Source organism: Acinetobacter sp. N1-1 (genome assembly GCF_056711485.1).
In genome coordinates this window covers 115343-230685 of the sequence record NZ_JBWXUO010000012.1, presented here as the reverse complement: position 1 = coordinate 230685, position 115343 = coordinate 115343, and the positions used below count along the sequence as shown (strand labels likewise).

Here is a 115343-nt window from a genome sequence, read left to right as displayed (position 1 = left end):
GCATGACCGTTGGTTCTTAGACCGTATTGCAACGCATATTCTTGCTTTTGAAGATGAAGGCCCTGAGTTCTTCGACGGTAACTACACAGAATATGAAGCATATCGTAAGAAAAAATTAGGTGATGAAGCTCGACCAAAGCGTCAAAAATATAGAAAAATTGGTGGCTAATTTTAATTAGTGATTCAGAGAAAGCCAACTCATCGGTGAGTTGGCTTTTTTTTATATTTACCGAATCTTTAAATTCATAGGTGTAGGGCATTGAATAGAAATTAAGATATACCGTTGGAGGTTGGAGTGATACAAGAAAAAATTTTCTACTACATTTAACCTAAAGGGTATTGTGTACCTAAAAGGTAATAGCATATCTATATTTTTAGAGTAGTTAATTTTATTCAATTGTAGAGGTATCTTAAAATGACTTGTCATAAAAATTCTACATTTTGATTAGGGTGAAAAGTTATTGGGCGGCATGTCAAAGGGCAGATGCTACTTATTATTGAAATTGTTTAGAAATTTTCGAACTAAGATATGAGTTAAAAGTAGGTTTACTTAATTTCAAAGGCTCTACGTTAGAGTTGATTGAGAAAGAATATATGCAACTGGAATAAAGTCGTTTTGTTATATCGTGAGGCTCTAGAAAAGCTATTTTACTCATGAGTATACATGTGGGCACACTCATGAATAAGATTGTGGTCTAAATTTGCCATTGATGATTGCAGTCACGGCATTTCCATGCTTTTTGTGATTGCATAAATGCCTGCATAGAAATTTTAAAGTTTGGTAAGTCACGCCAGAATAAAACACCTGAAATAGCAGTGATAGCAAATACAACAGCAGTTGCAATTTGTAAGTTTGTACCAGCACCCTTACTAAAAATCCACATTGCAATATCAGCAATAACTAAAAGTAAAAGTAAAAAAATAGAGAAGACTAAAACTATAAGACTTTTAGGTACATCAGGGCGCGTTGTACTGCCTACTTGAGCAACTGGCATAACTTTTTGGCTTTGGCATTGTGGGCAACGGTATTGCATGAAAACTCCAAAATAATTTTAAGTATATTCTAGCTAAATAATAATGAAATAAAAAACTTTCAACTCTATTGTCTATCTTTTTTAGACTTTTATAAGAAATATCGATCAACATAAATACGAATAATTATTGTTTTTGTTACTAATAAATATTATTTTATGACATATTTTAAAATATATTATAATTTAAGAGATTTTAAATGCAGCAGAAATCCTTTGTATCGATATACCCGTTTAGGCAATCTAAAGTAGCTATTGCAACTTTTATTTCCCTATTCAGTTTCACATCATTTTCATATGCTGAAGAACAAAACTCTTCAAAAACAGCAGTTTTAAATACGATTCAATTACATGCGCAAGGAAACTGGCTTGAAGATGTAACAGCAAAGAAAGTATTTGAACATGCAGGTGCTAGAACAATTATAGATCGTAAGCAGCTTGATGAAACGGCTTCAACAACATTAAAAGATGCTTTAAGGCAGGTTCCTGGTGTTCAGGTTCAAGATAATGCAGGTACAGCAGGCAGTGATTTATCTTTAAGTTTTGGTGTTCGTGGTTTAACCTCACGATTCTCTCCACGTTCAACAGTTCTTATGGATGGTGTGCCACTAGCATTTGCACCATATGGTCAGCCACAGCTTTCATTGGCGCCAACCAGTTTAGGCAATATTTCATCGATTGATGTGATTCGTGGAGCAGGTTCTGTTCGCTTTGGGCCTCAAAATGTGGGTGGTATCATTAACTTTAATACGCGTGAGATTCCACAAGATTTTAAAGGTAGTGTGGGGCTAACAACTGAGTTCGCTAAAAATGGCAATGTTAAGTTAAGTCCAAATGCATTTCTTGGCACAACTTTTGAAAATGGTTTAGGTGTTGCTATAATGTACTCAGGTACGCAAGGAAATGGGTATAGAGATAATAATGATCATAACAATATTAATGATGTTATTTTAAAAACAGCGTATAGCTTTACCGATGCAGATAAGCTTGAATTTAGTCTACATCGTTATGATGCTAAGGCAGGTATGCCAGGCGGTTTGACACCACAGCAGTATGCGGTTAATCCGAATCAATCTGTGATGAAGAATGACTTTTTTGAAGGGCATCGTACAGATGGTGCTTTAAAATATACCCATAAAGATGATGTAAATACTTTTGAGGTTTTGGCTTATCATACAGATACCTACCGTAATGCGGTAATGGAAAATCAAGCACAAAATTCCAAAACCAAGAAGTTGGAAATGCAGTTAAGAAACGCGCCTAGGACTTATCAAGTTTCTGCAATTGAACCTCGTTTCTCTCATGCTTATGCTTTTGGTAATACTAATAATGAGATTTCTGTTGGATATCGTTATTTACATGAGACCAGTAAAGAATATATTGGACGTAGTGCATTCTATGCACCCAATAGTCCTGTAATTACACAGTTAGATGGTTATTCTTCTGCCAATGGTAAAACAACAGCGCATGCAGTATATCTAGATAACAGAACAGATATTGGTCGTTGGTCTGTGACACCTGGTGTACGTTTTGAGTCGATTAAGACGACAGAAAACTTTAACCGTTTAAATGCCAATAATAGTGTAAAAAGCTCTATTACGCCTGTTGTAAAGTCGAATGAAGTTTTACCAAACTTTTCAGTGAAATATGCGGTTAATGATCAGTGGAATGTATTTGCAAACTATGGAATTTCATTTGGACCACAACAATATAGCCAAATGGCAAAAATTGATGGAGATATAGCAGTATCTCAAACACAAGGTTTACGCCCTGAAAAAGCAAAAAATTATGAGATTGGGACACACTATTTAGGAAATGGTTTACAAGCTGAGCTAACAGCATTTTACATTGACTTTAATCAAGAGCTGAAGCGTTCAAAAATTAATGGTGTAGAAGAATGGAGTAGCCTGGGTGCGACTAAGCATGAAGGCTTTGAGCTTGGTATAAATTATGACTTTGGTCAGATGTATGATGTACTGCAAGGGCTATCTGCTTATAGTAATTTAACCTACACGCATGCAACAGCTGCAGCAGGCATACGTAAGGGTAAAGATATTCCACTTTATTCGCGTTGGGTGGCTAACCTTGGTTTAGGTTATAAGGTGAATCAGTGGACTGTGAATACAGACTTATTTGCTCAATCTAGTCAAATTGCAACAAATAAAGATGACCTTGTTATTGAAGATGATAAAGGGCGCTTTGGACGTATACCAGGTTATACAACAGCTTCAGTACGAGTTGCGTATGACTTTAGCCAGCAGTTAAAAGGGTTAAAAGTGGCAGCGGGTATTAAAAATGTGTTCGATACCAATTATTTTACACGCTCATCTGACAGTATATATGGGAAATATGAAGGACAGCCAAGAACAGTCTTTTTGCAAACGTCATTTGATTTCTAGTTAAGTTTTAAAAGAGGCCTTAGCAAGTTGCTAGGGCTTTTTATTAAAAACACACATAAAAAAAAGCCACTGAGTCTTCAGTGGCTTTTTTAGAATTTGGCGTCCCTACGGGGATTCGAACCCCGGTTACCGCCGTGAAAGGGGCGTTAGCCACTTTCACTATTATTTTGTAAAGTTTTGTAATCTTGTGTTAAAGAGGGCAAAGAGGACAAGCAATCATGTAGATTTTCAGGAGCTAAATGCGCATAGCGTTGTGTAATTCTTGTATCTGAATGACCTAAAAGCGTAGAAACATGATAAAGAGGAATACCTTGTTTTATTAAAAAGCTAGCAAATGTGTGTCTTAAATCGTGTATGCGAACATGACCAATTTCAGCCCTTTTAACAGCACATTTAAAACCTTTATAAAAAGTCTTAATATTAGAATCAGTATTCTCATTATAAAAAACATATTTTTTATGCGTTTTTAAACGTAAGAGCGCATAGATCGAAACATGATTAAGCGGTTTATAAACAGTCTTTTTATTCTTAGATAGTGAGTTTCTAATAATAAAATATTTATCATTTATATGAACATTATCCCATGTCAGTGAGAGAAGCTCTCCAGAACGACAGCCCGTATTTAGTAAAAGAAGTATGTAATCGTGAAGAATGTAATTGCCGTATTGTTTTGAAGCGTTTAAGAGCTTGGTACATTCGTAAGCATTTAGAAAGCGTGGTATAAAATCAGTTTCAAAGAGCCTAAATCCATTAAATACGTTTTTAAAATTATCGTTTTTATGTTTTAAGTAGTAGTTAAAAGCAGATTTAATAACGTGCAATTCTCTATTGATTGTTGAATTTTTTACACCTTGAAGTTGTCTATATGTGCAGTAGTCATGCACATTTTCTATTGTTATATCATCAAATTTATAAAACCACTCCAGGTGAGAGAACTTATCCATATATGTATGATTTGATTGAAATAAGCCATTTCTAGCATAAAAATTTAATATCTTTTCTATATCCATTCTTAATTCCTAAAATCAAAAAAAACAGCAAATCATTTTGCTGTCTAATCAGTACATAAATGTGTCTTGGTCGCCCCACACTCCGTGGGGCTTTGTTACTACCGATTAAAATTTAATGGGAGCAAGGTAATCAGGGAGGAAAAAATAGCTACGCTAATTTTCCATTTATCGAAGAGCATTATTTTGTTCAATAATAGTTTTTTGTTTTTCTCTATCCCACTTGCAATAATCTAAAGCACGAGATAAATCATGTTTACTTATTACAGCATTTGTATTCACATAATCAGGTAAATCAGAGCATTCAATATAAGCAGATTTTATCGAAGCTGGAGAAGCTGGAGACCAATATTGATAAATTATATAAATAGCTGCAAAAATAATTCCAACATAAACCATATTACGATTAGTCATTTATTTAATATCTAAAGAAAGGAATAAAGATATATTAATGAAAAAATAAGTCATTTCAAAATAGCCTTCTGTTTTGAAATAACTTGATCATCATGACATTTCTGCAAATAAAATTCTAAAGACGAAGAAGTAACAATGGAATCAGGTAAATAATTAGATATAGTTGGACATTCAGATTTAGCAGCTAAAAGCTCTTTATCTGTTGCGGGTGAATTTAAAGAAGTACAAAAATAAGCAAGAGAACCAACGAGAAAAACAAGAGCAAGAACAAGGAAAAATGGTGCCCAATCATCAAAAAAAGATTCAAACCAATCAAAAATTTTCATAACTAAATACCTTCCTTATTTTCATACATTGTTTGTGCTTTTTGTTCATCACCTGGGAGTGTTGAAGCAGGAACAGCATTTACTTGTAAGTCTTTAGAAGCATGATCACCAAAGTAATCAAACGGACGATCTCCGTTAATTACTCTTTCACAATCAGAAGAAGAAACATTGTGAAGAATAGTGCCTTGTTGGGTATAGGCGATATATTTATGACCTGATTTTAAACAGCCTGAAAATATTGGCTTGTTCTTAATTTCATACGTTGATTGAACTTGTTTTTGTAATTCATCTGAAAATGGGTTAGATGGATCATAGTTAAATGTAGAAACAGATTTATGATTTTTGGTTAAGTCATCATACCAAGCAATACATTCTTTACGGTTTAAGTTTTCAGCTTTACGGCACTGGGTAGAGAGATCAGAAGCATTAATAGGTGCAGTATTTGTATTGGGTTGAGTTGTATTTGCGACATGGGTTGTCGTAGTTGTTGTGGTTGTCGTTGGTTTTTTATGAAAGATATTATCCCAATTAAAATAAACACAAGCAGCAATCACTAGAAAAAGCATCCAAATACCTTGTATGACTTTTGCAGGTATTTTAATTTTAGAGTGTGAATCTCCAGAACCATCTGATGATTTATACATGGTGAAAAGCTGTTTAGGATAGGTGAAAGTACCTGTATCCTCAGCTTCTGCCTTAGCAGACTTTGTATTCGGACTAATTTGTGAGTGTTTCCAAAGCCACCATGTTGCAAGCTTCATGCCCATAGGACGATGTAAGTGTATATGTGTACCAACCATATCAAGTACATCAACATTTAAACGTCTAGGAGCTTGTGTGATGAATATAATATCTAAAAAGTCAGCATGTCTATGAACTGATAAGAACTCAACTTCAGGATGGTTTTCATTTTTTATAGGGTGTTTATATTTTTTAGAAAAATGCGTTATGAAATGTGCTTCATCAATAACAACTAGAGAGTTGGGCGGATAATCAACAAATTTATCTTTAAGCGGTTGAGCAGAATCTAATTTTAGACCATCAATGTTTGAAAATATATTCCAATCTTTTGTTGTATCATTTGCACGTTTAAATATTTCTTGTACAGCCCAAAGCGTTTTGCCTGATCCTGGAGTAGCAGTTAGTAATGTAATCATTTTTTAGTTACCGAAACATTAGTCGAGCGTAATTGAGCAACAACAAAAAGGGCTGAAATAATAATAGATAGGGATTGATCAAAACCCGAAATACCAATAATCCAAGAAATATCACCAACATAAGCTAAGTTTGATAAGAAGCGATCAATAAGAAAGGAGAGGATAATATTTAGAAGTACAGAAGATGCAATGGTAAGACCTGCGCTCTCCAGTAACCTTTTTAAAAGACCATCTCCAAATTGATCAAATAACCATTTGAGTAACTTAACCATTTAACCCCCCTAATTTTTTATTTAAAACGCTAAAGCGTTTCTCTCGTCCTCCTCGTTGTCCTCCCCGTCCGCCTCGTCGTCCTCGCTTACCCATCACGTGTGTACCCCAGTAAGATGTAAGCAGCAGAAAGCCAACCAATCGCTATAACAATCGGGTGTATTAATTCTAAAAAGTGACAAAAAGGTGAATAATCAAACTGATAAGAAACAGAAGCTGTCATAAGGTTTAGATTAACTTGTGTAGGTGCTGGGCAAGTATGAGAAGCAGAAACCCTATCCGTACGGAAAACAGAGAAATCAAAATTAGTGGGTGAATCTACATCAACATGACCATCTTCTTTATCTGAATCTGTTGGTTGTTCTTGTGTCCAATCTAACCATTTGCATAAAGAGGAAAAATAGTCACAAAAGGCAGGTAAATCTGTTTTTGTCTTTATGTTGTCAGCGGTGGTATTCATTTGCTCTGTTGACTGCGTACCATCAGGTTTTGTCGTTGTGACTGTTGTAGTAGTGGTTTGTTGTCCTGTTTTTGGATCGGTAACAGTATCTGTACTGGTCGTTACTTTTGTACCGTCTGGCTTAGTTGTTGTCGACTGTGAATGGCCATCAGGTATGGTTTGCTGTCCTGTTTGTGTAGGGTCTTTAACAGCAGTATTTAAAGCATTTAAATTATTTTGTGTAATATCTGCTTGGAGTATTGCATTACGATTATCAATTAAATTTTGCGACATTTCAGGTGTAAAACCATTCACACCCCAATCAATATATGTTGCAGGCTTAGGCGTAACACCGTCAGCCTCCTTAGGCGTATAAGCATATTGAATAACAGGATCATATTTACCTGTCGTATCAGCATTCATTAGCTGTGCCAAAGTGGGAATATCAGAACCATCGGAAGGAACAGGAACAGTATCAGCAAGATCGGGAGCAACAGAAGGATCATAATTAGGATTTACAATCTGAGGAATCCCGAAAGACCCTGTCAAAACCTCAGAATTCGGATCTCTTTGAAAAGAACAAACAGTAGTAGCAGAATACTCATCAGGAGTAGCTTTCATAAAAAGAACATGAGACCAACCAAACAAACCCTTTAAATAATCACACTGAGCAGAACCAGCTGCATTAAGATCAGAATATTGCTTACCCGTATTCAAATTATAAATATAATGACCTTTATAATTTTTAGGATCAGTAAGTGTACCGTCAGACTTTTTTACAACAGCCCCCGGACCCATAACATAACCAACTCCATCAAGAAGTTTATCAATGCCATACTGAGCAGCTAAACCAACACCTAAACCACCGCCAATCTTTGCAAGTTTTTTAGCAGCATCTAAAGCAACTTTTGCAACTTCAGCAGTATTCGCAGGAACTGCAACATGTTCAGCAACTTGATACATTGAACCATTCGCAGCAAGGCGTTGAGTTAAATCACCTGATACTTGACCTGCACGAGCAGAAACATTTTCCATTTTCCAATCATTGGAAGCAGGATTTTTTCTTAAAATATCACGAGCAACATCTTCAGGAGTAGGCTTTGGTACAGCAGATGCAAAAGAGGTTGTAACTATTATTAAAGGTAATAAAAAGGCAATTATTTTTCTCATTTTTATTCCTTAAATAACAGAGTAAGAAGAATAAGCATTAAAATTAAGTAGAAAAATCCGAAAGACATAAAGCCTCCAAGCAAGGGGGAATAATCCCCCTCCATAAAATCAAGTACGGTTGAAAGCTTGTTTAATAAAGCCCCAAACTTGAAGTGTTGCAGTAGGAGCGAGTTTAGCTGCACCAACACCAGCGATAGCAGCAATAGCAGTACCAATAATTGTCACACCTGAAGAAGTATCAACACCTGAACCACCATCAGCCATTGCAACGCCAACAGTAGCCGCAGTAACAGCTACACCAACAACAGCACGATTGTAAAAATTACGAATTTTACTCATTTCACTAACCTCGTTTCATGGCATCTTCAATAAGACGCCAAACATAGACAGTGGCAAATGCCACAAGGATTTGCGTAAGTAATGCGTTAGCATCATTTACATTGATGTTGAAAAGATCAAAATCTTCTTTTGCAACGTATGAAACACACGTTTGAACAGAGTTAATAACTTGTATTTCTTTGCAAACGTATGTCGTCATTTTTTAATCTCTTTTATCAGCAGATCCAGCATTTAAACCGCAAAGATACTGACTTCTATAAATTTTCATTAACTCTGGTGAGTTCTCTAAAATCTTTAGTAATTCATCAGGTAAAGGGTAGTCCTTACCAAATTTTGCAAAAGAATAGCCCTTGTTAAATGAAGCGTCTGAAATAACTTGACCCATTTCTTGATCTAATGGCTCTTTCGTCCCTAGAAGCTCATATAATTTAGATATTGCTAAATCTAATTTCTTAGAAATCATGGTAAGCGTTGACCTATCTACAAGCTGAGTAGAAGAATTAGAAAAAAGATATGAAATATCTACTTTTTTAATGTCTTGTAATTGACCAATAACGGAAAGAATATCTTCTTGTTTATCAGACATGATTTAGCCTAAGCTGACTTTGAAGGAGCAGGAGCATTAATTGGGTTTAGCTCAACAAGTTTTGTTGTTGAACGATTGCCCGATGTAACAACCTCAAAAACAGCCTTAGCCTTAAATCGAGCGTCCACATTAGGAAGCAAATGTTTAATTTTTTCCATATTGGTATGATCACCCCATGTATAGACAGTATTCGTAGAACCATAGCCACGACCTTCATCAATAGGGGTTTGAATAAAAACTTTTGTATTATCGTGATGCTTACCATCGACAGAATCATTAAATGTAGTAGCACCTACAACAACAACTTCACCTTCAAATTTCATTGGATTAAATCCTCATACATTGGTTTATTTAAAAGAGGGACACCCTCAAAAAGCGGATATTCAGCATCGTTATTTCTAACAATTTCTTGTGTTAAATTATGAAAATGGGTAGCACAAGCGTGAGTAAATTTAAGACGTTTAGGAACAACGTCCTTATCAGACATGACCATGTCTAAAAGCAGAGAATCATCAAAAACTTTTCTAAATTGGCGAATATATTTACCGAACTGAATCTTAATAATTTCAATAGCTTTAGCTATATTTAACTCTGATTGTCTTTTTACAACGTCTATCTTTTCAGGTGTAACCCGATCACCTAATTGTTCACATAACTGGGCAAGTGCAGGATATGCACCCGCATAATATTGGGTAGGGTGTATTAAAATATCTAAAGGAATATTTATATTTTTAGCTTGTAACTCTAATTCACCACGAACCCACGGATTTATAGAATCACCATTTTTTTTACCACGTTCATAAGCACGGAAAACTTTACCACTATTTCGAGAACCCACTTGAAAGGTACGACCTGCACCTGTTGGTCGTCTCCAGTTACCTAAGTGACGAACATCAGGAATCATGCCATGACATGCAAATAAACATTGCTTATCCCATTCATCAACAAGCTCAACAGGAATAAAATCACCATCAAAGTCATCATAACAAAGATCAATACGACCTAGTTTTGGTGAAATAACGTCTTTTTTTAAGTAGTTATATAATCTTTCTTGCCAACCCTTTCGAGCAAGAGCACAGCCAGTACCATTAATCTGAACGGTAATTCTTTTATTAGTATGACCATAAAGAACCAAACCGAAATCATCTTGTAGATCGTAACCGTAACTATTAAAGTGCATACCCTTTTCACGTTTACGCTCAAGCCCAAAGCCAAAAAGCTCATATAAGATAGGGTCTAAAAAGGTTTCAACAGCATGAGTTAAAGCCTCATCCGCTTCAATACCAACATGATAAAGAGAAGTCTGAAAAGTAGATTGGCAAAAGCTAAAAGTCACATAGTCATGAGCCACAAGCTCACCAGCAACAGGAACAGAAAAAACAATAGGAACAGCCCCTTGAGGGGTCATAATCATCTTGTAGTTATCTTGCGAACGCGGAAAAGCATATGAATCAGATTGTGATTGAGTATCAGGTACCCCCGTATTACAAACGGGTAGCATAATCGAATGAAAGTACTCCGTGTTTTGCGCGGTTTTGAGTATTTTTTGAACAAAAATATCTTTAATTGGAGAATTTATCTTAACTGCTTTTTTCTCAGTATTTAAAAAGACATCAAGACCAGTAAACTTGTTACAAGAAACAGAATTTAAAAGATTTAAAAGCTCGATTAATTCAGAAGAAGTAATTTCAAAAAAAGCACAGGCAGTTTCTATTTCTATTTTTATAGATTTATAAGCATTAAAGATTTCTTTAGATGAAAGATCAGATTTATCAAAATTATTAATAAGGTCTAATAAGCGTTTCATTCAAACTCTCCAGACTCTCTAATTAATTCAGCTTCAAGCTCATCAATAAAATGAACGTCATAATCCATTTGAAAAAGCAGAGAAGATAGAAAGTTCAAAACATCAATGTGATCTTTTACCGAAGAAGAACATTCCATTGTTAAAACAGCATCGTGATGAACAATCTTAGAAACTAAGTTAAAAGCGCACTGGAGATATTCAGCATTAGAAGAAAACTCAATTTTTTGATTATTCATTAAAGCCCCATGTGTATTTTTGTAGAACTTCGCATTTTGCGAAGGACTGCATAAAAAAAACTTCTATAATTGCGAAGAAATATACTTCGCATTTTTGAGAAGCACAAGAGGACGAAAAATGTTAACAGAGCTTATTGAGGCATGTAAGGAACGATTCGGAAGCTATGAAAAACTAGCATGGGCACTAGATACTTCACCATCGAATATATCTGATTGGAAGGCTAAACGAAGAAAACCCAACACAATTCAAGTCATGCAAATGGCTGAATTTGTTGGGTTTGATCCGTACCAAACACTTTGCATGGTCATGGAAGAAGTCGACACGAAGCATGCAGAGCTTTGGAGAAAGTGGCGTCCCTACGGGGATTCGAACCCCGGTTACCGCCGTGAAAGGGCGATGTCCTAGGCCTCTAGACGATAGGGACTTCTAGAGTATTCTGAATTTAAGTGGCGTCCCTACGGGGATTCGAACCCCGGTTACCGCCGTGAAAGGGCGATGTCCTAGGCCTCTAGACGATAGGGACACATCAGAAGGTGGGCGTATATTAGGTTTAATCTGAGGTTCTGTCAAATACTTTTTTAAGAAAAATGAAATATTTCTAAATTTTTGGTTAAAAAAAGGTCTAAATACTTAATTAACTATAAAATACTATTTATTTAAAAGTTTACCGTATTTTTTAGATTTTGTTTTAAATAGTCTGTTTGTTCGAAAATAGAACGAATAACGCTAGGGTGTTGTAAATAACCAATAATCTCATGGGGTTTATCGGCAAAGGTTGTAATGAGATGGTTTTCTACTTTTGGTGAAAGATTAAAGCGAGGCGATGCTATTGGAAAAGTTGTAAGGTAGTCATCACGAGAATAGAAGTTATACCAATCTCCATATAAAGCATTGGGGCGTTGAATGGGTGAAACGATGTGTCGTTGTACTACATTAAATGGAAGTGGAGATGCGAGTGTAATGAATCTTTCTATAGGATAGTCTTTAGAAAGTTCATGTAAAACATTATATGCAATGACTGTACCTAATGAGTGTGCAACGACAATGTGTTTTTCACCTTTTTCAAAGCACGAAATAATACGCTCGTGAATTTCTTTCTTAAATGTGGTGTCGTACCAATAGAGGTACGCTTCAGAAATGAATTTTTGAACAAGAGATTCATGTAAATTGGGGAAGTGATTGAGAAGAATAACCATTTCTTTGAGCACATGGTCTTTTGCTAGCTGTGATAGTAAAAAAAACTTACGTTTTAGAGAATATTCTTGTGATTCGTCATAATGTGGCAAGAGTGGTATTTCGAGTGCTTTTTGAATTTTTTCTTTATTGCGCTCTTTCAATTTTGGAAGTTTTTCAAAAAATGCCCAGTTGGGATTCATGGTGTTTAAATGAACGGCATTTTTCATTTTTCGTGTTGTAAGAATATCACCATAAAAAGGGAACTCTAGATTAATATCTTTTAATGCTACATTTAAATCATTTTTTTCTAAACCAATATTAAATACATCTGACCAATGATGCTCAAAGGATTGGGCATCAAAGTTCTGTTGATTAATACCGTGAATAAAAATAATTTTCATATTTATGAGAAGTACATTGTTATATCTATGAATTATTAGTATAAATGGATAAAAAAAAAGTGTAGCAAATGGCTACACTTTTATAATAAAAGACGATTGTTCTTTATTGAATATTTTTCTTGCGGTATAGGAAGAAGTGACTTACATAGCAGAGTGCGATGAAGCCAAGGCAACTATAGAAACCTGCGAGCATTTGTGGGTCTACAGCCATACTAATACAGGTAGTAACACAGAAAATAAAACCAAGAATAGGTGTAATTGGGAATAGTGGTGCAGCAAATTTTAACTCGTCTTTAGTATATCCAGATTTATACCATTGACGGCGGAAATTAAATTGGCATACACAAATAGCTGTCCATACAATTACCATTGTAAATGCAGCAACACCAAGTAAGTTCTTGAAAATTGTTTCAGGTGCAAACTGTTCTGACAGTAAGCCGGGTACAGCACCGAACATCGTTACAATAATTGCAATGATTGGCGTACCTGATTTTGTGAGCTTTGCAAATATTGTAGGTAGTTGTTTCTTCTCAGAAAGAGACCACATCATGCGTGAAGCTGCATAAAGTCCTGAGTTTGCTGCAGAAAGTAATGCTGTAATAATTACAAAACGGATAATATCTTCTGCATATGGAATGCCGATATACTTAAATACGGTCACAAAAGGACTACTGCTAACTGAACTGCTGCTTAGTCCAGCTTGTTCATAAGGAAGTAATGCACTAATTACAATAATAGTGCCTACAAAGAAAATAAGTAGACGCCAAATTGATGCATTAATTGCTTTTGGAACATTTTTCGCTGGATTTTCTGTTTCACCAGCAGCAACACCAATAAGCTCCGTTCCTGAAAAAGCAAAGTTCACAATAAGCATGGTTGCAAAAATTGGAAATATACCTTTAGGGAACCAGCCATGTGATACCAAATTGTTAAATAAAGGTGCAGATGGCTGGCTGTTGTAATGAATAATTCCAAATATTGCGAGTAACCCAAGTAGAATAAAGCTAATAACAGTAACAACTTTAACTAAAGCAAGCCAAAACTCAGACTCTGCAAACATGCGTGTAGAGCTAATATTAAGTGTAAATACAATGGCTGCAAAAACGAGTGTCCAAATCCACATAGATACGTGCGGAAACCATTCTTGCATTAAAAGTGCAGCAGCAGTAAATTCTGTACCAAGTGTTGCAGTCCAAGTGAGCCAATATACCCAAGTAATCATATAACCTGTAGCAGGTCCAATGTATTTTGTAGAGTACTCCCCAAAAGAGCCAGAAACTGGCATGTGTACGGCAAGTTCACCCAAACATAGCATGACTAGATAAGCAATTAAGCCACCTAGAAAATAAGAGATTATGGCACCTACAGGCCCCGTTTGTGCAATGACTTCACCCGAGCCTAAAAATAGTCCTGTGCCGATAGCACCACCAAGTGAAAGCATCACCAAGTGTCGGGTACTCATAGCGCGTTTGAGAGGCGCAGAATTGCCCTGATCCAATGGATCATTCGGAGATTGAGATGACGGCATGTATACACAGATTAATCAAAAAATGAAGCGGGTTATTGTAGAGAAAAGCTACAAATGTGCAATAGTATTCTAAATAGACAAAATATGCTTGCTGTATTAGCGCTACTTAAAAGAGGATGGCATATACTTTTAAATGGTTATGCTATATTTACACAATAGACTAAATCAATAAATACATATGCTCGCTGTTCTTATTTCATCACTTTTACCTTTATTTGTTTTTCTTATTTTAGGATGGGGGAGTGCTCGTATTTGGACTAAGTCTATTAAGCATAAACTTATAAAAAGTATTGGTTATGTGGTGTGGGTTTTATTAATTACGGTCGGTTACGAGTTTGGTGTTGTTTTAGCTGATCCTTCTATTGGTGTAAAAGTATGTATAGATGCTTTTTTATATGCTTCTATACTTTCAGTTGTGACATTCATACTTTTATATTTTCAGTTTTTTCAGAACAAATCATCTGTATTAGAAAAGCAAAAATCAGTAAAGCAGTTTAAAGATATTCTGTTACCGATTAAAGAATGTATTTGTGCCGTTTCAATGGTGGTAATAGGGGTATTACTGTATCAATCTATGCCGAATACTTTTTCGCATATTCCACTTACAACCTACTTGCTTTATGTTGTAATTTTTTTGATTGGTATAGATTTAGCTTCGGTAAAATTAGAAAAAATAACGTTCCAACATATTTATGTGCCATGTATGTCTTTGGTTGCTTTGTTTGTCGCTTCAGGCATCGCATGCACTTTGTTAAGGTATAATTTTATGACCTTAATGATGGTAGGTAGTGGATTAGGTTGGTTTAGCCTGTCAGGTTCTTTGGTTGCAAAATTAAGTACAAATGAGCTTGGTAGTTTTACATTACTCATAGACTTAATAAGAGAGTTGTATGCCATTATTTTTTTATATTTATTTGGTCAGTATCGTTCGCAAGCGGTTATAGGTGTCTGTGGCGCAACCGCAATGGATTCCACATTACCTTTTGTGAAAAAGAACTGTAATGATATAGATGTGCAAATTGCAATATTTAGTGGCTTCATTTTGACAATTGCAGCCCCTTTTCTTATTACTTTTTTTGCATCTATCCGTTAAACCTTAGTGTAATTTGTAATGACAATATTAAATATAAAATTAGGTAAAATATGAAACTGGCAGAAGGATTACTTAGTTGAAGTAGTAAAGAAACATTTCTGCACTTGAATGGTAGACAGCCATAAGGTGATGGTTTAGGAAAATGGTATATCGTATTCATTTAACCGATGCGCTAAAAAAATTGAAAAATTAGAAATATATTTTTAGCATAGTCAATACCGTGAGATGCTTTAGTACAAAGATATAAAAATTTAATTGTTGTTATTGAGCATATCCATCTTTGACCTTCTCATAAATAAAATACAGGTATTTAGGTTTTTAGCTTTCAGAAGTAAGAATATGATATTAAAACAAAAAATTGTGATTTAAATAGAAAAATTGAGGTGCAAACTGGTAAGTTGATTTTAGGGAGAGATTAACTAAAGTTACTCGATAAAACTCTATACTGCATCAATAGGAAATTTGAAAGCAAATGCAGCATATCTTAATAGTAAGGGGGGAGCGATACGATTATCCCCAAAAATTATTACCTTTTTAAACCTGTATGTAAATAAGTTACCTCAGACTTGGAGCCATTATATACAATAACCCCATAAAAAAAGCCTAGCATGATTGATGCTAGGCTTTTTTAGAATCTGGCGTCCCTACGGGGATTCGAACCCCGGTTACCGCCGTGAAAGGGCGATGTCCTAGGCCTCTAGACGATAGGGACATATAAACAACGAGAGACTGGTGGAGTCAAGCAGGATCGAACTGCTGACCTCTACAATGCCATTGTAGCGCTCTACCAACTGAGCTATAACCCCAGCTGTGTTGTGAGCGCTATACTATGAATAACGCTCACTAAGGTCAAGTAAAATATGTATATTATGAATCAGTTGGGTTGTTTTTAGCCAACTCTAGCGATTCATTTAACTTTTCCCACAATTTTAACTCTTTTTTACTTGGTTTGCCGACAATTTCAAGTGCATGACGTAATCGAGCATAAGTCAAATCTGGTCCAATTGTTACCATGGCGTGCATGATCGGGGTTGCACTTGTTGAGCCTGCAATTGCAATAAAGAATGTTGGCATAAAGTCACGGAGTTTAATGTCCATTTGATTTGCTAAATCCATTAAGATTTGGCTAACGGTATCATTGTTCCATGTAAAAGTTTTTTCTAAACGCCAAATTGCAAACTGTAGGCTTTGGCGCACTTGTTCAGGTGTTAACTTTTTATGCTCAAACATTTCTGCTGTCAGTGTTGGCATATGGTTAAAATAGAATGCTGACCAATTCACTGCTTCTGAAAGTAGGCTAATACGTGGTTGAATTGCTGCTGCAATATCTTCAAGTTTTTTACTATCATTTTGCCAATGAAGAATGCGACCTAATAATTCAGTTGGTGTAAGTGATTTGATCCATTGACCATTTAACCAATTCAGCTTTTCTACGTCAAAGATTGGGCCGCCGAGAGAAACACGTTTGACATCAAAATTTGCTTTCATCTCATCAAGTGTAAATACTTCACGTTCATCAGGCATTGACCAGCCCATACGTGCCAAATAGTTGAGGAGTGCTTCAGGCAGAACGCCAATATCTTTGTAGTAATTAATTGAAGTTGGGTTTTTACGTTTTGAAAGTTTTGATTTGTCTGGGTTGCGTAATAGAGGCATGTGACAAAGAATAGGCATTTCCCAACCAAAATACTGATAAAGCAATTGGTGCTTAGGAGCGGAAGGAAGCCATTCTTCACCACGTAAAACATGGGTAATTTCCATGAGATGGTCATCGACAACGTTTGCAAGGTGGTATGTTGGTAAACCATCAGTTTTGAGTAGAATTTGCATATCTACTTGTGCCCAAGGAATTTCAACTTCACCACGTAACAAGTCATTGAACTGACAAACACCTTCTTCAGGAACTTTCATGCGAATGACATGAGGTTCACCTGCTGCAAGTCTGCGAGAAACCTCTTCATTTGAAAGTTTAAGTCCACGACCATCATATTTCGGTGTTTCACCACGAGCTTGTTGCTCTGCACGCATTTGATCAAGTTCTTCTGCTGTTGCAAAGCAATAAAAAGCATGACCTTTTTCTACAAGTTCTAATGCATAGTTTTTATAGATATCCATACGTTCAGATTGGCGATATGGTGCATGTGGGCCACCAATATCAGGGCCTTCGCTCCATTCGATACCAAGCCAGCGTAGTGAATCTAAGATCATTTTTTCAGATTCGGGTGTTGAACGCTGTTGGTCTGTATCTTCTATACGGAGAATAAATTCACCGCCATGTTGTTTAGCAAAGCATAAGTTGAATAGGGCAATATATGCGGTTCCAACATGTGGAAATCCAGTCGGTGACGGAGCAATACGAGTACGAACAGTCATAGTTACTTTAATTCAAATAAAAATCATTATAACGCCAAGTGTAACGTGAAAAATATAGGTGGCAATCGATGAATTTAACTTTGAATAAGGTTTTTATTATGAGTCATGTGAAAATAGACTTTGTATAAAACGGGAGAAGCGGTCATGTTGGGCTGCAAAAAAGTTTTGTGTAGGTTGTATGTGAATCGTAGTTAAAATTTTTATATCATCAGTATTAGAGCTGAGATGGTCTACAGCTTGCTTTTGTTTATTGAGTGTTTGTTCAATTAAAGATGTTGCTGATTTTCCTGAAAGACTTTGTTTAATGGTGGGAGTTTGAGTAACTTTTGCTACATGTACATTTTCTATTGCATTGGCATACAGTGGTGTTGTAGTTGCTCCAATGCATAGGCTTAGTAAAACCAAGCGGAAAATGTTCATTTATATACTCCCAAAATATATTTTAAAAAGTGGATTTTTGGACCCGTTGTTGTAACTGAATCGTGATCGTATGTTGTACTATAACTGAATTGTATTAAATGAGACTCATTTTTATTTTACAATATGTATACAGGTATTAGAATTACATTCACATTTGGTATCTATAAAGTTATAAAAAATGTATGTATGTAGTATTGAGTATTCATATTTTATAATGTTGATGAATTTACATGCTTTGCTCATACTTTTTAACCGCCTTTTGTATAAAAAATAGATGAAAGCATTGAAAAGTCATGAATTAGGTTAATATTTTTCTACAAAAAGTTATTTGGTACTTGTAGTAAAGCCATAGATAATGTGCAATTACATTTTTAAATCATTTGATGCTTGTTTTTTATGTCACATATTTCTGTACTGCTTAATGAAACTATAGATGCGCTTCTTGCTGATCGTTGTACAGGAGTATATGTAGATGCGACCTTTGGTCGGGGTGGTCATACAAGGCTTTTACTTTCTAAGTTGGATGAAAATAGCCGTGTTTATGCTTTTGATAAAGACCCGCAAGCACTAGCAGTTGCGGCTGAACTTGAAAAAGAAGACTCAAGATTTAAAATTATTCATGCAAGCTTTGCTGATATACAAGCAGAATTAAATGCCATTGGTATTGAACGTGTTGATGGCATTATGGCAGATTTGGGTGTTTCTTCACCACAGCTAGATGAGGCAGAGCGAGGCTTTAGCTTCATGCATAATGGTCCGCTTGATATGAGAATGGACAACTCTAAAGGTCAAACTGCAAGAGAGTGGCTATTAGAGGTAGATGAAGAAGTTTTAGCAAATACAATCTATAAATATGGTGAAGAACGTTATAGTCGCCGTATTGCTCGTGCAATTAAAGAGGCAGGAGATATTGCAACGACTGCCGAACTCGCTGAAATTGTAAAAAAAGCACATCCAAAATGGGAAAAAAAGAAACACCCCGCAACAAGAGCATTTCAAGGCATTCGTATTGCCATTAATAAAGAACTAGAAGATATTGAAACTTTTTTACCCCAAGCAGTAGATTTAATTGGGCCTAAAGGGCGTCTTGCTGTGATAAGCTTTCATTCACTTGAAGATAGAATGATTAAACAGTTTATTCAGCAAGAGTCGACATTACCTGAAGATAGTGGCTGGGGAATGCCACAAAAACAAGAAGATACACGACGATTAAAGAAAATTGCACGTGTTTGTGCAAGCCCTGAAGAAGTGAAAAATAATCCAAGATCTAGAAGTGCATGGCTTCGTGTCGCAGAAGGATTGGTGAAAAAAGGCAACAGATGAAAGCAGAAGAAGTAGAAGTCATAGAAAATCAAGCCTCTCGGTTTACAGTCACGCATAAGAAAATTATTGCATACTTCTGTCTTGTACTTCTGATTTTCATAAGTGCAACGATGGTTGTGTTTGAAGTATTTGAATATAGGCACGATTATAGACAAATGACGACGTATTTAAGAGAGGAAGATGATTTGAATGCAGAGTGGGGGAGGTTGCTTATCGAACAGCAAACCTTTGGCTCGACCTCTCAAATAGGAACGCGTGCAGTGACTCAGTTGAGAATGTTCTCTCCGCCTACCGCAGATACTGTTGTAATTTCTTTACCTTCGTTGGAGCAAAAAAAATAAGGTTGCTCTATGGCTGAAAAACAAATGAAGCAAACACGTAAACTTAAGCGTTCAATTACAGAAAAACCAACTGCTGCATTTGACCAATGGCGCTTTTATTTAATTTGGGGCATGATTCTAGTCTGCTTCATTGCGCTAGTTTGTCGTGCGTTTTATGTACAAATTATTAATAAAGACTTTTTGCAAAATAAAGCCAATGCATTGATTCAGCGAGATCAAACTGTAGAGCCAATGCGTGGTGTAATTAGTGATCGTAATGGTATTCCATTGGCAATTAGCTCGCCAATCATGAAAATTATTATGGATCCAAAAGATTATTTTGATAATAAAAAACTCTATGAAGCAATGACTGCGCCATCAGCCGATGGTAAAAGACGTAAACCAAAACAAAAGTTACCTGATAAAGACTTTAATTTGGATGAGCTTGCAGATGCGGTAGGTATGGATCGTGCAACATTAAAAGCACGTATGAATGCCCATCCAAACTCACGTTATTTAGTTTTAAAGACTGAAGTGCCACCACCAGAAGCTGATGTGATTCTACAGCGAAACTTCCAAGGTATATATACAGAAAAATCATATAAGCGTTACTATCCACAGCCACAACCGAATGCTCAAATTATTGGTTTAACTAATAATGATGGTAAGGGTGTTGAAGGCTTAGAAATGAAGCTTAATACTCAATTAACAGGAGAACCTGGGCTACAGACGAATACTCGAGACAAATTTGGTAATCGTGTACGTGACCCTGATGTGATTCGACCTGTTCAAAATGGTGAAAACTTTACGTTAAGTATTGATTCTCGTATTCAATATTTGATGTATAGAGAGTTAACAGCAGCAGGTGTTGCAAACAATGCACGTTCAGCAACAGCGATAGCCGTAGATGTGAAAACGGGTGAAATTTTAGCACTTGCAAGTTGGCCTTCATATAACCCAAATGATAAAGATGACTTAAATAATAAAGATGCGATGCGTAACCGCGGTGCAATTGATATGTTTGAGCCGGGTTCAACCATGAAGCCATTTACCATAGCTGCTGCGCTCGAAAGTGGAAAATATACACTAAATTCAATTATTGATACGCATCCTGGCTCAATGCGTATTGGTTGGCATACGATTCGTGATACACATGATCATGGTGTGCTTACACTGGCAGGCGTTATTATTAAGTCATCAAACGTAGGTGCTGCAAAAATTGCCCTTTCTTTACCGCCAACGACATTACCAACAACTTTTAGGCGTTTTGGTTTTGGCTCAAAATCTGCTGTACATTTCCCAGGTGAAAGTGCAGGTCTAATTTTGCCTCAAAAATATTTAAATGTCTCAGAAATAGGCACTATGGCATATGGTTATGGCTTAAATGCGACAGTATTACAGCTTGCACAAGGCTATGCCATGTTAGCTAATCATGGTAAAGAAATGCCATTATCTTTATATAAATTAGACCAACCTGCGGAAGGGAAACAGGTGCTTGAGCCAAAAATTGCCAATGAAATTGTAGGTATGTTGGAGCAGGTAACACAGCCAGGGGGAACTGCACCTCAAGCACAGATTCCTGGCTATAGAGTTGGGGGTAAAACAGGTACAGCGCATAAGTTGAATCCAGACCGTAAAGGATATTCTAAAACACAATATCGTGCATTATTTGCAGGTATTGCTCCAATTAGTAATCCACGTATTGCAATGGTGGTTGTGGTAGAAAATCCACAAGGTGCTTATTACGGTGGTTTGGTTGCTGCACCTGTCTTTTCAAGAATTATGCAAGAGTCTTTGCGTTTGCTGAATGTACCCTTAGATAAACCATTACAATCTACAAATGTTCGGCGATAAGTGAGTTTTTATGTCTATTACTTTGCAGGAAATTTACCCCGTTGAAACACAAGCATCTTGGGTAAATCAATCTTTTGAAGGCTTCTGTTTAGATAGTCGGTATATTCGTTCAGGGCAAATTTTTATTGCATTGAATAGTTATAGTCAGCCTGAAAAAACACTTAATTTTGCACAAGCTGCCTTGGATAAGGGCGCTTTAGGTGTAATTTCTGAACAGGCATTGGATATTGAAAATAGTATTATTTGCGCTGATGTCCGTCATTTAATGGGCGCGTGGCAAAAGATATATTTAGAGAGAAAAAAAACTGTTGAAACAGCAAAAATATTGGCTGTGACAGGCACAAACGGTAAAACGACGATAGCGCGTTTAATGGCGGAATTGCTAACTTTACAGCATAAGCGCTGTGCGGTTATGGGTACAGCAGGAAATGGAATTTTACCTAATCTTGTAGCATCATCTCATACCACGTTAGATGCACTCAGTTTACAAAATGAGCTTTACCACTATGCTGAGCAAGGGGCGCAGTTCGTTGCTTTAGAGGCAAGTTCGCATGGGCTTGTACAAGGGCGATTAAGTGGCTCAAATATAGAAGTTGCTGTTTATAGTAATCTAAGTCGAGATCATTTAGATTTTCATGGCACATTAGATGTTTATGCGGCAGCAAAAGCACAGCTTTTTCAGTTTCAAACACTTAAAACAGCCGTCATTAACTTAGATGATGCGTATGCATCAGTCATGCAAGAGGCGGCGAAAAACAACCCAAGCCAACCTCGTATCTTAACGTATTCAATGAAAGATCATACGGCAGATTTTTATGTGTCTGATATTTCATTTAGTTTAGATGGTGCAGAATTTACTTTGCATACAGTCGATGATGTATACCATGTTAAAAGTCCGTTGCTAGGTCATTTTAATATTGAAAATCTGGTTGCAAGTTTAATTGCCGTTGCAACGTTGGGTGAACCTCTTCAAGATTTAATTGAACAGTGTTCTTTACTCGAAGGTGCGCCAGGAAGAATGCAAGTGATTCGTGATAGTGAGCGCATTTTTGTAGTTGATTATGCCCATACGCCTGATGCACTGATTCAAGTTCTTGGAAGTTTAAAACGTCACGTCAATCATCAGCTATGGGCTATTTTTGGCTGTGGTGGCGATAGAGATCGTGGTAAGCGTATTCTTATGACACAAGCTGCCATAAATGGGGCAGATCTTGTGGTTTTAACATCGGATAACCCTCGTACAGAAGATCCCGCACAAATTTTTGCAGATATGAAGCAAGGCTTCACGTTATCTGAAAATTTAAAAGAAATTGATGATCGAAGAGAAGCCATAAAATATGCAGTGAAGCATGCAAAAGCGGGTGATATTGTGGTTGTTGCAGGCAAAGGGCATGAAAATTATCAAGAAGTGAATGGTGTAAGACACTGGTTTGATGATGTGGTTGAAGTTAAATCTGCAATGCAGGCACAGCATACAGAGCCGAAAGCATATTTAGCAGGAGATTATCACTAATGCATACATCAACAACAAGCTTGGGAAAACTTACACCGTGGTCAGCAGATGATTTGCAACAGGCAACAGGTGGGTATTGGTATCAAGATAAAAAGCCATCAGAAGTCTTGAAACGTATACTGACAGACTCTCGTCATGCAGAACAAGGGGATGTATTTCTTGCATTAAAAGGTGAACGTTTTGATGGTCATACGTTTATTTCTCAAGTTGCATCACATGGTTGTACGGTTGTTATCGTTTCTGAGCCTGTCGCTGAAGTAGACCATATTTTTCAATTGGTGGTGTCAGATACGCGTATAGCACTCGGTCATTTGGGCGCATTTCGCCGTCAGTCTTGTCAAAACTTGCAGGTTATTGCACTGACTGGAAGTAGTGGTAAAACAACAACAAAAGAAATGCTAAGTAGTATTCTAAATGGAGTTGCACCGACACTTGTGACACGTGGTAATTTAAATAATGACTTGGGTGTGCCCATGATGTTGTTGGAATTATTGCCTGAACACCGTTATGCAGTGATGGAACTTGGTGCAAATCATCAAGGTGAAATTGATTATACATCTAATTTAGTGCGCCCTGATGTTTCTGGTATATTAAATATTGGAACAGCCCATTTAGGTGAGTTTGGCGGGCGCGAAGGAATCTGTACAGCCAAATCTGAAATATATAATCACTTATCTGAAACGGGTATTGCAGTTGTACCTGCAAAAGATGACTTTACGGTAAATATTTTAAACACCACTCAGCACCTTGAAACGCTCAGTTTTGGTATGGGGGGAGATGTTTTTGCCACAGATGTTCAGTTAGAAGCGCAGCAGTCAATATTTTGTTTGCATACACCTAAAGGTACAGCAGATGTATGTCTGCCATTTGCAGGTGAGCACAACATATCAAATGCATTGGCCGCTGCTGCTTTTTCAATTGCACTAAAAATTCCACTTACACAAATTGTAAAAGGTTTACAACATGCTGTTGGTGCAAAAGGGCGTTTAAACTTTATTCAACGTCATCAATACACATTTATTGATGATACATATAATGCAAATCCAAGTTCGATGCTTGCAGCAGCAGATGTATTGTTGAAACAGAATGGCTTTAAAGTCATGGTAATTGGTGATATTGGTGAGTTAGGTGCAGAAGCAGAGCAGGAACATATTGCTTTGGGACATAAACTTTCTGAAAAAGAAATCGATTATATTGTGGCGATAGGTCAATATTCAAAAGCGATTAAGTCGGGTGCTCAGGCATCGGATAAAATAATAAATTTTGAGACGCAGGCACAAGCGTTGCCTGCTTTAATTCACATGATTGAAAAACATCAACCTCAGTCTATGAACTTCTTGTTTAAAGGTTCTCGCTTTACCCATATGGAGACGTTGATGGCTGACTTGATGGAGAAGCTTTAAATGCTGTTATGGTTGTTTAAACAATTGGCAGGGTTTGATACATCCTTCCTTGTTGTTCGGTATCTGACATTACGTGCATTGCTTAGTGTAATCACGTCACTGTTAATTGGTTTGGGTTTAGGCCCAGTTATGATTCGCAAATTACGTGCTTTAAAGTATGGTCAAGCGGTAAGTAGTTATGCTCCTGAGGGTCATGCGCAAAAAATGGGTACGCCAACCATGGGTGGTGTACTTATTTTAATGTCTATTGGCATTAGTACATTACTTTGGGCAGATTTATCGAACCCTTATGTATGGATCGTACTTGGGGTTATGGTGATTTTTGGTGCAGTTGGTTGGGCAGATGACTGGATTAAAATTCGCTACAAGGACAATGCAGGTTTACCTGCACGAAAGAAGTTTTTTTGGACTTCTGTAGGTTCACTCGGTGCAGGTCTTGCGTTGTATTGGATTGCAAATTCGCAAGGTAATCCGATCGTTACTCATAATATGCTAGACCTCCTTGTGCCTTTCTTTAAGAATATTAGTATTCCATTGTCAGCCATTCCATTCGGTTTAGCATTTCTAGCATTTACTTATCTTGTCATTAATGGCGCTTCGAATGCCGTGAACTTAACAGATGGTTTAGATGGCTTGGCCATTATGCCTGTTGTTCTTGTTGCTGCTGGACTAGGTGTATTCTCTTATCTGTCTGGTGATATTCGTTTTGCAAGCTATTTACATATTCCATATGTGAAATATACCTCAGAGCTTGTCGTGATTTGCTCTGCCATGGTGGGTGCGGGTCTAGCTTTCTTATGGTATAACGCACATCCTGCACAAATCTTTATGGGTGATGTTGGTGCATTGGCACTTGGTGCAATGTTAGGCACAATTGCCGTAATGGTAAGACAAGAAATCGTTTTTGCTATTATGGGTGGTGTCTTTGTAATGGAAGCAATTTCTGTTTTCTTACAAATTGGCTCACTCCGAATGCGTAATAAGCGTGTTTTTCTCATGGCTCCTTTACATCATCACTATGAGAAAAAAGGTTGGAAAGAAACTCAGGTTGTAATTCGCTTTTGGATTATTACGATTTTCTTAGTAGTTTTAGGTCTAATGACGTTAAAATTGCGATAAGCTAAAGAAGAAACAAAAAAGCTGGTGATTGACCAGCTTTTTTTATGATGGAGTCTGAGCAAGTGGAAGCAATTGCTAAACCTTATTTAATGTGTCCTGTTTGCCGTGAGGCACTCCTTTTACGGGAAAAAACTTGGCAATGTGCCCAAAAGCATAGTTTTGATGTTGCGAAACAGGGTTATGTGAATTTACATGTTGTTCAGCATAAGCATAGTAAAACACCAGGGGATACACCTGAGTCTGTGACTGCAAGACGTGCTTTTTTATCGGAAGGTTACTACTCACCTTTAAAAGAAGCAATTACAGCATGTATAGAAAAATATGCGGTAAAATACTTACTAGATATTGGTTGTGGTGAGGGGTATTACACCAGTGCAATGCAAGCATCTACAGATATTTGTGTGGGTGTAGATATTTCGAAAAGTGCTGTACAGAGCGCTGCAAAAACCAATAAAAATGTGACGTGGATTGTGGGAACTGGAGCAATTTTACCTGTGTTAGATGCATCTATGGATATGTGTACTACAGTATTTAGTCCAATTCCTACATCTGAGATATTAAGGGTTTTAAAGCCTGAAGGGTATTGTTTAGTTGCGGTTGCTGCACCAGAACATTTATATACAGTGAGAGAAGCATTATTTGGGGAAGTTAATTTACATGACCCTGAAAAAATACAAAAACAGCTTCAAAATGAATTCGATCTTGTCGCACAACAGTGTATAGATGCACCTTTGACTTTAGATCAAGATGCACTCAAAAATTTAGTTGCCATGACACCATATGCATATAAGGCAAAATTAGAGTGCCGTGAACAATTAGAGTCAAAGCAATCTTTTGATGTAACTGCAAGTTTTCAGCTATATGTATTTAAAAAGAAAGCCGTTTAATTAAACGGCTTTCTTTTATTGAACTTGGTTAATGAGTTGCTCTAGATCGTCTTTTTTGGGCTGAGGAACGATATTTTCTTTACCAGCAGTATTGCTACTTTCACCGTCATTTGGGATAAGTCCTGAATCTTCTGGTAATCCTCCGAAGTCTTTATTGTTTGGGTTAGTATTTTTAGGTGGTGCTGGTTTATATATTGGACGAGCCATAGGAGGAGATACGCGATCTTCACTTTGTACTTGACGTTGTTGTGGTGTGAGGTGTAAATCGGGATCTGCAGCATTTTTATCAAATGTGACCCAAGCATAAGGTGTGCCACTGAGCGCATTTTTCATGAAGTTTGCCCAAATAGGAAGGGCGGCAACCCCACCATATTCTCTTTTGCCTAAAGTAGTTGGTTGGTCAAATCCAACCCAAGTTACGGTCACTAATTTTCCATTAAAACCTGAAAACCATGCATCACGGGCATCGTTGGTTGTACCTGTTTTTCCACCTAAATCTTCACGTCCAACTGAAAGAGCTGCACGACCTGTACCAATTTGAATTACGTCATGTAATATATTTGCCATGTCGTAAGCTGAACTCGATTTAATGATTCGCTGTGCTTGACGGTAGTCACTTTTATTTTTATCTACTTCTTTAAGTTTAGGTGTTGTTGTCATATTCTTATCATGTGTTAAGAATGCCTCATCATCAGGAGTATTTGAAACCTGTCCTGACTTGTTGGCTATATCTTCATTTATACATGGAATACAAGCATAGTCGGGATTAGCTTTGTATAATGTTTTTCCATAAGCATCATCAATATGGTCGATAAAAAATGGCTCTATACGATAGCCACCATTTGCAAAAGCTGCATAGCCTGTAGCCATTTGAATCGGAAGTACCTGTGGTGTTCCTAGAGCAATTGTATAGTTACGAGGAATTTGATTTTCTTGTAAACCAAAATCCATTAATAGCTGTCGAGCACGCTCAATGCCTACACTTTGTAGCAGACGTACAGAAACTGTATTTCTAGATAAATAAAGTGCAGTTCGTAAAGGAATCATACCTAAAAAACGCCCATCAGAGTTTTTAGGTGACCATTTTCCAATGGTAATTGGATCATCATCAACCATGGTATTTGGTGTCATACCGCGTTCAAGTGCTAAAGCATAAATAAATGGTTTAATGGTTGACCCAGGTTGTCTCCAACCTTGTAGTGCCCTATTAAAGGTAGATTGATAGTAGCTATAGCCTCCAACAATTGCTTCAACCGCACCATTGTTAGGATTTAGGGCAATGAGTTGGCCTTGTACTTTAGGAATTTGAATAAGTGACCAAACTGTTTCAGTCGCATTAGGGCGTAAGCGTACAATATCGTTCACTTTTACAATTTGCGATGCCTTTGTTGGTGCAGGGCCAACACTATTGGCATTGTGATATGGTTTTGCCCAAGCCATACCCTCCCAAGGAATTGTTACTTTTTTACCATCTTTGAGTTCTGCGACAAAGGTAGTCGAGTTAACTTCAAGCACTTTAGCAGGGTAAGCATTCGCATAAGTAAAAAATTGGCTTAAAGGCTGATCATGTGCTTCAGCACCACGCCAGCCATGGCGGCGATCATATTCTTCTAAACCATTTTGTACGGCTTCTTCAGCATAAGCCTGACGCTTACTATTGATTGTAGTATAAATTTTAAAACCAGCATCGACAGCTTGGGGACCAAATTTATCTACGATTTCCGAGCGAACTAATTCGCCAATATATGGAAACTGAGTGGTTATACCACGATCAGGCATATCTAGATTTAATGGTTCTGCAACAGCAGTCTGATATTCATGCTGATTGATATAGCCAAGTTGCAGCATTCTTCCTAAAATCCAGTTCCTACGTTCAAGCGCGCGCTCTGGGTTTGCAACAGGATTATATTTAGATGGTGCTTTAGGTAATCCTGCAATCATTGCCATTTGAGCAATGCTCAGTTGGGTTAGATTTTTATTGTAATAAATCTTTGCGGCTGCAGCGATACCATAAGCATTTTTACCGAGGAAGATTTTATTTACATAAAGTGATAGAATTTCTTCTTTGCTTAAATTTTGTTCTAGCTTTCGTGCAAGGAATACTTCTGTAAGTTTTCTTTTAAGTGTTCTTTCAGGGCTAAGATAGTAGTTTTTTGCAACTTGCATTGTAATCGTTGAACCGCCTGTTTGGACATCTGATCCAGAGATACTTTCACTGACTGCACGTCCTAGGCCTTTTAAACTGATACCGCTATGCTCAAAAAATGAAGAGTCTTCAGCAGCTAAGAAAGCATGAATAAACTGAGGGGGGATTTGTTTATATTCAACAGGTACTGAAAGTCGACCACCATATTCACCAATAAGCTGGTTATCGGAGGTATAGATTTGGATAGGCTTAAGCAAAGGTGCTTTTTTGATGCTACTCATATCAGGAAGAGATGGTGCAATGTAGAGATACATGCCATAAAATCCGACTGGAATTGCTAAAAGTAGCATAAGAATTAGCAAAAAAAGTGGGTATATTCGACCTGAGTAATATGGGTTTTTCATAATATATATTAATTTTGATATATGAATTGGGTAGCAAAATGCAAGTATAGCTTAGAATGTTCGCATGAAAAGTACTATATACGTTATTATATTGGTTATGTTGCAAACAGAACTTTGCGTTGTGACATTTTTGATAAAAAGTAGATTGGGGTTGGGAAAGTTATTGTGCTTAGGTTAAATCGTAAACCGAAAAAGGGGTTAATAGGAGTTGATATTAGTTCGACTTCTGTGAAAATTTTGGAGCTTTCTGTAAAAAGTGGGCGTTATGAAGTGCTATCTTACGCGATTGAGCCTCTTCCTGAAGGGGCTGTGGTCGAAAAAAACATTTTAAATCCTGAAGCTGTAGCAGAAGCAGTTGAAAGTGCTGTTGCGCAAGGTAATCCAAGATCTGATGAAGCTGCATTTGCTGTACCTACAGCAAGCGTAATTTCAAAGGTAATTGAAATGGATTTAGATATGACTGATGAAGAGCGTGAAGTTCAGATTCGTTTAGATGCAGAGCAATATATTCCATTTCCATTGGATGAAGTGAGCTTGGACTTTGAAGTGGTTTCAGTTGTTCCAAATAAACAGAATAAAGTAAATGTTTTATTGGTGGCGACACGTACGGAAAATGTCGATTCGCGAAATGAAGTACTTATTTATGCAGGCCTTTCACCTAAAGTGGCTGATGTTGAGAATTTAGCTGTTGAAAGATCATTTTCAATTTTTTCTAATACATTGCCTATTGCTGCAAAAGTTGTTGCGTTGTTTGATATAGGTCATTCAATGATGACCTTATCAGTATTGGATCAAGGGAAAATCGTTTATACACGTGAACATAGTTTTGGTGGTAAGCAGCTGACATTAGATATTCAAAATCGTTATGGATTATCTTATGCTGAGGCCGGCCGTGCCAAAAAAGATAGTAGTCTGCCAGAAGACTATGAGACTGCAGTATTGCGTCCTTTTATGGATGCATTAGCACAGCAAGCGACACGTTCATTACAGTTATTTTTCTCAGCCTCTCAGTATGATGAAATTGATCATGTGCTATTGGCAGGTGGTACAGCAAACTTAGAAGGGCTAGCGAAATTCTTGCAAAGTACATTGAGCTATCGTGTCACTGTGGCAGATCCTTTCTTAAAAATGACTTTTTCACCACAAGTAAATATTAAAAAAATAAAGCAAGATGCCCCATCTTTAATGGTTACTTGTGGTACTGCGTTAAGGAGTTTTGATTAATGTCTAAAATTAACTTATTACCTTGGCGTGATGAACTCCGTGAAACAAGAAAAAAAGCTTTTGTTTTTATCTCGGTGCTTTCGGCTTTAGTTGGTGTTGTAATTACAGCATTGGCATGGTTCTATTTTGATCAGACATTAAATGATCAAACTCAAGCAAATCAAATTGTAACAACAAGTAACCAAGATTTAGATCAAAAATTGAAGTCTTTAGATGGGTTGCAAGAACGTAGAAAAGAGATTGTTGATAGAATGCATTTAATTCAGAATCTACAATCACAGCGTCCTGTTGTCGTTCGTCTATTGGATGAGTTGCCACGAGTGATACCTAAAAATGTATTTTTGACTAAATTTACACGTAATGGTGATAGTTTTACACTTGAAGGTCGTGCTGAAAGTCCAAATGCTGTTGCTGAGATGATGAGGTTAATGTCGGCTTCTCCTTGGTATCGTAATGTATTTATGAGTTCTTTTTTAGCAAATGATAATAAAGGGACAACAAGTGCAATAGGCTCTGTTGTACCACGTGATGAAGATAAGTATGGAAACTTTGTAGTCACGGCAAATCTAAGCGAAAAAGCAAATGATTTAAATGCATTAACGAATATTGAGCAAAGAGGGGAGTAAGTAATGGATAAAAATGACAGTTTACATGATTTTTCAGCACAGCTCCCAAAGCAAAAGATGACGTTGAAAAAATTTACACAGCAATTTAATTCTTTGGATGCAAATAATTATGGAAGCTGGCCTCTTTTAGTCAAAGCGACTTGCTGGCTGTTTATTGTTTTTATAATCTGTATCGTTGGCTATTTTGCAGTTATTAGCAATATAATTGAGCAAATTGCTGCTGCTAAGTCTCAAGAAGAAAGTTTATTGAATGAGTATCGTCAAAAAGAATCAACACTACGAAATTTAGAGCGATATCAACTTCAGTTAAAAACTATGCAAGATAGTTTTAATGAACAATTACAGCAATTGCCCAAAGAGTCTGAAATACCTGGTTTAGTAGAGGATATTAATGTGACTGGCGTAGAGTCTGGATTGAAGTTTAAGAATATTCACTTAGATCCTGAAGTCCGCCAAAACTTTTTCTTAGAACAACCTATTTCGATTGAGGCAACAGGTGATTTTCATGCCTTTGGACAGTTCGCAAGTGATATTGCTTTATTGCCTCGAATTGTAACGTTGCATAATTTCTCAATTACTGCACAGTTAAATAGTAATAGAAGATCTGAAATCCCAGAGTTAACTTATATTATTAATGCGAAAACATATCGTTATTTAGGTAGTGAAAGTTCAACACAATCAAACACAAAGAAAGGGGCACATTAATGCGTTATCAATTAACTTGTCTAGTGTGTGTATTACTACTTTCTGGATGTGATTCAAGGGTAGAAGAGGTAAATGGGCAAATGGCCCAGATTAAGAATCAACCGCCACTTCCTGTTGAAAAGGCACCAGTGTTTGAAACGACACCTTCATTTCAATATAGTGCGCAAAATATTCGTAGTCCATTCTTGCCAAGCTCTCTTTATACTGAGTTAAAAGTAATGGCTGGTAAACGCGTCTATCCAAATTTTTCACGAGCACCACAGCCGCTTGAGGCATATCCGCTTGAGTCCTTAATAATGAAAGGAACACTGCGTGGAGCAAATGGACAAGATGTAGCATTAATTCAAGCACCAGATTCACAAATTTATCGTGTGCAGACAGGCAACTATATGGGGTTAAATCAAGGTCGAGTTGTGAAAATATCTCCAACAAAGCTTGATTTATTAGAAGTTGTTTCAGATGGTAATGGCGGATATGTTGAACGGCCACGTGCACTTATTTTATTGGGCCAAACGTCTTAATTTTTTTGGGGATAATAATGACAATTGTAATTCAATACTTTTTGGGGATGATCACAGTATGAACGCTATCTCTCGTCGATTTCTTTTAAGTGCTGCTGTTGTGGCAATCATGCAAACCGCACAAGCTGGTGTAGCTGTGACAGGCATTGTTCCAATGCAAGTAGCAAATCAGGGCACTGAAATTCGTATTATGTTTAATGGTTTACCACCGCAACCTAAAGCATATCAGGTACAACAGTCTTCTCAGCTTATACTCGATTTTCCTGAAACAACAAACAATACAACACAAAGCCAAATTCCAGTTTCAAATGATCAAGTCAGTGCAATTAATGTTTCATCTGATAATGAGCGAACTCGTTTGAGCGTTGACTTAAAGCAAAATAGTAAATTTTCAACACGTGTTGAGGGAAATACCTATATATTAAGGGTTTTACCAACATCAGTTACACAGCAGATATCAACACCTCAAGCTGTACTTCCATCAGCTGTACAAGGTATTTCTAATATTGGTTTTCAGCGTAATGATAAGGGTGAAGGTCAGGTTGTTATTGACTTATCTAATCCTAGAACACCTGTAGATATCCAGCAGCGTAATAATAAAATTATTGCACGATTTACTGGTAATAAGATTCCATTGTATTTAGCAAGACGTTTAAATGTGAATGATTTTGCAACACCTGTATCAATTGTTGATAGTTTCAATGATGGGAATAATGGTGTTATTGAAATACAGGCAAATGATAGCTTTGATTATATGGCGTATCAAGCCGATAACAAGCTTACAATTAATGTAGGTAAAAAGTTAGACTCTACGCAGCGTGCAATGCAAGCTACGAAATATAGTGGTAAAAAAATATCTTTAGATTTTCAAGATATTGAAATTAGACGCGTACTTCAGCTTCTTGCCGATTTTTCTGGAGAGAATATTGTTGTAGCAGATAATGTACAAGGTAATATTACACTTCATTTAAAAGATGTTCCTGCAGATCAGGCACTTGCGCTTATTCTACAAACTAAAAATTTAGATCAGCGTCGAACTGGTAATGTAATTTGGATTGCTCCAACTGCCGATATGATTAAGCGAGATGAGGAGCAAGCTAAACTCTATGCACAATCAATTAAACTTGCACCATTACAAACTGAATATATCCAGTTGAATTATGCAAAAGCATCAGATATCCAAAAACTTATTGCTGCAACAAAGAAAAGTTCTAGTGAAAGTAAAGATGCATTGAATGGAAGTGATGATAGTAATTCTGGTTCATTACTGAGTTCACGAGGAACGATTTCTGTAGATGATCGTACAAACACCATTATTATTAACGATACATCAACTAAGATTGCTCAGCTGCAAGAGCTGCTTAAACAGCTAGACATTCCTGTTAAACAAGTTATGGTTGAGGCCCGCATTGTAAGAGCTTCAACTGACTTTTCTAAATCTATTGGCGTGAAATGGGGTATTTCTGGTCGTGGTGGATCAGTAACTAGCTCTGATGGAACTTTTGTAAGAAGCACTGGAACACTTGTGGGTAGCTCAACTGCAAATGTGACAAGTTTAAGATCGTCAAATAGTGTTTCAAATAACTTAAATGTCGATTTAGGTTCTACGATTAACAATTCTCCAAGTATTGCTTTTGGGATATTAAATACTGCTAATTCACTTCTTACTTTAGAGTTATCTGCTTTACAGTCAGATGGATTGGGAGAAGTACTATCTACTCCAAAAGTAATGACTGGCGATAAACAAGAAGCGATTATTAAATCAGGTGCAAAAATTCCATATGCAACGACCAGTGCGAATAATGGTACAACGACAACTTTCCAAGATGCTGTGCTTGAGTTGAAGGTGACGCCAAGTATTACGCCAGATGGTAAAGTGCAAATGAAACTTAATATTTCGAAAGATACTTTAGGTTCACTCACAGATGCAGGTTATGCAATTGATACCAATACACTGCAAACAAATGTATTGGTAAATAATGGTGAAACTGTTGTACTCGGTGGTTTGTATGAAAATTCTACATCGAATAATATAAATAAAGTGCCTGTACTTGGTGATATTCCTGGTCTTGGTAATTTATTTAAGAATAGAACGCGTACAGAGCAAAAAAGAGAGCTATTGATTTTTATTACACCAAGAATTGTTAATGACACTTTTTCAAGAAATCATTAATATAAGCTTAATTGATGTAATGAAATAGGTGGCTCCTTGCCAAAAAAAGCAATAAATACCCTACCAAATATATATTTGGTAGGGCCCATGGGGGCTGGGAAAACAACTGTTGGTCGTCATTTGGCTGAAATTCTCGAGAGAGAATTCTTAGATAGTGACCATGAAATAGAAAGAAAAACTGGTGCCTCCATTCCTTGGATTTTTGAAAAAGAAGGCGAAAGTGGTTTTCGTGAGCGTGAAACATGTGTATTAAAAGAATTAACAAAACGTAGGCAAATTGTACTTGCTACAGGCGGTGGTGCAGTAACACAGCTAATAAATAGAAATGTTTTGAAGCAACGCGGAATAGTTATTTATTTATTTGCACCTGTAGAAATTCAGCTACAACGAACATATAGAGATAAGAATCGACCATTATTACAAGTTGAAAATCCTGAAAAAAAATTACAGGATCTTCTTTCTATCAGAGACCCTTTATATAGAGAAGTAGCACACTTTGTTGTTGATACACATAGTGGTGATGCACGAGATTTAGCGTATCAAATTCTTGATGATATTCTAAAATAATTTATCTAACTTTTTCGCTGGTTGAAATTTATGCAAACATTACATGTTGAGCTCGGTGATCGCCGTTATCCTATTTTCATTGGTAGCCATTTAGATATTCAACATTTGTTAAAGCCTTATATTCAAGGTAAGCAAGTGATGATTGTAACAAATGAAACGGTTGCTCCTTTGTATTTAGAGAACTATAAAAAGGCTTTAACTGCCTTAGATAAAGTGACAGCACAGTGTATTTTACGTGATGGTGAGAAATTTAAAAATATTGAAAATCTAAACTTAATTTTTGATGCATTATTGTCATCAGGATTTAATCGTGACTGTACGGTGCTTGCATTGGGTGGTGGTGTAATCGGCGATATGGCTGGTTTTGCTGCTGCAAGTTTCCAAAGAGGTGTAAACTTTGTACAAGTTCCAACAACGTTGCTATCTCAAGTTGACTCAAGTGTAGGTGGGAAAACTGGTATCAATCATCCACTTGGTAAAAATATGATTGGGGCATTTAAACAGCCATCAGTTGTTTTTGCTGATATGAACCAATTGTCAACTCTACCACCACGTGAGCTTTCTGCTGGTCTTTCAGAAATTATTAAGTATGCACTTTTGGGCGATATTGAATTTTTAGCATGGCTTGAAGACAATATGCCAAAATTGGTGGCTGGTGATGAGCAAGCTTTAGCAGAAGCGGTATACCGTTCTTGTGCGCATAAAGCACGTATTGTGGCAAATGATGAGCATGAAAAAGGCGAACGAGCACTTCTAAACTTAGGGCATACTTTTGGTCATGCAATTGAGTCTTATCTTGGATATGGCACATGGTTGCATGGTGAGGCAGTTGCTGTGGGAATGGTTATGGCTGCTGAACTATCATATTTAATGAAATGGATTTCAGCTGAAGATCTAGCGCGTGTCAAATACATTATTCAACAAGCAAACTTGCCAATTTCCTGTCCTGAAATACCATTAGATGATTTTCTATCTTATATGTCGCATGATAAAAAAGTGCTTGATGGTAAAATTAGACTAATTTTGATGAAAAAATTAGGGCATGCAGTCATTACTGAAGAATTTAATGTAGATTATATGAAACAGGCGATTCTGAATAATCAAAAAAAAGGTAAATAATCATGTCTCAGCAGCAAAAAGAACAATCTCGGCCTTTACCATGGGTATCATTATTTATTGGTATTGCTTGTTTATTTGCTGCTTTATTTCTAAATTTAACTATAAAAAAACTTCCCAATACAGAAAAAGATATTGAACAGGAAGATGTACACCCACAATTTCAGGCTGAAAGGGTTTCAGCAATGACCAATTTGGGTGTGCTTGATGATGATGTTAAGCCTTTACAACAAACAACAAGAGCAATTAACTCAGGCACGCATGAGACGGAATTTAGAGGAACAAAGTTTATCCAAAGAAATCCTTATGGTTTTACATTGGAAATCCTTACAGTAGGTAAGGAGGAAGTTATTCGTGACTTTCTAAAACAGAGAGCTGATAGAGAAAAATTTATTTATTTTAGATTGTCTAATGAAAATCAACCCGATCAATATGTTTTAGACTATGGCTTGTATCCTAATGAGCCTCAGGCGGATCGAGCATTACAAAATTTGAATCTTGGATTACCAAAGTCTTTGCACCCATCTGTGAAGCCCTTATCGAATTACTCACATCAAGTAAATGATATGGGAACAGATGAATTATCTTCTGACAGTAAGTTGTATGAAGTAAACTTAACAAATGCACCAGTACCAAGAACAATGAGTTTACCAAACCCTATTCAAACCACTACAGATATATTAGATCGTACAACTGATCCTGTAGCATCTACACCTAAAACAACATTAAACTAATTTATGCACTATATTGATACATATTTATGCACATTCACTGCTTAAATATTATTTTAGTGCGAAAAATGAACTATAAAATTAAAAATTGAGAGTTTAACTTATTTTCCTCTGTCATGAATTTGGCACTTATTTTGCATATATTGGTGCATAGGTTGCCCTAATATTCTTTTTTTAGCGCAAATCTTATTAAAATAAGTAACTTTATACTCTTTAGTGCATTAAAAGTGTGCATGTAAAAGAGGAGTGATGAATAAACTAATACTATAGGAAAGTCTAATTTTTTTCTAAAAGGTATCGCAATAAAGTTATAAAGAAAATTTACTATGTGTCGCTCACTTAGGAGCATCAACTAAAGAAGGGTACGCTATGCACATGCCATCGCTAAAAACAGTAGCTCCCGCTCAAGGCTTATATCAGCCAGATGAGTTTAAGGATAATTGCGGTTTCGGCTTAATTGCTCATATGGAGGGCAATGAAAGTCATGACTTGGTAAAAACAGCTATTCATAGCTTAAGCTGTATGACCCATCGAGGGGGGATTGCCGCAGATGGCAAAACAGGCGATGGATGTGGTTTATTACTTGCGATGCCAAAAGCATTTTTTAGACAAGAAGCGCCGAAGATTAGTGATATTACACTCAGTGAAATTTTTGCTGTGGGCACAGTTTTTCTTAGTCTTGATAGTGAAAAAGCACAACTTGCAAAAGATGTATTAAAAAAAGAAATTGAAGAAGAAGGTTTGCGCGTTATTGGTTGGCGTATTGTTCCAACCAATAACGATGCATTGGGGGAGATTGCGCTACAGTCGCTTCCTCGGTTTGAACAAATTTTTGTGAATTGCCCAATGGGTGTGACAGAAGTTGAGTTTAATCGTAAATTATTTTTAGCACGTCGTCGTGCAGAACAAAAACAACAGCACGATCCAGATTTTTATATTACAACTTTATGCTCTACAGTCATTAGCTATAAAGGCTTAATGATGCCTGAGGCAATTGCAGATTTTTATACAGATCTTGCCAATCCTGCACTTGAGTCACATATTGTTGTATTTCATCAACGCTTTTCTACCAATACATTACCACGTTGGCCTCTTGCACAGCCGTTTCGTTATTTAGCACATAATGGTGAAATTAATACCATTACAGCAAATCGTAATTGGGCTGCTGCGCGTACACCAAAATTAAAAAATGCACTTTTGCCAGGTTTAACAGAGCTTAATCCAATTATAAACCGTACGGGTTCAGACTCTTCAAGTTTAGACAATATGCTTGAAATTCTTGTGGGTGGTGGTATGGATTTATTCCGTGCTTTACGTATGCTTGTACCACCTGCATGGCAGAATGTTGAAAACTTAGATGCAGATTTACGTGCCTTTTATGAGTTTAACTCTAAACATATGGAAGCATGGGATGGTCCCGCAGGTCTTGTAATTCAAGACGGTCGCCATGCCATTTGTATGCTTGATCGTAATGGATTACGTCCAGCACGTTGGGTGATTACTAAAAATGGCTATATTACACTTGCTTCTGAAATTGGTGTATGGGATTACAAGTCTGAAGATGTGATATCTAAAGGGCGTGTTGGTCCGGGTGAAATGCTTGTCATTGATACCTTTACAGGTAAGATGCTAGATACCACAGATGTAAATAATCATTTAAAGCGTATGCGTCCATATCGGCAGTGGTTACGTGAAAATGCTTTCCGCTTACAAGTCAGTCCGCAGTTAGAAGAACATTTAGCAGATAAAGGTTTGAAAGGTGATCAACTAAAAACTGCACAAAAAATGTTTATGGTAACGTTTGAAGAACGTGATCAGGTACTGAGACCGATTGCTGAAAATGGTCAAGAATCTGTCGGATCTATGGGTGATGATACCCCGATGGCAGTATTGTCTAAACAAGTACGCCATGTTTCTGACTACTTTAGACAACAATTTGCACAAGTGACTAATCCGCCAATAGATCCATTACGTGAATCTATTGTAATGTCTTTAGAAACGTGTCTTGGGCGTGAGCAAAGTGTATTTGAGCAAGGCCCTGAACATGCAGATCGCCTTATAATTTCAAGCCCTGTGCTTTCAAACTCTAAAATGCATCAACTGCGTACTTTAGGTCGTACAGGTTATGAAATTGCTGAAATTGATCTGAACTATGAAATAAGTGAGGGTTTACAACAGGCAATAACACGTATTTGTGAAGAGTCTGCACAAGCCATTCGTGATGGAAGAACTGTACTTATTCTTTCAGATAAAAAAATAAAAGAAGGTTATTTACCTGCCAATGCTGTACTGATTACAGGTGCAGTACACCACTACTTAATTCAAACAGGATTAAGAGCTGATGCAAATATTATTGTTGAAACTGCTTTAGCACGTGATCCACATCAGTTCGCCGTGATTTTAGGGTTTGGTGCAACGGCTATTTATCCTTATTTGGCTTATGATGTGATTCATGACCTTGTGGCTAAAGGTGAGTTACTTGGTGACCCTATTCAAGCGCAAAACAATTTTAGAAAAGGCATAGATAAAGGCTTACTCAAAGTCTTGTCTAAAATGGGTATTTCAACAGTTGCATCATATCGTGGTGGACAGTTATTTGAAGCTGTTGGTTTGTCGAATGAAGTTGTTGATCTTTGTTTTAAAGGAGTTGCAAGCCGTATTCAAGGTGCGACATTTGCAGATCTAGAAGAAGATCAAAAGAAACTTGCTACTTTGGCATGGAAACATCGTCAACCCATTGACCAAGGTGGAATGCTCAAGTTTGTGTTTGGTAAGGAATACCATGCGTTCAACCCAGAAGTGATTAACTCGTTACATAAAGCAGTTCGTTCGGGTGACTATGCAGACTTTAAAGCATATGCAGAGCTTGTCAATACAAGACCAATCGCAACTATTCGAGATTTATTAAAGCTCAAAACAGACAATTCAATTGCTTTAGAAGATGTTGAGCCAATTACATCGATTTTACCAAGATTCGATTCGGCAGGTATGTCTATTGGTGCACTCTCACCAGAAGCACATGAAGCTATTGCTATTGCAATGAATACGATGGGTGGGCGCTCTAACTCAGGTGAGGGTGGTGAAGACCCTGCACGTTATGGCACCATTAAAAACTCTAAAATTAAACAAATCGCTTCTGGGCGCTTTGGGGTTACACCTGAATATTTGGTGTCGGCTGAAGTGCTACAAATTAAGGTTGCACAAGGTGCAAAACCAGGTGAAGGTGGACAATTACCGGGTGGTAAAGTTAATGGCTTAATTGCACGTTTACGTTATGCTGTACCAGGTGTAACACTTATTTCACCACCACCACACCATGATATTTATTCGATCGAAGATTTATCTCAACTTATTTTTGACTTAAAACAGGTCAATCCAAAAGCGATGGTATCTGTGAAATTGGTATCTGAGCCGGGCGTGGGAACCATTGCAGCAGGCGTGGCAAAAGCGTATGCAGACTTTATTACTATTTCAGGGTATGACGGTGGTACGGCAGCCTCTCCACTTTCATCTATTCATCATGCAGGTTCGCCATGGGAGCTTGGACTTGCAGAAGCGCATCAAGCACTACGTGTAAATGACTTGCGTGGCAAAGTCCGTGTGCAAACCGATGGTGGTTTAAAAACTGGCTTAGATGTGGTGAAAGCAGCCATTTTAGGTGCAGAAAGTTTTGGTTTCGGTTCAACACCAATGATTGCTTTAGGGTGTAAATATTTACGTATTTGTCACTTAAACAACTGTGCTACAGGTGTTGCAACACAGCAAGAAGGCTTACGTAAAGAGCATTACATTGGTGAGCCTGAAATGCTCATTAACTTCTTCCAATTTATTGCAGAAGAAACGAGAGAATGGCTCGCAGCACTTGGGGTGAGTTCGTTAAAAGACTTAATTGGACGTGTAGATTTACTCGAAGTGCTTCCGGGTGAAACAGAAAAGCACGCACATTTAGATCTTTCACCACTTTTACAGTCACATGCTTTTGCAGAAGGAAAAGCACAGTATTGCCAAGTAGAGGGGAATGCACCGTTTGATAAAGGCATACTTGCAGAGAAAATGGTTTCTGAAATTCTGCCTGCAATTGAAAGTAGTTCCGGTGGTGAGTATGCATTTAAAGTAGGTAACTGTGACCGCTCTATTGGTGCGCGTCTTTCAGGTGAAATTGCACGCCGTCATGGCAACTTAAATATGGAAAGTACACCTGTTGTTGTTAACTTAAAAGGTACAGCAGGGCAGTCACTTGGTGTTTGGAATGCAGGTGGCTTACATATTAGGTTAGAAGGTGATGCCAATGACTATGTAGGAAAAGGCATGGCAGGCGGTCGAATTTCTATATTCCCACCAAAAGGCTCTCAGTTCCAAAGCCAAGAAACGGCAATTATTGGTAATACCTGCCTCTATGGTGCAACAGGCGGTAAGGTTTTTGCTGCGGGTACAGCAGGAGAGCGTTTTGCAGTGAGAAACTCGGGTGCTTTTGCTGTCATTGAGGGTGCAGGTAATCACTGCTGTGAGTATATGACAGGCGGTATAGTCACTGTTCTTGGAAAAGTTGGGCATAACTTCGGTGCAGGTATGACTGGTGGTTTTGCTTATGTGCTTGACTTAGAAAATGACTTTGTTGATCGTTATAACCATGAACTTATTGATTTAACACGTATTTCTACGGAATCTATGGAAGAGCATCAAGAAAATTTATTACGTATTCTTGATGAGCATATTAAAGAAACTGGAAGTGCTTGGGCATATAAGATTCGTAATGAATTTGATTTTTATAGTCGTAAATTTTGGTTGGTTAAACCCAAAGCAGCGAATTTACTAACTTTGCTAAAAACAACCCAAGCCGATCCGCAATAAATTAAGCCTTTATGTGAATGAGTAGGTAGGTGTGAATGGTAATTGATCCATTCACATGACCCCATGGAGAAGAATATGGCACAGCGCCTTAGTAATGACTTCCAGTTTTTAGATGTTGCCCGTCACGACCCACAAAAAAAAGCAATAGATATACGCAAAGCAGAATTCGTTGAAATTTATCAACCTTTTCATAAAGAAGAGGTGCAAGACCAAACCCATCGTTGTTTAGGGTGTGGTAATCCATACTGTGAATGGAAGTGCCCAGTACATAATTATATTCCTAACTGGTTGAAACTCATTTCAGAAGGCCGTATTTTTCAGGCGGCGGAATTATGTCATCAGACCAATACATTACCCGAAGTATGTGGTCGTGTATGCCCACAAGACCGTTTATGTGAGGGTGCTTGTACCTTAAATGATGGTTTTGGTGCAGTAACTATTGGAAATGCAGAAAAGTATATTAATGATACGGCATTTGCTTTAGGTTGGCGACCAGATATGTCTGATGTGAAATGGACAGATAAAAAGGTTGCGATTATTGGTGCAGGGCCTGCAGGGCTAGGTTGTGCAGATATTTTGGTTCGTAACGGTGTTAAGCCGACAGTTTTTGATAAACGCCCAGAAATTGGCGGTTTACTCACATTTGGTATTCCTGAATTTAAAATGGAAAAAGATGTGATGAAGCGCCGCCGTGAAATTTTTACGGGTATGGGTGTTGAATTTAAACTAAATACTAACATTGGTACAGATGTAACAATTGAAGATCTTCTAAAAGATTACGATGCTGTATTTATGGGAATGGGCACCTATACCTATATGAAGGGTGGTTTTGTAGGTGAAGATTTACAAGGTGTACATGATGCTCTTGATTTTTTGATTGCGAATGTCAACCGTTGTCAAAACTGGGAGAAAGACCCAAGCGAATATATTTCTATGGAAGGAAAAAAGGTGATTGTTCTTGGTGGTGGTGATACCGCAATGGATTGTAACCGAACCTCTATACGTCAAGGTGCAGAACAAGTGATTTGTGCCTATCGCCGTGATGAGGAAAATATGCCGGGTTCACGTAGAGAAGTACGTAATGCACGCGAAGAAGGAGTCGAGTTTATATTTAATAGACAGCCAATCGAAGTGATGGGTGAAAATGGTCAAGTAACTGGGGTTAAATTTGTCACTACACAATTGGGTGAGCCTGATCATCGTGGACGTCGTAGCCCTGAGCCTATACCTGGTTCTGAAGAAGTTATACCTGCTGATGCAGTACTACTTGCTTTTGGTTTTCGTCCGAGTCCAGAGTCTTGGTTTAAAGATGTAGATATTAAATTAGATGGTTCTGGCCGTGTTTTAGCAATTGAGAAACAAGATTTTAAATTCCAGACATCACATCCACAGATTTTTGCAGGTGGAGATATGGTACGAGGCTCAGATCTTGTAGTTACTGCAATTTGGGAAGGTAGACAGGCTGCAGAAGGTATATTGGACTATTTAGCTGTTTGATTATAAAAACCGAGCTTTTAAGCTCGGTTTTAAAATAGGAATTATTATAAAAAATTAAATATTTTTTTTAAAATTAAATACTGGTATATTTACCCATATGTTGTTGTTTTTTGTATCTTTATATATTTTTATATTTCAATGGTTACATATTTTTTTGTTAAAAAAAGAACAAAAAATGGTTAAATTAGTGAAAATTATATTAAAATAGTTAAGTACAGTACTTGCTGTCATATAAATGTTAGGTAAAACTGTTAACGTAAATGATACAGGGTTACAATTTTATAAACACATTGGGGTAAAAATTATGAATGCTCAAAAGGGTTTCACTCTTATTGAATTAATGATCGTTGTTGCGATTATTGGTATTTTGGCTGCGATTGCTGTACCTGCATATCAAAGCTATACAAAACGTGCAGCCTACACAGAAGTTACTGTAGGTATGTCTAGTGTAAAAACAGCAGTTGATGTTTGTTATAGCACTACAAATGATTTATCTAAATGTTCGACAGCTACAGATATTGGTACTGCATTGCCTACAAATATTACATCTGGTACATTGAATAGTATTACATTGGCTACTGGTGGTGTTATTACAGCAGTGCCAAATGCTGTGAAAGGTATTGTTGCAACAGATACATGCGTATTAACACCAACTGAAACTGATGAAACAGCTACTACTACAAGCTCTCCAGCATCTACTAAACGCTTAATTTGGAAATACTCTGGTAAGTGTGTTGATAATGGATATGTTAAAAACTAATTTAAATTAGTTTTAAAAAACCGACTTATTACTAATAAGTCGGTTTTTTATTTTAGTCAAAATAATTATATTTATACCATAAAAAATAAACCCGAGCTTGCTCAAGTTTATTAAATTAACATCCTTATTAATTCCGAAAGTATTAATCATCCAATGATTTACACTTACACTTATGTTTAGCGACATCCTATGCGCTTTCCTTAGCTTATATATAATAAGTAGATATCACATTAGAGAAAATAATCTTTTAATAAAATCTACTGTAGATAAATATATATATAAAAGAGAATAGCTAACTCTTTTGGTTATATAAAAACCATTTTGTTTAAAAAATAACATGTTGATGCATGGTTATTACAATAATGAATAAAAAGACTTGCGTTAAAGTGATTGGCTCTATACAATGCGCTCCATCAAGTAAATTACTTGATACTTACTTTAAACCAGAAAGTAAGTGGTTGTTGCGGGATGGAGCAGTCTGGTAGCTCGTCGGGCTCATAACCCGAAGGTCGTTGGTTCAAATCCAGCTCCCGCTACCAATTTAATGAAACTTGCAAATTCATTAATCTAATTTAAACTTGAATTTTTCGCTTAAATTAGATATATTATTGCACACTATTGCGGGATGGAGCAGTCTGGTAGCTCGTCGGGCTCATAACCCGAAGGTCGTTGGTTCAAATCCAGCTCCCGCTACCAAGATTCTTGCTAAAAGGGCTCACATATAGGTGGGCCTTTTTGCACAGTGGGCTATGCTTTTCTGTGCTATAAAGGGCGGATTTACGCCCTTTTTTATTGCTATCGTGTAGTGTCGACATCAATTGGTCAAAAAGACATGCTTCACTACAAGAGGTTTGGTCGGCAAGGGCCGATTGTTGTATTGCACAAAATGACGAGAGTACATGAAACTATCAAATAAAACCCAAGCATTACAAGATATGATCGCCCCAGCGGTAGATGCTTGTAATGTTGATCTTTGGGGTATCGAATTCCTACCTCAAGGCAAACGCTCAATGTTGCGTATTTACATTGACAAATCAACAAATACAACTAATGATGAAGCTCAAGAGAAGCAAGGTATTAGTGTTGAAGATTGTGTTCGAGTAACGCAACAAGTTGGTGCTATTTTAGATGTCCATGATCCAATTTCAGGTGAATTTTCACTAGAAGTTTCATCTCCAGGGTGGGATCGTCCATTCTTTGAATTATCTCAATTGCAGGCGTATGTTGGTCAACAAGTTGCACTGCGTCTAATTAGTGCTGTAGATAATCGTCGTAAATTTCAAGCTAAGCTTGTAGCAGTTGATCTTGAAAATGAAATGATTCAAGTTGAAGTGGAAAAACAGCAAGTATTAGATATCGATAGTCACAATATCGATAAAGCAAATTTGGTTTATCAAGATTAAACTATTAAGAAAATCTGAAATATAGGTGACTTATGGGTCGTGAGATTCTTACCGTTGCAGAAACGGTTAGTAATGAAAAAGGTGTTAGCCGCGAAGCCATCTTTGAAGCACTAGAACAAGCATTGGTTGCTGCGACTAAGAAAAAATTTTATGAGGGTACGAACTCAGAAGAAGCGCGTTTACGTGTAGAAATTGACCGTAAAACGGGTGATTACAGCACTTTCCGTCAATGGGAAGTTGTTGCTGATGAAGATCATGAAATGCCTGCTTGCCAAGATGCGATTTCTGATCTAGACCCTGCAAAGTGGTCGATTGGCGATATTCGTGAACTTGAAGTTGAATCAATTGAGTTTGGTCGTATTGCAGCGCAAATTGCAAAACAAGTGATTGTTCAAAAAATCCGTGAAGCAGAGCGCGCACTGGTAGCAGATGCATATGCATCTAAAGTAGGTGAGCTTGTTTACGGTGAAGTGAAAAAGCAAACAAAAGATGGCTTTATTATTGATCTTGGTGACAATGCTGAAGCTTATCTTGCACGTGATGAAGTAATTCCAAAAGAATTACTACGCCCTAAACAGCGTGTAAGCGCGATTCTTTACGAAGTGAATCGTGAAGGGCGTGGTGCACAATTATTACTTTCTCGTGCAAAACCAGAAATGTTAATTGCTTTAATGCAAAAAGAGATTCCTGAAATTTCAGAAGAAATTATTGAAATTAAAGCTGCAACGCGTCAACCTGGTGTGCGTGCTAAAATTGCTGTAAAAACAAATGATCACCGTATTGACCCTGTTGGTGCATGTATTGGTATGCGTGGAACACGTATTCAATCTGTTCAACAAGAGTTAAATAATGAACGTATAGATGTTGTAGTATGGTCTGATGACCCTGCACAATATATTGCAAGTGCGCTTGAGCCTGCTGATGTATCTGGTATCGTAATTGATGAAGATGCAAGAACAGCAGATATTATTTTTGCGACAAGTGATCAATTGGCCCGTGCGATTGGCTCACAAGGTCAAAATGTTCGTCTTGCATCTGACTTAACTGGATATAAGTTAGACATGATGCTTGAAGAAGAGTATCGTGCACGTCAGCAAAACGAAACTCAAAAATACCTAGATATGTTTGTAACACGTTTAGATATTGATGAGGGTCTTGCAATGGCACTTGTTGAAATGGGCTTTACCTCATTTGAGGAAATTGCTTATGTTCCTGCAGAAACATTTAATGAAATCGAATTAGATGTTGATACTGTTGAACTGTTACAAAGTCGTGCAAAAGAAATTGCACTGGCAGAAGCATTGCAACAGCAAGAGAACATTCAAGAACCAAGCCCTGAATTATTAAATATGGAAGGCATGACGCAAGAGATTGCATATGCACTTGCTAGCCGTGGCGTGATCACAATTGATGATTTAGCTGACCAAGCAACTGACGATATTGCAGATATCGATGGTCTTGGTGCTCAAAAAGCTGGTCAATTAATTATGAAAGCTAGAGAATCATGGTTTAACTAGGAGGTAATAAATGACGGACAAGTCTATAAAAGAGTTGGCGCAAAGCGTGGGACGTCCTGTTGAGAAGCTCCTAGAGCAGGTGAAAAATGCAGGGTTGCCACAGCGAGTAGCTGATGATGTCTTGACTATAGAACAGCAAAACACTCTCGTAGACCATCTTAAAAAAATGCATGGTCAAAATGAGAGCAGTGCAGGAAAAATTACTTTGAAACAGAAAACAACAGGTACAGCAAAAGTTGCCAGTACTTCTGGTAAGGCAAAAACGATTAATGTAGAAGTACGTAAAAAGCGTACATTTACAAAGCCTGACCCAAAACAGCTTGCTGTAGAAGCTAAAGCAAAAGCTGAACAAGAGGCTAAAGCAAAAGCTGAAGTACAGCAAAAGGTAAAAGCCGAACAAGAAGCAAAAGTAAATGCTGAAAGTAAAGCAAATGCGACACTTGAAGCAATGCGTGCTGCGCAGAAAAAAGATAAAGTAACAGCAGAAGCACCAAAAGCTGCAGCTGTCGTGGTTAGAAAGCGTGGTGGTGGTATGGTTAAGCCAAACACTAAACCATCGAAAAATGCTGAACAGAAAAAAGCATTACAAGCGCAAGAAGCACAGTTAAGAGCAACTGAAGAGGCAACACGTCGTAAAGCGGCTGAAGAAGCACAACAGCGTACGCTTGAGCAAATGCGTCAAATGGCATCAAAATATTCAAATGATGATGGTGCTGCAAAAATTCGTGTTGTAGATGACTCTCCATTGGCAGCTGGTCTTGTTGGACAAGCATATGAAGAATCATTTAAGAAAGAAGACCGTGAAATTAAACGCGGTGGTGGTGGTAAAGACAACCGTAAAAAGGGTGGTCGCCATAATCAAGAAGAACAGAACTTCAGTAAAAATAGCCATCATAAGCGCGGTTTAAAAACAAGCCAAGGTAACAAACACGGATTTGAAAAACCTGTTAAGAAACAAGTTTATGATGTTGAAATTGGTGAAACCATTATTGTTGCTGACTTAGCACAAAAAATGGCAATTAAAGTTCGCGAAGTTATTAAAATACTCATGAAAATGGGTGAGCTCGTTAACCAAAACCAAGCGATTGATCGTGATACAGCATCTTTAGTTGTAGAAGAAATGGGACATAATCCTGTTCTAGTTTCTGACAATGCTGCTGAAGACAACTTAATTGAACAAGCTGAGCAAAAACGTGGTGAGTTAACAACACGTCCACCAGTTGTAACAATTATGGGTCACGTTGACCATGGTAAAACATCATTGCTTGACCGTATTCGCCGTGCGAAAGTGGCTTCAGGTGAAGCAGGTGGGATTACACAGCATATTGGTGCATATCATGTTGAAACAGAGAAAGGTATTATTACTTTCCTAGATACACCAGGACATGCTGCATTTACTTCAATGCGTTCACGTGGTGCAAAAGCAACAGATATCGTAGTACTTGTAGTTGCTGCTGATGATGGTGTAATGCCACAAACAGCGGAAGCGATTGACCATGCACGTGCAGCTGGAACTCCAATCATTGTTGCAATGAACAAGATGGATAAAGAATCTGCTGATCCTGATCGTGTATTGAATGAGTTAACAGCGAAAGAAATCGTTCCTGAACAATGGGGTGGTGATGTTGCTGTAGCAAAAGTATCTGCACATACAGGTGAAGGTATTGATGACTTACTTGATCAAATTTTACTTCAAGCAGAAGTAATGGAGCTTCAAGCTTCGGCTGAAGGTGCTGCACAAGGTGTTGTTATTGAAGCACGTGTAGATAAAGGTCGTGGTGCAGTAACTTCTATTCTTGTACAAAATGGTACATTGAATGTTGGTGATTTGATCCTTGCTGGTTCATCTTACGGTCGTGTGCGTGCGATGTCTGATGAAAATGGCAACCGTATTAAATCGGCTGGCCCTTCTATTCCTGTTGAAATTTTGGGTTTACCTGAAGCACCAATGGCAGGTGATGAAGTTCTTGTTGTAAATGATGAGAAGAAGGCACGTGAAGTTGCTGGAGCACGTTCAGATCGTGAACGTCAGAAACGTTTAGATCGTGCAAGTGCAATGCGTTTGGAAAACTTAATGTCTTCAATGGGCAAAAAAGATGTTCCAACAGTAAATATTGTACTTAAAACAGATGTACGTGGTTCTTTAGAAGCTTTACAAGTTGCATTATATGAACTTGCAACGGATGAGGTGAAAGTACGTGTTATTGGTTCAGGCGTAGGTGCTATTACCGAGTCTGATGTAACACTTGCAGAATCTTCAGATGCTGTACTTCTTGGCTTTAATGTACGTGCAGATACAACAGCACGCCAAAAAGCAGATGAAGATGAAATTGATATTCGTTACTATAGCGTTATTTATCAATTAATTGATGATGTTAAAGATGCAATGAGTGGCAAATTACCACCTGAACATCGTGAAACGATTCTTGGTGTTGCACAAGTACGTGAAGTGTTCCACTCAAGTAAGTTTGGTGCAGCCGCTGGTTGTATGGTTATGGAAGGTACAATTCATCGTAATAAGCCAATTCGTATCTTACGTGATGATGTTGTAATTTTCCAAGGTGAGCTTGAATCTTTACGTCGTTATAAAGAAGTTGTAGAAGAAGTTCGTGCTGGTATGGAATGTGGTCTTGCTGTTAAGGGCTATAAAGATATTAAAGCACTTGATAAGATTGAAGTATACGACGTACAAATTATTAAACGGAGTCTTTAATGGCAGGTAGTCAGCGTCTTAAGCGTATGGCAGACACGGTTCAGCGAGAACTCGCTGAACTTATCCGCCAAGAGCTTAAAGATCCTCGTTTAGGTGGTTATGTAACCATTTCTGCTGTAAAAGTAAGTCCTGACCTTGGTTATGCAGAGGTGTATGTCACTGTAATGGGACGTGACCTGCAAGATGACCAAACAGAAGAAGCACATAAAGAAACACTTGGTGTTTTAAATAAAGCTTCTGGATTTTTACGCCAAGAGTTAAGCCGTAGATTAAAAACACGTGTTACCCCACGTTTGCGTTTTCACTATGATAAAACAAATGCACACGGTAATTATATGTTTGGCTTAATTGAAGAAGCAGTAAAAGATTTACCTGAACGAAAAAAAGATGAAGATTAAAAAAAAGCCACCTTCGGGTGGCTTTTTTATATTTATGATTTTTTGCTTGTATGAATGGTATTTTCTTTTTTTGTCTTCCCTTTAGGAACAAAGCGATATTTAGACCAAGGTAGAGGTCTTTCAATGCTTTCAGGAACATCACCACTGAGTGAGCGAAGTTTTAAGTGAAGTGCTGCTTGAGCCATAAGGTTTGCAGATACTGGTGCTGTAATAAAAGCAAGTAAAGTAAGTAATAACGCTGAAAACCCAAAATGACCCTGAAAGTAGCTATAAATCATTGCCGCAATAAGAAAGCTACCAAGACCAAGTGTACTAGATTTGGTTGGCGCATGTAGGCGAGTAAATAAGTCGGGTAAACGAATCATTCCAATACTTCCAACGAGCATGAAAAAGCTACCTAGAAGTAAAAAAAAGGAGATAATGATTTCCATGATAAGCTGTGTTGACATGATAAATATATCCCTTTTTAGTCAATAACATGACCGCTAGTGAAGTAGCGGGCAAGAGCCATTGTTGAAATGAAGCTTAGCATTGCAATAAGTAATGCACCCTCAAAAAGATAAGTTGTTGTCCAATAAATACCAAGAATAATAATTAAGCCTGTTGTATTTAAAAATAATGTATCTAGCGCTAGCAGTCTATCGACAATAGATGGCCCAATAATTAGACGTATCAGGCAAAGAGACATAGAAATTGTTGTTGAGAGTAAGCATATTCCAAGGATATATGGCAGGATAATCATGATTTTTCTCCTGATTTTACTTTGAATATCTTAATCAGCGGTTGTTCATAGCGTATTTTAATTTGCTTTATTTCCGCTTCAGGATCGGTTGCATTTAAAGCATGTACTAAGATATCACCTCGTTTTTGGTCTATACCTGCACTGACAGTACCTGGAGTAGTGGTAATAATCATGGCTAATAATGCATTTACTTGTTCGTGCTGTGTGGAAAGTGGAATACGAAACCACTTGGGTTGTAAGTTTTTTTTAGGACCTAAAACCAGTTTAGCAACAACAAAGTTAGATACAATAATATCTATGAGTACTGTATAAAATAGCTGTATGGCTGCAACCCAATGAATATTCGGTGTCCTTGGGATAAATGGTGCAACCATTTTTGGAATAATAAGTGCAAGAATAGCAGCAGTTAAAATATCTACTACTGCAAGAGTATGGTTGAGTACTAGCCATGCAATTGCCGAAATAGCTGAAAAGAATGGATGTGGTAACCAGCGGGAAAAGCGAGTTCTTCTTTTCATTTATGGCTCCATAAGTTGCAGTTTTGCACCATTATTCTTTGTGGGAATCGTAGTGGACTGATTTAATTGTTGTTGTTGAAATTCAATTTGCTGTTTCTTATATAAAGAAATATGCGTGCCATTGAGTGTATCTGGTGAAATAATATAGGGAATAAAATGTGCATTAGGGTCAGGGTTTTCTCCTGCATATTTTGTTTCTGCAATATATTTTGGGTCAAATGGTTCTACACTAATAAATTCACCACGCATATTCTTATGCAAAATTAGGTTTTGATATGCTTGTTGCTGTGTCAATGTAGTTGCTGCATTAAATAAATATTTCTGTATTGGGTGTGCAAATACAACATAGAGTACAAGGCTGATTAATAAAATATAAATAGTTGTATCATTACGACTAGGTGCATGATTGGATAAAGCTTGATATGCCTCATATCCTATACGATTAGGATTTGACTCGGGTTCGGTTGCTTGCCAAAATAAAATAAACCCAACACGTATAAATGCAATGATACTCAGTAGGCTAACAATAAGAATCGTACCAATAATCCAAAGCTGTTGAGGCGTATCTTGTGTTGCTTTTAATAAGAAAACTTTGCCTAAAAAACCACTAAATGGAGGTAATCCAGCCATCATTAAAGCAATGAGAAAAAAGCAAATAGAAATGAGTGTATTTTGCTTCATTTTTGGTGCAATTTTGAGGTGGTCTTTAAATTCTCCACGTTGAGCAGTGATCCATCCACAGAGTAAATAAAATGCAGCTCCAATAATTGTGCTATGCAAGAGATAATATAAGCTTGCTGCCCAAGCCTCAGGTTTGTGCAGTCCTAGCCCGATACAAATTGTACCGAGTGAAGAAAGAATCATAAAACCAACAAAGCGTCTTAGGCGAATAGCACCCATGGCACCAATAACACCATATACTGATGTAATAAGCCCTAAAATAAGAACAATATCAAATAGCGGGGAGGGACGATCAAGTAGTATTGTTGAGTTTACTCTTAAAATTGCATAGATACCGACCTTAGTCATTAGTGTAAATAGTGCTGCAACAGGTGTACTCGCAACAGCATATGTCTTAGGTAACCAAAATCCTAATGGAAAAATTGCTGCTTTAATTGCAAAGACAGTAAAGAGTAGATATAGCCCTACGGTTGCAAGATGTAGTTGATCAGGTTGTAATTTCTGTATTAATCGAGCAACATCAACCATATTTAGGCTGCCTACATTTGCGTAGATAAGTCCTAATCCGATAAGAAATAATGCACTGGCAAATAAGTTGATAATGACATAATGAATGCCAAGCTGAAATCTTGCTTTACCATCTCCATAAATGAGGAGAACATAAGATGCCATGAGTAATATTTCAAAAAATACAAATAGATTAAATAAATCTCCTGTTAGAAATGCACCACAAACACCCATAAGCAAAAACTGAACGAGTGCATGAAAATACCGCCCTCTTAAATCCCAATCTTTACTTGCAAACCAAACGATTGGCATTGCTAAAAGATAAGTTAAAAACAACATGAAAGCTGAGAGTCGGTCAAGAACTAAGACAATACCAAAGGGCGCACGCCACTCGCCAAGGTCATATGTCATGATTTGACCTGTAGATGCATGTATTAAATAAAGTGTTGCAGTAATTAAACCTGCAAATGTTGATATATAGCTGATGAATCTGCGTAAAGGTTGGCGTTTATCATGCTTTAAATATTTTGAACCTGGATTACCTAATAGGAGGAGTAAAAAGCCTGCAAAAGCAGGAATTAAAATGCTAATAATAGGTGTCTGTAGTTGCCAGAAACTGATTATTTGGTTCATCATTGGACATGATCCTCATTTGGGTCATTTGCCAATTCTGTAATTTCTTTGGAATCTATATGGTCTGTTCCCGATTCATAACGGCTACGTAGTGCTAGCTGAATAATAAAAGCAGTTGTTGCGAAGCCAATTACGATTGCAGTGAGCACAAGTGCCTGTGGGAGAGGGTCTGTAATAGATGTTGCTTCAGTTAAAATTGCAGGTGAATTTATTTTAACTCGACCCATGGCAAATAAAAATAAATTGACTGCATAGCCAATCATTGCAAGCCCTAGAACGACAGGAAAGGTTCTTGCTCGAAGCAGAAGATACACACCTGTTGCAATTAAGAGTCCAATAGCCGAGGCAAGTAATAATTCAAGACTAATCATATTTTACTCCTTAGGTACAATTGGACCAGACATAGATGAGTGACGAGAGTCACCAAGTACTGAAATCATAAGCATGGTTGAACCAAGTACAGCAAAGTAAACACCTAAATCAAATAGTGCTGCAGACGTAAGGTGAAGTTGTCCGAGTAATGGTAGTTCTACATAAATATGTGCACTTGTTAAGAATGGTCGAGACCAACCCCATGCAAGTAGACCTGTACACCCTGCAATTGTTAGACCTATACCAATCCAGCGTTCATAACGTCGCCCCGATTTTGCATGTAGTAAGCGTTCAGCACGATCTTGCCCCAATGCAATGTATTGCATAATGAGTGCCATAGCAGTAATAAGCCCTGCAATAAAACCACCACCTGGATAGTTGTGACCTCGTAAGAAAATATATAGGCTGACGACGAGTGCAATAGGCAACACCCATGACGTACTGGTTCTTACTAAAAGAGGTGATGGTGTGAAGCGATAAGTTAGACCTTTTGTCGTTGTGGTACCATGTGCACGCATACCATCCATGAGACATAATGTACCAATACCTGCGATACCGAGTACGGTAATTTCTCCAAAAGTATCGAAACCACGAAAATCTACTAAAATAACATTTACAATATTAGAACCACCACCAAGTGGCAGAGCTTGCTGTACAAAGAACCATGAAATAGAGTCATGGTCACGTGTTAAAATAAGCCAAGCAATCCAGCCAATACCTAAACCTGCACTAATTGCAATCATTGCATCACGCCATCTTCTAGTTTGTGATGATTCGTAAGGTGTGAGTTGTGGCAGTAAAGAAAGACTCATAAGCAACAGTACAGTTGTTACAACATCGACAGTAATTTGAGTAAGTGCTAAATCTGGTGCAGAAAGCGTAATAAATATAATTGATACTACTAATCCAACGGCACCAATAATAAGTACTGATTTAACTCGCTCATGGTGAAACCATAGAAGCATCCAACATGCAGTAAATAGTAATGCCCAAAGCACAATGGCTAATAATGGTGCATGGGTTAGAATGCGTGTACCTGTTGATAATGGATATGAAAATAAAGGTATACACACTAATGTAATACTAAAGAGAATGATCCAAAATAAATAACCTTGTAAACGTCCTGTTTCTGTCGCTAGCTTTATTTTTCTAGATAGATTTTCAAGAAATACAAGTATGGCTTCAAAGATAAAGCTGCATTGTAATGGACCTAAGGAGTGCTCAAGTTCAATACGACGAATTTTCCCACGATATGCAAAGAAAGCATAAAACAAAATACCACCTAGAAGAGCAATTAAGCTCATGATAAGTGGTAGGTTGAAGCCATGCCAAATAGCAAGGTGAGGAGAGTCTATAGATTGTTGAAGAGCCGATTCAGTAATTATTTTGACAGCACTCTCAGCAAAAAATGCAGGAAAAATACCCACAGCTAAACATGCAATAGCTAGAAAAAGAATAGGTGAACGCATGCCAAAATGCGGTTCATGTGCATTTTGATTAGGGATATCTTTACCCAATGAACCATCAAAGAAAATGCCATGAATCATGCGTATAGAGTAAGCAACAGCAAATATACCTGCTAGGGTTGTTACGATAATAGCCAATATCGCACTTGTTCCAGTAAAAGCTTTGCTAATCTCTGTGAAAAACATTTCTTTAGAAATGAATCCATTTGTAAGTGGAACGCCAGCCATTGCTGAGGCTGTAATAAATGTAAGCGTTCCTGTAAATGGAAGAACTTGCCATACCCCTTTTAACTTACGCAGACTTCGTGTACCCATTTCATGGTCAATGACTCCTGCAATCATAAAAAGTGCTGCTTTAAAAGTTGCATGGTTCAGAATATGAAAAATTGCTGCGGCAATCGCTAGTGGTGAGCCTATGCCCAATAGGCACATAATTAAACCAAGGTGGCTAATGGTAGAGTAAGCCAATAGTCCTTTTAAATCTTCTTTAAAAACTGCAAAAAATGCACCAATACAAAACGTAATGAGTCCAACGGCTGTTACTAGTTGATGGAATAGTGCAAATCCTAGAAAAATGGGAAGAAAACGTGCAACAATGAAAATGCCTGCTTTTACCATCGTGGCAGAATGAAGGTATGCGGAAACGGGTGTTGGCGCTGCCATGGCATTGGGCAACCAAAAATGAAATGGGAACTGCGCACTTTTTGTAAATGCACCAAGTAAAATAAGTAAAAGTGCAGGCGTAAAGAGTGGGCTATATTGTAGCGTTGTACCCATATTTAAGAGCTGATCAATTTGATATGTCCCTGCAATCTGCCCAAGAAGAACAAAGCCACCCAACATGGCTAAACCACCTAAGCCTGTAATGGTAAAAGCCATTCGTGAGCCACGCTGTGCCGCATCATACTGTTGCCAATAAGAAACCAATAAGAATGATGAAATACTCGTAAGCTCCCAAAATACCATTAAAATAATTAGGTTATTTGAAAGAGAAATTCCTAGCATTGCTGCCATAAACAACATAAGTAAGCAATACAGCTTACTCAAACTGCTTTTTTCACTCAGATAATAGTAGGCATAGATAAAAATAAGTGTACCAATACCACTAATTAAAAGAGAAAATAAAAGCCCAAGCGCATCTAAGCGAAAACTGAAGTTAATACCAAGCTCAGGAAGCCAACTCCACTCTTGAATGATGCTTTGACCCTTAAATATTATATTTGCTTGGGTTAACAAAAGTGTGAAGCAACTCAAACTAATACCAACTGCAATGAGCATTTTTATCAGTCTAGGGAGCTGATGTAGACTTGCACTGAGTACTGTACCCAAGAGCAAAGGTAAAAGTATGATAATCGCTAGCACACTTGTGTCCTTTTTATGATGTTAGGCTGATCGAGATCACCTAAGTTAATTTTTTAAACTTCAAAGGAAAACAAGGAATTATCCAATATTCAAAGTCTAAAATTGGGAGTGCTTAAAACATTATCTATATCAAGTTATAGATTGTTTAAAGTCACATGAAAAAATAAAATCTAAACACATTGTAATCAATTTAGCGCACAAAAATGAGGCTTTTAACATTAAAAAACAGCATAACATGCATCTAAAAAATCAATGAATATATTTTTTTATAAAGTTTTTTCGCCAAGGTTTTAAAATAAATAATGCTAAAAGTGCGCTAAGTACATCAAATGAAATTGCAAAGTAAAAAACGCTGTTCCAGTTTTGAGTATGTTGAAAGAGTAATGAAGCAAATGGCCCACCAAATATAGACCCAACTCCTTGAGATAAATAGAGCCAACCATAGTTTGCAGTTGAGTGTTTTGTACCAAAAGTGTCTGTAAGTGTAGATGGGAATAGAGAGAAAATTTCACCCCAGCCAAAAAAAACAACGCCAGATAAAATTACAAATAAGATTGGGTCTTGACGGCACATTAACCAGATTAACATTGCAATTGCTTCTAAGAAAAAAGCAATAAACATGGTGTTTTCTCGTCCCATCTTGTCAGAAATAAAACCAAATAAAGGTCGAGTTAAACCATTGGTTAGACGGTCTAAACTTAATGCCAATGGTAGAGCAGCCATGCCAAAGACGATGGTATGACTAATACCAAAATCTTCCGCAAACGTTGCCATTTGAGAGGTAATCATAAGACCTGAAGTCGACATCATTACCATCATTAAAAACATTAACCAAAAAATGGGTTGGCTTAACATTTCTTTAGATGTGAATTGATAGTGTCTATTTGTAGTTGATAATGGTTGTTTAAATTCTTCAAAATAGTATGGAGGTGTTTTTAGTCCTAGACTTGCAAGACCACCTACACAGCAAAAAATGACACCAAATAGAATAAGTGTATGTTCAAGACCATATCGAGCAAGCGAAATACTCACAGGAAATGTGGTGAGTAATGCACCCATACCATAACCTGCTGCAACGACCCCAGCAGCAAAACCACGATTTTGTGGAAACCATTTGACCATTAATCCAACAATACCAACATAAACGATACCTGTACCTAAGCCACCAATACAGCCATACACTAAATACAACTCAGTTAAATGAGCAATTTGTGATGAAAAAATCCAACTTAGACCAGATAAAATAGTACCTATGAAAATGAGCCTTTTAGGGCCAAATTTGTCAATCAGTTTGCCTTGAAATGGAGAAAAAAAGGTTTGCAGAATAATAAGTAGTGAGAATGTGACTTGTAGCTCAGGTAAACTTACCCCTAGTTTAGTCATAAATGGTTTGGTTAATAATGTCCAAATATACTGTGGGCTAGAAATAGAAGCCATACATATGAGGCCGAGAATAAGTTGATACCATGGTGTATTTTTAGTTATTTTATTTGTATGGCAATTTATCATTTTTGGATCTCTTATGTGTTTTATAAGAGGTCTGCATATTATGTGCCAAAATAGATATGAGCCAATGAAACTTCAAACAAAAAATTTAGGTATAAAACAATAAATCTGTTATCTTATTTTTGCTTTATTTGGCAAGTGATTATGAAGCTTACAGCGTAATTGTGTCTTAAGTCGTATATGATAAATAGCACTTTACTTGTAGAGTAGTTGAAAACAAAATAATGGGACGATATGACATTCATATGGTCTTAAATTGGTTACGATTTGATGCTGCTATTTAGTTTTGCTGTATTCTTAGTAGTAGAGGAGCCTAGGCAAATAGGATATTGCTGAAGAATAAAATAGGATATTTTTTCGTATCGAGAATAAACACATTAATAAGTACGCAGCGTAAGCAACGAACTTAAATAATGTGATGATTGGAACGAGACCTATTATATATACACTTTCAAGTGACTATTTTATTTATTTCTGTTTCTATGCCTTTACTCAGCTCAAAGTAAGATATCACTTTACGAAAATCAATGAGCAGATAAGAGGTTATATGCTCAATTGATGAATAATTAGTATTGTCATCTCGTAGTGCTAAGGTTTGGTTGATGCGATTTGCCAAACGGCATCATACGATGTGGGTTAAATAATATAACTCACTTTGTTTTTGTAATCCGAATGAATCCATCTGATTGATGAAATAGGAAAACATAATATGTCTAAAATTTTTGATTTTGTAAAACCTGGTGTTGTAACTGGCGATGACGTTCAAAAAGTATTTGCTGTAGCGAAAGAAAATGCATTTGCACTTCCTGCGGTAAACTGTGTGGGTACGGATTCAATCAATGCTGCACTTGAAGCTGCTGCAAAAGTCAAAAGTCCAATCATCATTCAGTTTTCTAATGGTGGTGCAACATTTATTGCTGGTAAAGGCTTAAAAACAGAACAGCCACATGGTGCTGCAATTTTAGGTGCAATTTCTGGTGCGCATCATGTACACCTTTTGGCAGAGCATTATGGTGTACCTGTTATTTTACATACAGACCACTGTGCAAAAAAACTATTGCCATGGATTGATGGTTTATTAGATGCAGGTGAAAAGCACTTTGCAGAAACAGGAAAGCCATTATTTTCTTCACATATGATCGATCTGTCTGAAGAGTCACTTGAAGAAAATATCGAAATTTGTGCAAAATATTTAGAGCGTATGTCAAAAATTGGCATGACGTTAGAAATTGAATTGGGTTGCACAGGTGGTGAAGAAGATGGTGTAGACAATAGCCATATGGATGCTTCAGCACTGTATACACAACCTGAAGATGTTGACTATGCATATGAAAAACTCAATGCAATTAGTCCACGCTTTAGTATTGCTGCTTCATTTGGTAATGTACACGGCGTGTACAAGCCAGGTAATGTGAAATTAACACCAACAATTTTACGTGATTCACAAGACTATGTAAGCAAAAAACATAATCTTGAGCATAACTCACTTGATTTTGTATTCCATGGTGGTTCAGGTTCTTCTGCTGAAGAAATTAAAGAATCTATCAGCTATGGTGTCATTAAAATGAACATTGACACAGATACACAGTGGGCAACATGGGATGGTGTTTTACAATTCTATAAAAAGAATGAAGCATATTTACAAGCACAGTTAGGTAACCCTGAAGGTGCAGACAAGCCAAACAAAAAATTCTATGATCCTCGTGTATGGCTACGTGCAGGTCAAACATCTATGGTGACACGTTTAGAGCAAGCATTTAGAGAGCTAAACAGTATCGACCGTAACTAAGATGAAGTTTAAATAAAAAAGGAGCGAAAGCTCCTTTTTTATTTTCTTGGTTTTTTATTTTTAAGCTGTTGAATCAAATCATAAATATAATGGATATTTAAACTTGATTTTGCACGTGTGCATGCAACGTAAAGCAAACGAAGTTCCTCATCACTAATTTTATAGTCATGCTGGTTTAGCTTAAACTGGTAGTCATCTTCAAGATGAACACGATCCCATTCTAAGCCTTTGGCTTTATGTGCAGTAGAGATGACATAGTCTGCTTCATCAATGGGGGTAATTTGAGTAAGTGCCTTTTTTAATGGGCCTGAACCATGTTCATCGACCAATCGTACAAGTGGTTTTATATCACTGCCTTCATGTGTTTCACAGTATTCATGTACATCATGCCATGAGTTAAACCATGCAAGTTCAGGTACATCTGTAACGCGCTTTCCTTGTTTAAGCATGCTTGCTGCATCAATAAAACGCCCTAAACGTGCATGGTCTGCTTGTAAAGTCACTTTGTCATTATTAACTAAACCTGCAAGCAATAGCTCCATTGCACGTGCATTGGTACGACATAAAATGGCATCACGCTGTTTGGTATGAGGCTTATTTACCACTTTGGAAATTTGATTTGGATTTCCCAATAAAGGTACGGTTTCACCAAGTCCGCCAAGGAGTAAATTTGCCACTTGTGCAATGTCTTCACCAAAACGAAAGGATGTGGTGAGTCGTGAAGCAGGTAAAGGAAGCTTTTGCATGGCATTGACTGCGCCACGCCATGCATAAATTTGTTGATGTGCATCGCCAACATAAATGACTTGGGTTTGTTGCTGTTTGAGCAAAATACCTAGCATGAGGGGGGCTGCATCTTGTGCTTCATCAAATAATACGTAGTCTGCAGGAATGACGGGATTAGAGAGTGCCCATAGTTTTAAGTAGATATCATGCCCGATACCTGCTTGATGTTCAGGATGAATTGACTCAAGCCAACGTCGCTCTAAAAACGGATATAAATGTTTTTGTAATGCATCAATGTCGTCTGTATGTAGCCAACTGGGTGCTTGAATATGACGCGGAGCAGGGTACTGTGAGTTTGTAGAACAAAAATAACCTACAGCATTGACGACAAGACCTGCCAAGCGACTTGGCATAATGGTATATTTTTCATAGCGTCCACCCATTAAGCGTCTCAGCGTAATTGGTTCAAGGCGGTATTCTTTGGCCAAAAAAGCAGGGCTTAGACGAGGAAGCCGTAACTTATCGGTAATTGAACGAGGGACACTGCGAAAAGCCAAGGAGTGAAAAGTTCTGCTGTCGACTTGTCGGTCAAACTTTTTTTGAGCTTCACTTGCAATGGCTTTATTAAATGCCAAATACATACCACGCCGTTGAGGCATGGCATGGCTAATCATTTGTAAAGTCGTGGTTTTACCTGTACCTGCATAAGCAACCACTTTTAATGACTCACCAAGTAATGCATGTTCAATGGCTGTACTTTGTTCGTCTGTAGCCTTTGGAGTTGTGGTCATCTTAATGTGTACGGTTTGCCTTTTCGACTAAACCTGAAAGACCTTGGCGTCGCGCAAGCTCATTTAGAATATCTTGTGGGTTTAAGTTGAAGTATCCCAACATCACAATACTATGAAACCAAAGGTCTGCCACTTCATAGATGAAGTCATTTTTATTGTTCAAGTTCTTTTCTAAGTCAAAATCTTTAGCGGCAAGAATGGTTTCAAAGCTTTCTTCACCCACTTTTTCTAGAATTTTATTTAAACCTTTATGATAAAGCTTGGCAACATATGAGCTATCAGGATCCGCTTTTTGGCGTTCAACCATCATCTGACCTAAATAATCTAGGATTTCGACAGATTCTGCTTGTGTCGTTGCACTTTCCATCGCAAGTGTATGTGCATTTTTCTCTGAGGCATTGGCATAAATATCTTTAGGGTCTTTGAGTTGATGATCTACAATTTCCCAACCATTTTTGGTTAGCTTTCTATAAAAACATGACTCGCGTCCTGTATGGCAAGCAATGCCACCTTTTTGTTCTACTTGTAAAATAATGACATCTGCATCGCAGTCTAAGCGAATTTCATGGACAACTTGAAAGTGTCCTGAGGTTTCACCTTTATGCCACAATTTTTGGCGTGAACGAGAGAAGTAAACCGCTTGATTTTTTTCTGCCGTCATTGCAAGAGATGTACGATTCATCCATGCAACCATGAGTACACGACCTGTTTGATGATGCTGTGCAATAGCAGGAATTAAGCCTTGTTCGTTAAATTTTACCTCATCAAGCCATTGCACGTTATTCATGGAAATCACCAAAATTAAAACTAAAAAAGAAAATATGATCTATAGCAGACATATATTAATAGTGTACGTGAAGTTATACGATTTCTAAACGCTTTTCTTATCGAACCAAACGCCATATAACAAGTAAGGCACTGATAATAATGAGGAGTATAGAAATAAACCAAGGTGAGATAATTGCAATAGAGAGCACAATTAAAAGTACGCTGCCAAAAATCCAGTTTCTTTTTTGCTGATACTCAAGCTGTAATCGCAGTTGTTGTATTTCTCGTAATTGCTTATCTTGCCATGCAGACTGATTTTTTAATCCATTGAGGCTATTGACAATTAGACTTGGTAAATCTTGTGCACCGAGTAAAAGATCGGGGATCTGTTTACCAAATTGCTTAATATTATAAATAGGATCCATATTGGCTTTGACCCATTTGGTTAAAATAGGTTTTGCCAATTTCCAAATATCTAACTCAGGGTAAAGATCTGTGCCTAAGCCTTCGATATGTACCAGTGTTTTTAACAACAACATGAGTTGAGGTGGAATTTCTAATCTAAAACGCCGTGCAATATCCATAATTTGCAGTAAGATACCTGCAAAGTCGAGTTCATGCATTGGCTGTGAAATCATTGGTGCAATAGTTCTACGCATTTCACGTGCAAGAGCATCTTGGTTGGTATCGGGTGGAATCCAACCTGCTTGATGCACGACTTGAATCAATTGTGTAAAGTTGCCATTCATGACTGCAAGGAGCATGCGCGCCACAGTCATTTGGTCTTTTTTGGAAAGCTCACCCATAATTGCACAGTCAAGTGCAATGTATCTTGGATTTTTAGGGTTAATGGTTTCTACGAAAACATTGCCCGGATGCATATCTGCATGAAAAAAGTTATCTCGAAAAACTTGTGTAAAAAAGACAGTGAGTCCTTTTTCAGCCAAATCTGCACGATCTATTCCCAAACTGTCAAAGGTTTCTGTATCTGAAATAGGCACACCTGTAATGCGCTCGGCAACCATAGCATCGGTGCTATCCATATAGACTTCAGGCACATACATCATACTTGAGCCTATAAAGCACTGGCGCATACGACGAGTATTACTGGCTTCTAATGATAGGTCGAGTTCATTGAGTATGGTTTGACGGTATTCTTGAATAATTTCAAGTAAATGTACTGCACGTGCAGCTTCGAGTCGGTTTTCTAAATGTTGCCCGAACCATGTTAAGACTTCAAAATCTTGAATGAGTTGGGGGTGAATATCAGGGCGTGTTACTTTTACAACGACTTCACGGTCATCATGTAGGGCAGCAGTATGCACTTGAGCAATAGATGCAGCAGCTAGAGGTTGGTCATCAAAACGTTTAAATAAAGTATTTAAATCTGCTTTAAATGAAGCCTGAATGCGCTCTTTTGCAACTTGTATAGGGAAGGGCTTAACTTGGTCTTGTAGCATGACCAACTGCTGTAAAATTTCAGGTGGAATTAAATCACGTCGGGTAGAAAGCAGTTGCCCCATTTTTATGGCGAGTGGCCCCATATCTTCAAGGGCTTCTTTGAGTTTAAGGGGGTTGTTTATATGCTTACTTGACCATGCTGCAGGGTGTATGCGAATGAGTTTAAGCAATGGATGTGCTTTAGGTGGAATATCTTCCGCAGAGATTAAAGTATCTAGTCGATAATGCGCTGCAATACGCCATACTTCGAGTAAACGTGAAATATGCGGAATCATAATTTAATCACCCGAATGATTTAAAGTAAGTTTTTCTTTAAGCAATTTAATTTTTGCATCGAGGCGATCAATATTTTGTTGTAGTTGTCGAGTACTTTTGTTGAGATCATCCATTTCCCATCTAGCAGCAAATAACTTACTGTCTTCTTTAATGGTGTCTTCTAAAAAGAACATCTGACTTTGAATTGAACGTTGAATATATTTCGGTACAACATGTACTTGACCAATAGCACTAGAAAGATTTGCACCTATCCATGGTGAAAGCTGTGCAGCAATATCAGGTTGTATGTGTTGTAAGATGTTCTGAATATTTTGCAGTAAATGGTAATCGCCTTGTACAGGAATATTACCCACCTCTTTATTTAATAGTAGTTTTGCTAAGGCAACAATGTTCTCGACATGTAGCGTTGTAGTTGCATCAACCACATGCTCTTTTTGGTTAAAAGGTCGTTGCTTAAAAATAGAAGCTACTGAGGTATGACCTGTAACGGTTGGTTCGAGCCGAATTTTTTCAGCATCGAATAGAACGTCGACAGAGAGTTGAGGCGAGTCAATAATGACGCGTAGGCATTGACCTTCTAACGCATTCAATTGGACACGTGTAAGTGAATCAAGGTCAACCATACGGTTAACCATTTTTTCTGCAACGCTGAGCGCCAGTACTGACCACATGAGGAATATCCTTATGTTTTAAAGTTTGAAGCCACGATGTACAGCAACAATACCTGCTGTAAGGTTATGGTAGTCACAGTTTTGGAAGCCTGCATTTTCCATCATGCCTTTCAGCGTTTTTTGGTCAGGGTGCATACGAATTGACTCTGCCAAATATTTATAGCTTTCTGAATCATTTGCAATGATCTTGCCCATTAAAGGCAATGCTGTAAATGAGTAAGCATCGTAGAGTTTTGAAAATGGTTCAAAGATTGGCTTTGAAAACTCAAGAATAAGTAAGCGACCACCTGGTTTAAGTACACGTAGCATGGACTCAAGCGCAGCCTCTTTATTGGTAACATTACGTAAACCAAAGCTAATTGTAACAAGGTCAAAACTATTGTCTTCAAATGGTTCTAAAGATTCAGCATTTGCTAAAACAAAGTCGACATTGGTACAACCTGCATCGATAAGACGATCGCGACCAACATTGAGCATTGACTCATTAATATCTGACAATACAACATGACCTTCTGAACCAACTTCACGACTGAACACTTTAGCAAGGTCACCTGTACCACCTGCAATATCAAGTACGTGCTGACCACGGCGCACACCTGACATCTGAATTGCAAAGCGTTTCCATAAGCGATGAATACCAAATGACATAAGGTCATTCATAAGGTCATATTTTTTTGCAACAGAATGGAATACATGAGCAACTTTTTGCTCTTTTTCTTCGGTACGTACTGTTTCAAAACCAAAGTGTGTGGTTTCACCCACTTGTTCGTTTTTATTTGCACCTTTTGGAAGCGTGTATTTATTATTGTTTAATGTTTGTGATGAGGTCTGCTGACCCTGAGGTGTACCTTCAGGTAAAGGAGAAGATAAAAATGGACTCACTTTGTCTGACTGAGTAGCCGTATTTGGTGTTGTTGTAGGCGTTTGGTTTTCATTCGACATGGAGTTTCTCCTGATCACGCAGAATAGTTAAAAAACAACATTACTAAACAAGGAATCTTTGTTTGTATTTACTGTAATGTATAGATAGGTCAATAATATACAGAAAAAATCTGTTGTTGTGGCATTTTATCTTATTGCTGAGCTAAGCAAATGGTGAAGGATGCCCCGTATGTAATTTTTCAATCACTAGTCGTTCTTTATTCGTAAACGTTTTTACAAAAGTTGCGGCAGATTTTAATGGTTTTAATGCCACAAATCCTTCATGCATGAAACCATAAAGTGTGTCTAATTTATGTTTATATGCAAGTGGTTTTCCCATTTTAAATACTGTTTGAAGCATGAAAGAGCGTAAATGACGGTCTAAATAACAGCCAAGTTTATCGGTCATTTCAAGCTGTTTGAGCCGTTCCTTTTCTTGTTCTACTTGAATATAACACTGTTGCATCATTGCATTATTTAGAGGTGTATTTAGATCATATTGTTTAAGTAATGCTTCGGCAACTTCTTCATCGAGTTGTACAGCTAAAATGGAAAGCTCAATACCATGTGTACCTGTTTCAATGGCTGTACTTGGAATGAGTCGTTCAATTTTATGTGCATGTTGAATGAGGCGAGAAACTTGTTCTGCAATGAGATCAAAGTCAGGGCCGCCATATAAACGTTGCACAAAATAGTGCCCCATCAGCTCATGATTCTTTTGTGCAAAAAAATGTTGGTGTGCTTTACATAGTCTGTGTTTCTGCCACTGTTGTACATCATGTAAACGTTTTTTTAGTGCAGGATTATTATGGTATTTAAGTTGTTGATACCGTGATACGAGATCGTCAAGTACAGCAAGTTTTGACATATGAATATAAAACAACAAAAGAAAACATATTCATCATAAATTGCCTTTCCTAAAAATAATATATTTATTGCGTAAAAATACGGTATAAATTGATCATGATTGAAAAGAAAAATAATGGGAAATCTGGCATGAATCACAACAGCATACATGAAGATGAGTTATCACTTGCACTCATTGAAGCACAGTATGCTTTTAAAAAAGCACGTGGTACAAAAACTGGCAAAAGTTTGCTAATTTTGGTGAGTGGTATAGAGCTTGCTGGAAAAGGTGAGGCAGTAAAACAATTACGAGAATGGATAGACCCACGTTATTTAAGGGTTAAGGCGGATACACCACAGTTACTCAATAATGAGCAACCTTTTTGGCAGCCATATGTTTCTGCTATTCCGAGAGAAGGGCAAATTGTTGTGCTTTTTGGAAATTGGTATAGTGACTTACTTACAACAGCAATGCACATTAATCATCCTTTTGATGAGAGTACATTTAATGGCTATGTACAAAGGATGCAGGAATTTGAGAATGATTTAAAAAATAATGCTGTAGATGTAGTCAAATTTTGGTTTGATACATCTTGGTCTCATTTGCAAAAAAGGCTTCAAGATATCGACTTGTCAGAACAGCAACTTCACCGTTTACATGGTGTCGATTGGCATAAGAAAAAGCAGTATGAAAATGTACAGCGGTTACGCCAACGCTTTACTCAAGATTGGATTATTATAGATGAAGATGATCATAAATCACGGAATACCAAATTTGCACTTAATATCTTAAAGCATTTAAAACAAGATACTTTGCCATCTGTAAGTCATACAGCCATTTGGAAACAGTCTAGTATTCATGAAAAACTCATTCATATTCCAGAACAAAAAATTGATCACTCATCTTATAAACAGCAATTAAAAAAATTGACCAAGCAAGTAGCGCATTTATTGCGTGAAGATCAACGCCGTATTGTTATTATGTTTGAAGGTATGGATGCAGCAGGTAAGGGCGGTGCAATTAAAAGAATTGTGAAGAAGCTTGATCCACGTGAGTATGATATTCATGCCATTTCTGCACCAGAAGAATATGAGTTAAGACATCCCTATTTATGGCGCTTTTGGATGAAGACCAATCAGGAAAAAATTACAATTTTTGATCGTTCTTGGTATGGTCGAGTGCTCGTCGAACGTGTGGAAAAATTAGCAGATGATGCAGCATGGCAACGTGCTTATAGTGAGATTAATCGTTTTGAGCAGGATTTAGTGAGTACCAATACAGTAGTGATTAAGTTTTGGTTATCTATAGATAAAGACGAACAAGAAAGACGATTTAAAGCACGAGAAGAAACACCACATAAACGTTTTAAGATTACAGAAGAAGATTGGAGAAATCGGAAAAAGTGGGATAATTATTTGCAGGCTGCTTCAGATATGTTTGCCAATACAGATACTGTTTTTGCACCATGGCATATTATTGCCACTGACAATAAGCGACATGCACGGTTACAAGTTCTAGAGGCAATTATTCAGCAAATGAAGGCGGGATATCCGCCCTCATAAGGCTTAAGCACTTACAGTTCTAGGTTGAGATTTTTCTTGAACACTTTTAGCAAGTTTGTAGCTATCTTCAATATGTGTTTCAGCAATTTTTTTGAACACAATATAGCCTAAACTTGCCGAAACAATTTGACCACCAAGTGGAATAAACTTAGTAACTTGTTTGGTGAGCATACGACTAATAAAACCATTAATTGATTTTTTAACACCTGTGCGCGCTACCATTAAGCCTGTAAATTCAACGCCACGTTTGCGGAGTTCATCCCATTTTACTTCTTTGGTTTTGGGGTTGAAAACACTTACGTATTCTTTTGAAAGTCCAAAGCGTTGGTTCATTTCGGGAATAAGCGATGTAAGTAAGCCAACATCAATGACAACATCAAAAAATGGAATAGGGACAATTGCAGCACCTGCTGAAATGTACGCACGTTTTTTTATCAGCTCTAGGCATTCACGCTTGGCTTGTTCTAAATCTAAATGTGGATCAATATATTCGGGTACATTGTCAATATTCATATCATGATACCTTTAAAATTTTTGTTGCCGATAAAAGTGACAATAAGCTTAATATTTATATAAATTTGGCTTGATAAAATAAGGTTACATTTAATACGGTAATCTTCGCAAGTGTTTAGGTAGATAAAAAAAGTAATTAATACGTAAATTTACTTCACTACTTTAGATAAATAGAGTGATGTAATATGCATCCTCTAGAAAAGGAGCAATATAAGAAATGGGGATTCATGTATTTCAAAGTCAACAGCTTGAAGTATTGGCACAGATGCTACTAAAGCAACAGTCGAAAGTCACGAATGATCCATTTCAGGTATTGGAAACACAGCATTTTATTGTGCCGAATCAGGCCATTGAACAATGGTTAAAACAATATATTGCCGAGCAACAAGGGATTAGTGCCAATCAAATTTATCATCAGCGTATTCAAACTTTTCAGTGGTATGTTTACCAACAAGTGATGACTGATAAAGACCAAGTTCGTCAGGCAAATATTCCTCGACTGGTCATGAAGTGGCGTATTTATGAAGCACTGCGTCCTTTTATTGCATCTGCGCAAATGGAGATCTCGGAGCAACATGCGTTATTCGATATTATTGCACGTATTTTTGACAGTGCTGCTCATTTAACAGACCCATTACAACGCCAAATAAAAAAGCAAAGCATGCTGTATTGGGTTTCTGAGCAGGTTTCTCGTCTATTTGGCCATTACATGTTATACCGTGGTTATTGTTTTGAAGGACATGCCCAAGGTAAGTGTACTTGTAAGCAAAATTGGCTCGATGCTTGGGGGCAAGATAAACCTATTGATGTGGAATCTCTAATTTCACCGCAGTCAAAAAATATTTCTTTATATAATTTAGAGCAAGCTGAGTCATTAGAGGCATGGCAACGTTGGTTATGGCATGAAGTTTTTCATGAAGACTTTCTCAAAATCAAAGCCATTGATACGCAGTTTTGGCAAATTTTAGAGGCAACCAAGACTACTGCATTAAAACAGTTACCTCGACAAGTCACAATTTTTACGCTCTTAGATTTGCCCCCGAATCAATTACAGTTTTTGCGCCGTTTGGGGCAGTATATTGATGTCACGATTTATCATTACAATCCATCGCAAGAATATTGGGCAGACAGTGTCGATCCAAATTGGAAAAAAACCTATGATGCGCAGGCTGTACAGCGTTTTAGAGATAAAACTGAGCGTCAAGGAAAAAAACTTACAGATACAGAAATTGAAGCATTTATTCAAACTTTTAATGTGACCTTTAATGCAGAGGCAAGAGAGTCGAGGCATCCATTGCTTACTCGGTTTGGTAAACAAGCACGTGACCATTTTTCCTTGTTGGCAGGCTTATCCTCGGGTGAAGAGGGGATATGGGAAGATTTGTTTTTTGATGACTATCAAAATACTTTATTGGGTAAAGTACAGTCCGATATTTTATTTCTCATGGAGCCTGAAGCACATGCTTATCCGCTTGCTTTAGAAGATCAATCTATACAAGTACATGTCTGTCATTCTAATTTAAGGCAGCTTGAAGTTTTAAAAGATCAGCTTACATATTGGTTGTCACAAGGAACAAAAGAAGCACCACGCCGTTTAGATGATATTTTAGTGGTTGCGCCTGATTTGAGTACGCTTGAGCCCATGATTCGTAGTGTGTTTGCGCCACCACCACGGCAACAAGGACAACGTCAGGAAAGTTATTTACCGATTAAAATTGTAGGTGTACCACAGTTTGATTTAACCAATGCATGGTTGGCAGTGATTGGGCGAATTCAGTTGCCACAAGGGCGTTTTAAGTATAGTGAATTTGCCGATTGGTTAAGTTTATTGCCTACACAGCGCTATTATGGTTTAGACCATGAGCAAGTGACACGTATGCTCACACTCCTTGAAAATGCAGGGTTTAAGCGTGGTTTAGATGAAGCACATTTAAAACGCTTTTTACTTGAAGAAGATCAGGACTATCGTTTTAGTTTTAAATTTGCTTTAGACCGTTTAGTGATGGGAGTTGCAGTACCTGAACATACATTGGTTTTAGATACGCTAAGCTATGCTGAAGTACAACCTGAAGATTTTTCACTGATTGGTCATTTAATTCAAATTTATAATGATTTAAATCATCGTCGTGATTGGCTCATTTGTCATGAGCAGGGTGAGCCTTATAGTGTTGAGTATTGGCTGACCGTACTTGCAGAAGAAGTTGCGCAGTTTCAGCAACAGGGCGAAGATATTTTGCGTACGGTGACGGAACTCATTCATAAACATATTCGTATGTTGACGCTTTCTGTAACTTATGAAAAGCGCAATTCACAAGAAAAAATAGGACAGCTAGATGACCTTACTTTACCACTTACATATGTAATTTCAGAGATTGAGCAAGGTTTAGAAAGTCAGTTAGAAAATGCTGAACCGAGTGGACATATTACATTTAGTGAAATTGGGCAAATTCGTCCAATTTCTTATAAATTAATGGTGGTTATTGGTTTAGACAGTGGCGTGTTTCCAAGTCGAGATCGTCATATACCTTTTGATTTGATGCAAGTTTTACGTCCAATTCTAGGTGATCGCTCACGTTTAGAGGATGATCAAGGCGCTTTTTTAGATACATTATTATTGGCCAAAGAGAATTTTTGGTTGTTTTATAATGGTTTTGATGAAAAAAGTGGTGAGCTGATGCAACCCTCAAGTGTGTTGCAAGAGTTTATGGATCATTTGGCATTGATTACTCAAGAAAAGATAAATACAGAAATTGCAGAAGAAAAATCGAAATATCTCAAAGAAATGAATGTACCAATACAGCTTGAATCTATATATCACATTCATGCATTACAACCTTTTGATGCAATTAACTTTATCAATTCAGGTGCGATACATTATCAAGATCAATGGTTTGCAGTTGCGCAGCAGTTACAGCATCATTCAGGTAAAAGACAGCCTTGGATTGATCAGAGTTATGAAATAGATACATCTGATGTATTGGTATTAGACAGCAACCAATGGGTGAATGATGTTACGTTCCCCGCACAGCTTTATTTAAAAACGCTTGGTGTCGAAAATATAAAAAATATTGAAGAAAATAATGATGAAGAGCCTTTAGTATTGGATGGTTTAGCAAAATATGAAGTAAGGCGTTTTTTACAATCACAAAATGTGCCTGTCGAAAATATGAAAATATTGTTGGATCAGTTGCCTGTGGGTAAAGTACAGCAGAGTGCATGGGAACAGTCGCAACAAGAGTATCTAACATTATTAGAACGTTTACATACATATGCAGATGAACCCACAAAAACGACACAACAAACCTTATGTATTGCAGAAAATTTATACTTACGTATTACTGTGCCAAAGCAAACCAATGAAATGCAATGGGTTGAGCTACAGATTTCAAGCGCACGTGCTGAACGACGTACAAAAGCATGGCTTCAGTATTTATTGTGGTTGCAGTATTTAAACCTTGATGAGCAAGGCAAGGACTATCGTTATATTGTTGTATTTAGTGACCAGACCATTACGTATGAAGGAGTGAGTTCAGCACAGGCAAATATCTTTTTGGAACATTGGTGGAAGCTATGGCAACAGGCAATTACGACACCAGTTGTTTTACCTGCTGCATTATTACTTAAACCAAGTGAAAAGAATAAACAGCCTGAGTGGACAGAAGAAAATAGTTTAGATGAAAAAACTTGGCAATCACTATTTAAACATTGGAATGACCCACAAAAATACAGTGATGCATTCTCTGCAAGTGAGGATAAAGCATCGAAGTATCATCAAGACTGGCAGTTTATTTTGCAGGAACAAGATGCGAGTATTTTATTAGAAAGTCACTGTCGTGAATGGGCATATTGTTTATATGCACCAATTTATGAGCATTTGAATGTTGATGAATAGTTGAAGTTGAAAAGGAAAATATTGTGAAACCAACTGTACGAGAAGTATCTTTTCAACCGATTCAAGATATTCAATTTCAAGGGCTGCATTGGATAGAAGCTTCGGCAGGCTCAGGAAAAACTTTTACGCTGTCTAGTTTACTTGTGCGTATTTTACTAGAAAAGCATTTGCCTAAACATGTTGTTGCAACTACATTTACGCGTGCAGCTGCCGCTGAGTTGAAACAACGTATTCGTCTGCGCTTGATAGAAATACATCAATTCTTTAAGGAACGACAAGGATTTGATGATCAAGCAAATATCGAGCACTTAAAACAACTTAAAGCAGAGAGTGCAGACCCATTAAAAATTGTTTTATTAGAAAAATTTTATACACAAGTGACTTACGCATGTAGTCGCTTACAATTGGTTTTAGAACAGCTTGATGAACTATTTGTGGGTACGCTGGATAGCTTTAGTCAGAAGTTACTACGAGAGTTTGCATTTGAAAGTGGTAAAATTGAACGAGTTGATATTACGGATCAGTCAAAGCAGTATACTGAGCAACTAATACATGATGTGCTGCGTGAATGGTTGCAACAACAGTCACAACAACAGGTAGATTGGTTTTATATGACTGGTCGCCTAAAGCCAACTCATCAATATATAAAAATTGTGGAAGAGGCACTAAATTTTACCAGCGCATATTTTAAGCCTGTACAGCCTCCAAAAATAGAAATAGATCAATTTTTAAAATTACGAGAAAAACTACGAAATTTAAGCTTGGCGCATTTGGCATCTTACTATTTGGCAGATGGCGATTATTTTCCAGCAGTTAATAAAAAAATATTTACTAAAGACAGTTTTACCGTTTTATTTGAGAAAACTATTCCTGAGGCTATAGAGCGAATTTTAAAAGAAGATGGTCGATCATTCTTTTTAAAAGAATTTACAGATGCACGTACAACACTTGAAAAGTTTGTCAAAAACATTCAAGACGGTAAAATTTTTACTAAGAAATGTACTGAGCAAGATGCGATATGCTTCTATAACGATGAGGCATTGCAAAAACTAGTGGATGTATTAATACATACACAGCATATGGAAAGTACGCTTGGACAAACAGAAGGCTATCTGAAATATCATCTATGTGAACAGGTAAAATTACGTTTACCTGCACTGCTCCAACAACAGGGCGAAACCACGTTTGCACAGCAAATAAAAACCTTGTCTGAAGCACTACAGGGAGAACAGGGTGAACACTTTGCAGCATTCGTACAGACCAGCTATCCACTTATTTTAGTTGATGAATTTCAAGATACCAACCAAGAGCAAGATAACATGCTTGCAAGTATTTGGCGTGCACCTAAGAGATATGAAAAAGGCTGCATGATTATGGTGGGTGATCGTAAGCAAGCCATTTACGGGTTTCGTGGTGGAGATATGCTTACCTTTATTCGTGCTTATAATGATGTGCTTGCTAAGAAAGGTAATTTTTATCGTTTAAAGTACAATCATAGAACCATTAAGCCATTGGTTGAAGCCGTAGATGCGCTATTTATGCAACAGCCTAACTTTGGTGAACAAGTAGTTTATGAGCCTGTAGAAGCAGGTACACGACCACATCCATCATTAATTGATGAAAATAAAGAAAATCCAAAACCATTACGTTGGTTACATATGGAAGGCGAGGTTCAGCCCGAAATTCAAGTTGCATGGAAAATATCTACACTGTTGCAGCAGGGACAACAAGGGAAATTGTATCTATCACACGATCATTTAAATACTCCGATCATTGCAAAAGATATTGCTGTACTGTCTAAAAATCATGATGGCTTAGACAAAGTACAGTTTGAGCTAGAACGTTTAGGTATACGAGTAAACCGACCATCTAAAAGAAGCGTCTTTGATGGCTTACTTGCACAAGATGTTGCAGCAGTACTCACAGCAATTATGAACCCTTATGATGAAAAAAAAGTAAAACGTGCTTTACTTAGCCGAATGTTAGGCTACACACTCAAAAAATTAAATGAATTTGAATGTCAAACAGATGGTCTAGGGCAGTTCATCTCGGTATTTGGTGAAATCCGTGAAATTTGGTTTGAACGCCACTTTTTAGCAGCTTGGCAGTATTGTTTACGGTATTTTGATGTATGGCGTAATTTAGTTCGATTTGAGAGTCGAGATAATGAAAGAAGTGTTGTCAATTTAAGACACTTATCAGACTTGCTAAGTCAGCATAGTGGCAAGTATCAAGGGCCTAAAAACCTATTTAATTGGTACTTAAAACAAGTAACTTCGCCGAGTGATAGAGAGTGGGAACTAGAACGCAGTTTATCTAATAATGCAGGCATACAGTTGATGACGATTCATCAATCGAAAGGTCTAGAGTTCAAAATTGTTTTTCTACTTAATGCTAATGGATCTTCTAATAACAACAACAGCGCATTAAATTTTTCTATGATTGAGGAGTTTAATGAAACGACACAACAGTCAGAGAATCGACGTGTAATCGCGATAGATGATAAAACAGCTTTGAGTGAAATTGAGATGGAGCAGCATCATTCACGTGAGCAATCAGAGCAAAACCGTTTGTGGTATGTAGCGCTTACGCGTGCAAGTCATCGTATTTATGTAGTGTTAAATAAGAAAGGAAAAACTGAAACAACAAGCGGGGTTAATTTTTGGAGAGTGCAACCTACGCTGTTTAACCATATTTCGGCAACAGATGAGCCACTACTCACAAGTAAACCTTTACCCTATAAAGAAGCTCGTGAAGAGGTTGTTGAGTTATCTGCAATACCACAGCCTCAACTGAAGCTATATCCAAGATTGAAAACCAGTTTTTCTGCATTGGCACAGCATTTAACCAAGCAACAAGCTTTAGATGTTTTAGCTACATATACAAGTAATGAAGCTGCAGCAGATGATGAGGTTTTAGTCGTCGAATCTATTAATGATATAGATGACGTAAGCTCAAATGATGCGGAAAAAATATCATGGATTGCACGAAACTTCCCAATGGGAACACATGCAGGTAATTTTTTACATGAGATTTTTGAACATCTCGATTTTCAAGACCAAAGCTCATGGGACTTAGAAATTTATCGCCGTTTTAAAAATGACTACAGCACACTCAAGAAACAAGTTTTTGAAAAGTACCAAGTATTATTTGATGCTGGTATTCATGAACAGGATTATGAGGAGCGTTTAATTGCAGATGTGAAATCTTGGTTAAACGATATTTTGTCTACACCATTTGGAAGTGGATTTATGCTTGGGCAACTTAAGCCGAATGCATACTTATCAGAATTTCCTTTCTATTTAGCACTGTCAGATCAGGTATTTGCGAGTCAGCGTATCCATCAGCTTTTTCAAGAGTACGATATATTTGTTCCTACGCTGAATAGTGCAGAGTCTTCGCGTTTCTTAAATGGATCAATTGATTTGGTATATCAGTCTGAAGGTAAATATTACATTGCAGATTATAAAAGTAACTTTTTAGGTGAAACAGTTCAGAGCTATACGCAAAATGAAATTGCTAAAAATATGTCGCAAAGTAGTTATTGGTTACAGGCAAGTTTATATCTTGTGGCGTTGCATCGTTATTTAAAAGAGCGTTTACATGGGTATGATATAGAACAACATTTAGGCGGGGCAACATATTTGTATTTGCGTGGCATGACAGGGCAAAAAAATATGGGTGTATGTCATTGGCAACCAAGTACAGAGTTTATTCAACGCTTAGATGCGATGTTGGGTTACTATGCTATGCAGAAATTGGCTTAGATTAAATATAAAATCTTAAAAAACAAAATGTTAAATTGTGGATAATCGTGAGTATAACTCTGTTGATATCTGTGTGAATAAGTTTGAGGATAACTCTGTGAGTAAGCAGTTGGATAAGTTGGAAAAATACGATGAGTGGATGATTTTATGGTCTGAGTATTTGACCAATACACTCGATTTTACTGCAAACAATGAAAAAGAGAACACGCAAGAGGTTATACAAAACATTTTGCTGTCTAATGCTCAGGGGAATAGTTGCTTATCTATAGACCGAGCAACTGTCGAGAGGTTGCGTAGTCTAGTGGCTTTCGAAGAGAAAAGCTATACCTGTCCTTTTATTTATGATGGTAAATGGGTTTACTTGTATAGATATTATGCGCTAGAGCAACGACTGGCAAGGCAAGTAAAAAGATTGATTGAGCAACCTTTAATAAGTTTAGATATAAGTGCTTATGAAGATTTACTTGTTGATAAATATCAAAAGCTCGCATTAAAAATGGTTGCACAGCATCATCTGGGCATAATTACAGGTGGACCTGGGACAGGAAAGACTTATACGCTTGCACGTATTATTGCTGTGTTAAATAAAGAGACACCCAACTTACGCATTGCAATGGCAGCACCCACAGGGAAAGCAGCACAGCGAATGCAAGAGGCATTGCAAGGTGCATTTCAAGATAAGTTACTCAATGATAAGGGACTCGTTACACCCGCATTACAAATGGTTCAACCTGTAACATTACATCGTCTACTTGCAATGGGAAATAGAGGCATTGCAAAGTTTAATCTCAAGCAACCACTACCTTTTGATGTCATTGTTGTCGATGAAGCTTCTATGCTTGATTTAAGTCTTGCAACTGTACTTTTTGAAGCAGTTGCAGATGGAGCAAGACTTATTTTGTTAGGTGATGCAAATCAGCTTGCTTCTGTTGGTGTTGGCTCAGTTTTAGCAGATTTACAGCAAATAGAAGCATTACAGGCTTACCGCACTCATCTTGTACATAGCCGTCGCTTTAATGATGATGCACAAATTGGAAAAATGGCAAAATTTATTCAGCAAGTGAGTACGTCTAATACAGTATTTGATCATGAGCAACTTTTAAAAAACTTTAATGATGAGGTTGTGCGTGCTTCTCATATTGAATATATCGATTTAGATACTCTTATAGAAGATCATCTTCAACTGACTTATTTACCTAAAAAAATAACAGAAAATGAACTTGAGAAAACTTTAGATCAGCTCTGTTTAGGTTATACAGATTATATAAAAGCCGTTAAAGCATATGACTCAGTGGAAGGTGAAGATGAGAGTGACTTGGCATCATTAAGGCAAAAAGCCATAGACTCCTTTAACGACTACCGTATTTTAACTGCAATGAATGTTGGTGTATTTGGTGTAAATCGAATGAATCAATATGTCGAACAGCAGTTTAAACAAGAAGTTTTGGGCTATTCAACGCGTGAAACCGATTGGTATGTTGGAAGACCAATCATGGTAATAGAAAATGACTATCAGCTGGGTGTTTCAAATGGCGATATAGGGATTTGCTTTAGACATCGACAAGATCATAAACAATATGAAGTGTTTTTTCCCAGTTTAAATAAATGGGTGGTTGCAACACGATTACCTAAAACAATTCAAACAGCTTTTGCAATGACAATTCATAAATCACAAGGCTCAGAGTTTAAGCATGTTGCTGTTGTTCTTGAAGAAAGTTCCCAAAGGCTGTTGAGTAGAGAATTGCTATATACAGCAATTACACGAGCGAAGCGCGTTGTTAGTTTATTTGTTAACCCTGAATCGCTGACAACAGCATTAGCAGTAAAAACAGTACGTCAAAGTGGGTTATATTCGAAAATAAACAACTTTATTAGAACTTCTGATGTATTGTGAGATGATTATATTTTGTAAGTTATTACTTACGTAAAATGCAGAAATTAACCCATAGAGCTTAACTTTTATTTTTGAGATGATGAGAACGTTAAATAAGCTTAGTCAGGAAAATTAAGCAAGAAATCGCATAATAAAAATAAAAGTTGAATGACAGCGAACTTACAATGATCTGTAAGCAGTAGAATAAGTAGGCATAACATTAGGCCTTGTAGTTTTGGGAGAGACTGCAGGGCTTTTTTATATACAGAACATTCTGCCTGTAAGTAATTGCGTACAACATGTGAAGAAAAAACCACTATGATCTAACAAAATATGTGTCAATATAGGAGATATAAGGACGTTGTAAAGTAACAAAGATAAGGATTTCTGATAAAAACAATACGATAGAACAATAACCTAAGCAACACAGCGCATATTATAGGCCCAAGGAAACTTGGGCCTACTATTATTTGGATTATTAAAATGTAATGTTGATAAAGTATGGTTAATCGTATGATGACTAAATTTATTCATCTTTTTGAACACTGAAATGAATTCTGTTTAAAAAAATCAACGCTTACTTGTATCAAAATTATAATATTTACTGTCTAAGTTATAATTTTATTGTTTTGAGTCTTAATATGATTTATCCATATGCTTAATTTATACAAATGATTACGATGGTATGAAGCTATTTGAGCTTTTAAAGGACTAAGTGCAGAAAGCATTTTGCAATTCTAGTCTTTTTCACTTAAAATAAGTCCTTGCTGTAGTGATGCACGGCAGACAGTTTTAGTTACTAAAATTGTTTTATATCAGTTTTTAAATTTTTAAGCATCTCGGAGAAATCGAATGGCTTTAACTACACAAGATCGCGCAGAAATCGTTGCTAAATTTGCTCGTGCAGAAAATGACACTGGTTCACCAGAAGTACAAGTTGCTTTATTAAGCGCTCAAATCAACGATTTACAAAGCCACTTTAAAGCACACAAACAAGATCACCACAGCCGTCGTGGTCTAATCCGTATGGTTAACCAACGCCGTAAGTTACTAGACTACTTAAATGGTAAAGACCACGGTCGTTATGTTGCATTAATTGGTGCGTTGGGTCTACGTCGTTAATTCGATGATAAAATGTTTTTTCGGAATACCGAAGGTTGAAACTAACTTCGTGACTGGGAAGCAACACTTAGTTTTCTAAGTGGAAGGAAGGGGCGAATGTTCGCTCCTTCTTTGTGTTTAAACTCTAGTGAGGTCGGCTTCTAAGCTTTGTCATTTATAGTTACAAAATAAGAAAGTAGTGTAAATGCCAAACCTTAGGGGTCTCCACTAGAATAAAATCAGGAAATAAAAATATATGTCGATGTTTAATATTACGCGTAAAGAATTTCAATATGGACAATACCAAGTTGTTTTAGAAACTGGTCGTATTGCACGTCAAGCAAACTCTGTTTTAGTGACAATGGGTGGAGTTTCAGTATTGGTTGCTGTTGTTGCACAGCCAACTGCAAAAGCAGGGACAGACTTTTTCCCTTTAACTGTAAATTACCAAGAAAAACAATATGCCGCTGGTCGTATTCCAGGTGGCTATGGTAAGCGTGAAGGTCGTGCTTCAGAAGCAGAAACCTTAACATCTCGTCTAATTGACCGTCCAATTCGTCCATTGTTTCCAGAAGGTTACTACAACGAAGTACAGGTAACAGCAACAGTTGTTTCTTCTGACAAGACAATGGAAGCTGATATTGCAGCAATGATTGGTACATCTGCAGCGCTTGCAATTGCAGATACACCATTCCGTGGTCCAATTGCTGGTGCGCGTGTTGGTTTAGTTAATGGTGAATACATTCTAAACCCTAACTTTGAGCAAATGGCTCAATCAGATTTAGACCTTGTTGTTGCTGGTACTGAGTCTGCTGTATTAATGGTTGAATCTGAAGCGAAAGAGCTTTCAGAAGACCAAATGCTTGGTGCAGTACTTTATGGCCATGATGAAATGCAAATTGCGATTCAAGCAATTAACGAGTTTGCAGCTGCCGTAGGTACAACAAAATCTGAATGGGCTGCACCAACGAATGATGAAACACTTCGTGCAAAGTTAAAAGAAGCGTTTGAAGCAAAAATTTCAGAAGCATATACCATTGCTGTAAAACAAGACCGTTATGCGGCACTTGGTGCTTTATATGAAGAAGCTGTTGCTCAGTTCGTACCTGAAGAAGACGAAGGCGGTAAAATTGCTGATGAAGTTAACTTCTTATTTGAAGATTTAAAGTACCGTACAGTACGTGACAATATCTTGTCAGGTAAGCCACGTATTGATGGTCGTGATACGAAAACTGTACGTGCATTAGATGTACAAGCAGGTGTACTTGATCGTGCACATGGTTCAGCACTATTTACACGTGGTGAAACACAAGCAATTGTGACAACAACGCTTGGTAATACACGTGATGCACTTATGGTGGATACATTATCTGGTACAAAAACAGATAACTTCATGTTGCACTATAATTTCCCTGCATACTCTGTAGGTGAAACTGGTCGTGAAACTGGCCCGAAACGTCGTGAAATTGGTCATGGTCGTTTGGCTCGTCGTGGTGTACAAGCGGTTCTTCCTCCAATTGAACGTTTCCCATACGTAATTCGTATCGTATCTGATATTACAGAATCGAATGGTTCTTCATCTATGGCTTCTGTATGTGGTGCTTCATTGTCACTTATGGATGCAGGTGTACCATTAAAAGCACCTGTTGCAGGTATTGCGATGGGTCTAGTAAAAGAAGGTGAGCGTTTTGCTGTACTTTCTGACATCTTAGGTGATGAAGATCATCTTGGTGATATGGACTTTAAAGTAGCAGGTTCTGAAAACGGTATTACTGCACTTCAGATGGATATCAAAATTGAAGGTATCACTGAAGAAATTATGGAAGTTGCATTAAATCAAGCATATGCAGGTCGTATGCATATCTTGAATGAAATGAATAAAGTAATTTCTCGTGCACGTCCTGAAATTTCAGCACATGCGCCAACGTTTGAAGTAATCAGCATTAATCCAGACAAAATTCGTGATGTTATTGGTAAAGGTGGTGCGACAATTCGCCAAATTACTGAAGAAACCAAAGCTGCGATTGATATTGAAGACAATGGTACAGTACGTGTGTTTGGTGAAACAAAAGCAGCAGCGAAAGCAGCAATTGCTAAGATTCAAGCATTAACTGCTGAAATTGAACCAGGTACAATTTACCAAGGTAAAGTCATTCGTATCGTTGAATTTGGTGCATTTGTAAACATTATGCCTGGTACAGATGGTTTACTTCATATTTCGCAAATTTCGAATGAACGTATTGCAAATGTGACGGATGTATTGACTGAAGGTCAAGAACTGAAAGTACAAGTACAAGATGTTGATAACCGCGGTCGTATTAAGCTTACGATGAAAGATATCGAACAAGCATAAGTATATTTATAAAAAAGCCCGCTTGATGCGGGCTTTTTTTATAGGCATCATGTATATAACGATGAAAAATTTATAATTATTTATGCAAGTTTATTATTTCTACCACCGTCCAGATGACAATACGATTTTTGTTTCTCAACAAAAGCATGACAATTGTATTTTAAACTTTATGTGGGTTGATAGTTTAAGGTCGGAAGTTGTAGGTAATATTGAGCAGTGGCAAAGAGATATCTTTGAGCAGACAAATATTACAATTAATGAGTTACATACGTCTGATATTTTAAATATTGAACACCCATGTGGTTTTGATGTGATGGAAGAGTATGACTTTCTGATTTTTCGTAAGTTAGTTACACCAAATGACCAAATAGGTTCAGGTGAAATAGAATCTGAGCAACATCAAAGTGAGTTTGGTTTAATTACGACACCTGTTAACTTTATTATTGCACCTAAAGCTCTCATTACTGTTAGAGAGCAAGGCAATAAAGCGATTCAAAACTATATAGATCGTCTTGTGGGCTTATTTGATAAAAAACCAAATGAGCAAAATAAGCAAAGAAAACTTCCAGTTACTTCAATTAATCTTGCATTGAGAGTGCTTAATAGCATGATTGATGATTATTTAGGTTTAAGAGCGCCTTTAACACGCCGTGTTGAATATTGGCAGAAAGAATTACTACAAGGGAAGCACTACTTCCACCAATGGCAACAGCTCCTTGATGAAAATATGGCTTTTCAGCAAGTTGAAAACTTATGTGAGGAGCAAATAGAGACATTACAAGAGTTAAGGGATGAAACGGTAGAAAATTACCACCACTTATCGCAAGAAAAGCATTTTGAGTCTTTAGATTTAGTTTTGGTACGTATTAATGATTTGGCTAGTCATATTGAGCGTATTCAAAAGCATACTGCACGGTTAAGAAGTTCTATTCAGGCTGCAATAGATTTACACTTTTCAGCGATTTCGAACCAAACCAATGAAAATATGCGAATTCTTGCAATCATTACGGCAGTTTTTGCGCCCTTAACACTTTTAACAGGTATTTATGGAATGAACTTTGAGTTTATTCCAGGCTTGAAATCCCCTCAAGGGTTTTGGATGATGCTTGTGGCAATGCTTGTATGTACAATTTTACTTATTTATTATTTTTATCGTCGTCATTTGGTTGGACGTAGTGAAAAAAGTGTTTTGGATCTATTGTCTCAATCTCATGAGCAAAAAGGAGCGAATTTCCTTTCATTGTTAGATATGGATCCAATTAAACAAAAAATTAAAGAAGTAGAGCAGTTTGCTAAGAGAAAGTAGACAAATGCTCAGGTGTAGATCTAACTGAGTGACCTACACCTGAAAATTTTAAAGGATTAGTATTTCCAATCTACACGAAATAGCATACTTCTTGGCTCACCAAGGAAGTTGTTTCCGCCATTCATGCGCATTCTATTATTTTCGTAATAGCGTTTGTTGGTAAGGTTCTCACCAATTAAATTAAAGGATAGGTTTTCAGAGTAGGTGTAGCGTAAATTGGCATTCCATAAAGTGTAACCACCTTGGTGAATGTCATATAAACTACTGGTCTCTGTTTGTGTACTTAACCCCATACCCGTTGACCATTTATCAAATATACCAGGCAGTTGATACTGGGTATACATTCGGAATATATGCTCAGGTGTATGTTTACTAAAATTACTACCTGCTAGGTAACGTGAGCTTTCAGTTTGTAAGTATTTGCTTTTATTAAAGGTATATCCTGCGAATATTGCTAAATCATCAGTCACTTTTCCTGAGATTTCGATATCTATACCATGGCTACGTACTTTTCCTTCAGGAATAGAAAAATTAATATTTCGGGGGTCAGTAAGTGGTCTGTTTTGCTGTTCAATATTAAATAGGGCTAGTGATGCATTTAAACGATGATTGAATAGTTCAGACTTAATCCCAATTTCCTGATTCTTGCCAACAATAGGATCTAAAATTTCACCTTTGATATTACGAAAAGATTGTGGCTTAAAGATTTCAGTATGGCTTGCATAAAGACTTGTATTGGGTGTGAGATCGTAAGTTAAACCAATATAAGGAATAAGTTTGTTTTTCTTAACCTCTCGATTTTTAGCATATTCACCATCAGGCTTACCATTATAAGTTTCATAATATACCGAACCATTAGTAGTAGATTGTGTATAACGACCACCTAGAATTAGATGGAAGTCTTTAGGAAAATTCAATCGAGTACCTAGCGATGCTGCCTGTTGTATAACATAATTATTATAAAAAATATGGTGGCTTAGGTTTTTATTCCAATCAGGTTCTTGAACTTGAGAGGGAGAGAATGTCCAGACATTATATGCTGTATTATTAACAATAGATTTCCAATCAGACAGTTCATATAGGCTGCTATAGTCAAGTGTTGCAAACAGCTCATGTGTCGTATGAAATAAAGAGTATTTGCCACTTAAAGCAACTCTTGCTGTCAACTCATCACTTGAATTGTTATATTTTTGAAAGTTATTCATTTTCAGGTTTGGGGTGTTACTATTAATACCCGTATAACTCGTTGTAAGCTGTGTTAGTCCGCCAACTTTTTGTAAAGACTTATTCCAGTTACTATTGATATTTGCTGAGATTTTCCAATCATCATTAAATTGATGCTCTAACTCTGCAAAAGCATTATATTTCTCAAAGTTTAAAGTAGACCAATTTGAGCCTAAGAAAGTATGCGCTGGTAAGCCTGAATCTACTCCTCCTACTGCCATAGGTATGCCAAAGTAATCTGGTACATCATGTGTTTTTTGGTACATTGCACCAAGGCGTAGCAGGGTTGATGGTGTTAAATCAAAATCTAATACGCCGTATAGCGTTTTTGTATCGCTATCGACACTGTTTTTAAATGAGTCTTGAGTCCCATCAATTGCAACGAGGCGACCTCGGATTGTTTTACTATTATTTAAAGCACCAGAGGTATCAACCATCGAGCGAACATTATTCCATTGACCAGCCTGCACATATCCATGCATTTGAAACTCTTCGGTTGGGTGTTTTCTTACAACATTAATGGTACCTCCAGGTTCTGCATTGGCTTGAGTTAAGCCTGTAGCGCCACGAACAACCTCAATATGTTCATAAATATCTAAATCTGAAGAACTAGATGCTGTACGATTTGAATTACTAGCAGAACCAGGGACTGTACTACTTAGACCATCTTCTTCAATTTGATCGATATAAAAACCACGAGATTGAAAACGATATCTTCCTGAGTCTCGAATAACATTGATGCCTGTAGTTTGCTTTAAGGCTTTACTTAAACTAGAAATACCTTGGTCTTTAAGCTGCTCTTGAGTAATAACAGAGATAGATTGAGGTGTTTCTTTTGGCTTGAGTTTAAGCCCTGTGGCAGCTTCTAAGGTAGATGAAGGCTCTGATTTGACAGTAATTGTTTCAAGCTGCGTATTTACTGTTTCTGCATGTAAAGAAGTGGCGCTTAAAGCAATAAGAATACTGAAGCTAAGCGGGTGACGTAGAAAATTCTGCTGACTGAATATAAACATGACTATAAAATAATTACAAAAATATGACACTATTTTATATAAAATATAATAATTATCAATATTATTATATTTTAATGTTTGGTTGTTTCCGATAATGAAAGAAAATAAAAATATTAGAATTTTGTAATATTTAAGGCAATATCATTCATAAGCATGTCATCTCTTGCTAAGATAATTTGAAAGGAAAGTGAAATTAAAAAAAATGATGTGAAATAGTTTGTCTTAGCCTACGAGGTGAAAATGTCAATTAAATTAATCGCTGTAGATATGGATGGTACATTTCTAAATGGAGAAAAAAAGTACAATAAACAGCGTTTTTTTGCACAGTTTCTTCAGTTACAAGCACGTAACATCCACTTTGTAGCAGCAAGTGGAAACCAACTTTGGACACTTAAAAATTACTTCTCCGAAATTCAAGATGAAATTGCATATGTTGCTGAAAATGGCGCTTATGTTATGGATGGTGTAGAGGAGGTTAGTTTTTCCCACTTTAGCCAAAATGTTGTAAATACAATGGTCGATGACTTATTACAACGTTACGCCGATGGAGTCATTCTCTGTGGGAAACAGGGCGCATATATTGGCCCTGAAGTAAAATCTGAGGCAATGCCAAAGTTAAATAAATACTTTAAGCGCTTAAAGCAAGTTGATGACTTAAAGCAAGTTGATGATTTAGTCTGCAAAGTCACCATTAATACAACCTACTATGATTTTGAAATGCTAACGAATGATTTAAAGACAAAGTCATACATTCAATCGGGCGATGTAAAAATGGTTTCAAGTGGATTTGGTTTTATTGATTTAATTGTACCGCATAAGCATAAAGCATATGGTTTAGATTTCTTGCAAAATAAATGGCATGTGGAAGACCATGAAATTTTGGCTATTGGCGACAATAACAATGATATTGAGATGGTTAAGAAAGCAGGTTATGGGTTTGCTGTAGAAAATGCAATTCCTGAGTTGAAACAGGTAGCGAAATATCAAGCCAAGCATAATGAACAAGAGGCGGTGTTAGATGTGATTGATATTGTCCTTAATGCAAAAAATGAAGAAGAGTTAGTTCGTCTATGTCAGGCTGAAAGTCTATAGACTAGACGAACCAAAAAATATTAAACATGCTTTGGAGCACACTTCCGAAGCATGTTTATTTCATCAATAAGGTCTAACATAACAGATACAGCAGGTAGGGACGCTTCAAAATCTCTTTGTAAACGATATGCTTTTCTAACACGTTGGATATCTTCTTGTAGAAATGAAGGCGATTCATGTTTTGTATTTCTGTTAGGTAAAATATCATATTCAATGAGCTGAATAATCCAATCTGGTTGATGCCCACAAATTTCTGCAAACTTTTCTAATGAAAATACTTCGTCGATAATTTCCACTTCATGGTAGGAGTGGCTGATAACTTCAGAATACTGTATATGATGTTTCATAATGCAAGCCCTTAAATTTTTCTTGGGTTAAATTGCGGAAAGACTTCTGCAAGTTTTTTATATGCTTGTTGTTGCTCAGGACTAATTGCTTGAGGTGCTTCAATATTGAGTATGAGATACAAATGACCCGCAGGAGAGCTTGGAATGCCTTTATCTTTAATACGTAACTTTTGACCGCTTTTTACATTCTTGGGAATATTAATTTCAATGATAGAACCAGAAGGAATTTTGACCTGAATACTCTGACCTAAACCTGCTTCCCACGGGCTAATAGGTGTTTCAAGGTAAATGTCATTACCCTCTACATACAGTTGCTTTGAATTTTGGTAAGTAATTTCAATATAAAGATCTCCATTTTCACCACCATTAATCCCAGACTGTCCTTGTTTTGCTAAACGAATTTGCTGACCAGATTTTATTCCTTTAGGTATTTTTATTTCTAAAGTTTTTCGCTGAACTTCGGGTCTACCTTGTGCAGTATATGTTGGAATCTGTAAGGTAATTGTTTGAACTGAGCCATGAAAAGCTACATCGATAGGAACTTCGATAGATGCGTGTTGGTCTTCACCCTTAAAATGTCGGTCTTGGAAACTTCCTCCACCAAATCCTGAACCAAAACGTCCAAATAAATCTTCAAAGCCATGAAATTCATGCCCTTGATGAAACCCTTGTTGTCCTGAAAAATCATAATTATTTTTCCCATTTTGATATACATTTTCAGGATGATCTAAAGCATAATCATATTCAGTTTTACGCTCTGTATTGCTTAAAGTATCGTATGCCGTATTAATTTCTTGCATACGTGCCTCAGCATCAGATTCTTTACTAATGTCGGGATGATACTTTTTCGCAAGTTTACGATATGATTTTTTTATTTCTTCAGGCGTTGCACTTCTGCTTATGCCTAAGATTTCATAATAGTTTTTAGCCATAATTGTTCAACATGATTAGAGGTATTAAAGTTTTTCTTCTTCTCTTATTATGTTATGGGTAAAAAAGAATCAATAGTATGTGAATGTTTTATTATTGTTGCCTAACGTTTCTTATAAAAATGAGCTGAATTAAAACAACAAAGAATGGTTATTAAAGTACTATTTTAAATGAGAAGAATTGATTAACTAATTTGGATTTCCCCTGTAAAAAGCATAGAAGTTACATTATTTTTTTCAGATATAAGCAATGTTTAATCAAAATGGTTATACTATACGCTTTCTGTTACCTAAATGTAAGCAGAGAACTTTAGGAAATATGCTGAGAGAAAACCTATGCTTCTCATGAATGTTGAACAGTACCAAGAAAATAGCTGGAAAATTCTATGTGATTTTGATGGTACGATTAGTTTGCAAGATACAACGGATGTCTTGTTGGAAAATTTTGCAGATCAAGGATGGGAAGAAATTGAGCATTTATGGGAGCAAGGTGAAATAGGCTCTAAAGAGTGTATGCAGCGCCAAATTGCATTGCTTAATGTTACAAAAGAACAGCTTGAAGCGCGTGTTCAGCAAATTGAGATTGATGAAAGCTTTATCGATTTTGTGAAAACTGCTAAAAAACTAGGTATTCCACTGACCATCGTAAGTGATGGTTTAGATATGGTTATTCGTCACATTCTAGCAAAATATAATTTACGCCATGTTCCCGTCATTGCCAATCAGCTTGAGCAAGTAAGCGAGTATCGTTGGCAGTTACATTTTCCGAATGCAACGACAACGTGTAAGTCGCAGTCTGGTACATGCAAATGTAAAGTATCTCAGACACAACATAAGCAATATAAAACTATTCTTATTGGCGATGGTCGCTCAGACTTCTGTTTGTCAGAAGAGGCAGACTATGTTTATGCCAAAAAATCATTATTAAAGCACTGCCAAGAAAATAATATTAAACATGTGCCATTTTCTACATTTAAAGAACTTACTCAGACACTCAACCAATTTGTTAGTGTGCCACATTTAAATGCTAAGGTTCATGTATGATCACAGATCACTCATTTTTGTTGGAAGGCAATCGTACAGGTATTTTACTTATTCATGGACTTACAGGTACGCCTAATGAAATGCGTGGATTGGCCCGTAAATTCCATCAGCAAGGTTATACTGTTTATTCAGTACAGTTAGCAGGGCATTGCGGTACAGTCGAAGACCTTGTAGAAACAAACTGGAAAGATTGGTATGCAAGTGTGTGTGCAGGTGCAGAAAAACTTAAGCAATATACCGATGAAATCTTTGTTGGTGGTTTGTCTATGGGGTCATTACTTGCACTCAATTATACCATTGAGCATCCAGAGGTTAAGGGTGTACTGTGTTATAGCCCAACATTTAAATATGATGGGTGGAGTGTGCCTTTATGGGGAAGATTGTCTGCACCATGGATACTGCCTTTAGTTTTTCATTTAAATATTTTACGTTCTAATATTCTTCATGAAGCAGAGCCATATGGTATTTATAATGAAACATTGAGAAAGCGTATCGTTAATTCTATGAATCATGGTGACAGTAGCGAGGCAGGGCTACCTGGTAACCCTTGGCACTCGCTATATCATATGCAACGGTTATCGGCACATGTTCGAAAAAATCTGCATAAAATTAAAGCAGCAACTTTATGTTTACACGCGTATGAAGATGACATAGCACATCGTAAAAATAGCCAGCTTATTTATGACGGTGTACAAGGTCCTAAAAAATTGGTTTGGCTAAAGAAAAGCTATCATATGATTACGATTGACAATGATCGTCAACAGGTCATTGATGAGTCTTTGACTTTTATAGATACATATCGTACTTCAATACAAGAACAAGCGGCTTCTAATAATGTAACTTCAGAAGCAGAAAACTAAGGTATTTTATGGAACCCATTGTTTTTATCGTATGGTTACTGACCATTGCAATAGATACTGTTGGACAATTGGCTTTTAAAGCTATTGCTCTGAAAGGTGCAGACTATGAAGGAGTTGAGCGTTGGGTTGCCCTTGCCAAAATGCCAATGATGTGGTTAGGCATAGGTTGTTATGTTATTGAGTTTATTGTTTGGCTTGCTTTTTTATCTTTGGTACCGCTCTCTGATGGTGTGATGCTTGGCTGTATTAACATTGTCGTAATTATGGTAGCAGGACGCTTGTTCTTTAAAGAGAAAATAACCAAATATCGTTTAATTGGTGTATTGCTTATTACAGCAGGTGTCGCAGTGATTGGAATGAGTATATGAGACTGTTTTATTTGGTGGGATTCTCCATTTTAATGCTATTTGATACTTTGGCTCAAGTAAGTTTTAAAATGGCTTCAAATCATGCAATGCCTCTTACATTCGACTTGCCTTGGCTCATTCGTATTTTTAGTAATATTTGGATTTATGGTGCGCTTTTAGGATATATCGCCTCATTCTTTACATGGATGACATTGCTTGAGCGTGCACCGATTGGCCCTGCAGTTGCAGCTTCTCATATTGAGTTGATTAGTGTGACATTACTTTCTGTTTGGCTTTTTAATGAACCATTGACTGCTGTAAAAGTATGCGGTATGGCACTCATTGTTTTAGGTGTGTTGTTCCTAGCCAAAGGTGAAGCGGAAGAATTTAAAGCAGAAGAAGCTGCTAAAAAAACTTCCTAAATAAAGCTATTTCCATTTGTTTTGCATGCGATCAATGAGTCTAATATTAAGTGCTTGTTGTTCTTTCTGCCAAATTGTAAGCTGACTTTCACTTGGTATTTCTTGGTCATCTAATGAACTGAGAAGACGTTTGAACCATTGTTTATATTGGTACAGTGAAATATCTCCAGTGATATCTGCACCTATAAGTTTTTGGTCACATGCATCTATGAGCAAATTTAAGTGCTCTTCTGCAAAATAGCCCTGATCCCAATTGGTTTGCACTACATCTTCAGACAGTACATCTTTATCTATAGATAAATAAACCGGTAAGTTTATCTTTTTCATTTCAGCTAAAAATGCTTTCATAAGTGAATCTGGTTCATCAAATGCATGCCATGCAGACTTTGCACCGACTTTATTTAACCAACTTGCATTTTGTTGAATGCTCCAGTAGTGCAACTTTCCTTGACGTAGTGGCGACCAATGATTTTCCCATGCATGTGCTAATCCAATGTCGCTTGAGCCAATACCTAGCACGTCTATACGTGCAACATGTGGTAATTGACTTGCCCAATATACCCAAGAACCACAATGAATACCAAAAGGGTAGCGCATATTATCTGGATGGTTATCACAGATAATAAGATGTATGGGGTGTTCTTTGTTAAGACGCGACAATAATAAATAACTGAGGTGATGATAATCTCCACTGCCTAAAAGCACGCAACCCATTGCTTCTGTGGATGGAAGTTCATTTGATAGTTTTTGCTCTAGTGTTTCAAATGCTTGCCATTTACAACCAAAACGAATGGTTTCCTGTTCATTTTGTAAAGGAATATTTATCCATGTTTGGTTTGATGCCATTGAGGAGTCATCAAAATTTAGAACAATAGGGGTACGTGGTGAGGTACTCATTTGGCAGTTTTCTCTTCTTGTTGTTGATGCCAATGTGCATCTGCTTCAAATAAATGTCTAAATCTTTTTAAAATAAAACGAAGTAACGGCGACTTTACCCATACAAGATGTTGAGTGAAGGTGAACTTTGCACCAAGCTGTGCTTTTACATCAGGGTCTGTCCAACCTGCAACATAATATTTTAACTGTTGGCTTTTTGCATAGTCGAGGTTAACAAACCAGCTAATGAAATAGAGGTTATAATCGAGTGCAAGAGGGTAGTTAAGACCAATATATTTATCTACGAGTTTATCTTTATAGACATAACAAATGTTATAGCCAACGAGTATGTCATCTTTCCAATACATGAAAACACGACCGTTACTTTGACTATCTTGTAAAATCTCTTGAAAGAATGCTTTGCTGAGTAAGTCAAAATGAATTTCACTTTGTTTATATACAGCAAGGTACAGCGTATATAATTGCTCAAGATGACTTGTATCGCTAAAGTAATTGTCACCTGTGTGGTGAACTTCTACCTTTAGTTCATCTAAGCTACGCAGTTTGCGTTTTAAATTTTTACGTCTACTTTTTGAAAGTCTAGAAAGGTAATCATCTCGATCATTAAAGTCTATCTCGACATAAGCCAATGCCTGTCCTTCAACAGTCAAGAAGCCAGTTTGCTTTGCTTGAGTAATGAGTGCTTCACTTACGGTATTTTCTTCTTTTGTGAGTAAAGGTGATGACAGCGGAAGGTCTTTAATAATCGTAAGACTATGTTTGTGACTATTCTTCTTTATAGTATCTATAAGTATTTCGGATGAAATATTTTTAGGTAATGGCGTATATTCTGTGACTGTTGTACCAATAAAGCGTGTTGGAAAATGAACAATTTTTTTCCAATACTGATAGCCAACCAATGATTCAATTTTTTGACGTACGGGTGCATCAAGTGTCGTGAGTAAATTGAAGTTGGTAACGAAGTAATAAAGAGAGTTATGTAAGGTAGATGCCTGAAAATCTTGAGGTGGATGCTTTAAAAAAGCATCCACGAGACGATTTGGTTCTACATGATTTAAACCATTGTCCATAAGAAATGTTTAGATTTCCTTTTTCGCACGGTTAAGCAATTGCTCAAGTAGTACAAGTGCTTGATCAATCTCAGCGCGTGAAATTTCAAGTGATGGTGCAAAAGTAATTACGTTTTTGTAATAACCGCCCACATCAAGAACAAGACCACATTTTTGACCGTTGTACTCTAAAGTACCAGATAGACCAATATCAACCATTTTATCAAGAAGTGCTTTGTTCGGTGTAAATCCGTCTATTTCACAGATTTCGGCACGAAGTGCAAGACCTAGACCATCAACATCACCAATTTCTGGATGACGCGTTTGAAGATCTTTTAAACCTTCTAGGAAGTATGCACCGCTTTCCATGATTTGCTTTTCATAGTCTTTTTCAGCAAGCATAGTCATAAGTTCTAAACCAACAGCAGTACCGAGTGGGTTAGATGCAAATGTTGAGTGCGTAGAACCAACTGGGAATACTTCAGGGTTAATAAGAGCTTCTTTTGCCCAGATACCTGCCAATGGGTTTAGACCATTGGTGAGTGCTTTACCAAATACGGTAATGTCTGGTGTAATGCCAAAGTGTTCCCATGACCATAGTTTACCTGTACGGTAGAAGCCCATTTGAACTTCATCGACTACCAATAAAATACCATGATCATCAAGTACTTTTTTCAAGCCTGTGAAGAAGTTCTTAGGCGGAATAACGTAACCACCTGTACCTTGAATGGTTTCCATGTAAAAAGCAGCAAACTCACTTTCGCCTACTTTAGGATCCCAAACACCGTGATATTCAGTTTCAAATAAACGTGCAAATTCAGCAATGAGTTTGTCACCATACTCTTCAGCAGTCATTCCTTTTGGACGACGGAATGGGTATGGGAATGGAATGAAATGCGCACGATCACCAAAGTGACCATAGCGACGACGGTAGCGGTAGCTCGAAGTAATTGATGATGCACCTAAAGTACGACCATGGTAACCGCCTTCGAAGGCAAACATACGGCTTTTACCGCCAGTAAAGTTACGTACAACTTTGAGTGAATCTTCAATGGCTTGTGAACCACCAACATTGTAGTGAATACGACCTGCTTCACCTGTTTTTTTGAAGATATCTTCTGCAATTGCTTTACTTAACTGAATTTTTGTAGGGTGTAAGTATTGGCTAGCAACTTGTGGCAGGGTGTTAATTTGGTCAATCAGCGCTTTATCTAAACGAGGATTCTTATAGCCAAAGTTAACAGCGGAATACCACATTTGAAGATCTAGATAAGGCGTATCTTGGTCATCGTAGAGGTAGCTACCTTCACAGTTTGTAAAGATTTTTGGTGGTTCTACATAGTGTACAGTATCACCATGCGAACAGTATTTTGCTTCATCAAGCAATAGTTGCTTTTCGTTAATTGCCATAAGTCAGTCCTTATTGTGCTGATTTAGTCTAGAATGTTTTGCAGTTAAATAACATACTATTTTGAACAAAACATTAAAGAATGTGAGAAAGTGTTTAAACAATTTTTAAAATTGATATAAAAAACCAAGAGATGTCGAAATATCAGTTTTTTTATCTACCATAGGGCTACTATATTGTTGGTTTGATAAACCTGTAACTTGTAGTCCGCTGTAAAGTGTCCATCGTGAGTTTAATGTATATGCTGTATCTAAGCTAAGATAAGGTTGTAGACTTTGTTTTGGATGGTATTCTTTAAAGCCAGTAGATTGAGCCTCGGCTGTGCTTATACCGTAGTAATAGTTATTATATTTTTTACTATTCCACTGTACACCAAGCTCAGGTGCAAATGTCCATTTGTTATAGTTAAGCTCGGCAAGGTATGCAAATGTTGTAAACGCCCCATGGCTTCTAGATAAGATGTCTTGTTCAGCCTGAATTTGAAAGCCACCATATTGTGTAATATAAGTATAGCTACTACCTGCCATGACTGAAGGTTTTCTTTTGTTCAACTTATTGAGTTGGTCTGATGGTTTAAACTCACTAGAATCGTAATATAAGTTGAATTTAAGTTTATGATTTGGCTGATTTATGCCATAGATACCAACTTCATCACCGTCAATATAGAAATGCTTAGAATCGTAGAAAATAGCAGGAAGAATTGTATTCGGATTATTTTGATTTTTATAAGCTTGGAAATCGTAGGTGTCGGTTAAGCCAATTTGTAGTTTAGAAGGTTCATCTGCATGTACGAAAGAGAAACTATTTACGATAAGTAATGGAACTATTATTATTTTTGTAGCGGTTAATTTCATCTTCATGCAAAGTTTCCATAGGTTTAGAATTCATATTCTAAGCCAATACATTCAAAAAACAGAAGTAATCTAAGAGTTAATTATTATATTAAACTTAAAAAGTAACAATAAAAATAAATATATTCACAAAATTTTAAGTATAAGCATAAGGGGAAGCTCCCCTTATGCTTATTTCTTAGCTTAGATGTTTACCAAAAAGAGAAAGTGCTTCTTCTGCATTAAAGGTATAGCGTGAGTTACAGAATTGGCAATCCATTTCAATTGGATTCTGTGTTTCGAGTGTTTCTTTTACAGCATTTTCACCAATTTGTATGAGTGCATTGACACACTTCTCACGAGAGCAGGTACATGCAAACTGAAGTGACTCTTGCTCAGGTAATGTGATATCTTCTTCATGGTATAGGCGGAATAAGATTTCTTGAGCATCTAGTTCGGTTAGTTCATCTGCTTTGAGTGTATTTGTAAGCATAATGAGGCGAGGCCATAAATCTTCATCAATGGTTTCTTGCTCTTCTTCGGTACGTGGAAGTAGTTGTATAAGTAAACCACCCGACGCTTCCGTTGTACTTGCAAGTACAATATGTGTTGGTATTTGTGCAGATAGGTCATAATACTGCATTAGACATTGTGCAAGCGTTGGTTTATCTAAAGGTACAATGCCTTGATAGCGCTCACCCATCTCTGGTTCAATATTAATAAACAACACAGGTTGTTCTAACGTAGAAAGTACAGTACTACTGTCTATTGCTTGAGCAAAGCGATCATCATCTGAAAAATCTGCTAACGCACGTACTTCACCAAGGTGGTTGCATTCAGCCATGGCCCACTTGAGTGTACCTTGAGCCTGAATTTGTAAGCTAATTCGACCTTTAATTTTTAAGGTACTTGCAAGTAATGCTGTTGCACTGAGCATTTCCCCAAGTAGTACTTGAATAGCTTTAGGGTAAGCACGTTGAGATAAAATGGTTTGCAGGGCTTCATCTAAATGAACAACCTCACCACGAACAGGGCAGTTTTCAATATAAAAACGTTGACGTAAGTTAGACATATATTTCTCCAATCCCTTTAGTTAATGGTGGCATCATAAAAAAACACAAGCTATTCGTTTTCATTTCGTGAAACATTGATGCGTTGTTGTCCAAGACCACGGCGTAAGTTGACTTCATTTTCTTTTGGCTCAACTTTGGTGTCACTTTCAAATAAATGTTCAAGTTCTGCCAGTGCATTGCGGTGTGTTTCAAATACTTTTTGTTCGTCGTTATAAATACTTTGCTGTTCTGCCAGTAGCTTTTCATCATAATCACGGAAAAGTTCTATTTTTTCATAAGCTTCTTGATCTTCCATACCTAATTCTCGAAGTGCACGATAAGCAAGGCCTAAAGAAGAAAGATAGGTTTCTCGCCAAATATGAGTAACACCAATATCACGTAGTAAATGTACATGATGACGGTCACGTGCACGAACCAATAATTTGACATGAGGATAGTTGAGTGTGATGTGCCGTGCAGTGTTGAGTGAGTCTTCAACATCATCAATTGCAAGTACAAAAACTTTGACATGCTCAATCCCTGCCGATCTTAACAACTCAGGTTGTGTGACATCACCATAATAAATTTTTCCGCCGTAGCGACGTACAAAGTCAATTTGTTTTAGGCTTGAGTCTATAGCAATAAATGGAATGTGCTGTAAGCGTGCAATACGGGCAATAATTTGTCCGAAACGACCGAAACCTGCAATCATCATTGGACTTTCATGGCTTGGGATCTCATCAAACTCTTGTTTATTATTTTGTTCAAAGCGAGGTATGACAAAGCGTGTCATGAACCAATATAGAATTGGTGTAAATACCATGGAAAGGGTAACAATGAGTGTGACAGGCTCAAGTAAGCTTTGAGATAGTAGTTGTTCGCTATGCGCGACATTAAAAACAACAAAAGCAAATTCGCCACCTTGTGCAAGGCACGTACCGAGCATCAGACTATTTTTCCATGTGTTTCTGTAATATCTGCCAATGAGTGTGATGGAAATAAGCTTGATGAGTAAAAGTACGATTGCACCACCAATAATAAGCAGTGGATTATTAAATAGGGTGGAAAGTTGAGTTGTCATGCCCACAGTCATAAAGAAGAGCCCTAATAGGAGTCCTTTAAATGGTGCAATACTTGCTTCAAGCTCATGTCTGAACTCAGAGTCTGCAAGTAGGACACCTGTTAAGAATGCACCTAAGGTTGTGCTTATACCGAGTGTTTCCATGAGTAGAACCACCCCAAGTACAATAAAAAGGGCGACGGCTGTAATAAGCTCACTTGCACCACTTTTTGCAACAAATCTAAAAAATGGGCGCATGACGAAACGACTAAATAAAAATAAACCACTAAATGTTGCAATAATGGCAGCAAAATAGGCAATACCATGATGTGCAGAAGACGTACCTGCAAGTAAAGGAATGACAGCAAGTAAAGGAATGGCTGCGATATCTTGAAAGAGAAGAATTGAAAATGACTTTTGACCATACGTGGTGTTGAGTTCTTGTTTTTCATTGAGTAATTGTAAAACAAATGCTGTAGATGAAAGTGCGAGCGCAAATCCAACAGCAAAACTTGTAGGAATACTTTGTTGGAAGAAAAACCAAAGAATTGCCATGAAAATAAAACCAGTCACACCGACTTGCAAGCTACCCATAGCAAAAATGGCTTGTCGCATTTGCCACAGTCGTTGAGGGCGTAATTCTAGTCCAATAAGGAACATCAGTAGAATAACGCCAAACTCTGCTAACTCCATAATAGACTGAGGGTCGTTGGCAACATTGAGTACACTTGGCCCTAAAATAATACCTGTAAATAAGTAACCTAGAACGGTGGCAATACCTAACCGTTTGCCTAGAGGTACAATAATAAGACATGCACCTAAGAAGATAGTCATTTGTAGTAAAAGTGACATGCAAGTGTCCTAAATCATAGACCGTCTAAGGTCTTTTTTAGTATGTAATTGAAGATGAATTATGCCATGTGAAGATCACAATAATTTGAAACCGTATCAAATTATTACTTAGTTCAGTTCTTGTGGGTCTACATCAATAGAAAGTTTGATATGTGTAGGACATTGAGAAAGTACAAATGACCACCAATGTCTGACGTAGTAATGTAGATGTGCGCGCTCTTTTCCTAAAATGACCAAATGTGCTTGGTATTTTCCTGCTTTACGTTGCATAGGTGCGGGAATAGGTCCCCATATTTCTAGATGTTGTGTAGATATGTCTTGTAAATTTTTAGAAATTTCAGTGAGGAACTGTAAGTTTTTCTGCTCATCTTTAGACTCACTACGAACTAAAACAGTGTAGCGATAAGGTGGTAGTAATGCAGTCTGGCGTTCTTTTAATGTTTGCTGTGCAAATACACGATAGTCTTTAGAAATAAGTGTGTTTAATGTGGGATGGTCGGGGCGAAGTGTTTGTAAAAAAACCTCTCCTTTTTTCTCTCCACGACCTGCACGACCTGACACCTGAACAATCATTTGCACCGTTCGCTCAGGTGCACGGAAGTCTACACTGAGTAACCCTGCATCTATATCTAAAATAGCCACTAAGGTGACATAAGGAAAATGATGCCCTTTAGCAAGCATCTGTGTGCCGAGTAAAATAAGTGGTTTGTTTTGGTGTATTTTTTCATATATTTTTTCGAGGCTGCCTACACGGCTTGTACTGTCACGGTCTACTCGAATAATTTCTGTATCGGGAAATAGTTCTTTAAGACCATCTTCGACTTTTACGGTGCCTAAGCCAATGGGCTTTAATGTTTCTTGTTTACATTCAGGACAGCTTGGGGGTAAGACTTGAACAAGCCCGCAGTGATGGCAATGTAAATGCTGATAAGGCTGTGTGTGTAGTGTAAAGTGTGCATCACAATTTGGACAGTTAGCTTGCCATCCGCAGTGTTCACACATCATCACAGGGGCATATCCACGTCTATTTAAAAATATAAGTACTTGTTCTTGTTGTTGCAAGCGTTGCTTGATGTGGCCAATCAAATATTGGCTGAGCCCATGTACTTTTGGGCTTACTTTGAGGTCGATCAGATGCATTTTGGGCAGGACAGCATTGCCTGTACGTGTATTTAAAGTGAGATGCTGAATTTTCTTTTGCTCAACCAATGCAAGGCTGTCTATGCTTGGGGTTGCTGAGCCTAAAATAATTGGGCATTTTTCAAGATAAGCACGATATAAAGCAACGTCTCTAGCATGGTAGCGAAAGCCATCTTGTTGCTTAAAAGATAAGTCATGTTCTTCATCTAAAATAATGAGACCAAGGTGCGGTAACGGTGTATAAATTGCAGAGCGTGTGCCCAAAATAATTGAGGCTTGCCCTGTTTGTGCTTGTTGCCATGCATGTAAACGCTGTAGATCTGTTAAGCCTGAATGAAGTAGGGTGATATGACAGTCAAACCTTGCTCTAAAGCGAGAAATAGTTTGAGAGGTAAGTCCAATTTCAGGGACTAAAACAAGGACTTGTTTTCCCTGTTTTAATACTTCATACATGACTTGCAAATAAACTTCTGTCTTTCCACTGCCTGTAATGCCATCAAGTAAAAAGGCTTGATAAGTGTCTTGTTTTTCTAAGATTTGATCAATCGCTTTCTTTTGGTCTTCATTTGCTGTTAAGGATGATTGTGCCAACTGTATAGGCTTTGCGGAAAAGTCGATATTTTTTTCAGTTTCTTGAATGATTTGCTTTTTTTCTAAGGCACGGAGAGTCGGTAGAGAGAAGCCTTCATTAATAAGGCTTGTTTCAAAGTAAGGCTCTGTTTGTTTAAGTAAATGAGTATATACCGCACGCTGTTTTTCTGAGCGTTTAAGTTTCTCATTTGCATCAAAGTCTATAACTTTCCAAGCAAGCGCTGTTCTCGCATAAGCGTAGCCTTGTCGTAGGCGTGTAGGAAAGGCACTTTGTACAACTTCACCAATCGGAAACAGATAGTATTGTGCTGACCATTTTAATAAGGATATTACGTTTGGGGTGATTAGTGATGAAGGGTCTAAGATTTCTAAAATATGTTTAAGCTTAAATTTGGTTTCTTGTGGAGTATTGGGTGGCACCTTTTCCATAACAACGGCAATACATTGTTGACGACCAAAAGGTACTTTCACGCGTGAACCAATTTCGAGGTTAGTATATTGCTCAGCAGTTACTAAGTAGTCAAAGCAGTCGTTAAGTGGTAATGGCACAGCAACACGAATACGAAGTGGATGACTAGAAGTTACTGTGTTTAATACCATAAGACTTAAGCGTGTTTTCTATATTTTAAAAGATTTTAGCATGCTCATGCTTAATATCACTCACAACATATATATTGATATGTTGTGAGTGATATGAATTTTTTATTTATTAAAATAACTTTCGAGGTGCGCTTTATCATGCAGTATACAATAAATAGGTGTACCGTGCTCAAATCGTTTACCTTGAGCTAGTGAGCCAACATCGACAGTTTCGAGACCTAAATCATTTAATAAACTGATAACCCTTTCTTTATCTACTTGCTGATCCCCTGCGAGGGGTAATGCTATTTTTTTTGAAGAAGTGGGTAGGAAACTATTGTTTTCTAAATCTTGCATTTTTATAGCATTAAGTGTTTTGATAATGTGCGTACTATTTAAATACTTTGCAATTATTTCACTACTAGAAATATTATTTTCCTCTATGTTGTAGATATCTCCATCTCTTTCTTTATAAAAGTTGGTTACATCAATAATAATTTTATTCTGTGTAGATGAGTTTTTAGGCAATGATGTATATGCATAAAATGGTATTGCTAAAATAATAAGCTCACCGAAATCAATTGTTTCATTTATATTCCCAACTTCACAAGGAAAATAGTAGGGTAAGCTAAATAGGCTCTGAGGCCCTCTTGAATTGCTGATCATTACTTGATGGTTTGCTTTAGCTATAAGCTTGCCTAATGTTTTGCCAACTATTCCAGCTCCGATAATTCCAACCTTCATATTTTTATCCATTTTCTAAAGTATTGGTTTATATTTTATACATAACAACTATTTCATGATAAATAGTGAATTTTAATAGTAATTAACAACTATGAGTTGTGAATAATGGATAAATTAAAAAGTATAGCTGTCTTTGTAAAAGTAGCAGAATTAGGATCTTATGCAAAAGTTGCAAATATATTGAATATGTCGCCCCAGATGGTTGCAAAACATATTTCATATCTTGAGTATCATCTAAATACGGTACTTATTATTAGGACAACGCGAAAACAAACATTAACGCACAATGGAATAGTTTATTATGAGCACTGTATAAAAATCCTTAAAGGCATGAATGATGCTGATGATTTAATGAAAGAATTAAACCATAGTCCTAGAGGTGTTTTAAGAATAAATGCACCAACTACATTTGGCGTGCACCAACTTCCACTTTTTCTTACTAAGTTTATGAAAAAGTATGAAAATATAAAAATTGAATTGATATTGGACGATAAACTAGTTGAACTAGCTGATAATAAATTTGATATTGTAATTCGTATTGGTGATTATGATAATACTCGAGTTTCTGCAGTAGTCTTGCAATCATATGAATTAATGGTATGTGCAGCTCCTGATTATTTAAAATGCTATGGTACCCCAATTCAACCTATTGATTTAGAAAGTCATAAATGCTTATTACATAGTGCAATAGATGGGTGTTCTTTATGCAGTTGGAATTTCATCAGAAATAATATAACCACTTCTGTCGTTATCAATGATACTTTTAGAAGTAGTAATTGGAATGTTTTATTAAATACAGCCATACATGGTTTAGGTATCGTTCTAGGGCCAAAAAGTATATTGGATAAGGAAGTAAAAAAGGGAAGATTAGTACAAGTATTAAAAGATTTTACCTTGCCTGTGAAACCAATGAATGCAATTTTTTTAGAGAAAAGTCGGAGTATTGTGAGGATAAAAGTCTTTTTAGAAGAGTTGGAAAAAGCATTTCCTAAATAGAAATTATCTGATTAAAAAACCTCCCTATGGAGGTTTTTTTTAACGCCGTGATTTAAATGATATATCTTTTTGCCTTGGTCGATAATAAATACCTAAACAAAGTAAAATCACTGAAAAAATAAGAATTGGTAGGTCACCTAAGCGGTTATATAGGGTTTGCCCTGAAAATGCAGGAAGGTCGTGGCGTAATACAAACGGTCGATCAATCGGGGCTTGTGAAACGATTTTTCCTTTTTCATTGATAAACGCGGTGACTCCTGTATTGGTTGCACGAATAAACCACCGTCCATTTTCTTTGGCTCTCATTTGAACCATTTGTAAATGTTGCCATGGCCCTGCCGTACCAGAGAACCAAGCGTCATTAGATACAGTCACCATAAAGTCACTATGTTGTGCATTAATACGGGTAATATTTGGATAAGCAACCTCATAGCAAATTGCTGTACCTAAGTTATGTTGCTTTACATTTAATGCTTTTTGTCTAGATGGCCCTGCGGAAAGACTACCTTCGGTAATATCATCTTGTAGAGCAGGTAAAACCCATTTTAAGAGCCCAGCAAATGGGACATATTCTCCAAAAGGAACAAGACGCTGTTTTTCATATAACCCTGATGTTTGGTCACCTAAGGCCATTAAACTATTATAAAAAATACTTCGACCTGCTTGAATAGAAGCTTGTTCATCATAATAGGGAATACCACTCAACCAAGCTGAATGATTAATTTTAGCTGTTTGTGCAATATCTTCTATAAATGGCGCGACTGCTGTTTGCGTCATGGGTATTGCAGATTCAGGCCATACAATGAGGTCACGTCCCCATTCTGTTGCGCTGAGGTCTTGATATATTCCTAAAGTGCGGTCTTGGTATGTGCTTAACCATTTTAAGTCTTGAGGAATATTTCCTTGAACCAGTGAAACACTTAGCGGTTTTTCATTTTTAGGTTGTACAAACTGTAAATAAGATGCACCCCAAGCGCCTATAAGTAGTGTAAAAATTGGAAGAATCCAAAAAATACGTTTACGTATAATCTCAACACAAGCTGCTGCAATGAGTACAGCAACAAAAGAAACACTTAAAACACCAAAAAGTGGTGCATAGTCATCTAAAAAAGCACCTGTAAATGCATAACCGACAAAAAGCCATGGAAAACCAGTGAATAACCATGTTTTTAGCCATTCAAATAAAATCCATAGTGGTGCAAACGTAAGGGGTGTTTCAGGAAAAAAGCGCTTATATGTCCATGTTTGAACGGCACTAAATAGCCCCATAGTCAAAGCGAGAAGAGCAATAAGAAATACACCCACGGGCGTACTTATATTTCCATAGTTATGAATCGATGCAAATAGCCAAAAAGCGCCTGTAAACCATAGACCAAAACCGAAACTCCAGCCAATAAAAAAGGCTTGTCTTGGCTTGCGCTGTATTAAGCATGCATAAAGTAATGCAGGTGAAAGGAGAGCAATCCACCAATAATGATATGGTGCCAATGATAGGCTAAACATCCCACCTGAGATTAAAGCAATAATACAAATCATAAAGGCGGGAAGTTTGAAATTTTTAAGAGTCCTAGATGTTACTTGACTCATTGACGAACAGCCCGAATGAGTTGAATGGTTCGTGTGTCGGCCTCAATAATAGTAAATTTCCAATCTTTAATTTCAATAGTTTGACCCTGTAGGTCGTTTACTAAGCCAATTTCCTGTAGAAGTAAACCTCCAACAGTTTCTACTTCATCATCAGAAAAGTCTGCATCTAATAGTTCATTAAAGTATTCAATTGGTGTTAGTGCTTGTACAATCCATGCATGTGTAGTTTCATGCTTTGCATCTGGCAGAATAAATTGCCCTTCTTCATCTGCTTTATCATGTTCATCTTCGATTTCACCGACAATTTCTTCTAAGATGTCTTCTAAGGTTACCAGTCCTGACGTTGCACCGTATTCATCAATGACCATTGCAATATGTGTTTGTGTATTTTTAAGCATACGCAATAGTTGGTCTGAACGTGCACTTTCAGGAATAAATAGAGGCTGACGCATTAGGGCACGAATATCTACTTTTGCAGTAGGTTCAGATAAAAATGGCAATAAGTCTTTTGCAAGAAGTACACCTACCACAGTATCAGGTTGATCGGCAGAGAAAACTGGAAAGCGAGAGTGTGCAGATTCGATAAGTACATGGAGAATGTCTAGTAGTTGATCATCCTCTTGTAAGCTGACCATTGCAGTACGTGGTGTCATAACCTCACGTATTTTTGTTGCAGGGAGGTCGAGTACGCCCTCAAGCATTGCAACAGTATCAGGTTCTAAAAAACGACGAGAGTCTTGTACAAGTTTGAGTAACTCATCTCTGGTTTCTGGTGCGGTGCCTAACCATTTTCTTAAGCCGCGCATACCCCATGATGAGCCTGATTCCTCTTGCATGATCCTTCCTAAATAGGTGTATTTGTTATCAAAGTAGAGCCGTCATCATACCGAAGAAAAAAGGTTCATGCATTATATAAACTGTATGAAAAATTTGAAAAGAATGAATTTTTTTGGCACGACATGATTTAAGCCATTATGATAAAATTAATTTTATTTTAAAGTGATGTATTTGTTATGACAGATGTATCAGTTGAACCCCAAATTCAGCTTAATACTCGAGGTTTGTACTGCCCAGATCCAATTATGATGCTGCGTCAGGCAATACGAAAAATACAGTCAGGTGAAGTTGTAGAGGTGTTTGCAACAGATATTTCAACTTCTTGGGATATTCCACGTTTTTGTGTACATATGAACCATGAGTTACTATTAAAAGAAGAATATTTAGATGATAAGGGACATAAAGAGTACCGTTATCTGATTAAAAAAGGATAAAAAATAAGCCTCTCACAGTGAGAGGCTTATCTTAATTACATATTTGGATAGTTTGGACCACCGCCACCTTCAGGCGTCACCCATGTAATATTTTGTGAAGGATCTTTAATATCACATGTTTTGCAATGCACACAGTTTGCAGCATTAATTTGGAAGCGTTTGGTGTTGTCTTCCTCAATAATTTCATAGACCCCAGCAGGGCAATAACGCTGTGCTGGTTCATTCCATTTTGGTAAATTTACATTTACAGGAATAGTGGCATCTGTCAGCTTCAAATGAGATGGTTGATTTTCTTCATGTACTGTATTTGAAATAAAAACAGAAGATAAACGGTCAAATGTAAGCGTACCATCGGGTTTTGGATAGTTTGGCTTAAAATTCTCTGCATCAATTGTTTTTAAAGCAGCAAAGTCTGGGACAGTGTCATGTAGTGTAAATGGTACTTTAAAAATGTTTTGGTCAACAAAGTTAAATGCGCCACCAAACCACTGACCAAACTTATGCATGGCAGGGCCAAAGTTACGAGAATTATAAAGTTCTTCTTTTAGCCAGCTTTGGTTAAATTTATCTGTATATGCAGTGACTTCAGTAATGAAGTGATCTTCATCTTCCATCGTGCGTGCAATACCAATTTCGCCACCTTTTTCTACACCATTTGCAATCGCTTCAAAAACCGCCTCTGCACACAGCATGCCAGACTTCATTGCTGTATGAGAGCCTTTAATTTTGGCGAAGTTTAGGAAACCTGCATCATCACCAATAAGGCAACCACCTGGGAAAGTGAGTTTTGGTAAAGCATTAAAGCCGCCTTTAACCACTGCGCGTGCGCCGTAAGAAATACGTTTACCACCTTCTAAATATTGTTTAATAAGAGGGTGCGTCTTCCAACGTTGCATTTCCATAAATGGATACATATTTGGGTTGGTATAAGAAAGGTCAATAATCATGCCTAAAGTAACCTGATTATTTTCTGCATGGTATAACCACCAACCGCCAGAAGATGCTGTTTCAGACAATGGCCAACCTGCACCATGCATCACTAAACCTTCTTTATGCTTTTCAGGGTCAATTTCCCAAAGCTCTTTAACTCCAATGCCGTAGTGTTGAGGATCTACGTCTTTGTCTAGTTTAAAGTTTTCAATCAGACGTTTACCAAGATGGCCACGGCAGCCTTCTGCAAAAATGGTATATTTCGCATGAAGTTCATAACCAGGTGTAAAGTGAGCCGTAGGTTCGCCATCTTTACCAATACCCATATCACCAGTTTGAATGCCTTTTACTGTACCATTTTCATGATACAAAATTTCAGAGGCGGCAAATCCTGGGAAAACTGCAACTTCTAACTCTTCTGCCTTTTCACCTAACCAACGAACAACATTACCGAGTGAAACGACATAGTTTCCATTGTTGTGCATGGTTTTAGGAACCATCCAATGAGGTGCTTCTTGATGTTTCGTATCTGACATTAAGAAGTAAGTCTTGTCTTCTTTAACAGATACATGAAGTGGTGCGCCTTCTTCTTTCCAGTTTGGAAAAAGCTCATTTAATGCACGTGGCTCAAGTACAGCACCAGACAGAATATGTGCACCGACTTCGGAGCCCTTTTCTACGACACAAACGGTTAAATCAGATAAGTCATGTTCAATCGCTAACTGACGAATTTTTATCGCTGCAGAAAGACCAGCAGGCCCTGCACCAACAATAACAACGTCAAACTCCATCGATTCGCGTTCGATGTGTTCCATGTAGGACTCCTCATATTGAAAAGGGTGGCAACCAAACGGTACATTGTGGTGCTGCCATGAGTGTTTTCTATAGACACAGACCTAAGACATATATGAAATGATATGTCTGAGATATAATCAACTTAGATGTATAGAATAGCCTATTGGCTGATATGTGTGTATTTTCTGTCAAATGGGGGATAAAAGCGATGGGAAAAGATGATATTTCTCTGAGTATGTATAAAAAACAGTCAAATTTAAAGAATAAAAGTTTAGATTCAATTTTACAAAGTGTAAATGCAGAGCAGGTTTTACAGAAAAAACAAATTCCACCATTAGATCAATGGAATCCTCAAAGTTGTGGAAAAATGGATTTATGTATTCGTGCAAATGGTACATGGTGGCATGAAGGTGTACCAATTCAGCGAGCATCTATGATTCAGTTGTTTTCGCATATTTTATGCAAAGAAGAAGATAAATATTATCTTAAAACACCTGCTGAAAAAGTAGAAATTCAAGTTGAAGATGCCCCACTTTTTGTGAATCGGATTGAGCAAGTTATCGAGAATGACAAAACGTGGATTTATGCATATACAACAGATGATGATATTGTCATTTTAAATGAAAAAAATAGTATTGTTATGAAAGCTTTTGAAGATGAAGTACGCCCATATATTTATATTAGATATGGCTTATATGCTTTAATTCAGCGATCTGCATTCTTTCATCTGATTGATGCTGGTGAATTAAGAGAAAATGAACAAGGACACACTGAGCTTATTATTCAAAGTGGAGATTTTCGCTTGCATTTAATGACTTGAGGTTTAACATTTACATGACAATGAAATTTAAAAATAAATGATCCTATGAATGAGTCACATTACATATGCAAATGAACCGAAAAAAGGCATCTGCTGAAGCACCGATAGGTGTATTTGATTCAGGGGTAGGTGGGTTATCTATTGTAAATGACATTTTAAAACATTTGCCACATGAACATATAAAATACCTTGCAGACACTGCACATGTGCCCTATGGCGCACGGGAAGATGACGATATTCGTCATTTAACAGCGCAAGCTGTAGATTGGTTGTACAAACAGGGGTGTAAGGCTGTTGTTGTTGCTTGTAATACCGCATCAGCATTTAGCCTAGATTATTTGCGAGAATACTATGGTAGTGATTTTCCAATTATAGGTTTAGTTCCAGCCCTAAAACCTGCTGTTTTAAATACGAGGAGTAAGGTAGTAGCTGTCCTTGCGACACCTGCAACCTTTCGTGGTAAATTAATTAAAGATGTGATGTTGCATTTTGCTGAACCTTTAGGGGTAACTGTCCTACCAATTACCTCTTTAGATTTAGTTCCGCTTGTAGAGGCAGGTCAGCAAAATAGCCCTAAAATGCATATCTTACTAAAAGAAATTCTACAGCCTGCAGTAGATATAAAGGCGGATCAATTGGTTTTAGGTTGTACTCATTATCCCTTCTTAAAAAATAGTATTGAACATATTTTTCCATCACAATTTGAATTGGTCGATTCAGGACAGGCTGTGGCAAGACAATTAAGCCATGTGCTTTCGCATCACCATTTAATGAATGAGGTTGTTCCAACAACAAAAAAACCACAAATGACCTGTTATTTTACAGGTGAATATACATCTAAAATGCAAATAGTGTTACAACATTTAATTTCGAAAGATATTGATTGGAAAGTAAGCTATTTTTCAGATTAATTTTTTAGCAGTAGTTAATAATTGAGTTTACATATGGTCGATAAGCGATACCAGATATTTATCTCAACCTCTGGAGAGGAGATGTCTGTTGAAAATCGACTGATTTGTCAGACACTTGTGGCAATGGGATATTTTGTGTGGGGAATAGAAAAACGATGTGAAATAACAACGACTTTAGCACGTCGCCAAATAGATGAATGTGATTATGTTATTTTATTGCTTGGTGATGGGTATGGTCAGCAGTCGGCTTCTGGTGTGAGTTATGTGCAACTAGAGTATATATATGCCTTAGCAAGACAAAAACCGATGATGGTTTTTATACATAAAAATACAGAACAAGAGAATGATGCATATTTATTAGATGAGGAATATAAAAAGTTTAATCATTTCTGTGAGTTAATTAAGCAAGAAGTCAAAGATATATTTGAGTATGACTCATTAGATCATCTGGTTGAACAGGTAAAAAAATATATACCTATGATGTCTAACCGTTATCCAAGCCAAGGTTGGATGCGTGCATATAATAATACGAGACTGTTGCAAGATGAAATAAAACGTCTTAAAAGTAAGGTAGCACAATTTGAACTTCATTTTGAAAGTCAGCATCAATTGATACATGGGCATCAATCTGCAAAGCTCTCTGATATTTTTGCATTAGACTATCAAGTTTATGCGTATGAAAATGATTCATTTGAAGTGATTGTAAGAACAGTGTGCTTAACATGGTTGGAAATTATTCAAATCATAGGGCATTCTTTTTTAAAACCTCAAACCGAAGAAGTATTTGCTCAGTGTTTAAATAAGTATTTAACCCAAGTTACATGGTCAATATTGAGCAAAGAAAATCCAAATTTAAGTCATATTACAAATACTGCAATTCATATGCGTGCTTTATATTTAATTAAGCTCCACGTGAAACAAAATCATTGGATTATGCCTGTTGGTCGTGATCATAGACAGCGTACACTTTGGAAGGTAAGTAAAGATATTCAGAATATTTTGAAAAAGAACATATAAAATATAAATTTATTGAATGATTGTGAATAACGATAAGTTTTAGCAAAAAAAACCAGTAACTATATTATTTTATTTAAAATTCAAAACCGTTAAAGTAGATAAAAATATTTCGAGCGTATGAGTGAAAATGAAGCAAGATAAACCAAAAGTCACAGTAATTCTCGCTAACCTCGGCACACCTGATGAACCAACTGCACCTGCTGTTAGCCGATATTTAAAAGAGTTTTTATCTGATCAACGTGTTGTTGAAATTCCTAAAGTGATTTGGCAAATTATTTTACGCCTTTTTGTGTTACCACGCCGTCCTAAGCGTGTAGCAGAAGCCTATGCTTCGATTTGGTGGAAAGATTCGCCAATGCGTGAAATCTTATTTGATCAAGCAGATTATTTAAAAAAATCGTTACCTGAAAAATATCCTGAGTTTGACCTAAATATTGTGCCTCTCATGACATATGGTAACCCAGGTATGAAAGCACTGCTTGAAGATTTAGATGGCAGTAAAACGGATCATATCTTACTGTTTCCACTTTATCCGCAATATTCTGCAACGTCTACCGCACCGCAGTATGACTTGCTTTCAAAGTGGGCATTAAAACAGCGTAATTTACCAGGTATTAGTATTATTCGTGATTATTACCAGCACCCATTATATATTCGTGCGCTTGCAGAAAGTGTAAAACATTTCCGTAAAGAACATGGCACTGCCGACAAACTTTTAATGTCTTTTCATGGTATTCCACAACCATTTGCAGATAAAGGCGATCCATACCCAGAACGTTGCCGTAAAACAGCTAAATTGGTTGCACAAGAACTTGGGTTACAAGACAGTGACTGGGCAATCAGTTTCCAATCTCGTTTCGGTGCGCAAGAGTGGGTGCGTCCTTATACAGATGAGTTGTTAGATGAGTGGGGTAAGAGTGGCGTTAAATCTGTTCAGATTATGAGTCCAGCCTTTTCAGCAGATTGTTTAGAAACATTAGAAGAACTAGCCGTTGAAAATGCAGAAAACTTCAAAAAAGCAGGTGGAGAGTCTTATGCTTATATTCCTGCATTGAATACAGATGAAATGCATTTGAAACTTTTTCAAACATTGTTGACTGCCCATTTAGATGCGATCAAGGTAACATTGGCTCAATACGAATAAATAAGGCGATATACCCATGCTGCAAGTTAAAATTGTACCTGTGACGCCATTTGCACAAAACTGTTCAATTGTTTGGGACAGTGAAAGTAAAGAAGCAATTATTATAGATGCAGGTGGCGATGCACAAAGAATTCAACAAGAGGTTGAATCTCTTGGAATTCAGGTTAAACAATTATGGCTAACACATGGGCATCTTGACCATGCAGGGGCAGTTGGTGAGCTTGCACGTGTATGGGGTATTCCTGTAGTTGGCCCACATAAGGAAGATCAGTTCTGGTTAGATATGCTTCAAGATGTTTCTGCACAATATGGCTTTCCAATTCCTGAACCTGTTCATGTCTCGACTTGGCTTGAGGGGAATGAAATACTCACTCTTGGTCAGCATCAGTTTGAAGTGAGATTTGCACCGGGTCACACACCAGGGCATGTTATTTTTTACAATGCCGAACATAAGTTATTATGGGCAGGTGATGTGCTATTTAAAGAGTCGATTGGCCGTACAGATTTTCCAAGAGGAAACCATCAGCAACTTATCGATTCCATTCATAGCACATGTTTTACATTACCTGATGAAACGCAGTTCATTCCAGGACATGGTGAGATGAGTACCATTGGTCATGAGAAAAAATTTAATCCCTTTCTATCGGGTAGAGCAGGTTAGTTGAGTTTAGAAGTCTTCTTCTTTTGATAGTTCAGATTGCGGTGCATCTTGAGTTGGTAAACGGTATGTTTCATTTGCCCATGCGCCAAGATCAATCATCTTACAGCGTTCTGAGCAAAATGGACGAAATGCATTGTCTTGCCATTTCGCAGGTTCACCACAGCGCGGACATGGAATAGAGCGTGTCATAAAAAAACATCCAAATATGAGAGTAAACGTATGCAATAAGTCTTCTGCTTGTTAGACTTATGCCAATTCTTACTAGTTTGATCTGATTATGCAAATTCGTCAATTTCAGGCACAGCGGATGATTGCCCCTCGTCAATTTCAACCTATTGAAAATAAACCAATTGTAGTTGAAGTTGGGGCAGGAAAAGGAAAACATGCATTACAATTTTGTACTTTGCATCCAACACAGACCCTTTATGCCATTGAACGTACTCGTGAGAAATTCGATGCAATGCATAAACAGGCACAATTACACCCAATAAAAAATTTGGTCGATATTCATGCAGATGCATTGCCATGGGTGACGCATGCACTGTATCCGAAACAGGTTACACAATTCTTTTTACTTTACCCAAACCCTGAGCCTCATAACTCTGCACAGCGTTGGTTAAATATGCCATTTTTTGAGTTTTTAATCTCTCGTTTGGCAGATGAAGGCACAATTACACTTGCAAGTAATATTGAAAGTTATATTGAAGAAGCAGAGCAACAGTTAAAAGAGTTATGGCAACTGCCATATGAAAAACAAATCATTGCAAGTGATTCTGCGAGAACGCATTTTGAAGTGAAATATTTACAACGTGGTGAGTTATGTCAGCAACTCATTATTCGTAAACCACAAGGATACAAAACACGGTTTGATGATTTTGAGCCTTTAAATGGTCAGAGTAATGTATGAGTAAAAAGTCTGTTGCAATTGTAGGTGCAGGGCCTGCTGGTTTAATGGCAGCAGAAGTTTTGAGTCAATATGACTACGATATTCATGTATTTGAACAAATGCCTTCAGCTGCAAGAAAGTTTTTAATGGCAGGTAAAACAGGTCTAAATATCTCTCATGCAGAAGATCTTTCAAAATTTATTCACCGTTATGATCAAGCTGAATGGTTGAAACCGTGGATTACTCGGTTTGATTCACAGTGGGTACGTGCATGGATGGATGGTTTAGGTGTAACGTCTTATGTGGGAAGTTCAGGGCGTATCTTTCCATTAGAAATGAAGGCTGCGCCGTTATTGCGTGCATGGTTGAAAAGGTTAGCCAATACAGGTGTTCAGTTTCATTATCGGCATAAATGTACAGGTATCGAACAAAAAAAACTAAGGTATATCGATACATCATCAAAAGAAACCATCGAATCTGAAAAGGTATTTGATGCAGTTATCTTGGCTTGTGGTGCAGTATCTTGGCCAAAACTTGGGAGTGATGGTCGATGGCAGGAATGGTTACAGCAACAAGAAATTAAACCCTTTGTCGCAAGTAATGTCGGGGTTGAGTTTTCTTGGTCGAAGTATATGGAACCTATTTTTGGTCAGCCATTAAAGCGTATTCAGGCATGGACATCATCTCAACATAAAGTAGATGGTGATATTGTGATTACACATTACGGTTTTGAAAGTGGTGTGATCTACCGTCTCAATCGTACATTACGTGTATCAAAGACACTCTATTTAGATTTATTGCCTCATCTTTCAGAAGGTGAGTTGGTATTGAAACTATGTCAAAATAAAAAGCAATCACTTGCGAATATTTGGCGGAAAGTAGGATTAGATCAGGCAAAAATTGCATTATTGCGTGAAATAGTTGAGAAAGATTTTTGGCAGCAGTCTGAAAAGATGGCATACCACATTAAAAATCTAGAAATTTCTATTCAAGGTTTTCGACCGATAGAAGAAGCTATTAGCTGTGCAGGTGGGGTGAAAGAAAATGTATTGTCACCAATGCTAGAGTTAAACTCTCAATCAGGTATTTTCTGCTGTGGAGAAATGCTTGATTGGGATGCACCAACAGGTGGTTACTTACTTACAGCTTGTTTTGCAACAGGGCGTATAGCAGGAAAAGGTGCTCACTTATTTTTATGCAAAAATAATTGAAATTTTTCTGAAATTATCTTTATATAGTTATCCAGCATATAGGAAATGGCATCTTCCTTTTAATAAAAACCGCCAATATGGCTAATGATGCCTACGTAATCTTGATAAATACAGGGTACGTAGGTATGCGCACTCTGTTCATATAAAACCAGAAATAGGACAAGTATATGTATTATTCATTAGCTGCAATTGCTTTAGGCTCAATTTTAGGTGGTTGGTCTAGATGGTGGGTGGGACTAAAAATGAATAGTCTACATCCCAATATTCCAATGGGGACGGTTGCTGTAAATTTGATAGGTGGGTTTATTATTGGCTTTGCTATCGCATTTTTTGCACAAAGTCAGCTCAGCCAAAATTATAAATTATTTGTGATTACAGGTTTTTGTGGTGGTCTAACTACCTTTTCCACTTTTTCTTTAGAAGTTGTCACTTTATTACAGCAAGGACGAATTTCTACTGCCATGTTGGTCATTTCTATTCATGTGATTGGTGCATTGTTATGTACGATGGCAGGAATGGCTGTTTTTCAATGGTGGCATGGTGCTTAAATACCAGTTATTTCCGATATGCTTAAAAGCATATCGGAAACGCATGTTTTAAGCTTTTGGCTGAAGTACATCTGCATCAAAAGAAACACCTTGCCATCCTGTTTTCATGAACTGGCGAATATTTTGGTGGTCTTCTTCATTTGGCGTTGCTTGAACTTTTGCATAGTGTTCTGCAAATAGTTGAAGTGTTTCTTGTTCATTTAGGCCGTGTAATTTTGCAAATGAAAGGACTTTTGCACTACCTTGGTTTTCCGTTGCTTGGTTTTTCTGAGCACCATTGACGAAAGCTGTTGGGGTATGTGTGTAGTGACGGTCAATGTAAGAAATCACATCTATAAATTTAATTGTATTTGCATTTAATTGTGCTAATAGATGCTGTGCCATTTTCTGTCCAATATAAGTGATAAAGCTTTATCGTACAACAAATGGCATTATATACAAATACTTAGTTCTTATGTTGACTAGGAATAATTTCTTCAAAGAGATCACTTAAATTATCATTGACTTGTAAATGGATCATATTCCAATAATGACCTGAAATTGTTCGATTAATCATAAGAGTATCGGGTGACGGTTTAAATAAATCCCAATATTTTAAAGATTTTTTTGCCAATTCCACACTGTCATGGTGAGCTGAATTTTCTTTAAAATTGTACTGTTGAGTAAGTGGTCTAAGTAACACTTCAAGCCATTCATGGTATAAGCTCGCAGGGAATTTATCTTTTTCTGTTAGAGCTTGCAAATCGAATAAAGCTGTTTCTAATTGAGGAATATTGCCATTACGAGAGGCTTGAATAAGGTCTTTAAATTGTTGAATCACATAAGAAGAAATAACCTTTACACCGCCGTAATCATATACGATAACATCACCGTTTTCTCGAAATGCAAAGTTCCCAGGGTGAGGGTCACAATGAAAGCGCTTTAAGTGAAAAATTTCTTGCCCTATGGCTTTCACAAGTCGTCTGCCTAAAGTATTTCTAAGGTCTTGACTCCAAGTACTTGCTGTTGAAATATCATGCCCTGCTTCAAGGCTAAGTGTTAATAAATGACGAGTAGAGTAGGCTTTAAATACTTTTGGGATAATAACTTGGGGGTCGATAGTCTGGTGAAATGAACGAGCAATCTCTAAATTTTGAGCCTCTATTTCGTAGTTAAGTTCATTCGCTAGACTTTCCTGAATTTCACTAAAAAGTTTATCTTGAAGTTTTTTATCAATTTTTAATAATCCCATCATTTTTAGAGCTAAGCGAATTTGCTTTAGATCACTTTCACAGGCTTCATCTACACCAGGATACTGAATTTTTACGACAACATGCTCACCAGTTTTAAGCTGTGCTTTGTGAACTTGTCCAATAGAAGCAGCAGCAAAAGGAGTTTCTTCAAAAGATGAGAATGTTTCATTTAGTGGTTGTTTTAGCTCTTTTTCAATTTGTACTTTAATGTCATTAAATGACATAGGAGGGGCTTGGCATTGTAGTTTTTCGATTGCTTTAGATACTTCTACTGGAAAAATATCTTTATATTGTGATGCAATCTGTCCAACTTTCATTACTGCACCTTTCATTTCTCCAAGTGTATCTGCAATTTGAATCCCAATATCTTGAAAAAGCTTTTGTCTAGCTTGGTCTTTGTGTTGTTCGTCTGCGGTAAAACTGCGAATAGAGTTGGAAACTGTTTTGGTTGCAATATTGGCGGTCATACTTGCAAGTTTAAAAAAACGTTTACTTGGAGAATTGACTAACTGTGCCATGTGCTATTTCGCCTATGAGAAATGCTTCATTTGATAATAACGACGTTTATATAAGAGTTGTGCCAGATAATTGTTATTTTTTAATATTAAGTATGTGATTGATGTGTAGCTTTCTAAGATTGAACGTATATTTGATAATAAAAGAAAGTTTTTGAGTTTATTTATTTTATACGGTAGGTATTCGTTTTGAATAATATAAATATGAATTTTTATATATTTAAATTATTAAAGAGTAGATTAATTAAGTATTAATCTACTCTCATAATACTTATGCTTTACCTTCAGCTTCAGCAGCTTCCATTTGAGCACGCTGTAAATTTGCTTCAAACTCAGCATCAAAGTTGATTGGGGTAAGTAGTAACTGAGGGAAACTTCCTTTTGTTACTAAATCATTTACCGCTTCGCGTAAGAATGGGAATAAAATATTTGGGCAGTAAGCACCTAAAATATATGGTAAACGATCTTCTTCGATACCATCTACAAGGAATACACCTGCTTGTGTAATATCAACGATAAATGCAGTTTCACCTGCATTTTTTGCTTCTACAACAACTTTTAAAGCAACTTCAAAGTGAGTCGGATCAACTTTATCTGCATTTGAAGATAAGTTAATATTTAACTCAGGTTGCCATTCTTTTGTAAAAACATGTGCCCCAGGAACCTCAAAAGAAACGTCTTTTGTATAAAGGCGTTCCAAAGCTAATTGCGGTTGTTTTTCTTCACTCATTATTAAATCCTTCTTTAATGTATAGAACTAATTAATTAATCAATTAATTCATCAAGTTTGCTTTCGCGATCTAATGCATAAAGCTGATCAAATCCACCAATGAATTGATCGTTAATAAAAATTTGTGGCACTGTACGGTGATTTGTACGTTGCATCAGCTCAATACGTACATCTGGTGCTTCATTTGAAAGGTTAACTTCTTTATATGAAATCCCTTTGCGTTCTAGAAGTTGTTTTGCACGAACGCAGTAAGGACATACT

At 37.1% G+C, this 115343-nt stretch carries 99 protein-coding genes, 7 tRNA genes and 1 riboswitch (2 of these 107 running past the window's edge); of the genes, 50 read left to right on the top strand and 56 right to left on the bottom strand.

Going from position 1 to position 115343, the window contains the following annotated elements:
- Positions 1 to 169 carry the final stretch of an energy-dependent translational throttle protein EttA gene (gene ettA, locus AC1MPL_RS01310; RefSeq protein ID WP_479763611.1) on the top strand. Its footprint begins 1493 nt before the window's first position, so 169 of the gene's 1662 nt are visible here — the last part of the coding sequence; its start codon lies off the left edge, out of view; the stop codon is at positions 167 to 169.
- Between the two features lie 526 nt (positions 170 to 695).
- Here the strand turns inward: ettA and AC1MPL_RS01305 are convergent.
- Positions 696 to 1034, bottom strand: a complete 339-nt coding sequence (locus AC1MPL_RS01305; RefSeq protein WP_479763609.1) for a zinc-ribbon domain-containing protein — start codon at positions 1032 to 1034, stop codon at positions 696 to 698.
- A 197-nt stretch (positions 1035 to 1231) separates the two neighbouring features.
- On the opposite strand from AC1MPL_RS01305, the gene AC1MPL_RS01300 reads away from it, so the two are divergent.
- Entirely contained in the window at positions 1232 to 3430 is a 2199-nt protein-coding gene (locus AC1MPL_RS01300; protein WP_479763607.1) for a TonB-dependent receptor family protein, read from the top strand.
- Positions 3431 to 3527: 97 nt separating this feature from the next.
- Here the strand turns inward: AC1MPL_RS01300 and AC1MPL_RS01295 are convergent.
- The 17 genes from AC1MPL_RS01295 to AC1MPL_RS01215 form a co-directional block, all read right to left on the bottom strand.
- A tRNA-Glu gene (locus AC1MPL_RS01295) sits at positions 3528 to 3593 on the bottom strand.
- The gene (locus AC1MPL_RS01290; protein ID WP_479763606.1) at positions 3577 to 4440 is read right to left on the bottom strand and encodes a tyrosine-type recombinase/integrase; all 864 of its coding nucleotides are present in this window, start codon (positions 4438 to 4440) and stop codon (positions 3577 to 3579) included. The genes AC1MPL_RS01295 and AC1MPL_RS01290 overlap by 17 nt, the downstream gene beginning before the upstream one ends.
- A gap of 165 nt (positions 4441 to 4605) precedes the next feature.
- Entirely contained in the window at positions 4606 to 4851 is a 246-nt protein-coding gene (locus AC1MPL_RS01285; RefSeq protein ID WP_479763604.1) for a hypothetical protein, read from the bottom strand.
- Between the two features lie 50 nt (positions 4852 to 4901).
- Positions 4902 to 5177: a hypothetical protein gene (locus AC1MPL_RS01280; RefSeq protein ID WP_479763603.1), complete on the bottom strand. Its 276-nt coding sequence runs from the start codon at positions 5175 to 5177 to the stop codon at positions 4902 to 4904.
- 2 nt (positions 5178 to 5179) lie between these two features.
- Complete coding sequence (locus AC1MPL_RS01275; RefSeq protein WP_479763601.1) at positions 5180 to 6334, bottom strand: zonular occludens toxin domain-containing protein; 1155 nt, start codon at positions 6332 to 6334, stop codon at positions 5180 to 5182.
- A complete protein-coding gene (locus AC1MPL_RS01270; protein ID WP_237410734.1) occupies positions 6331 to 6606 on the bottom strand; it encodes a DUF2523 family protein in 276 nt (91 codons plus the stop codon). The genes AC1MPL_RS01275 and AC1MPL_RS01270 overlap by 4 nt, the downstream gene beginning before the upstream one ends.
- 86 nt (positions 6607 to 6692) lie before the next feature.
- Entirely contained in the window at positions 6693 to 8213 is a 1521-nt protein-coding gene (locus tag AC1MPL_RS01265) for a virulence factor TspB C-terminal domain-related protein (protein WP_479763599.1), read from the bottom strand.
- Positions 8214 to 8321: 108 nt separating this feature from the next.
- A complete protein-coding gene (locus tag AC1MPL_RS01260) occupies positions 8322 to 8552 on the bottom strand; it encodes a hypothetical protein (RefSeq protein WP_479763597.1) in 231 nt (76 codons plus the stop codon).
- 4 nt (positions 8553 to 8556) lie between these two features.
- On the bottom strand, positions 8557 to 8751 hold the full coding sequence (locus AC1MPL_RS01255; RefSeq protein ID WP_237410731.1) for a hypothetical protein: 195 nt from the start codon (positions 8749 to 8751) through the stop codon (positions 8557 to 8559).
- A 3-nt stretch (positions 8752 to 8754) separates the two neighbouring features.
- Positions 8755 to 9138 (bottom strand): hypothetical protein, encoded by a 384-nt coding sequence (locus tag AC1MPL_RS01250; RefSeq protein WP_479763595.1) that lies wholly within the window; start codon positions 9136 to 9138, stop codon positions 8755 to 8757.
- An 8-nt stretch (positions 9139 to 9146) separates the two neighbouring features.
- Positions 9147 to 9461, bottom strand: coding sequence for a hypothetical protein (locus AC1MPL_RS01245; RefSeq protein ID WP_479763593.1), 315 nt, complete (start codon positions 9459 to 9461; stop codon positions 9147 to 9149).
- On the bottom strand, positions 9458 to 10945 hold the full coding sequence (locus AC1MPL_RS01240) for a replication initiation factor domain-containing protein (RefSeq protein WP_479763591.1): 1488 nt from the start codon (positions 10943 to 10945) through the stop codon (positions 9458 to 9460). The genes AC1MPL_RS01245 and AC1MPL_RS01240 overlap by 4 nt, the downstream gene beginning before the upstream one ends.
- Complete coding sequence (locus AC1MPL_RS01235) at positions 10942 to 11181, bottom strand: hypothetical protein (RefSeq protein ID WP_479763589.1); 240 nt, start codon at positions 11179 to 11181, stop codon at positions 10942 to 10944. Before AC1MPL_RS01235 ends, AC1MPL_RS01240 begins: the two co-directional genes overlap by 4 nt.
- 349 nt (positions 11182 to 11530) lie before the next feature.
- Positions 11531 to 11606 (bottom strand) — tRNA-Glu (locus AC1MPL_RS01230).
- A gap of 23 nt (positions 11607 to 11629) precedes the next feature.
- Positions 11630 to 11705, bottom strand: a tRNA-Glu gene (locus AC1MPL_RS01225).
- 133 nt (positions 11706 to 11838) lie between these two features.
- Positions 11839 to 12759, bottom strand: a complete 921-nt coding sequence (locus AC1MPL_RS01220) for a lipase family protein (protein WP_479763587.1) — start codon at positions 12757 to 12759, stop codon at positions 11839 to 11841.
- Positions 12760 to 12862: 103 nt separating this feature from the next.
- Positions 12863 to 14287: an amino acid permease gene (locus AC1MPL_RS01215; RefSeq protein ID WP_479763586.1), complete on the bottom strand. Its 1425-nt coding sequence runs from the start codon at positions 14285 to 14287 to the stop codon at positions 12863 to 12865.
- A 178-nt stretch (positions 14288 to 14465) separates the two neighbouring features.
- Here AC1MPL_RS01215 and AC1MPL_RS01210 point away from each other — a divergent pair, with 178 nt between their 5' ends.
- Entirely contained in the window at positions 14466 to 15380 is a 915-nt protein-coding gene (locus AC1MPL_RS01210; RefSeq protein WP_479763584.1) for a LysO family transporter, read from the top strand.
- A 636-nt stretch (positions 15381 to 16016) separates the two neighbouring features.
- Here the strand turns inward: AC1MPL_RS01210 and AC1MPL_RS01205 are convergent.
- The 4 genes from AC1MPL_RS01205 to AC1MPL_RS01190 form a co-directional block, all read right to left on the bottom strand.
- A tRNA-Glu gene (locus AC1MPL_RS01205) sits at positions 16017 to 16092 on the bottom strand.
- A gap of 18 nt (positions 16093 to 16110) precedes the next feature.
- Positions 16111 to 16186: transfer RNA gene (locus tag AC1MPL_RS01200), tRNA-Ala, on the bottom strand.
- A gap of 61 nt (positions 16187 to 16247) precedes the next feature.
- Positions 16248 to 17753, bottom strand: a complete 1506-nt coding sequence (gene gltX / locus AC1MPL_RS01195) for a glutamate--tRNA ligase (protein ID WP_479763583.1) — start codon at positions 17751 to 17753, stop codon at positions 16248 to 16250.
- A 96-nt stretch (positions 17754 to 17849) separates the two neighbouring features.
- The gene (locus AC1MPL_RS01190; RefSeq protein ID WP_479763581.1) at positions 17850 to 18173 is read right to left on the bottom strand and encodes a hypothetical protein; all 324 of its coding nucleotides are present in this window, start codon (positions 18171 to 18173) and stop codon (positions 17850 to 17852) included.
- 396 nt (positions 18174 to 18569) lie between these two features.
- Between AC1MPL_RS01190 and rsmH the strand changes: the two genes are divergently transcribed.
- The 7 genes from rsmH to AC1MPL_RS01155 all read left to right on the top strand — a co-directional run bounded on the left by rsmH (position 18570) and on the right by AC1MPL_RS01155 (position 26592).
- On the top strand, positions 18570 to 19496 hold the full coding sequence (gene rsmH, locus AC1MPL_RS01185; RefSeq protein ID WP_479763579.1) for a 16S rRNA (cytosine(1402)-N(4))-methyltransferase RsmH: 927 nt from the start codon (positions 18570 to 18572) through the stop codon (positions 19494 to 19496).
- Positions 19493 to 19837 carry a cell division protein FtsL gene (ftsL, locus tag AC1MPL_RS01180; RefSeq protein ID WP_479763578.1) on the top strand — a complete coding sequence of 115 codons (345 nt, stop codon included), beginning with the start codon at positions 19493 to 19495 and terminating at the stop codon, positions 19835 to 19837. Before rsmH ends, ftsL begins: the two co-directional genes overlap by 4 nt.
- 9 nt (positions 19838 to 19846) lie before the next feature.
- On the top strand, positions 19847 to 21670 hold the full coding sequence (ftsI, locus tag AC1MPL_RS01175) for a penicillin-binding protein PBP3 (RefSeq protein ID WP_479763576.1): 1824 nt from the start codon (positions 19847 to 19849) through the stop codon (positions 21668 to 21670).
- A gap of 10 nt (positions 21671 to 21680) precedes the next feature.
- Positions 21681 to 23183, top strand: a complete 1503-nt coding sequence (locus tag AC1MPL_RS01170) for a UDP-N-acetylmuramoyl-L-alanyl-D-glutamate--2,6-diaminopimelate ligase (protein WP_479763574.1) — start codon at positions 21681 to 21683, stop codon at positions 23181 to 23183.
- On the top strand, positions 23183 to 24586 hold the full coding sequence (locus AC1MPL_RS01165; protein ID WP_479763573.1) for a UDP-N-acetylmuramoyl-tripeptide--D-alanyl-D-alanine ligase: 1404 nt from the start codon (positions 23183 to 23185) through the stop codon (positions 24584 to 24586). Before AC1MPL_RS01170 ends, AC1MPL_RS01165 begins: the two co-directional genes overlap by 1 nt.
- On the top strand, positions 24587 to 25705 hold the full coding sequence (gene mraY, locus AC1MPL_RS01160; RefSeq protein WP_479763571.1) for a phospho-N-acetylmuramoyl-pentapeptide-transferase: 1119 nt from the start codon (positions 24587 to 24589) through the stop codon (positions 25703 to 25705). It abuts the gene before it with no gap.
- 71 nt (positions 25706 to 25776) lie between these two features.
- Entirely contained in the window at positions 25777 to 26592 is an 816-nt protein-coding gene (locus AC1MPL_RS01155) for a putative RNA methyltransferase (RefSeq protein ID WP_479766122.1), read from the top strand.
- A gap of 15 nt (positions 26593 to 26607) precedes the next feature.
- Here AC1MPL_RS01155 and AC1MPL_RS01150 read toward each other — a convergent pair whose 3' ends face one another.
- On the bottom strand, positions 26608 to 29142 hold the full coding sequence (locus AC1MPL_RS01150; RefSeq protein ID WP_479763569.1) for a penicillin-binding protein 1A: 2535 nt from the start codon (positions 29140 to 29142) through the stop codon (positions 26608 to 26610).
- A 165-nt stretch (positions 29143 to 29307) separates the two neighbouring features.
- On the opposite strand from AC1MPL_RS01150, the gene AC1MPL_RS01145 reads away from it, so the two are divergent.
- From AC1MPL_RS01145 to AC1MPL_RS01065, 17 genes are all read left to right on the top strand, one after another.
- Positions 29308 to 30366 carry a pilus assembly protein PilM gene (locus AC1MPL_RS01145; protein WP_479763567.1) on the top strand — a complete coding sequence of 353 codons (1059 nt, stop codon included), beginning with the start codon at positions 29308 to 29310 and terminating at the stop codon, positions 30364 to 30366.
- Positions 30366 to 30992: a PilN domain-containing protein gene (locus AC1MPL_RS01140; protein WP_479763565.1), complete on the top strand. Its 627-nt coding sequence runs from the start codon at positions 30366 to 30368 to the stop codon at positions 30990 to 30992. Before AC1MPL_RS01145 ends, AC1MPL_RS01140 begins: the two co-directional genes overlap by 1 nt.
- Positions 30993 to 30995: 3 nt before the next feature.
- The gene (locus AC1MPL_RS01135) at positions 30996 to 31697 is read left to right on the top strand and encodes a type IV pilus inner membrane component PilO (RefSeq protein ID WP_479763563.1); all 702 of its coding nucleotides are present in this window, start codon (positions 30996 to 30998) and stop codon (positions 31695 to 31697) included.
- Positions 31697 to 32218, top strand: coding sequence for a pilus assembly protein PilP (locus AC1MPL_RS01130; protein ID WP_479763562.1), 522 nt, complete (start codon positions 31697 to 31699; stop codon positions 32216 to 32218). Before AC1MPL_RS01135 ends, AC1MPL_RS01130 begins: the two co-directional genes overlap by 1 nt.
- Before the next feature lie 58 nt (positions 32219 to 32276).
- Positions 32277 to 34391 (top strand): type IV pilus secretin PilQ, encoded by a 2115-nt coding sequence (locus AC1MPL_RS01125; RefSeq protein ID WP_479763560.1) that lies wholly within the window; start codon positions 32277 to 32279, stop codon positions 34389 to 34391.
- 36 nt (positions 34392 to 34427) lie between these two features.
- Positions 34428 to 34958 (top strand): shikimate kinase AroK, encoded by a 531-nt coding sequence (gene aroK / locus AC1MPL_RS01120; protein ID WP_479763558.1) that lies wholly within the window; start codon positions 34428 to 34430, stop codon positions 34956 to 34958.
- 30 nt (positions 34959 to 34988) lie between these two features.
- Positions 34989 to 36077, top strand: coding sequence for a 3-dehydroquinate synthase (gene aroB, locus AC1MPL_RS01115; protein WP_479763556.1), 1089 nt, complete (start codon positions 34989 to 34991; stop codon positions 36075 to 36077).
- 2 nt (positions 36078 to 36079) lie between these two features.
- The gene (locus AC1MPL_RS01110; protein WP_479763554.1) at positions 36080 to 36808 is read left to right on the top strand and encodes a hypothetical protein; all 729 of its coding nucleotides are present in this window, start codon (positions 36080 to 36082) and stop codon (positions 36806 to 36808) included.
- A gap of 372 nt (positions 36809 to 37180) precedes the next feature.
- Positions 37181 to 41656 carry a glutamate synthase large subunit gene (gene gltB / locus AC1MPL_RS01105; RefSeq protein WP_479763552.1) on the top strand — a complete coding sequence of 1492 codons (4476 nt, stop codon included), beginning with the start codon at positions 37181 to 37183 and terminating at the stop codon, positions 41654 to 41656.
- Positions 41657 to 41731: 75 nt separating this feature from the next.
- Complete coding sequence (locus AC1MPL_RS01100; protein WP_479763550.1) at positions 41732 to 43153, top strand: glutamate synthase subunit beta; 1422 nt, start codon at positions 41732 to 41734, stop codon at positions 43151 to 43153.
- 304 nt (positions 43154 to 43457) lie between these two features.
- Complete coding sequence (locus tag AC1MPL_RS01095) at positions 43458 to 43913, top strand: pilin (protein ID WP_479763548.1); 456 nt, start codon at positions 43458 to 43460, stop codon at positions 43911 to 43913.
- 462 nt (positions 43914 to 44375) lie between these two features.
- Positions 44376 to 44452: transfer RNA gene (locus AC1MPL_RS01090), tRNA-Met, on the top strand.
- An 80-nt stretch (positions 44453 to 44532) separates the two neighbouring features.
- Positions 44533 to 44609 (top strand) — tRNA-Met (locus AC1MPL_RS01085).
- Positions 44610 to 44812: 203 nt separating this feature from the next.
- Positions 44813 to 45316, top strand: coding sequence for a ribosome maturation factor RimP (gene rimP, locus AC1MPL_RS01080; protein WP_479763546.1), 504 nt, complete (start codon positions 44813 to 44815; stop codon positions 45314 to 45316).
- Between the two features lie 32 nt (positions 45317 to 45348).
- Positions 45349 to 46833 (top strand): transcription termination factor NusA, encoded by a 1485-nt coding sequence (gene nusA / locus AC1MPL_RS01075; protein WP_479763545.1) that lies wholly within the window; start codon positions 45349 to 45351, stop codon positions 46831 to 46833.
- A gap of 10 nt (positions 46834 to 46843) precedes the next feature.
- Positions 46844 to 49546, top strand: coding sequence for a translation initiation factor IF-2 (infB, locus tag AC1MPL_RS01070; RefSeq protein WP_479763543.1), 2703 nt, complete (start codon positions 46844 to 46846; stop codon positions 49544 to 49546).
- A complete protein-coding gene (locus AC1MPL_RS01065) occupies positions 49546 to 49944 on the top strand; it encodes a ribosome-binding factor A (RefSeq protein WP_023273052.1) in 399 nt (132 codons plus the stop codon). Before infB ends, AC1MPL_RS01065 begins: the two co-directional genes overlap by 1 nt.
- 32 nt (positions 49945 to 49976) lie before the next feature.
- Here AC1MPL_RS01065 and AC1MPL_RS01060 read toward each other — a convergent pair whose 3' ends face one another.
- The 7 genes from AC1MPL_RS01060 to oxlT form a co-directional block, all read right to left on the bottom strand.
- On the bottom strand, positions 49977 to 50393 hold the full coding sequence (locus AC1MPL_RS01060) for a Na+/H+ antiporter subunit G (RefSeq protein WP_479763541.1): 417 nt from the start codon (positions 50391 to 50393) through the stop codon (positions 49977 to 49979).
- Positions 50394 to 50410: 17 nt separating this feature from the next.
- A complete protein-coding gene (locus AC1MPL_RS01055; RefSeq protein WP_023273050.1) occupies positions 50411 to 50686 on the bottom strand; it encodes a monovalent cation/H+ antiporter subunit F in 276 nt (91 codons plus the stop codon).
- The gene (locus tag AC1MPL_RS01050) at positions 50683 to 51204 is read right to left on the bottom strand and encodes a Na+/H+ antiporter subunit E (RefSeq protein ID WP_479763539.1); all 522 of its coding nucleotides are present in this window, start codon (positions 51202 to 51204) and stop codon (positions 50683 to 50685) included. The genes AC1MPL_RS01055 and AC1MPL_RS01050 overlap by 4 nt, the downstream gene beginning before the upstream one ends.
- A complete protein-coding gene (locus tag AC1MPL_RS01045) occupies positions 51205 to 53025 on the bottom strand; it encodes a monovalent cation/H+ antiporter subunit D (protein ID WP_479766121.1) in 1821 nt (606 codons plus the stop codon).
- Positions 53025 to 53396 (bottom strand): Na+/H+ antiporter subunit C, encoded by a 372-nt coding sequence (locus AC1MPL_RS01040; RefSeq protein ID WP_479763537.1) that lies wholly within the window; start codon positions 53394 to 53396, stop codon positions 53025 to 53027. The genes AC1MPL_RS01045 and AC1MPL_RS01040 overlap by 1 nt, the downstream gene beginning before the upstream one ends.
- Before the next feature lie 3 nt (positions 53397 to 53399).
- Positions 53400 to 56225 carry a monovalent cation/H+ antiporter subunit A gene (locus AC1MPL_RS01035; RefSeq protein ID WP_479763535.1) on the bottom strand — a complete coding sequence of 942 codons (2826 nt, stop codon included), beginning with the start codon at positions 56223 to 56225 and terminating at the stop codon, positions 53400 to 53402.
- A 249-nt stretch (positions 56226 to 56474) separates the two neighbouring features.
- Positions 56475 to 57734: an oxalate/formate MFS antiporter gene (gene oxlT / locus AC1MPL_RS01030; protein WP_479763533.1), complete on the bottom strand. Its 1260-nt coding sequence runs from the start codon at positions 57732 to 57734 to the stop codon at positions 56475 to 56477.
- A 706-nt stretch (positions 57735 to 58440) separates the two neighbouring features.
- On the opposite strand from oxlT, the gene fbaA reads away from it, so the two are divergent.
- The gene (gene fbaA, locus AC1MPL_RS01025; protein ID WP_479763531.1) at positions 58441 to 59520 is read left to right on the top strand and encodes a class II fructose-bisphosphate aldolase; all 1080 of its coding nucleotides are present in this window, start codon (positions 58441 to 58443) and stop codon (positions 59518 to 59520) included.
- 38 nt (positions 59521 to 59558) lie between these two features.
- Here fbaA and AC1MPL_RS01020 read toward each other — a convergent pair whose 3' ends face one another.
- The 6 genes from AC1MPL_RS01020 to AC1MPL_RS00995 form a co-directional block, all read right to left on the bottom strand.
- A complete protein-coding gene (locus AC1MPL_RS01020; protein ID WP_479763529.1) occupies positions 59559 to 61037 on the bottom strand; it encodes a UvrD-helicase domain-containing protein in 1479 nt (492 codons plus the stop codon).
- Between the two features lies 1 nt (position 61038).
- Positions 61039 to 61824 (bottom strand): bifunctional phosphoribosyl-AMP cyclohydrolase/phosphoribosyl-ATP diphosphatase HisIE, encoded by a 786-nt coding sequence (gene hisIE / locus AC1MPL_RS01015; protein WP_237415035.1) that lies wholly within the window; start codon positions 61822 to 61824, stop codon positions 61039 to 61041.
- A gap of 97 nt (positions 61825 to 61921) precedes the next feature.
- On the bottom strand, positions 61922 to 63541 hold the full coding sequence (locus tag AC1MPL_RS01010; protein ID WP_479763527.1) for an ABC1 kinase family protein: 1620 nt from the start codon (positions 63539 to 63541) through the stop codon (positions 61922 to 61924).
- Between the two features lie 3 nt (positions 63542 to 63544).
- Positions 63545 to 64213, bottom strand: coding sequence for a ubiquinone biosynthesis accessory factor UbiJ (locus AC1MPL_RS01005; protein ID WP_479763525.1), 669 nt, complete (start codon positions 64211 to 64213; stop codon positions 63545 to 63547).
- Between the two features lie 18 nt (positions 64214 to 64231).
- On the bottom strand, positions 64232 to 65155 hold the full coding sequence (ubiE, locus tag AC1MPL_RS01000) for a bifunctional demethylmenaquinone methyltransferase/2-methoxy-6-polyprenyl-1,4-benzoquinol methylase UbiE (protein WP_479763524.1): 924 nt from the start codon (positions 65153 to 65155) through the stop codon (positions 64232 to 64234).
- Between the two features lie 142 nt (positions 65156 to 65297).
- Positions 65298 to 66002: a DUF8198 family protein gene (locus AC1MPL_RS00995; protein WP_479763522.1), complete on the bottom strand. Its 705-nt coding sequence runs from the start codon at positions 66000 to 66002 to the stop codon at positions 65298 to 65300.
- Positions 66003 to 66130: 128 nt separating this feature from the next.
- Here AC1MPL_RS00995 and AC1MPL_RS00990 point away from each other — a divergent pair, with 128 nt between their 5' ends.
- Positions 66131 to 67543, top strand: coding sequence for a phosphate--AMP phosphotransferase (locus AC1MPL_RS00990; protein ID WP_479763520.1), 1413 nt, complete (start codon positions 66131 to 66133; stop codon positions 67541 to 67543).
- 3 nt (positions 67544 to 67546) lie between these two features.
- On the opposite strand, the gene AC1MPL_RS00985 is transcribed toward AC1MPL_RS00990, so the two are convergent.
- Positions 67547 to 68056: a class I SAM-dependent methyltransferase gene (locus AC1MPL_RS00985; RefSeq protein ID WP_237415029.1), complete on the bottom strand. Its 510-nt coding sequence runs from the start codon at positions 68054 to 68056 to the stop codon at positions 67547 to 67549.
- Positions 68057 to 68273: 217 nt separating this feature from the next.
- On the opposite strand from AC1MPL_RS00985, the gene AC1MPL_RS00980 reads away from it, so the two are divergent.
- The 6 genes from AC1MPL_RS00980 (at position 68274) to AC1MPL_RS00955 (ending at position 82348) form a co-directional block, all read left to right on the top strand.
- Positions 68274 to 71948, top strand: a complete 3675-nt coding sequence (locus AC1MPL_RS00980) for an exodeoxyribonuclease V subunit gamma (protein ID WP_479763518.1) — start codon at positions 68274 to 68276, stop codon at positions 71946 to 71948.
- Between the two features lie 23 nt (positions 71949 to 71971).
- Positions 71972 to 75715, top strand: coding sequence for a UvrD-helicase domain-containing protein (locus AC1MPL_RS00975; protein WP_479763516.1), 3744 nt, complete (start codon positions 71972 to 71974; stop codon positions 75713 to 75715).
- A gap of 109 nt (positions 75716 to 75824) precedes the next feature.
- Positions 75825 to 77609, top strand: a complete 1785-nt coding sequence (gene recD / locus AC1MPL_RS00970) for an exodeoxyribonuclease V subunit alpha (RefSeq protein WP_479766120.1) — start codon at positions 75825 to 75827, stop codon at positions 77607 to 77609.
- A gap of 831 nt (positions 77610 to 78440) precedes the next feature.
- Positions 78441 to 78710 (top strand): 30S ribosomal protein S15, encoded by a 270-nt coding sequence (gene rpsO / locus AC1MPL_RS00965; protein WP_023273031.1) that lies wholly within the window; start codon positions 78441 to 78443, stop codon positions 78708 to 78710.
- 241 nt (positions 78711 to 78951) lie between these two features.
- Positions 78952 to 81042, top strand: a complete 2091-nt coding sequence (gene pnp / locus AC1MPL_RS00960; RefSeq protein ID WP_479766119.1) for a polyribonucleotide nucleotidyltransferase — start codon at positions 78952 to 78954, stop codon at positions 81040 to 81042.
- Between the two features lie 82 nt (positions 81043 to 81124).
- On the top strand, positions 81125 to 82348 hold the full coding sequence (locus tag AC1MPL_RS00955; RefSeq protein ID WP_237415024.1) for a magnesium transporter CorA family protein: 1224 nt from the start codon (positions 81125 to 81127) through the stop codon (positions 82346 to 82348).
- Between the two features lie 56 nt (positions 82349 to 82404).
- Here the strand turns inward: AC1MPL_RS00955 and AC1MPL_RS00950 are convergent, their stop codons facing one another.
- Positions 82405 to 84585 carry a TonB-dependent siderophore receptor gene (locus tag AC1MPL_RS00950; RefSeq protein WP_237416155.1) on the bottom strand — a complete coding sequence of 727 codons (2181 nt, stop codon included), beginning with the start codon at positions 84583 to 84585 and terminating at the stop codon, positions 82405 to 82407.
- Between the two features lie 240 nt (positions 84586 to 84825).
- Between AC1MPL_RS00950 and AC1MPL_RS00945 the strand changes: the two genes are divergently transcribed.
- Positions 84826 to 85677, top strand: coding sequence for a Cof-type HAD-IIB family hydrolase (locus AC1MPL_RS00945; protein WP_479763515.1), 852 nt, complete (start codon positions 84826 to 84828; stop codon positions 85675 to 85677).
- Positions 85678 to 85697: 20 nt separating this feature from the next.
- Here the strand turns inward: AC1MPL_RS00945 and AC1MPL_RS00940 are convergent, their stop codons facing one another.
- Both AC1MPL_RS00940 and AC1MPL_RS00935 read right to left on the bottom strand, forming a co-directional pair.
- The gene (locus tag AC1MPL_RS00940) at positions 85698 to 86024 is read right to left on the bottom strand and encodes a chaperone modulator CbpM (RefSeq protein ID WP_479763514.1); all 327 of its coding nucleotides are present in this window, start codon (positions 86022 to 86024) and stop codon (positions 85698 to 85700) included.
- A gap of 11 nt (positions 86025 to 86035) precedes the next feature.
- Complete coding sequence (locus tag AC1MPL_RS00935; RefSeq protein ID WP_479763513.1) at positions 86036 to 86956, bottom strand: DnaJ C-terminal domain-containing protein; 921 nt, start codon at positions 86954 to 86956, stop codon at positions 86036 to 86038.
- A gap of 333 nt (positions 86957 to 87289) precedes the next feature.
- Here AC1MPL_RS00935 and AC1MPL_RS00930 point away from each other — a divergent pair, with 333 nt between their 5' ends.
- Genes AC1MPL_RS00930 through AC1MPL_RS00915 form a run of 4 tightly spaced genes read left to right on the top strand, consistent with a single transcriptional unit; the run spans position 87290 to position 89626 of the window.
- The gene (locus tag AC1MPL_RS00930) at positions 87290 to 87997 is read left to right on the top strand and encodes an MtnX-like HAD-IB family phosphatase (RefSeq protein WP_479763511.1); all 708 of its coding nucleotides are present in this window, start codon (positions 87290 to 87292) and stop codon (positions 87995 to 87997) included.
- Positions 87994 to 88857 (top strand): alpha/beta hydrolase, encoded by an 864-nt coding sequence (locus AC1MPL_RS00925; RefSeq protein WP_479763509.1) that lies wholly within the window; start codon positions 87994 to 87996, stop codon positions 88855 to 88857. The genes AC1MPL_RS00930 and AC1MPL_RS00925 overlap by 4 nt, the downstream gene beginning before the upstream one ends.
- Before the next feature lie 8 nt (positions 88858 to 88865).
- Positions 88866 to 89225 (top strand): EamA family transporter, encoded by a 360-nt coding sequence (locus tag AC1MPL_RS00920; protein ID WP_479763507.1) that lies wholly within the window; start codon positions 88866 to 88868, stop codon positions 89223 to 89225.
- Positions 89222 to 89626, top strand: coding sequence for a DMT family transporter (locus tag AC1MPL_RS00915; protein ID WP_040331946.1), 405 nt, complete (start codon positions 89222 to 89224; stop codon positions 89624 to 89626). The genes AC1MPL_RS00920 and AC1MPL_RS00915 overlap by 4 nt, the downstream gene beginning before the upstream one ends.
- A gap of 6 nt (positions 89627 to 89632) precedes the next feature.
- Here the strand turns inward: AC1MPL_RS00915 and AC1MPL_RS00910 are convergent, their stop codons facing one another.
- From AC1MPL_RS00910 to AC1MPL_RS00875, 8 genes are all read right to left on the bottom strand, one after another.
- A complete protein-coding gene (locus AC1MPL_RS00910; protein WP_479763505.1) occupies positions 89633 to 90523 on the bottom strand; it encodes an arginase family protein in 891 nt (296 codons plus the stop codon).
- The gene (locus tag AC1MPL_RS00905) at positions 90520 to 91593 is read right to left on the bottom strand and encodes a GNAT family N-acetyltransferase (RefSeq protein ID WP_479763503.1); all 1074 of its coding nucleotides are present in this window, start codon (positions 91591 to 91593) and stop codon (positions 90520 to 90522) included. The genes AC1MPL_RS00910 and AC1MPL_RS00905 overlap by 4 nt, the downstream gene beginning before the upstream one ends.
- 9 nt (positions 91594 to 91602) lie before the next feature.
- A complete protein-coding gene (locus AC1MPL_RS00900) occupies positions 91603 to 92982 on the bottom strand; it encodes an aspartate aminotransferase family protein (RefSeq protein ID WP_479763501.1) in 1380 nt (459 codons plus the stop codon).
- A gap of 105 nt (positions 92983 to 93087) precedes the next feature.
- Positions 93088 to 93840, bottom strand: a complete 753-nt coding sequence (locus tag AC1MPL_RS00895) for a MipA/OmpV family protein (protein WP_479763500.1) — start codon at positions 93838 to 93840, stop codon at positions 93088 to 93090.
- Positions 93841 to 94009: 169 nt separating this feature from the next.
- Entirely contained in the window at positions 94010 to 94882 is an 873-nt protein-coding gene (gene hslO / locus AC1MPL_RS00890) for an Hsp33 family molecular chaperone HslO (RefSeq protein ID WP_479763498.1), read from the bottom strand.
- 50 nt (positions 94883 to 94932) lie between these two features.
- Positions 94933 to 96774 (bottom strand): monovalent cation:proton antiporter-2 (CPA2) family protein, encoded by a 1842-nt coding sequence (locus AC1MPL_RS00885; protein ID WP_479763496.1) that lies wholly within the window; start codon positions 96772 to 96774, stop codon positions 94933 to 94935.
- Positions 96775 to 96882: 108 nt separating this feature from the next.
- The gene (locus AC1MPL_RS00880; RefSeq protein ID WP_479763495.1) at positions 96883 to 99105 is read right to left on the bottom strand and encodes a primosomal protein N'; all 2223 of its coding nucleotides are present in this window, start codon (positions 99103 to 99105) and stop codon (positions 96883 to 96885) included.
- A gap of 102 nt (positions 99106 to 99207) precedes the next feature.
- Positions 99208 to 99828 carry an NADPH-dependent F420 reductase gene (locus AC1MPL_RS00875; protein WP_479763494.1) on the bottom strand — a complete coding sequence of 207 codons (621 nt, stop codon included), beginning with the start codon at positions 99826 to 99828 and terminating at the stop codon, positions 99208 to 99210.
- 105 nt (positions 99829 to 99933) lie between these two features.
- On the opposite strand from AC1MPL_RS00875, the gene AC1MPL_RS00870 reads away from it, so the two are divergent.
- Positions 99934 to 100824 (top strand): LysR family transcriptional regulator, encoded by an 891-nt coding sequence (locus tag AC1MPL_RS00870; protein WP_479763492.1) that lies wholly within the window; start codon positions 99934 to 99936, stop codon positions 100822 to 100824.
- A gap of 39 nt (positions 100825 to 100863) precedes the next feature.
- Here the strand turns inward: AC1MPL_RS00870 and lnt are convergent, their stop codons facing one another.
- Together lnt and AC1MPL_RS00860 are read right to left on the bottom strand one after the other, a co-directional pair.
- Complete coding sequence (gene lnt / locus AC1MPL_RS00865; RefSeq protein ID WP_479763490.1) at positions 100864 to 102411, bottom strand: apolipoprotein N-acyltransferase; 1548 nt, start codon at positions 102409 to 102411, stop codon at positions 100864 to 100866.
- On the bottom strand, positions 102408 to 103247 hold the full coding sequence (locus AC1MPL_RS00860; protein WP_479763488.1) for an HlyC/CorC family transporter: 840 nt from the start codon (positions 103245 to 103247) through the stop codon (positions 102408 to 102410). Before AC1MPL_RS00860 ends, lnt begins: the two co-directional genes overlap by 4 nt.
- 177 nt (positions 103248 to 103424) lie before the next feature.
- Between AC1MPL_RS00860 and tusA the strand changes: the two genes are divergently transcribed.
- Positions 103425 to 103682, top strand: a complete 258-nt coding sequence (tusA, locus tag AC1MPL_RS00855; protein ID WP_479763486.1) for a sulfurtransferase TusA — start codon at positions 103425 to 103427, stop codon at positions 103680 to 103682.
- A 35-nt stretch (positions 103683 to 103717) separates the two neighbouring features.
- Here the strand turns inward: tusA and AC1MPL_RS00850 are convergent, their stop codons facing one another.
- Positions 103718 to 105427: an electron transfer flavoprotein-ubiquinone oxidoreductase gene (locus AC1MPL_RS00850; protein ID WP_479763480.1), complete on the bottom strand. Its 1710-nt coding sequence runs from the start codon at positions 105425 to 105427 to the stop codon at positions 103718 to 103720.
- A gap of 188 nt (positions 105428 to 105615) precedes the next feature.
- Here AC1MPL_RS00850 and AC1MPL_RS00845 point away from each other — a divergent pair, with 188 nt between their 5' ends.
- The 5 genes from AC1MPL_RS00845 to AC1MPL_RS00825 all read left to right on the top strand — a co-directional run bounded on the left by AC1MPL_RS00845 (position 105616) and on the right by AC1MPL_RS00825 (position 109960).
- Positions 105616 to 106227, top strand: coding sequence for a DUF1285 domain-containing protein (locus AC1MPL_RS00845; RefSeq protein WP_479763479.1), 612 nt, complete (start codon positions 105616 to 105618; stop codon positions 106225 to 106227).
- Positions 106228 to 106292: 65 nt separating this feature from the next.
- Entirely contained in the window at positions 106293 to 107138 is an 846-nt protein-coding gene (gene murI / locus AC1MPL_RS00840; RefSeq protein WP_479763477.1) for a glutamate racemase, read from the top strand.
- A 33-nt stretch (positions 107139 to 107171) separates the two neighbouring features.
- Positions 107172 to 108155 carry a DUF4062 domain-containing protein gene (locus AC1MPL_RS00835; RefSeq protein ID WP_479763475.1) on the top strand — a complete coding sequence of 328 codons (984 nt, stop codon included), beginning with the start codon at positions 107172 to 107174 and terminating at the stop codon, positions 108153 to 108155.
- 127 nt (positions 108156 to 108282) lie between these two features.
- Positions 108283 to 109299 (top strand): ferrochelatase, encoded by a 1017-nt coding sequence (gene hemH / locus AC1MPL_RS00830; RefSeq protein WP_479763473.1) that lies wholly within the window; start codon positions 108283 to 108285, stop codon positions 109297 to 109299.
- A gap of 16 nt (positions 109300 to 109315) precedes the next feature.
- Complete coding sequence (locus tag AC1MPL_RS00825; RefSeq protein ID WP_479763471.1) at positions 109316 to 109960, top strand: MBL fold metallo-hydrolase; 645 nt, start codon at positions 109316 to 109318, stop codon at positions 109958 to 109960.
- Between the two features lie 6 nt (positions 109961 to 109966).
- Here the strand turns inward: AC1MPL_RS00825 and AC1MPL_RS00820 are convergent, their stop codons facing one another.
- Positions 109967 to 110149, bottom strand: a complete 183-nt coding sequence (locus tag AC1MPL_RS00820; RefSeq protein ID WP_479763469.1) for a DNA gyrase inhibitor YacG — start codon at positions 110147 to 110149, stop codon at positions 109967 to 109969.
- A gap of 88 nt (positions 110150 to 110237) precedes the next feature.
- Between AC1MPL_RS00820 and AC1MPL_RS00815 the strand changes: the two genes are divergently transcribed.
- From AC1MPL_RS00815 to crcB, 3 genes are all read left to right on the top strand, one after another.
- On the top strand, positions 110238 to 110867 hold the full coding sequence (locus AC1MPL_RS00815) for a class I SAM-dependent methyltransferase (protein ID WP_479763467.1): 630 nt from the start codon (positions 110238 to 110240) through the stop codon (positions 110865 to 110867).
- A complete protein-coding gene (locus AC1MPL_RS00810) occupies positions 110864 to 112057 on the top strand; it encodes a TIGR03862 family flavoprotein (RefSeq protein ID WP_479763466.1) in 1194 nt (397 codons plus the stop codon). The genes AC1MPL_RS00815 and AC1MPL_RS00810 overlap by 4 nt, the downstream gene beginning before the upstream one ends.
- A 32-nt stretch (positions 112058 to 112089) precedes the next feature.
- A riboswitch (Fluoride riboswitch) is annotated at positions 112090 to 112158 on the top strand.
- Positions 112159 to 112224: 66 nt separating this feature from the next.
- On the top strand, positions 112225 to 112605 hold the full coding sequence (gene crcB / locus AC1MPL_RS00805) for a fluoride efflux transporter CrcB (RefSeq protein ID WP_479763464.1): 381 nt from the start codon (positions 112225 to 112227) through the stop codon (positions 112603 to 112605).
- 48 nt (positions 112606 to 112653) lie between these two features.
- Here crcB and AC1MPL_RS00800 read toward each other — a convergent pair whose 3' ends face one another.
- The 4 genes from AC1MPL_RS00800 to grxC form a co-directional block, all read right to left on the bottom strand.
- The gene (locus AC1MPL_RS00800; RefSeq protein WP_479763463.1) at positions 112654 to 112989 is read right to left on the bottom strand and encodes a HopJ type III effector protein; all 336 of its coding nucleotides are present in this window, start codon (positions 112987 to 112989) and stop codon (positions 112654 to 112656) included.
- Between the two features lie 61 nt (positions 112990 to 113050).
- Entirely contained in the window at positions 113051 to 114355 is a 1305-nt protein-coding gene (locus tag AC1MPL_RS00795) for an ABC1 kinase family protein (RefSeq protein WP_479763461.1), read from the bottom strand.
- A 268-nt stretch (positions 114356 to 114623) separates the two neighbouring features.
- Entirely contained in the window at positions 114624 to 115082 is a 459-nt protein-coding gene (secB, locus tag AC1MPL_RS00790) for a protein-export chaperone SecB (protein WP_479763459.1), read from the bottom strand.
- 35 nt (positions 115083 to 115117) lie between these two features.
- Positions 115118 to 115343, bottom strand: partial view of a glutaredoxin 3 gene (gene grxC / locus AC1MPL_RS00785; protein WP_155756750.1) — the 3' portion only. 32 nt of this gene lie beyond the right edge of the window; 226 of the gene's 258 nt are visible here — the last part of the coding sequence; the start codon falls outside the window, past its right edge — the gene reads right to left on this strand; the stop codon is at positions 115118 to 115120.

Bases quoted from the DNA above. Each gene is read 5' to 3' on its own strand.
- AC1MPL_RS00925 (WP_479763509.1), top strand. From the start codon at position 87,994: ATGATCACAGATCACTCATTTTTGTTGGAAGGCAATCGTACAGGTATT.
- AC1MPL_RS00875 (WP_479763494.1), bottom strand. From the start codon at position 99,828: ATGAAGGTTGGAATTATCGGAGCTGGAATAGTTGGCAAAACATTAGGC.
- gltX (WP_479763583.1), bottom strand. From the start codon at position 17,753: ATGACTGTTCGTACTCGTATTGCTCCGTCACCGACTGGATTTCCACAT.
- AC1MPL_RS01150 (WP_479763569.1), bottom strand. From the start codon at position 29,142: ATGAAAAACCCATATTACTCAGGTCGAATATACCCACTTTTTTTGCTA.
- rpsO (WP_023273031.1), top strand. From the start codon at position 78,441: ATGGCTTTAACTACACAAGATCGCGCAGAAATCGTTGCTAAATTTGCT.
- AC1MPL_RS00880 (WP_479763495.1), bottom strand. From the start codon at position 99,105: ATGGTATTAAACACAGTAACTTCTAGTCATCCACTTCGTATTCGTGTT.
- AC1MPL_RS00905 (WP_479763503.1), bottom strand. From the start codon at position 91,593: ATGGACAATGGTTTAAATCATGTAGAACCAAATCGTCTCGTGGATGCT.
- AC1MPL_RS01275 (WP_479763601.1), bottom strand. From the start codon at position 6,334: ATGATTACATTACTAACTGCTACTCCAGGATCAGGCAAAACGCTTTGG.
- AC1MPL_RS00795 (WP_479763461.1), bottom strand. From the start codon at position 114,355: ATGGCACAGTTAGTCAATTCTCCAAGTAAACGTTTTTTTAAACTTGCA.
- AC1MPL_RS01305 (WP_479763609.1), bottom strand. From the start codon at position 1,034: ATGCAATACCGTTGCCCACAATGCCAAAGCCAAAAAGTTATGCCAGTT.
- AC1MPL_RS00895 (WP_479763500.1), bottom strand. From the start codon at position 93,840: ATGAAGATGAAATTAACCGCTACAAAAATAATAATAGTTCCATTACTT.
- ftsI (WP_479763576.1), top strand. From the start codon at position 19,847: ATGGCTGAAAAACAAATGAAGCAAACACGTAAACTTAAGCGTTCAATT.
- nusA (WP_479763545.1), top strand. From the start codon at position 45,349: ATGGGTCGTGAGATTCTTACCGTTGCAGAAACGGTTAGTAATGAAAAA.
- AC1MPL_RS01215 (WP_479763586.1), bottom strand. From the start codon at position 14,287: ATGCCGTCATCTCAATCTCCGAATGATCCATTGGATCAGGGCAATTCT.
- AC1MPL_RS00955 (WP_237415024.1), top strand. From the start codon at position 81,125: ATGCAAGTTTATTATTTCTACCACCGTCCAGATGACAATACGATTTTT.
- AC1MPL_RS00885 (WP_479763496.1), bottom strand. From the start codon at position 96,774: ATGTCACTTTTACTACAAATGACTATCTTCTTAGGTGCATGTCTTATT.
- AC1MPL_RS01135 (WP_479763563.1), top strand. From the start codon at position 30,996: ATGGATAAAAATGACAGTTTACATGATTTTTCAGCACAGCTCCCAAAG.
- AC1MPL_RS01300 (WP_479763607.1), top strand. From the start codon at position 1,232: ATGCAGCAGAAATCCTTTGTATCGATATACCCGTTTAGGCAATCTAAA.
- AC1MPL_RS00815 (WP_479763467.1), top strand. From the start codon at position 110,238: ATGCAAATTCGTCAATTTCAGGCACAGCGGATGATTGCCCCTCGTCAA.
- ubiE (WP_479763524.1), bottom strand. From the start codon at position 65,155: ATGTCGAATGAAAACCAAACGCCTACAACAACACCAAATACGGCTACT.
- pnp (WP_479766119.1), top strand. From the start codon at position 78,952: ATGTTTAATATTACGCGTAAAGAATTTCAATATGGACAATACCAAGTT.
- AC1MPL_RS00940 (WP_479763514.1), bottom strand. From the start codon at position 86,024: ATGAAACATCATATACAGTATTCTGAAGTTATCAGCCACTCCTACCAT.
- AC1MPL_RS00860 (WP_479763488.1), bottom strand. From the start codon at position 103,247: ATGCAAGAGGAATCAGGCTCATCATGGGGTATGCGCGGCTTAAGAAAA.
- AC1MPL_RS00820 (WP_479763469.1), bottom strand. From the start codon at position 110,149: ATGACACGCTCTATTCCATGTCCGCGCTGTGGTGAACCTGCGAAATGG.
- AC1MPL_RS00835 (WP_479763475.1), top strand. From the start codon at position 107,172: ATGGTCGATAAGCGATACCAGATATTTATCTCAACCTCTGGAGAGGAG.
- rimP (WP_479763546.1), top strand. From the start codon at position 44,813: ATGAAACTATCAAATAAAACCCAAGCATTACAAGATATGATCGCCCCA.
- AC1MPL_RS00945 (WP_479763515.1), top strand. From the start codon at position 84,826: ATGTCAATTAAATTAATCGCTGTAGATATGGATGGTACATTTCTAAAT.
- AC1MPL_RS00910 (WP_479763505.1), bottom strand. From the start codon at position 90,523: ATGAGTACCTCACCACGTACCCCTATTGTTCTAAATTTTGATGACTCC.
- AC1MPL_RS01050 (WP_479763539.1), bottom strand. From the start codon at position 51,204: ATGAAAAGAAGAACTCGCTTTTCCCGCTGGTTACCACATCCATTCTTT.
- AC1MPL_RS01245 (WP_479763593.1), bottom strand. From the start codon at position 9,461: ATGAAATTTGAAGGTGAAGTTGTTGTTGTAGGTGCTACTACATTTAAT.
- lnt (WP_479763490.1), bottom strand. From the start codon at position 102,411: ATGAGTCAAGTAACATCTAGGACTCTTAAAAATTTCAAACTTCCCGCC.
- AC1MPL_RS01190 (WP_479763581.1), bottom strand. From the start codon at position 18,173: ATGAACATTTTCCGCTTGGTTTTACTAAGCCTATGCATTGGAGCAACT.
- AC1MPL_RS01110 (WP_479763554.1), top strand. From the start codon at position 36,080: ATGTCTCAGCAGCAAAAAGAACAATCTCGGCCTTTACCATGGGTATCA.
- AC1MPL_RS01235 (WP_479763589.1), bottom strand. From the start codon at position 11,181: ATGAATAATCAAAAAATTGAGTTTTCTTCTAATGCTGAATATCTCCAG.
- AC1MPL_RS01285 (WP_479763604.1), bottom strand. From the start codon at position 4,851: ATGACTAATCGTAATATGGTTTATGTTGGAATTATTTTTGCAGCTATT.
- AC1MPL_RS00800 (WP_479763463.1), bottom strand. From the start codon at position 112,989: ATGGCACAGCATCTATTAGCACAATTAAATGCAAATACAATTAAATTT.
- aroB (WP_479763556.1), top strand. From the start codon at position 34,989: ATGCAAACATTACATGTTGAGCTCGGTGATCGCCGTTATCCTATTTTC.
- AC1MPL_RS01055 (WP_023273050.1), bottom strand. From the start codon at position 50,686: ATGATTATCCTGCCATATATCCTTGGAATATGCTTACTCTCAACAACA.
- AC1MPL_RS01125 (WP_479763560.1), top strand. From the start codon at position 32,277: ATGAACGCTATCTCTCGTCGATTTCTTTTAAGTGCTGCTGTTGTGGCA.
- fbaA (WP_479763531.1), top strand. From the start codon at position 58,441: ATGTCTAAAATTTTTGATTTTGTAAAACCTGGTGTTGTAACTGGCGAT.
- AC1MPL_RS00990 (WP_479763520.1), top strand. From the start codon at position 66,131: ATGAATCACAACAGCATACATGAAGATGAGTTATCACTTGCACTCATT.
- AC1MPL_RS01045 (WP_479766121.1), bottom strand. From the start codon at position 53,025: ATGAACCAAATAATCAGTTTCTGGCAACTACAGACACCTATTATTAGC.
- ftsL (WP_479763578.1), top strand. From the start codon at position 19,493: ATGAAAGCAGAAGAAGTAGAAGTCATAGAAAATCAAGCCTCTCGGTTT.
- gltB (WP_479763552.1), top strand. From the start codon at position 37,181: ATGCCATCGCTAAAAACAGTAGCTCCCGCTCAAGGCTTATATCAGCCA.
- AC1MPL_RS00950 (WP_237416155.1), bottom strand. From the start codon at position 84,585: ATGTTTATATTCAGTCAGCAGAATTTTCTACGTCACCCGCTTAGCTTC.
- AC1MPL_RS01240 (WP_479763591.1), bottom strand. From the start codon at position 10,945: ATGAAACGCTTATTAGACCTTATTAATAATTTTGATAAATCTGATCTT.
- AC1MPL_RS01270 (WP_237410734.1), bottom strand. From the start codon at position 6,606: ATGGTTAAGTTACTCAAATGGTTATTTGATCAATTTGGAGATGGTCTT.
- AC1MPL_RS01040 (WP_479763537.1), bottom strand. From the start codon at position 53,396: ATGATTAGTCTTGAATTATTACTTGCCTCGGCTATTGGACTCTTAATT.
- AC1MPL_RS00870 (WP_479763492.1), top strand. From the start codon at position 99,934: ATGGATAAATTAAAAAGTATAGCTGTCTTTGTAAAAGTAGCAGAATTA.
- AC1MPL_RS01010 (WP_479763527.1), bottom strand. From the start codon at position 63,541: ATGATTCCGCATATTTCACGTTTACTCGAAGTATGGCGTATTGCAGCG.
- rsmH (WP_479763579.1), top strand. From the start codon at position 18,570: ATGTCACATATTTCTGTACTGCTTAATGAAACTATAGATGCGCTTCTT.
- hslO (WP_479763498.1), bottom strand. From the start codon at position 94,882: ATGTCTAACTTACGTCAACGTTTTTATATTGAAAACTGCCCTGTTCGT.
- AC1MPL_RS00900 (WP_479763501.1), bottom strand. From the start codon at position 92,982: ATGGCAATTAACGAAAAGCAACTATTGCTTGATGAAGCAAAATACTGT.
- AC1MPL_RS00935 (WP_479763513.1), bottom strand. From the start codon at position 86,956: ATGGCTAAAAACTATTATGAAATCTTAGGCATAAGCAGAAGTGCAACG.
- tusA (WP_479763486.1), top strand. From the start codon at position 103,425: ATGACAGATGTATCAGTTGAACCCCAAATTCAGCTTAATACTCGAGGT.
- AC1MPL_RS01095 (WP_479763548.1), top strand. From the start codon at position 43,458: ATGAATGCTCAAAAGGGTTTCACTCTTATTGAATTAATGATCGTTGTT.
- infB (WP_479763543.1), top strand. From the start codon at position 46,844: ATGACGGACAAGTCTATAAAAGAGTTGGCGCAAAGCGTGGGACGTCCT.
- AC1MPL_RS01220 (WP_479763587.1), bottom strand. From the start codon at position 12,759: ATGAAAATTATTTTTATTCACGGTATTAATCAACAGAACTTTGATGCC.
- AC1MPL_RS00915 (WP_040331946.1), top strand. From the start codon at position 89,222: ATGAGACTGTTTTATTTGGTGGGATTCTCCATTTTAATGCTATTTGAT.
- AC1MPL_RS01210 (WP_479763584.1), top strand. From the start codon at position 14,466: ATGCTCGCTGTTCTTATTTCATCACTTTTACCTTTATTTGTTTTTCTT.
- AC1MPL_RS01065 (WP_023273052.1), top strand. From the start codon at position 49,546: ATGGCAGGTAGTCAGCGTCTTAAGCGTATGGCAGACACGGTTCAGCGA.
- crcB (WP_479763464.1), top strand. From the start codon at position 112,225: ATGTATTATTCATTAGCTGCAATTGCTTTAGGCTCAATTTTAGGTGGT.
- AC1MPL_RS01250 (WP_479763595.1), bottom strand. From the start codon at position 9,138: ATGTCTGATAAACAAGAAGATATTCTTTCCGTTATTGGTCAATTACAA.
- AC1MPL_RS01100 (WP_479763550.1), top strand. From the start codon at position 41,732: ATGGCACAGCGCCTTAGTAATGACTTCCAGTTTTTAGATGTTGCCCGT.
- AC1MPL_RS00930 (WP_479763511.1), top strand. From the start codon at position 87,290: ATGCTTCTCATGAATGTTGAACAGTACCAAGAAAATAGCTGGAAAATT.
- AC1MPL_RS01260 (WP_479763597.1), bottom strand. From the start codon at position 8,552: ATGAGTAAAATTCGTAATTTTTACAATCGTGCTGTTGTTGGTGTAGCT.
- oxlT (WP_479763533.1), bottom strand. From the start codon at position 57,734: ATGATAAATTGCCATACAAATAAAATAACTAAAAATACACCATGGTAT.
- AC1MPL_RS01255 (WP_237410731.1), bottom strand. From the start codon at position 8,751: ATGACGACATACGTTTGCAAAGAAATACAAGTTATTAACTCTGTTCAA.
- mraY (WP_479763571.1), top strand. From the start codon at position 24,587: ATGCTGTTATGGTTGTTTAAACAATTGGCAGGGTTTGATACATCCTTC.
- secB (WP_479763459.1), bottom strand. From the start codon at position 115,082: ATGAGTGAAGAAAAACAACCGCAATTAGCTTTGGAACGCCTTTATACA.
- AC1MPL_RS00825 (WP_479763471.1), top strand. From the start codon at position 109,316: ATGCTGCAAGTTAAAATTGTACCTGTGACGCCATTTGCACAAAACTGT.
- hisIE (WP_237415035.1), bottom strand. From the start codon at position 61,824: ATGAATAACGTGCAATGGCTTGATGAGGTAAAATTTAACGAACAAGGC.
- AC1MPL_RS00980 (WP_479763518.1), top strand. From the start codon at position 68,274: ATGGGGATTCATGTATTTCAAAGTCAACAGCTTGAAGTATTGGCACAG.
- AC1MPL_RS01165 (WP_479763573.1), top strand. From the start codon at position 23,183: ATGCATACATCAACAACAAGCTTGGGAAAACTTACACCGTGGTCAGCA.
- murI (WP_479763477.1), top strand. From the start codon at position 106,293: ATGCAAATGAACCGAAAAAAGGCATCTGCTGAAGCACCGATAGGTGTA.
- AC1MPL_RS00985 (WP_237415029.1), bottom strand. From the start codon at position 68,056: ATGAATATTGACAATGTACCCGAATATATTGATCCACATTTAGATTTA.
- AC1MPL_RS01140 (WP_479763565.1), top strand. From the start codon at position 30,366: ATGTCTAAAATTAACTTATTACCTTGGCGTGATGAACTCCGTGAAACA.
- AC1MPL_RS01170 (WP_479763574.1), top strand. From the start codon at position 21,681: ATGTCTATTACTTTGCAGGAAATTTACCCCGTTGAAACACAAGCATCT.
- AC1MPL_RS00845 (WP_479763479.1), top strand. From the start codon at position 105,616: ATGGGAAAAGATGATATTTCTCTGAGTATGTATAAAAAACAGTCAAAT.
- AC1MPL_RS01290 (WP_479763606.1), bottom strand. From the start codon at position 4,440: ATGGATATAGAAAAGATATTAAATTTTTATGCTAGAAATGGCTTATTT.
- AC1MPL_RS01020 (WP_479763529.1), bottom strand. From the start codon at position 61,037: ATGACCACAACTCCAAAGGCTACAGACGAACAAAGTACAGCCATTGAA.
- AC1MPL_RS00850 (WP_479763480.1), bottom strand. From the start codon at position 105,427: ATGGAACACATCGAACGCGAATCGATGGAGTTTGACGTTGTTATTGTT.
- AC1MPL_RS01005 (WP_479763525.1), bottom strand. From the start codon at position 64,213: ATGTGGTCAGTACTGGCGCTCAGCGTTGCAGAAAAAATGGTTAACCGT.
- AC1MPL_RS01130 (WP_479763562.1), top strand. From the start codon at position 31,697: ATGCGTTATCAATTAACTTGTCTAGTGTGTGTATTACTACTTTCTGGA.
- AC1MPL_RS00920 (WP_479763507.1), top strand. From the start codon at position 88,866: ATGGAACCCATTGTTTTTATCGTATGGTTACTGACCATTGCAATAGAT.
- hemH (WP_479763473.1), top strand. From the start codon at position 108,283: ATGAAGCAAGATAAACCAAAAGTCACAGTAATTCTCGCTAACCTCGGC.
- AC1MPL_RS01060 (WP_479763541.1), bottom strand. From the start codon at position 50,393: ATGTCAACACAGCTTATCATGGAAATCATTATCTCCTTTTTTTTACTT.
- AC1MPL_RS01265 (WP_479763599.1), bottom strand. From the start codon at position 8,213: ATGAGAAAAATAATTGCCTTTTTATTACCTTTAATAATAGTTACAACC.
- AC1MPL_RS00810 (WP_479763466.1), top strand. From the start codon at position 110,864: ATGAGTAAAAAGTCTGTTGCAATTGTAGGTGCAGGGCCTGCTGGTTTA.
- AC1MPL_RS01280 (WP_479763603.1), bottom strand. From the start codon at position 5,177: ATGAAAATTTTTGATTGGTTTGAATCTTTTTTTGATGATTGGGCACCA.
- AC1MPL_RS00995 (WP_479763522.1), bottom strand. From the start codon at position 66,002: ATGTCAAAACTTGCTGTACTTGACGATCTCGTATCACGGTATCAACAA.